Origin of the sequence: Pantoea sp. FN0307 (assembly GCF_050113815.1) — a bacterium.
GTDB classification, from domain to species: Bacteria; Pseudomonadota; Gammaproteobacteria; order Enterobacterales; family Enterobacteriaceae; genus Mixta; species Mixta alhagi.
In genome coordinates this window covers 455,899-571,241 of sequence record NZ_JBNJSO010000001.1, presented here as the reverse complement: position 1 = coordinate 571,241, position 115,343 = coordinate 455,899, and the positions used below count along the sequence as shown (strand labels likewise).

The window sequence follows — 115,343 nt, the reverse complement described above, 5'->3', positions numbered from 1 at the left end:
TTTTACCAGTCGGGTGGCGGTAAGCAGTCAGGATGAGCTGGGGCGACTGGCGCAGGATTTTAACCGTCTTGCCAGCTCTCTGGAAAAAAACGAAAGCATGCGGCGCGCCTTTATGGCAGATATTTCCCACGAGCTGCGTACGCCGCTGGCGATCCTGCGCGGCGAGCTGGAGGCGATGCAGGATGGCGTGCGTAAACTGACGCCTGAAGCGGTCACTTCGCTGCTGATGGAGGTCGCCACGCTCACCAAGCTGGTCGACGATCTCCATCAGCTGTCACTGTCGGATGAAGGCGCCCTTGCCTATCGCAAAAGCTCAACCGACCTGGCGGCGTTGCTGGAGCTGGTCGCCGGTAACTTCTATGCCCGCTACGCCAGTCATGCTTTAAGGCTGCAACTGTCGCTGGTGGAGCAGGCACCCTTTTTTGGCGACCCTGATCGGCTGATCCAGCTGTTTACCAATCTGCTGGAAAACAGCCTGCGTTACACCGATGCGGGAGGAACGGTAAAAATGACGCTGCAAAGCACAACGGATCGCTGGCAGCTGCTGATTGATGATTCCGCGCCGGGCGTTGCTGACGCGCAACGGGAACAAATATTTGAGCGTTTTTACCGCACCGAAGGCTCCCGCAATCGCGCCAGCGGCGGCTCAGGGCTGGGTCTGGCGATCTGCCGCAATATTGTCGAAGCGCATGGCGGTACGATGTCGGCGGATCACTCTGATTTAGGTGGACTGCAAATCAGGGTAGAATTGCCGCACGATAAATCCTGAATAGCCAGCCATGACCGAATTTAACATGCCCCTTATCCTGATTGTGGAAGATGAACCAAAGATCGCTCAGCTGATGATCGACTATCTGCAGGCGGCCAGCTACCGCACCCATCATCTGGCACGTGGCGACGAGGTTCTTGCTTTTGTAAAACAAACGCCGCCGGACCTGATCCTGCTGGATTTGATGCTGCCCGGGCTGGATGGCCTTTCCGTCTGTCGTGAGCTACGCCGCTTTTCCGATCTGCCGGTTGTAATGGTTACCGCAAAAATCGAAGAGATCGATCGCCTGCTGGGGCTGGAGATTGGCGCGGATGATTATATCTGTAAGCCCTTCAGCCCGCGTGAAGTGGTGGCGCGCGTAAAAACGATTCTGCGTCGCTGTCAGCGCAGCCAGGAAGATACCGCACCGCCGTCGCCGCTGCTGGTAAATGAAGCGCGTTTTCAGGCCAGCTGGGCGGGAAAAGCGCTCGATCTGACGCCCGCCGAGTTTCGTCTGCTGAAAACGCTGGCGCAGGAACCGGGTAAAGTCTTTTCGCGCGAGCAGCTGTTAAACCACCTTTATGACGATTATCGCGTGGTCACCGATCGTACCATCGACAGCCATATCAAAAACCTGCGCCGCAAGCTGGAGGCGCTGGACGCCGATCAGCCCTTTATTCGCGCCGTCTACGGCATGGGCTACCGCTGGGAGGCGGATGCGTGTCGCTTGATCTAGCGCAATTTACATCGCTGCTTCAGCCGCTTAGAATTTCTCACCTTTTAACGGGCCATCAATTTTGCTGTGCCCGTCAGCAATATCTGACCTGACATCAGACTGAGAATATTATGTTTAAACCGGAACTCCTTTCTCCGGCCGGTACGCTGAAAAATATGCGTTACGCCTTTGCCTATGGCGCAGACGCCGTGTATGCCGGTCAGCCACGCTACAGCCTGCGGGTGCGCAACAACGAATTTAACCATCAGAATCTGGCGCTGGGTATTCAGGAAGCGCACGCGCTGGGTAAAAAATTTTATGTGGTTGTGAACATCGCCCCGCATAACGCCAAGCTGAAAACCTTTATCCGCGATCTCCAGCCGGTGATTGATATGCAGCCGGACGCGCTGATTATGTCCGATCCCGGCCTGATCATGATGGTGCGCGACGCGTTCCCCGCGATGCCGATCCATCTGTCGGTTCAGGCCAACGCGGTTAACTGGGCGACGGTGAAATTCTGGCAACAGATGGGGCTGTCGCGCGTTATTTTGTCCCGCGAGCTGTCGCTGGAAGAGATTGAAGAGATCCGCCAGCAGGTGCCGGAAATGGAGCTGGAGATCTTTGTGCATGGTGCGCTTTGCATGGCCTATTCCGGGCGCTGCCTGCTTTCTGGTTATATCAACAAGCGCGACCCCAACCAGGGCACCTGCACCAACGCCTGCCGCTGGGAGTACAAGGTTCAGGAAGGCAAAGAGGATGAGATCGGCAATATTGTACATCAGTATGAGCCGATTCCGGTGCAGGATGTCACCCCGACGCTCGGTGCCGGTCAGCCGACCGATAAAGTGTTTATGATTGAAGAGGCGATGCGGCCCGGCGAATATATGACCGCGTTCGAAGATGAGCACGGCACCTATATCATGAATTCCAAAGATCTGCGTGCCGTGGCGCACGTGGAGCGCCTGACGCGGATGGGTGTGCACTCGCTGAAGATCGAAGGACGCACCAAATCATTTTACTACTGCGCCCGTACCGCCCAGGTTTATCGTCGCGCTATCGACGACGCTGCTGCTGGCAAGCCTTTCGATCCCTCGCTGCTCACTACGCTGGAAGGCCTGGCGCATCGCGGTTACACCGAAGGTTTCCTGCGCCGCCATACCCATGACAGCTATCAAAACTACGATTATGGCTATTCGATCTCTGAGCGTCAGCAGTTTGTCGGCGAGTTTACCGGCGAACGACGCGGCGCGCTGGCGCAGGTTGACGTAAAAAATAAGTTCTCCGTGGGCGACAGCCTGGAGCTGATGACCCCCGCCGGTAACCTGCACTTTACGCTGACGGCGCTGGAAAACAGTAAAGGTCAGCCGACCGGGGTTGCGCCCGGCAATGGCCATATGGTCTGGCTGCCGGTACCGGAGGAGGTAGATTTGAACTTTGCTCTGCTGATGCGCAATCTTAACGGCACCACTACGCGTAATCCGCACGCGGAGGCGAACGCCTCCAGCGCAAATTAATGATCCGCCATAACAGTTTTTAGAATTTGATCACATTAGCCGGCGCGGTTTGTCGATAACATCGCGCTTGCTAAAACGAGCAAAAAGAAACGGCAGTCTATACCAGGAACCACCTCATTCGCCCGCCCGGCTCCCCCGCGCGGGTTTTTCTTTGCGTGTTGCTCTTAAAGCCCACCCGTAAGCACAGCGTTTCCCTGCTTCTGTGCTATAAAAACAGTCTGACAAAGATGAGTGAGCGACTCAACGCGTGGAGGATTCAGGCCCCTGCGCAGGTGCGTTGTTTTGATGTCACTCTTACTACAATATTTGCTGCCAAGGGAAATAGCATGGAAAAACAGGCTTTGACACTGGTGATCCTGAATGGAAAAGGGGCGGGAAACGAGGCGCTGCGTACGGCGATCGCTACGCTACGCGCTGAAGGTTATCCCATTGAAGTGCGCGTAACCTGGGAAACAGGCGACAGCGAGCGTTATCTGCAGGAAGCTATTGCCCTGCATGCCACGACCGTGGTGGCGGGCGGCGGCGACGGCACCATTAATGAACTGGCGAACAGCCTGATCAAGATTGCATCCTCTTCCCGGCCGGTTTTAGGGATTTTACCGTTGGGCACCGCCAATGACTTCGCGACCAGCGCCGGTATCCCTGAAGATCCCGAGGCCGCGCTGCGGCTGGCGATTGCGGGAGAAACCGTCAATATCGATCTGGCGCGCGTTAATCAGGATCGCTATTTCATTAACATGGCCACAGGCGGTTTCGGCACGCGTATCACCACCGAAACGCCGGAAAAGCTGAAATCTGCTTTGGGCGGCGTCTCCTATTTTATTCATGGTTTGATGCGCATGGATGCGTTAAAGGCGGACAGCTGCGCCATCAGCGGTCCCGATTTCTCCTGGAATGGCGATGCGCTGGCGATCGGCGTCGGCAATGGACGCCAGGCAGGCGGCGGCCAGCGTCTTTGTCCACGGGCATTTATTAACGATGGCTTACTGGATCTGAGTATCGTCAATTCACAAGAGCTGCTTTCCACGCTGCTGCACTCTTTAACCAGCGATGAACAGAATCCGAATATCATTTCCGCTTCGCTGCCGTGGCTGAACATCTCTTCACCCAACGAGATGACCTTTAACCTCGACGGCGAGCCACTCAGCGGCACTGAGTTTCATATTGAGGTCATCGCCGGAGCGCTGACTTGCCGTTTACCGCCGCAATGTGAACTTATCGCCTGACATGACTTTTCTGCCTGCGGCTAAAATGTTTTAGCTACCAGGCAGTTACCCTCTCTCTTCTCTGCTTCCACTCATACCCGATGCCCTTGTTTCTGACCTGTTAGACGGTGGGTTAAACATATTCTTTACAACACAACCTGACAGCGCGAAACAGTGTGATCGCGATCGAACTCCTGCCCATCTCTACTTGTATGGTAGTACAACAGCGCTTAGATTTCGTTCATCCGAAGTCGCTATCAAGGTCAGAAGAATGAAAATCGTTAACGCTGAAGTCTTTGTTACCTGCCCGGGCAGGAATTTTGTCACGCTGAAAATTACCACCGATCAAGGGATCACCGGCATTGGCGATGCCACGCTCAACGGACGCGAGCTGCCGGTCGCTTCCTATCTGAAAGATCATATCTGTCCGCAGCTGATTGGCCGCGACGCGCATCAAATCGAAGATATCTGGCAGTTCTTTTATAAAGGCGCCTACTGGCGACGCGGCCCGGTCACGATGTCCGCGATTTCCGCCGTTGATATGGCGCTGTGGGATATCAAAGCCAAAGCCGCCAACATGCCGCTCTATCAGCTGCTGGGCGGCGCATCGCGTACCGGCGTTATGGTCTACTGCCACACCACCGGCCACAGTATTGATGAAGTGCTGGATGACTATGCGCGTCATAAAGAGATGGGCTTTAAGGCGATTCGCGTGCAGTGCGGCGTGCCGGGCATGAAAACCACCTATGGCATGGCAAAAGGCAAAGGCATGGCCTATGAACCCGCCACTAAAGGCGACTGGCCGGAAGAGCAGCTCTGGTCGAGCGAAAAGTATCTCGATTTTACGCCAAAACTGTTCGCTGCCGTGCGTGAACGCTTTGGCTTCGATGAGCACCTGCTGCATGACATGCACCATCGCCTGACGCCGATCGAAGCGGCACGCTTTGGCAAGCGCATCGAAGATTACCGACTGTTCTGGATGGAAGATCCTACTCCGGCAGAAAACCAGGAGTGCTTCCGCCTGATCCGCCAGCATACCGTTACGCCAATTGCCGTGGGCGAAGTATTTAACAGCATCTGGGATTGCAAACAGCTGATTGAAGAGCAGCTGATCGACTATATCCGCACCACCATTACCCATGCGGGCGGCATCACCGGCATGCGCCGCATCGCTGATTTTGCCTCGCTGTATCAGGTTCGCACCGGATCGCACGGCCCGTCCGATCTGTCGCCGATCTGCATGGCTGCGGCGCTGCATTTCGATCTCTGGGTACCGAACTTTGGCGTACAGGAATATATGGGTTACTCCGAGCAGATGCTGGAAGTCTTCCCGCACAGCTGGACCTTCGATAACGGCTATATGCATCCGGGCGATAAGCCAGGCCTGGGCATTGAGTTTGATGAAAAGCTGGCAGCGAAATATCCCTATGAGCCCGCCTATTTGCCGGTCGCCCGCCTTGAAGACGGCACCCTGTGGAACTGGTAAGGAAATGATGATGAAAAGCGTGGTTATCCAACAACCCGGCGAACTGCAGCTACAACAGCGCGCATTACCGGAACCAGCCGCAGGCGAAGTACGGGTAAAAGTGCGCTACGCCAGCATTTGCGGTTCAGATGTGCATATCTGGCACGGCCATAACCCTTTTGCGCGCTATCCGCGCGTTATCGGTCATGAATTTTTTGGCATGATCGACGCCGTCGGCGCAGGCGTTGATGCCGCTCGCATCGGCGAACGCGTGGCGGTCGATCCGGTAGTGAGTTGCGGCCACTGCTATCCCTGCTCGGTGGGCCGCCCGAACGTCTGCCGTGAGCTACAGGTGATTGGCGTGCATCGCGACGGCGGCTTTAGCGAATATGCCGTTGCGCCAGCCCGCAATGCTTACCGCGTGCCGGATGCCATTCCCGATAAGCTGGCCAGCCTGATTGAGCCCTTTACCATTGCCGCTAATATCACCGCCTTTTTGCAGCCCACCGCGCAGGACGTTGCGCTGGTCTATGGCGCGGGTCCAATGGGCCTGACGGCGATCCAGGTGTTAAAAGGCGTGTATGGCGTGCGGCAGGTGCTGGTGGTGGATCGTCTGCCGGAGCGGCTGGCGTTAGCGCAACAAAGCGGCGCGGATGTGGTCTTTAATAACAGCGAGGTGCCGCTGGCGGCCCAGCTGGAAGGCGTACAGCCGACGCTGATTATTGACGCCGCCTGCCATCCATCGATTCTGGCGGAAGCGGCGGCGCTGGCCTCACCGGCGGCACGTATCGGCCTGCTTGGTTTCTCTGCCGAACCCTGCACGCTAACGCAGCAAAGCCTGACCAGTAAAGAACTGTCGCTGTTTACCTCGCGCTTAAACAGCCATCGTTTCCCGCAGGTCATTGAATGGATTGAGCGCGGCGCTATCCAGCCAGAGAAGCTGGTCACGCACTATTTCCCGCTTGCCGAGGTTGAGCAAGCCATGACCCTTTTTGAAAAAGATCCGCGTACCTGCTGCAAAGTTATTTTATCTGTTGAATAAGCCAGGGGTTGGGCGACGCTGTCGCCCTCCCGTAAATTATTATAATTATCAAACGATTACGGAGATACCATGTTCAAGAATTTACGTTGGACCATAGTACTTCTGCTGTTTCTGGTCTACATGATCAATTACCTCGATCGCGTAGCGCTTTCCCTCACCGTACCGATGATTGAAAAAGATTTGATGCTGAACGCCGAGCAGTTCGGCATGATTTTCGGCAGCTTCTTTTTCGGTTATGCCCTGTTTAACTTTATTGGCGGCCTCGCCACCGATAAATATGGCCCGACGCTGGTGCTGGGCATCGCTGTTGGCATGTGGTCGCTGTTCTGTGGCCTGACCGCCATTGCGACCGGCTTTTGGTCGATGCTGATCCTGCGCGTGCTGTTCGGTATGGCAGAAGGCCCGATCTGCGCCTCCGCCAACAAGGCAATTAACGGCTGGTTCCCGAAAAAACAGGCGGCCACCGCGATGGGCTTTCTGAGCGCCGGTTCGCCGCTGGGCGGCGCAGTAGCCGGACCGATTATCGGCTATCTGGCGCTGGCGTTCGGCTGGCGACCGGCGTTTATCATTATCTGCTCGATTGGCATCGTCTGGATGGTGGTGTGGTTTTTCATTGCTGCGGATAATCCGGCGCGCAGTAAACGTGTTTCCGCCGAGGAACACGCATTAATCGATAAACTCAAAGAGGCACAGCCGGGTGACGAGCCGGAGCTGGATCAGGCAGCGCACGGACTGGGCTACTATCTGCGTCAGCCGATTATCCTGGTTACCGCCTTCGCCTTCTTTTGCTACAACTACATTTTGTTCTTCTTCCTGAGCTGGTTCCCGGCTTATCTGGTGCAGGCGCACAACCTGGACATCAAATCGATGAGCATGACCACCGTTATCCCCTGGATTGTGGGTTTTGTCGGTCTGGCGCTGGGCGGCTGGATCTCCGATAAGATTTTCAACATCACCGGTCGGCTGCTGCTGTCGCGAAAAATTGTGCTGGTGGTCTCGTTACTCGCCGCTGCCCTTTGTGTGGCGCTGGCCGGTACGGTAGAAGGGGTAACTTCTGCGGTATTGCTGATGTCGGTCTCTATCTTCTTCCTGTATATCACCGGCGCGATCTACTGGGCGATTATTCAGGATGTAGTGCATAAAAGCCGTGTCGGCGGCATTAGCGGCTTTATCCATCTGATTGGCAGCCTGTCCGGGATTATCGGCCCGATCGTTACCGGTTTTATTGTGCAGCATACCGGCAAATTTGACAGCGCCTTTGTGCTGGCGGGCGTGATTGCCGCGTTAGGCGCGATGCTGGTGCTGTTTGTGATCAAAAGCCCGAAAGCCACCAACAAACCTGTTTCTGTATAACCACTTCCGGCGCGCATGGCGCGCCTTTTACGTTAAGTAAGAAGGATTTTCTCATGCTATCCGTTGAGACACTGGCAGACGATGTTTTGGTTCCCGATTACGATCGTTCCCAGCTGCGCGCACGCATTCTGCATATCGGTTTTGGCGCTTTTCATCGCGCCCATCAGGCAGTATGCGCTGACCGGCTGGCGCGGGAGCAGCAGAGCGACTGGGGTTATATCGAGTGCGAGATCAATCTCCACAGCACCGGCACGCTGGTGGAATCGCTGCGTCAGCAGGATCATCTGTACACCGTGACGGAGATGGCGGACAGCGGTAAAACATCACGTGCGGTAGGAGTGATTACCGCTGCCGTAAATGCGCGTACCGATGGAATCGACGCGGTGATTGAGGCGATGTGTCAGCCAGATATCGCTATCGTCTCAATGACCGTGACCGAAAAAGGCTACTGCCACCATCCCGCCACCGGCCAGCTTAACCTTGAGCATCCCGTTATCCAGCACGATATCGCCCACCCTGATGCGCCCCAGTCGCTGCCCGGCGTGATTCTGGCTGCCGTGAAGCGCCGCCGCGAACGCGATCTGCCGCCTTTCAGCGTGATGTCCTGCGATAATATGCCGGAAAACGGTCATGTCACGCGCAATGTGGTGTTACAGCTGGCAGAGAAACAGGATGCCGGACTGGCAGACTATATTCGTCATCATCTGACCTTTCCCTCTACCATGGTGGATCGCATTGTTCCGGCAATGACCCAGGAAGCGCTGGATACGCTGGGCGAAAAGCTGGGCTGCTACGATCCGGTTGCCGTGCAGTGCGAACCCTTTTTCCAGTGGGTGATTGAAGATAATTTCGTTAATGGTCGCCCTGCCTGGGAAAAGGCTGGCGCAGAACTGGTAGAGGATGTGCTGCCGTTCGAGGAGATGAAGCTGCGTATGCTTAACGGCAGCCACTCCTTTCTGGCTTATCTCGGCTACCTGGCAGGCTATCAACACATCAGCGACTGTATGGAAGATGAAAATTTCCTGCGTGCCGCCCGCACGCTGATGCTGGCGGAACAGGCCCCAACCCTGCGTACCCAAAATGTGGACCTGGTCGCCTACGCCGATTCGCTGATTGCGCGCTATCAAAACCGCGCCATCAAGCATCGCACCTGGCAAATCGCCTCTGACGGTACGCAAAAGCTGCCGCAGCGCTGGCTTGACAGCATCCGCTGGCATCTGGCGCATAACAGCCGTTTCGATCTGCTGGCGCTGGGCGTGGCGGGCTGGATCCGCTATGTCGGCGGCGTTGATGAACAGGGCAATGCGATTGAAATTAACGATCCGTTAAAAGAGACGCTGGCACAGCGCGTCAGTGAAAGTGCTGAAGGCGAAGCGCGTATTGCTGCCCTGCTCTCGCTACAGAAAGTATTTGGCGACGACTTGCCGGCTAATGAGCAGTTCACCACGCGGGTGCTGGATTTTTATCAGCAACTACTGAAATCCGGGGCGAAAGAAACGGTTAAGCAGCTTATCGCAAGCTATTAATTGTTCCTTTGACAAAAGGGCTGGCGCGGAGCTAACGGGCTGTTTAGACTGAAGGCTTTCGCGTCCAGCTGTCCAGGAAAGTTGTCGTATGTCAATAGCCTACACCATTACCGCTAACGAGCCGGTTAACCAGCAGATTTATCGCTTTTTGCGTCAGGATATTGTCACCTGCGTCATTCACCCTGGTTCACTGCTGTCAGAAAAAGAGGTCTCTTCACGTTTTAACGTGTCACGTCAGCCGGTGCGGGAAGCCTTTATCAAACTGGCGGAGGCTGGACTGGTACAAATCCTGCCGCAGCGCGGCACCTTTGTCCGTAAAATTTCCGCTCAGCGCGTGGCAGATGGCCGCTTTATTCGCGAAGCGGTAGAGATTGCCGTGGTGCGTCGGGCAGCAATGGAAGCGGCGCCCGCAGCGTTAATGGCATTGGAACATAACCTTCAGCTGCAAAAAATGGCGGCGCAGCGCCATGACGTACAGGCTTTTTTAATGCTGGACGATGAATTTCATCTGCTGATTGCACAAAGTATTCACTGTGAGCTGGCGTGGGAGACGGTAGAAAATATCAAAGCCACCATGGACCGCGTGCGCTTTCTAACGCTCAGCAAAGTTTCGCCGCCGGAGAGTCTGATTGAACAGCATGAGGAGATCCTCAGCACGTTGCGCAATAAAGATGCCGACGGCGCTGAACAGGCGATGCGTCGACATCTGCAGGAGATGATTTTCTCTATTACGCCTATCGCCGAGCAGAACAGCGAATGGTTTGAGCAGGTTTAACGGCTGGCCGGGCGGCTTCAGGCCGCCCGGCCAGCAATCAGGCGACAGTAATGTCGTTAGCTAAATAGACATCCTGCACGGCATTGATTAACGCCACGCCATCCTTCATCGATTTCTTAAACGCCTTGCGGCCCAGAATCAGGCCCATGCCGCCTGCGCGTTTATTGATCACCGCTGTACGAACCGATTCAGCGATATCGGTCTCGCCCGCCGATGCGCCGCCTGAGTTAATCAACCCGGCACGGCCCATATAGCAGTTAGCCAGCTGATAGCGCACCAGATCAATCGGGTTTTCACTGGTGAGTTTGCTGTAAACGCGTTCATCGGTGTGACCAAATTTCACCATATTGTAGCCGCCGTTATTCTCCGCCATTTTCTGTTTTACGATATCTGCACCAATGGTGGCGGCGAGATGGTTGGCCTGACCGGAAAGGTCGGCGCTAACGTGATAATCCACGCCCTCTTTTTTAAAGGCGTTATTGCGCAGATAGGCCCAAAGCACGGTTACCATTCCCAGCTCATGTGCACGCTCAAAGGCGGCGGAAACCTCTTCAATCTGACGGCGAGACTGTTCAGAGCCAAAATAAATAGTGGCGCCCACCGCTACCGCGCCCAGATTAAACGCCTGCTCAACGCTGGCGTAGAGGGTTTGATCATACTGTGCCGGATAGCTCAGGGTTTCGTTATGGTTCAGCTTTACCATAAACGGGATTTTATGCGCATAGCGGCGCGATACCGATGCCAGCACGCCATAGGTTGAGGCCACGCAGTTACAGCCCGCCTCAATAGCCAGCTCAACAATGTTTTTCGGATCGAAATAGCGCGGATTGGCGGCAAAAGAGGCACCGGCGGAGTGCTCCACGCCCTGATCGACCGGCAGAATAGAGAGATAGCCGGTGCCCGCCAATCGCCCGGAATTGTACAACGTCTGCATATTGCGCAGCACCGCAGGAGGACGATTGTTATCAATCATCACCCGATCGATATAATCCGCGCCCGGAAGGTAAAGGCTTTCCGCTGGAATGGTCATGCAGCGATGTTGCAAAAGGCTGTCTGCTTCTTTGCCCAATAACTGTACGATGTCCGTCATGTTTGCTCCTGTAAGGTTGAGGCGAGGCTTGACTGGTCGGGCAGGGTTCCCACCGCCCGACGACCCGGCAAAGACTGACCTCGTTTCCCTCACTAACGCAAACTGCTGACTCCATTTTTCAGAAATATTCGTGGGTAAATTTTACGTTACGCCTACCACCAGCGATAAAAATGGTGCACAGGCCCGATGCCCTTTCCTACCTGTAGCGTATCAGCCTGTTCCAGCGCGCCCTGTAGCCAGCTTTTAGCCGCTGCAATCGTAGTGGCCCAGTCATTATGACGCGGACGTAGGGCAGCCAGCGCCGAAGAGAGCGTACAGCCGGTACCGTGCGTATTACGCGTGGCGATGCGCGGCGCAGTAAAACGTTGCTCGCCTTCACGGGTAAACAGCCAGTCCGGGCTTTCGGCATCGCTGAGGTGCCCGCCCTTGATCAGCACCGCCTCGCAGCCCAGCGCCAGCAGCGCTCTGCCCTGCTGCTTCATTTCCGCCTCATTACGCGCGTGATGCGTTTCCAGCAGCGCCGCCGCCTCTGGCAGGTTAGGCGTAATCAACGACACCTGCGGCAACAACTGCTGGCGCAATGTCTCGACCGCCTGCGGCGACAACAGCGCATCGCCGCTTTTCGCCAGCATCACCGTATCCAGCACTACCCAGGGAATTGCGGCGTGGCGAAGCCTTTCTGCTACCGCTTCGACAATATCACTCTCCGCCAGCATGCCGATTTTGGCGCTATCAATACGCACATCGCTTAATACTGAATCCAGCTGTGCGGCGACAAAGTCAGGTTCGATACGGTAAACCGACTGCACGCCGCAGGTATTTTGCGCTACCAGCGCCGTGATTACGCTGGTGCCATAAGCGCCCAACGCAGAAAAGGTTTTCAGATCGGCCTGGATACCTGCGCCGCCGCTGGGATCGGTACCGGCAATGGTTAATGCGTTGATGCGGATCATGCCAGCGCCTCCTCATTCAGGTTCCAGAGTCCGTCAAGAAAGGCCGGGATAAAACTGCCCGGCCCGCTTGTTGAAGCTGCTGCCTGAGCGCCGACGCAGGAGATAATCCGGCAGGCGCTGGCAACATGCAGCAGCCGATCGCCCGGCAACGCCGCAAAGCCAGCCACCACCGCCGAAAGCGCGCAGCCGGTGCCAACCACGCGCGTCATCAGCGATGAGCCGCCTGGAATGCACAGCGTGCGCTCGCCATCGGTGACGTAATCCACCTCGCCGGTAATGGCAACGATGGTGGCATAGCGCCGGGCCAGCTGCTGGGCAGCAGAAAGCGCTGATTCCGTCGAGTGCTGCGTATCCACGCCGCGTCCGCCGCCCTGCTGTAGCGCCAGCGCGAGAATTTCAGAGGCGTTGCCACGAATCGCTGCGGGCCGCAGCGTCAGCAGTTGCTGGCAGAATTCGCTACGCAAGCGCAGCGCCCCTACTGCTACTGGATCGAGCGTCCAGGGCGTGTCGGCTGCGTTAGCGGCGTTGACTGCTGCCAGCATGGCTGCGGCACGCGACTGGGTCAGCGTCCCGACATTAATCAGCAGCGCATCGGCGATAGCGCTAAACTGCGCGGCTTCTTCGGCATCGATAACCATCGCGGGCGAGGCGTGCAGCGCCAGCAAGACGTTAGCAGTAAAGGATTGCACCACATCGTTAGTCATGCAGTGGATCAGCGGCGCGCGCTGGCGGAACAGGGAGAGTGTGTGCGCAACAAGCGCGTTATCAGGCAGATCAGGCTGTTTCATAATGCTCCTGGCCGACGTTCAGGAAGCAATGCCGACCAGGCATCTGACTTCCCTACGCTGGCATTATCCAGATCAGGTAATACGGGTATTTCTCAGCCTTCACAAAGAAGGGCACCCCGAGTCATTTAAAATCAATAGGTTGTGATTAGCGTCTTGTTCAGACCTGTTAAGGATAATGCCAGTGGGAACAAGGAGAAACAAGTTTTAAAATCAGTACAGGAAGAGGCATAAATGATACTTGCCGCAGTCTGTGAAAAATCACTAACTAATGCGAGAACAACCATGGGCCTGACACTATTTTATTCACCGGGATCTGTAACGAAACCACAAACTGCAACGGGCTATCCGGCTGTGCCAGATAGTGATATCACAGGATGCCAGGCTGCCCTCATGTCATGAATATATTGATCGGATCTGCGCGAGCTGAGCACTTAGCCGCGCTACAAGCTATTGAATTAGCATCGTTTGAAACGTTACGCAACGAAGGTGCCGTTGCCGGATCGCCTGCCGCAGGCAGTATTGAAGAATTCAGCAGGCTATTGCATGAAGGGTTGCTGCTCGCTGCCTTTATTCCGGGAGAAATTCCGGTCGGGTTCGCCGGTGCCTTTATTGTTGATAACTGGCTGCATATCGCCGAAGCTGATGTCCATCCAACCTGGCAGCGTCAGGGGATTGGCCGACAATTAATGAATGCGCTTCTTTCAGAAGGGAAGCGGCATGGCTTAACGGGTGCCTCGCTGACAACCGATCGCTATGCGCCATTTAATGCTCCTTTTTACGCCTCGCTTGGCTTTCAAATCGCCGAAGGTAAGGTCATTCAGCCCCGTCTGAGAGAATTGCTCACAGCGGAAGTCGCATCAGGATTAAACCCGCAACGCCGTGTTGCGATGCAACTCTTCTATTGATGTCGGGTTGGTTTTCAGGGCACTCAACAATAAATGGCGGTCAGCGGCGAAAAGCGCGGGTATGCTGCGCGTTACGCCGCAGCCTCTCCTGCCTATACCTTAAGCAACCGTAAAAGAGCATCCAGTGACGCTACCGGGCCGCTGTGATTCACCGCTGAACGGGTTGTATCCCAGGACTTTGCATCATCCATGCAGTAATCAGCGATGCAGGGAATATTTGCATCCTCATCCAGCAAGCCCACCGGGATCCATACGTAAGGCATTCCCTTTAAGACATTAGGAACCGTTGAGCCACACGCCGAACAAAAATCGGTGCGGTAACCGCCTGGTTTTGTCCAGCTTTTGATCGCGCCCTCACCCTTTATCCAGGCAAAGTTTTCCAGCTTAACCAGCGTGGCCAGATTAAAGCCCACTCCCGTTTGCTTGCGACAGAGTGAACAGTGACAGCGATAAAATGCCTTTGGCGGGACAACTAATCTAAACCCTACGCTGCCACACAGACATGAACCATCCATAAAATCCCTTCCTTAAACGCTATTGTTTTATCACTGTTCCCAGCTCCAGCAGAATGCTCCGCCGCCAGGTCATATAGCCTATAGAATTCCAGCAGGAGCGGAAAAAGAAAACAGACGCGATGTCCCTCGCCTGCCGGGAAATAATTCGTCCGGCAGGCAAGATACTTAAGCTTTCCGCCTTACTGGCGCGCCAGGCCTACCGCTTCACCCAGTTGCCATACCGCCATCGCATAGTGATTACTGTGGTTATAGCGGGTGATCACATAGAAGTTCGGCAGGCCGTACCAGTACTGATAAGATTTCCCCATATCAAAACGCAGCAGGCTCACCTGCGGATTACCGTTAATAGCGGCTTGTGGACGCAGTCCCGCTGCCGCCAGGCTGGACAGGCTGTAGCGGGTCTTAAAGCCATTCTCCAGCCCCGGCGCCTGACCGCTGGCCGGTACCGCAACGGTTTTACCCGGCTGCCAGCCGTGCTGTTTGAAATAGTTTGCTACGCTGCCAATGGCATCAACCGGATCCCAAAGGTTGATATGTCCGTCGCCGTTAAAATCGACCGCATACTGTTTTTCAGAAGAGGGCATAAATTGTCCATAGCCCATCGCACCCGCATAGGAACCACGCAGATCGAGCGGATCCTGCTGTTCTTTACGCGCCATCAGCAAAAAGGTTTCCAGTTCGCTGCTGAAAAACTCCGCCCGACGAGGATAGGCAAATGCAAGCGTAGCCAGCGCATCGATAATGCGCGTTTTACCCATGACGCGGCCCCAGCGTGTTTCCACACCAATAATGCCAACAATGATTTCCGGCGGAACGCCATATTCCCGCTGCGCGCGCTGTAGCGCATCCTGATACTGATTCCAGAAGACCACGCCGTTCTGTACGTTATCTGGCGTAATGAATTTATTGCGGTAACGAATCCATGCGCCGTTCGGCCCGGAAGGCGGCTGATAACCGGGCGTCGGCGCCTGGCGATCCATCAGGCGCAGCACCCAGCCCAGGCGTTTTGTTTGCGCCAGCACATCGTGCAGCTGTTGGCGATTAAAACCATGCTCCCGCACCATTTTATCGATAAAGCGTTCGGTCTCCGGATTACCGGCAAAATCACCGCTTAACGGATGAATTTCGTGTGCGGGCTTAAGTAAAAATCCACCTTCTCCCAGAAAAGGGTTGCCGCTTTGCGGCGGGGTCGGCGTCGGTTTGCTGCTACAGGCAGCCAGGGTCAGAATCAGCGGTAGAAGAAGGCGAGCATGACGCATTACAAATCCATATATTCAGCGATAAAAAAGAATTAATGGTAATCATGGATTGGTAATACGTAAAAGAAAATTCCTAATTTACTGAAAATTTCTGATGGCGTTGAGAAAGTGTAAATAACCGGCGTTGCGGGGTAATATGCAAAGCGTTTTGAACAGCGCGGCAAGGGGGTCAGCACAGACCTCCTTGCCGCTGTTGTTACGGATGGTCGCGCCGAAACAGCGTCCATTCTTCAATGCGCTCGCCGCCCGGTAAACGACAATAGCTCTTCTCGCCTTCTGCGGTTTGCACCCTTTCCAGCGTGCCCCCCTGCTTAATGCAGTAAGCCGAGGCGGGATTTGGCATGCCAATCAGCGGTTGCCCCTTCTGCGGCACTGATTGGTGGCTGCACCCTGTTACCGCCAGTGCAGTCAGCAGCATGATACTTTTTTTCATATTCACCCCATTGTCAGGGCGGCGTGCCGATCGCTCACCGCCAAACCTGATTATTGCGTAACCGCGTCGCTGACGGCGCTATCCGCCTGCCACAGGCGATATTTCACCTGAACGTCGGCTGGCGTATAAACCACAATCGGTAGCTTGCTGTTATAGCGTTGCAGGCTGTGGGCGCCGATATTGGCGGTAACAAATGCCTGATGTTTGCTGCTATTGATACAGGCCATCCGCGTAGAGGCCGGAGGGGTCAGGCTTTTAACCACATAATAATTGTAACCCCAACCGTTCAGCGTCTGCTGCTCTATCTGCGCGCCCATCATATGTTGGTTACAGTCTACTTCCAGCGTTTTACCGATCAGCAGTTCTACTTTATACAACTCTTCGTTTTGCTGCTGCGGCAGCCAGATGACCTGCCGGACCTGGCCTTTTTCCGCAGCCGGATAAGGCGCGACGCTTTCCAACTGAGGATGCCCCTCCGCTTTCTTCGGCTGCTGCGCGCACGCTGATACCGTGATACAGAGCGCACTAAGCAATATTGCTTTCATTTTCATCTTCATTTCTGCCTTTTATTGATGCATTTATCCAGGCTAACACGAAACAGCCGTAGTTAATGCTGAACCTAATCAAAAAAAGGGTAAAAAGCCAGACTGCGTTATTCGTGAGCGATGTGGAAAATTGTTGTGAGCTGATGCAACGAAAAGAAAATATCTGTGACATGGAGCGAGATCTGCATCACAAAACTCCCCCCACCAGCAAGAATATCCATCTCTATGGACCATTTAACATCACGCCCGCCGCAAAGAATTTTGTATGTTGCCCTATGGTGCAGTAAATAAATCTGGAGCGGTAAATGTCTTACGTTAACAGTAATTTAGATATAGATGATATGCACAGACGCAAAGTGCGTCGTATGAATCTGTTTATCTCTGTTTCCGCCGCGCTGGCTGGCCTGCTGTTCGGGCTGGACATCGGCGTGATTGCCGGGGCTTTACCTTTTATTACCGACCATTTTTCCCTGACCAGCCACCAGCAGGAGTGGGTGGTCAGCAGCATGATGCTCGGCGCGGCGCTGGGTGCCATCTGTAACGGTTGGGTCTCTTCACGTCTGGGGCGCAAATATAGCCTGATGGCGGGCGCAGTATTATTTATCCTTGGCTCACTGGGGTCCGCTTTTGCCGATAGCCTTGAAGTGCTGCTGGGGGCGCGCGTGGTGTTGGGCGTAGCGGTAGGCATCGCCTCTTACACCGCCCCGCTCTATCTTTCTGAAATGGCCAGCGAAAATATTCGCGGAAAAATGATCAGCATGTATCAGTTGATGATCACCTTCGGCATTCTGCTGGCGTTTCTTTCCGATACTGCGCTGAGCTACAGCGGCAACTGGCGCGCCATGCTGGGTATTCTGGCGCTCCCGGCGGTGCTGTTATTCGGCCTGGTGATTTTCCTGCCAAACAGCCCGCGCTGGCTGGCGGCGAAAGGCTTACATATCGAGGCGGAAGAAGTGTTGCGTATGCTGCGCGATACCTCCGATAAAGCCCGCGCCGAACTGAATGAGATCCGTCAAAGCCTGCAGATGAAACAGGGCGGCTGGACGCTGTTCAAACGCAACAGCAACGTACGCCGGGCGGTGTTTCTGGGCATGCTGCTGCAGGCGATGCAGCAATTTACCGGCATGAACATCATCATGTATTACGCACCGCAAATTTTCAAAATGGCGGGCTTCAGCAATACGCAACAGCAGATGATGGCGACGGTAGTAGTTGGATTAACCTTTATGCTGGCTACGCTGATTGCAGTGTTTACCGTGGATAAAGCGGGCAGGAAACCGGTGCTGAAGATTGGCTTTTCGGTGATGGCGTTTGCCACGCTGGTGCTGGGCTACTGCCTGATGCAGGCTGGCAAAGGCGATATCACTCCTGGCCTCTCCTGGCTGTCGGTGGGAATGACCATGATGTGCATCGCGGGTTATGCCATGAGCGCCGCACCGGTGGTCTGGATCCTCTGCTCAGAGATTCAGCCGCTGAAATGTCGTGATTTTGGTATCACCTGCTCTACCACCACTAACTGGGTGGCTAACATGATCATTGGCGCAACGTTCCTGACGCTGCTGGATGTGATTGGCGCTGCGGGCACGTTCTGGCTCTATACCGGTTTTAATCTGGTGTTTATCGCGATCACTTTCTGGCTGATTCCTGAAACGAAAAACGTCACGCTGGAACATATCGAGAAGAACCTGATGGCTGGTAAAAAGCTGCGGGATTTAGGGCAGTAACACCTTTGGTATCCTGTGCCAATGCTGTATCAATTACCTTTGTACCGTTTGGGCCTGAACAGCAGGCCCAAACGTTTTTGCATGATGGCATCACCGCTGCCGCCCCTGGCATGTTTATCTCTCTCTTTAATATGTTGTAACTAAAAAAATGCGCAGCGTTGTGCATTCGCCAGCGCCGTCACGCTTTCCACTATTGATTCCGTTGAAACCACCCTTTTTTGATACCGCACAACCTGCAACTACCCATATAGAGGTATACAGGTGTGTTTTTTTAACGGACGCAACGTTCATTAAATAAATAATTATAAACCAGGAGGTTACATGGCGAGGAACAGGCGCTTTTTACGCTTCGCGTGGCTTAAAAGCTGGCGAATTATGGGGCTGTTGCTGCTGGGAGCGATAGTGGGTGTTGCGGTATTAGCCGGCAGCGTCACGATAATGCATAAAACCAGCGACAGCGAGTTTTGCGTTTCATGCCACAGCATGCAACGTCCGCTGGCGGAATATCAGGGCAGCATTCATTTTCAAAACCCGGCGGGCATCCGAGCCGGGTGCGCTGATTGCCATGTTCCGCCCCAGTCGGTGGATTATATGCTGACAAAAATGGGGGCGTTAAAGGATGTAGTCGGCGAAATCAGCGGCAAGATCGATAGTGAGGAGAAATATAACGCCCATAAACTCACGATGGCGGAATCGGTCTGGAAAACCATGAAAGCCAACGACTCAGCAACCTGCCGTAGCTGTCATAGCTTTGATGCGATGGATGTGCTGGCTCAGCGCCCGGAGGCGCGTAAAGCGCATCCCGTCGCCATCCGTGACGGTCAAACCTGTATCGACTGCCATCGCGGCGTCGCCCATATTCTGCCGGACATGCGTGCCAGCAATGCCAGCGGTGCCACGCAGCTGTTGAACGCCGCCGCCCATACCCCGGCTCAGGCGACACGCCTCTATGCCGTCGCCACGCAGCCGTTCCGTCTTGACCCCAAATCTGACCAGACTCACGGCATCCTGTTCCCTTCCAGCGAAATCACCGTGGTAGAGCGCAACGGCGAACAGCTGCAGGCGCGTCTTAACGGCTGGCAGCAGCAGAATGTGCCCGGTGCCATCTATGCCGCGCCGGGAAAACGCATTATGAGCGCGGTGCTGGATGAGCGTGCCGCCGCGCAGGTGGTCGTGCTGCACAGGCAGACCGACAGCGAAACCGGCCAGCAGTGGAATCAGGTTTCGCTTACCTTCTGGCTGCCGCAAAAAGCCCTGATTGATGACCAGCAGAAAATCTGGCAGTACGCCGCCGGACTGATGTCCGCCAACTGTACCGGCTGCCACGGTCTGACCGCGTTGGATCACTACAACGCGAACCAATGGATTGGCGTGATGAAAGGCATGGCACCGCGCACCTCGCTGGATCAGGAGCAGCTGCGCCTGCTGACCCAGTATGCGCAGAAGCACGCCAGCGATATGAACAACAGAGAGGGACGTGAAAAATGAAAAAAAATCTCACCTCCGGCTGGTCACGCCGACGCTTTTTACAGGCGGGCAGCGGCCTGCTGGCCACCAGCGCACTGCATTTCGGTTACAGTAAAACCGCACTGGCTAAAGCGATTGCTCAGGCACTGCCACAGTTTACCGCCCTGCGTCCGGCGCAAAAAGGCATCCTTACCGCCGCGCACTGGGGCGCTTTCGAAGCGATTATCGAAAATGATCGGATGATTGGCGTACAGCCGGTTTCGGACGATCCGGCGCCAAATGAGCTAATAGCGATGGCGCCCTGGCAGGTTTATGCGCCTAACCGCATCAAAACACCCATGGTGCGTAAAAGCTGGCTGGAAAACGGACCTGGCAGCCATCCTGAACGACGCGGGCGCGATAAGTGGGTTGCAGTCAGCTGGGAAAAAGCGATCGCGCTGGTGAGCACGGAAATTAAGCGACTGCAGCAGGATTACGGCCCTTCCGCTATTTACGCTGGCTCTTACGGCTGGAAAAGCACCGGTATGCTGCACAACTGCCGCGCCCTGCTACAGCGTTTAATGAACCTGTGCGGCGGCTTTCTCAGCTACAGCGGCGACTACTCCACCGGCGCAGCCCAGGTAATTATGTCGCACGTGGTCGGCTCTATGGAGGTTTACGAGCAGCAAACCAGCTGGCCCAACGTGCTGGAGCATAGCGAGCTGGTGATTTTGTGGGGCTGTAATCCTCAAACCACGCTGAAAAACAGCTGGAACGTGCCGGATCATATGGGTCTGGAGGGCTTTGCCCAACTGGCGAAAAAAGGCGTCAGGACGATCGCCATCGATCCGATTCGCCAGCCAGGGGCAAAAGCGCTGAATGCTGAGTGGATCGCGCCGCATGCCTATACCGATAGCGCAATGATGCTGGGCATTGCCCATACTTTGCTCAGCGAACAGCTGCATGATGAGGCCTTCCTGAAACGTTACACCGTGGGATTCGATCGCTTCCGCGCCAGTCTGCTGGGTGAAGATGACGGGGTGGTGAAAAATGCGCAATGGGCCAGCACAATCTGCGGCGTTGAAGCGGAAACCATCCGTCAGTTGGCGCGTGATATGGCGCAAAAGCGCACCATGATCATGGCTGGCTGGGGCATTCAGCGTCAGCACCATGGCGAACAGCCGCACTGGCTGCTGGTTACTCTGGCTGCGATGCTGGGTCAGATTGGCCTGCCCGGCGGCGGCTTCGGCTTTAGCTATCACTACTCTTCCGGCGGCAGCCCCACGGCGCGCGGCGGCATTATTTCCGGCATCAGCGCAGGTGAAGCGCCCAAAAACGCCCCCGCAGCGATTCCGGTGGCACGCATCGCCGACTGTCTGGCGAACCCCGGCAAGACAATTGATTTTAACGGCCGTCAGGTGACGTATCCGGATGTAAAAATGGTCTATGTTGCTGGCGGCAATCCTTTTCATCATCACCAGGATACCAATAATCTGCTGCAGGCGTGGCGGCGGCCGGAAACCATTGTGGTGCAGGAGCCTTACTGGACCGCGACCGCCAGGCACGCTGATATTGTGTTGCCCTGCACCACCAGCTATGAACGCAACGATCTCGATATGGGCGGCGACTACTCCCAGCTGTATGTTTTCCCGATGCGCCAGTGCGTTGCGCCACAGCATCAGGCTCGCAATGACTTCGATATATTTCGGGCGATCGCGGCGCGCCTCGGCGTGGAGCAGGCCTTTACCGAAGGCCGGGACGAGATGCTGTGGCTGAAATCGATGTACGATAATATGAAAGGCCAGGCGCGTACCGCTGGCGTGGCGCTGCCGCCTTTTGATATGTTCTGGCAGTCAAACAGCTATATCCGTTTTCCTGTTCCTGAAGCTAACAAACAGTGGGTACGCTTCGCCGATTTTCGCGCCGACCCGCTGCTTAATCCGCTGGGTACGCCTTCCGGCAAGATTGAAATTTTCTCACAGCGCATCGCTGCGATGCAGTACGCGGATTGTCCGGGACTACCGGGCTGGCTACCGCCGCAGGAGTGGCACGGTAGCCCGCTGGCTGAACGCTGGCCGCTGTCGCTTAACACAGCGCATCCGGCCCTGCGGCTCCATTCACAGCTGGATAATACCCCGCTGCGCAAGAAGCACGCGGTTGCCAATCGCGAGGAGATCCTTATCAATCCGCAGGATGCCGCGCGGCGCGGAATTCGCAGCGGCGATCTGGTGCGCGCCTTTAACGCGCGCGGGCAGATTCTGGTCGGCGCACTGGTTACCGAAGATATCCGTCCTGGCGTGGTGCGTATCAGCGAAGGTGCCTGGTACGATCCCGCCGAGCCCGCCCAGCCCGGTACGCTGTGTCGCAACGGCAACGTAAACTGCCTCACCGTTGATATCGGTACCTCTATGCTGGCGCAGGGCAACTGTGGCCATATGGCACTGCTGGAGATTGAAAAGTATCAGGGCGATGCGCCTCCCAACACAGCGCACGCCATGCCGTCCGGCGTGGTCTGATTGGTGTTTGCGCTGCCGCCCCGAAGCCGGGGCGGTTTTACCTGATACAAGCCTTTCTTCCCCCCCGCTCCATCCACCCGCCATTAATCATGCTAATTTTATTAACATCTGTTGATCTCGCACGGTGCATAAGGAGAACGCATGCATATACGACCTTTTACCGAAGCTGACCGCCCTTTTTTGCGCACGCTGTTTCTTGCCTCGCGTAAAGCAAACTGGACATGGCTTGATCCCGAGGGCTGGCAGTTGGAAGATTTTGACCAGGTGGTGTTAGGCGAAAAGGTGCTGGTTGCCGAAGAGGAAGGGCACCGGCTGGGTTTTGCTGCCTGGCTGGAAAATGACAATTTTCTGCATAGCCTGTTTATCGATCCCCAGTATCAGGGACGCGGCGTCGGTAGTGCGCTGCTCCAGGCAATTCAGGCGCGCTTTACCTCTACCGGCGCACTAAAGTGCCTGCTGGAAAATAAATCGGCCCAGCAATTTTATCTGCATCATGGCTGGCAAATCGTTTCTGAGGGGGAAAGCGAACATGGACGCTACCTGCTGATGCACTATCGTAAAGCGACCCGACTGCGCTACGCACAACAGCAGGCATGATTTAACCTATTGATAATATTTGATTATTTTATTTAACCCCCTAAAAGCGTGAACTCTCAGCATCGTTTCTTACTGCCAGTGCCAGATTGCCTGAGCCGGTGACCGTAACGGAAAGGTTTCCCCCGACTTGCTTCGTTAGTTTTATCTCTATCAATCGAAAGACGCATTTTCAGGCTGCCGATTGCGCTGCGGGTTCCGGCGCAGGCAGGTTTCAGATCTTGATGGAGATAAACATGAGTTTTCAACTGGCATTACCGGGCATCAGCCTGCATGGCTATGAAGCCATTGTCGATATGGCGCGCCTGCTGACGCAAAAAAACTGGGGCAAGGCGCTGATTGTGACCGACGCGCAGCTGGCGCAGCTGGGTTTAACCCGCAGCCTGACCCAAAGCCTGGATCAACAGGCGATTCCTTATGCCCTGTTTACCGGCGTCGCGCCCAATCCCACAGAACAACAGGTGCAGGCCGGTATTGCCGCCTTTCGTGAGCAGCAGTGCGATTTTCTGATCGCCTTTGGCGGCGGCAGCCCGATTGATACCGCCAAAGCCATTAAAATTCTCACCGCCAATCCGGGCCGCGCGGTGGATTACGCGGGCGTTGGCAAAGTGCGTCAGCCCGGCGTGCCATTGGTGGCGATTAATACCACCGCCGGTACCGCCGCCGAAGCCACCAGCAATGCGGTGATCACCGACAGCGATCGTCAAATTAAGCAGGTTATTATCGATACTCACCTGATCCCTGATATTGCCGTTGACGATCCGGCGGTGATGCTGGGCATTCCGCCTGATGTCACCGCTGCAACCGGTATGGATGCGCTGACGCATGCGCTGGAAGCCTATGTTTCGCTGGGTGCGCATGTTCTCACCGATCCTTCAGCGCTGGAAGCGATGGCTCTTATCCGCCGCTGGCTGCCGATCGCAGTTGAGGAAGGAGACAATCGCGAGGCGCGCGAAATGATGGCCTGCGCGCAGTATCTGGCAGGCATGGCTTTTAACAGCGCCGGATTGGGTCTGGTGCATGCGCTGGCCCATCAGCCGGGCGCTACTCACAATCTTCCGCATGGCGTCTGCAACGCAATTTTACTGCCGGTAGTGGCGGCCTTTAACCGCTCCGCCAGCGTGGCCCGTTTCGCCCGTATTGCCGTTGCGCTGGGGGTCGATACTTCCGCTATGGACGATGAGGCTGCCAGCCATGCCGCGATTCAGGCGCTGCGCCAGCTGGCAGCACAGGTTGGCATCCCTTCCGGCTTCCGCCAGCTGGGCATTAATGAAAACGATATCGAAGGCTGGCTGGATAAAGCGCTGGCCGATCCCTGCGCGCCCGCGAATCCCCGCCCTGCCACGCGTGAGCAGGTACGGGAACTCTATCTCCAGGCGCTGTAACGGTTACAGGGCGCGGAAAGCGATGTCGCCAGGGATAACCTCTCCCTGCCAGTAAAGCTCAGCTGCCACCGCGCCCGCCAGTTGACGATAGATCTCGGCAAATTCACTCTCCGGTCGGCGGATCACTGTGGGCTGACCGGCATCAAGATCTTCACGCAGCGTAATATGCAGCGGCAGCTGGCCCAGCAGGCGGGTATGATATTTTTCCGCCAGCATCTCTGCTCCGCCGCTGCCAAAAATCGCTTCATGATGGCCGCAGTTGCTGCAAATATGCATGCTCATATTTTCCACCACGCCCAGCACCGGCACGTCAACCTTTTCAAACATCACAATCCCTTTGCGGGCATCGATCAATGCCACATCCTGCGGCGTCGTTACCACTACCGCGCCGGTCACCGGCACGTTTTGCGCCAGCGTCAGTTGAATATCGCCAGTGCCCGGCGGCATATCCAGCACCAGGTAATCCAGATCTGGCCACAGGGTTTCATTAAGCAGCTGCATCAGCGCTTTGCTGGCCATCGGGCCGCGCCATACCATCGCGTTATCTTCGGTAACCAGATAGCCGATTGAGTTGGTGGCCAGGCCATGCACCATAATCGGTGCCATATGCTTGCCGTCCGGTGAAGAGGGACGCTGATCTTCGGTGCCCAGCATGGTCGGCACCGATGGGCCGTAAATATCAGCATCCAGAAGACCGACGCGTGCGCCTTCCGCCGCCAGCGCCAGCGCCATGTTTACTGCGGTACTGGATTTGCCTACGCCGCCTTTACCTGAGCTAACGGCAATAATATTTTTCACACCGTTAACGCCCGGCTGGTTTTTTACCCGCTTCAGAGTGGCGACATCATGGCTTAAACGCCAGTCGATCGCCTGCGCGCCGGTAATACGCAGCAGATCGGCGCTGGTTTGCTCCTGTAACGCTTCAAAACCGCTGCCCCAGGCAAAGGGCATTTTGATTTCAATATGCAGCTTGTTGTCCATCAACGCGACATGGTTCAGCGCTTTCAGCGCGGTGAGGTTATGCTTCAGCGTCGGATGGGTAAAGGTTTTTAATACGCCTGCGGTCATGGCGCGCAGCGTGTCGGGCGCTAAGGCCCTCTGGGAGTGTGAACTCATCCCTTCTCCTTGTGTTCGGGTTGTTTTATGTCCGGGCTGGTCGCCTGTTTCGACAACCAGCCTTTTCCGGGCATAAGTTGATGTTTCTAAGCATACCAGAAGCCCGTACAAATCGTATTTGCCTGACAGCGCGCGAAATCCCTTTGTTTACGTCAGGTCGGGCTTTCGGTTACCATCTAAAGCCCTTTTTAACCAGAAGAAATAAGTCCCGCTATGACTCAAGTCGCGAAAAAAATAATGGTAACGTGCGCTCTGCCGTACGCTAATGGCCCTATCCATCTCGGCCATATGCTGGAGCACATTCAGGCTGATATTTGGGTCCGTTACCAGCGAATGCGCGGCAATCAGGTTTGGTTCATTTGTGCCGACGACGCGCACGGCACCCCGATTATGCTGAAAGCACAGCAGATGGGAATTACGCCTGAGCAGATGATTGCTGAGATGAGTCAGGCGCATCAGAAAGATTTCGCTGGCTTTAACATCAGCTACGACAACTATCACTCCACGCACAGCGATGAGAACCGCGAGCTGTCGGAGCTGATTTATACCCGTCTGAAAGAGAACGGGTTTATTAAAAATCGTACTATTTCGCAGTTATTCGATCCGGAAAAAGGCATGTTTCTGCCGGATCGCTTTGTAAAAGGCACCTGCCCGAAATGTAAATCGGCCGACCAGTATGGTGATAACTGCGAAGTGTGCGGCGCAACCTATAGCCCGACCGAGCTGATCGATCCGAAATCGGTGATTTCCGGCGCGACGCCGGTGATGCGTGATTCTGAGCATTTCTTCTTCGATCTGCCCTCCTTCAGCGAAATGCTGCAGGCCTGGACTCGCTCCGGCGCGTTGCAGGAGCAGGTAGCAAATAAAATGCAGGAGTGGTTTGAATCGGGTCTGCAACAGTGGGATATCTCCCGCGATGCGCCCTATTTCGGCTTTGAGATCCCGGGCGCGCCGGGTAAATATTTTTATGTCTGGCTGGATGCGCCGATCGGCTATATGGGCTCGTTCAGGAACCTGTGCGATAAGCGTGGCGATCTGAACTTTGACGAATACTGGCAGAAAGACTCCACTACCGAGCTGTATCACTTTATCGGTAAGGATATTGTTTACTTCCACAGCCTGTTCTGGCCAGCCATGCTGGAAGGCAGCAATTTCCGTAAGCCGAACAATCTGTTTGTTCATGGCTACGTGACGGTAAACGGCGCCAAGATGTCTAAATCGCGCGGCACCTTTATCAAGGCAAGCACCTGGCTTGAGCATCTGGATGCCGACAGCCTGCGCTATTACTATGCGGCCAAGCTCTCTTCACGCATCGATGATATTGACCTTAACCTGGAGGATTTTGTCCAGCGCGTTAATGCCGATATCGTCAATAAAGTGGTTAACCTGGCTTCACGCAACGCTGGCTTTATCGCCAAACGTTTCGGCGGCAAGCTGGCAGACCATCTGGCAGATCCGGCGCTGTATAAGACCTTTACCGATGCCGCTGACAGCATTGGCGATGCCTGGCTCAGCCGCGAATATGGCCGAGCGATCCGTGAAATCATGGCGCTGGCGGACGTGGCTAACCGCTATGTTGATGAACAGGCACCGTGGGTGGTGGCGAAGCAGGAAGGCCGCGATGCCGATCTGCAGGCGATCTGCACCATGGGCATTAATCTGTTCCGCGTGCTGATGACCTGGCTGAAGCCGGTACTGCCATCGTTAAGTGAGCGCGCGGAAAGCTTCCTGAAAACTGAACTGCAGTGGGATGCGATCGCTACGCCGCTGCTGGATCATGAGGTTGCCACGTTTAAAGCCCTTTACAGCCGTATCGAAATGCCGAAGGTAAACGCGCTGATCGAAGCATCAAAAGAAGATGCCGCTGCCGCCGCAAAACCAGCGGTCTCCGGCCCGCTGGCGGACGATCCCATCGCTGACACCATTACCATCGACGATTTTGCCAAAGTGGATATGCGCGTGGCGTTGATTAAAACCGCCGAGCTGGTTGAAGGTTCCGATAAGCTGCTGCGTCTGGAGCTGGATGTGGGTGGTGAAATGCGCCAGATCTTCTCCGGTATTCGCGCCGCTTACCCGGATCCGTCGGTGCTGGTGGGGCGTCATACCATTATCGTGGCTAACCTGGCCCCGCGTAAAATGCGCTTTGGCGTATCGGAAGGCATGGTGCTGTCGGCAGGCCCGGGTGGTAAAGATCTGTTTATTCTTGGCGCGGACGGCGCTCAGCCGGGCATGCCGGTAAAATAAAACTCCTTGATGGGGAGCGTTAAAACCGGGTCCGGTGCCGGCGGCGGACGTTCCGGCCAATGGTAAAGACGCCCCCTGACAGCCTGGCCTGCGGATGTTATGCCGCAGGCCGCTTTACTCCTTCATCGCTCTTACAGATAAACGTGACCGGTAGCACGAAAAGGGGTTTCAGCGTATGATTATCAGCGCTAACCACAGGAGTCTGCCATGTCAGTTGTGCTGTCTGCCTGCTGGCGCTATCTGCGCGCCTTCATCATTATTTATCTCTGTCTCTATGCCGGTATCGGTATTTCATCCCTGCTGCCTATCGTGATCCCCGGCAGTATCATCGGCATGCTGATCCTCTTTTTGCTGCTGGGATTTCAGATTGTCCCGGTAAAATGGGTGAAGCCTGGCTGTTATCTGATCATCCGTTACATGGCACTGCTGTTTGTACCGATCAGCGTCGGCGTGATGAACTACACCGATATCCTCACCGCTCAGTTCGGCCCGATTATGGTTTCCTGTGTGCTCAGCACCCTGCTGGTATTAATGGTTGTCGGCTACAGCTCGCATCGCCTGCACAGCAAGCCCATCGTGGGGGAAAATAAAAATGAGTGATATGTGGTGGTCGCTGCCGCTGACCCTGGCGGTGTTTTTTTCTGCCCGCTGGCTGGCGGCGCGGGTAAAAATTTCCCTGTTTAATCCGCTGCTGATCTCAATGGCGGTGATCATTCCCCTGCTGTTGCTGATCAATATGCCCTACGCGCGCTACTTCCAGGGCAGCGAGATCCTGAATAGTCTGTTGCAGCCTTCCGTGGTCGCGCTGGCCCTGCCGCTCTATGAGCAAATCCATCAAATTCGCGCCCGCTGGAAATCGATTATCGGCGTCTGTTTTATTGGCAGCATTACCGCCATGGTCTCCGGCACCGCTATCGCCCTGTGGCTTGGCGCAACGCCGGAAATTGCCGCCACCATTATGCCGAAATCGGTCACCACGCCGATTGCGATGGCAGTTTCCGCCTCACTGCATGGCATTCCGGCGATTAGTGCTATCTGTGTACTGATTGCAGGCGTACTGGGCGCGGTATTTGGCCACATGCTGCTTAACCTGATGCGAATTAAAACCAAAGCCTCACGCGGACTGGCGATCGGCAACGCGTCGCATGCGCTTGGCACGGCACGCTGCGCCGAAATGGACTATCAGGAAGGGGCATTCAGTTCGCTGGCGCTGGTAATCTGCGGCATCATTACCTCGTTGCTGGCACCGTTTCTTTTTCCTGTGTTGCTCGTCCTTTTTGGCTAAAAGTTGCGAGAGATCGCGCAAATTGTAATTTCATTTCATACATTGCATTGCCGTAGCGACACAGATCACATATAACCCGTTGTCGGTGCTTTACAATTTTGGGATATCCCTTTTATAAGAGGCATGCAATGCATCCACGTTTTCGTCCGGCCTTTGCCGACTTAGCGGCTGAACTTCAGACCGCCCTTCTTCCCATCCTTGACGCTGAAGATTTTGCCGCCTTTTTAACACCCCATCAGGTCGATTCTTTATGTCAGCAGAGCGGCATGGATTCAGATGCTTTAGCACTGGCGCTGCTGCCGCTGGCTGCTGCCTGCGCCGTTACGCCGCTGTCGCACTTTAACGTCGGCGCCGTTGCGCGCGGCAACAGCGGGCACTGGTATTTTGGTGCCAATATGGAATTTGCCGGTGCCACCATGCAGCAGACGGTGCATGCGGAGCAGAGCGCGGTAACCCACGCCTGGCTACGTGGCGAAAGCGGCCTGCAAACGATCACGGTCAACTACACGCCCTGCGGCCACTGCCGCCAGTTTATGAACGAACTGAACAGCGGCACGGCGCTGCGTATCAGTTTACCTGGCCGCCCGGTGGCGACGCTGGGCGACTATCTGCCGGACTCCTTTGGCCCACGAGATCTGCATATCTCCACCCTGGTGATGGATGAGGTTGATCACGGCTATGCGCCCACAGGAGATGCGCTGGCTCAGGCGGCCATCGCGGCGGCCAACCGCAGCCATGCCCCCTACAGCCAGGCGCATAGCGGCATTGCGCTGGAAAGCGCCAGCGGCGCAATTTATCACGGCGGATATATTGAAAATGCGGCCTTTAACCCCAGCCTGCCTCCGCTACAGGCGGCGCTGATCCTGCTGAATATGCATGGCGAAAGCTGCCAGCAGATCGTCCGCGCCGTACTGGCGGAACTGCCCGATGCGCAATTGCAGCAGCAGCCCGCCACCGCCGCCACCCTTCAGGCGCTGGGCTGCGGTACGCTTCATACCGTTACGCTAAAAAAAGCGTAACGCCTGGCGCAAAGTGTCAGCTTTTGTTATCGAAAGTTAACAAAAGCTGTACTTCTGCGAGAATTTTCTTAGGATCGTGGCACCCCTTATCGTGATAAAAACACGGGCCACTTCCCCAAAGAGAACGTGCCTGTAACCGGAGCAAACACTGCATGGAACTCGATTACGAGAGTAAACGTCCGCTTTATATTCCCTACGCTGGTCCCATTCTGCTGGAATTTCCACTACTCAACAAAGGCAGCGCCTTTACCATTGAAGAGCGCAACGACTTTAACCTTAACGGCCTGCTGCCGGAAACAGTGGAAACCATTGAGGAACAGGCGGAGCGTGCCTGGCGTCAGTTTCAGGATTTTAAAAACAATAACGATAAGCACGTCTACCTGCGCAACATTCAGGACACTAACGAAACGCTGTTCTATCGCCTGCTCGACAATCATCTGGAAGAGATGATGCCGATTATTTATACCCCGACGGTAGGGGCTGCCTGCGAGCATTTCTCCGAGATCTACCGTCGCGCGCGCGGGCTGTTTATCTCCTACCCCAATCGCGCCAGCATTGAAGATATGCTGCAGAACGCCACCAAACAGAATGTGAAGGTGATCGTGGTCACCGACGGCGAACGTATTCTGGGTCTTGGCGATCAGGGTATCGGTGGCATGGGCATTCCGATCGGTAAACTGTCGCTCTATACCGCCTGCGGCGGCATCAGCCCGGCTTACACCCTGCCGGTGGTGCTGGATGTCGGCACCAATAATCAGCAGTTGCTGAACGATCCGCTCTATATGGGCTGGCGTCATCCGCGTATTACCGGCGAAGAGTATGACCGCTTTGTCGATGAATTTATTCAGGCGGTGCGCAGCCGCTGGCCGAACGTGCTGCTGCAGTTTGAAGATTTCGCCCAGAAGAACGCAATGCCGTTGCTGGAGCGCTATCGCGATCAGCTTTGCTGTTTCAACGATGATATTCAGGGCACCGCCGCAGTAACGCTTGGCACACTGATCGCCGCCAGCCGTGCTGCGGGCAATCGCCTGCGCGATCAAAACGTGGTATTCCTCGGCGCGGGTTCCGCAGGTTGCGGCATCGCCGAACAGATTATCGCCCAGATGAAATCGGAAGGTTTGAGCGATGAAGAAGCGCGCGCCAAAGTCTTTATGGTGGACCGCTTTGGCCTGCTGACCGATAAGTTGCCTAACCTGCTCAGCTTCCAGAGCAAGCTGGTACAGAAAAGCGAAAACCTTAGCGACTGGAATCTGCCCAGCGACGCCATCTCGCTGATGGATGTAGTGCGCAATGCCAAACCAGATATTTTGATTGGCGTATCGGGCCAGCCGGGTCTGTTCAGCGAAGAAATTATCCGCGAGATGCATAAACATTGCGCGCGTCCGATCGTGATGCCCCTTTCTAACCCAACCTCCCGGGTAGAAGCCACGCCAGCCGACCTGCTCAGCTGGACCGATGGCGCGGCGCTGGTTGCGACCGGCAGCCCATTTGCGCCGGTAACCTGGCAGGGCAAAACCTATCCTATTGCCCAGTGCAACAACTCCTATATTTTCCCGGGCATAGGTTTGGGCGTGATCGCCTCTGGCGCAACGCGCGTAACCGACAGCATGCTGATGGCGGCCAGCCGCGCGCTGGCAGACTGCTCGCCGCTGGTAAATGAAGGCGAAGGGCCGGTGCTGCCGGAAATCAAAGATATTCAGGGCGTATCCAAAGTGATCGCGATGGCGGTAGGCAAGGCGGCGCAGCTGGCGGGCGTGGCGGTTGTCACCTCGGAAGATGTGCTCTCCCGGGCGATTGCCAATAATTTCTGGATGCCGCAGTATCGTAACTATCGTCGCACCTCGATTTAAGCGACACCCTCTCCACCCGAGCAACGGCGGAGATTGTTTAAAAAAGCCGCGCCCGACCGGCGCGCGCTTGCTTCACGTTAACGCCTCAAGTAGCCTTGAGACATTCTTTCCGCCCCATCCTGAGCAATGCCGAACATGTTGAAACGCATGACATATGGTCTGATTATCATCCTGCTGTTGATGATCCTGACCGCGCTCGGCCTCGATCGCTGGATTGCATGGAAAACGGCCCCGTGGATTTATGAAGATCTGACCTCGTTGCCGCATCGTCAGGTGGGTGTGGTGCTGGGCACCGCCAAATATTATCGTACCGGCGTACAGAACCAGTACTACTACTACCGCATCCGGGGCGCAATCAATGCCTATAACAGCGGCAAGGTTAACTATCTGCTGCTCAGCGGCGATAACGCGCAGCAGAGCTACAACGAGCCGATGACCATGCGTCGCGATCTGATCGCCGCTGGCGTCAATCCTGGCGATATCGTACTGGATTATGCCGGATTTCGTACTCTCGATTCGATTGTGCGCACCCGCAAAGTGTTTGATACCAACGATTTTATTATTATTACCCAACGCTTCCACTGCGAACGTGCGCTGTTTATCGCGCTGCATATGGGCATCCAGGCGCAGTGCTACGCGGTGCCCTCGCCGAAAAATATGTTAACGGTTCGCGCGCGTGAAGTGGCCGCCCGTCTTGGCGCGCTGGCCGATCTCTATATTATGAAGCGTGAGCCGCGTTTTCTTGGCCCGCTGATCCCAATCCCGGCGGTGCATGAAGTGCCGCAGGATGCGCAGAGCTATCCGGCGGTGACGCCGGAACAGCTGCTGGAGCTGGAGCAAAAGCGACAGAAGAAGTAGCGGCTTCTCTGTCGCCTCTTATAACGCCGCCTTGCTATTGAGTAGCGAATGAGACTCAGAGCCAGCGCTGCTGCGGATAAAGCGAGACGCGGATATTGAACAGATGCACCATGGCCGCAAAGGTCGCCGGGCAGGTAAGCGAAAGCGTCTCCAGCTTTTTCAGTAACTGATTCAGTTCATCCAGTAAATCCTGATGCGGCTGGGTCTGTAACGCCTTTATTTTGCGCCGCAGATAGAGGCTCAGCTCGTGAAACATCTGGCTGCTGTCAATCCGATGCTGTTGCAGCTCCGTGTGATAGCGCGCGTAAAAGTCATAGCAGTTAGCGCCAATCCAGGTTTCAGCGATCAGATCGCCTGCCGCACTTAGCTCAGCATCAGGATCGAGCTGTCTGCGCGGCAGAATGATATTGACCCGGTCGAGCATGCGGATAATAAAATGCTGGCGCATCAGCAGAGAAGAAGAGTTCCTTTCCACCGCTTTAATGAACCCCAGCAGATCCCTTATTCCCATGGAAAACGCGCGCCGGGCGATCCAGGAAGGCCGCCTGTTTCTGATAATGGCAGAAAGCGCCACGGCAATGATGATGCCGGCCAGAGTAGAAATACCGGCATTCAGCGTCGCAATCAAATTGGGCACATAGTGATGGCTAAGCCCAATAAAGCCGGGCAGCTGAATGGCCACGCTCAGCCCTATCAAATTGGTGGCAGGCCGGGCCAGTACCAGACCCAGCACGAACAGTCCGGGAAACAGGCAGATGATCAGCGCCTGTAACGTATTGGCCTGCGGTATCAGCACCGCGATATAAAACAGACTGATCAGCAGCGCAATTACCACGCCTTTAATAAACAGCCGCATGGGCGTGACCGGAGAATCGATGCTGGCAAAAAAAGAGCTGGTGATTGCTGCCATCAGCGGCGCATTCGCTCCGTCAGCCCAGCCGCTGCCTATCCAGAACAGCGAGGAAAGAAAGGTCGCCATAAACGCGGTTACGGCCGAAAGCAGCAACAGGCGCTGGTCGGTATGCCGCATATTCGTGCTGCTTTTAGACAAAACGGCATCGCTGCTGCTGTAGAGATCCGCTGCACGGGCGGTCACATTGTGCCAGGCGTCATCAATGCGGACAAAATTCCCCAGCCGCTCCAGTAGCCCGGTAAAGAGTAAAATCTCCTCCGTGCTGATGTTTCCTTCACGCCACGCTTGTTGCAGGGAAGTCTGACATTCCGCAAGCAGGTGCTGTATCACTGCCGTATTGCGGGAAACATCAAAATTAAGCCATAAGAGGAAGTGTTGAAAAACATGCGTCACGCACGGCGGAAACGGGATTTTCAGTTCGGCCAGCAGCGTGAGCCGGGTTTCAATCGCGGTCAGCGTTGGCAACAGCCAGGTTAAATGCTTGTACTGTACGCTGACCAGCCTGATCACGTTGCGCGCGGCCTCGCCATCATAGATACAGTGGGTGAGAAGCGTTTCAACATTCAGTGGATAGTTCGCCATGCCAATCAGGATATCTTCCCGCTCAGGCGAACGGCGTCCTGAGGTATGGGCAATTAAATCATTACAGAGTTTCTGTGCCGTTTTATACCAGTTGTTTACGCTCTGGCTTAGCAGATGATGCATGGGAACAGGCAGTATCAGTCGGTGAATCAGCGAACTACAGACGATACCCAACGTAATCTCTTCAAGGCGTGAAATCACCGTCCCGGTAATGGCATAGGGCGAGCTGACATCAGGAAATCCCATAATAGCCGCGCTGTATCCAGCCAGCATAAAAATATAGCTTTTAGGCGTACGATCTTTCAGCGACAGATAGAGACAAACGGACACCCATAACGAAACGCTAAAGCTGAAAAACAGCGGTGACTGCACCGTTTCGGGATAAATCAATAAAATAAAGAAACCGCCAAGCAGCGTTCCCAACAGGCGAAACACCGATTTTGACAGCGTGGAAGCGGCATATAACTGCGAAGTAACAAAAACCGTTGTTACTGCCCAGGCAGGTTTTTCAAAGTTAAGGAGAAGCGCAATCGATAAAGCCAGAAACGCGGCGAGAGACGTTTTGCATGAAAACAAAACCGCGCTTTTTGTGAACCACTTCATTTAGGGGGAGTACCGTAGCACAAGTATGTGCCGCCTATTCTGGCAAACGGAATAAAAACTTACTCTCACTAAAAATATACAAATTGTTTCCAGCGTGGCTTTAATTATTTAATTAAATTAAAACATCGCCGTTTTAATGTGTTTTATTTAATCACATTAATGCTTATTACTTATCTTTCTCCAGGCAATAGCATGTTCAAAAAAAGCCAGCTGCCTGTATTCCGCTGATTGCTAATAGCTATAAAGATGGTATCAGGTGAATAAAATTAACCTATAACATCACAGGCGGCGGTTTTCACCGCCGCCTTGGTGCTTATTTTTTACGCGAATATTTCAGTGAGTCTAGCGCCACGGCGAAAATGATAATGCCGCCCTTGATAATGTACTGCCAGTAAGGGTTAACGCCGATATAGGTCAGACCGTAGTTGATAACGGTAAAGATCAGTACCCCGGTCACCACGCCCGCTACGGTACCGACGCCGCCGGCAAAGGAGACGCCGCCCACCACGCACGCCGCGATGGCATCCAGTTCGTACATAAAGCCAAGGTTGTTGGTGGCGCTGCCGATACGGCCCGCTTCCAGCAACCCGCCGAAGGCATAGAACACGCCGGACAGCGCATAAATCAGGATCAGGTTAAGAGGAACGTTAACGCCGGAAACTCTTGCCGCTTCCGGGTTGCCGCCAATGGCAAAAATGTTTTTGCCGAAGCGCGTTTTGTTCCACAGGATCCAGACAAACACAATAGCGATAATGGCGTAGAACGTGATGTAAGAGAGTTTAAAATCGCCAAAACGCAGAAAGCCCTGGGTAAAGGTAGAGAAGCTCGCGTCAAATCCGGCAATCGGCGAAGCGCCCACGTAATCGTAATAGAGCGAGTTAATGCCGTAGACGATAATCATGGTGCCCAGCGTGGTGATAAACGGCGTCACTTTCAGATAAGCGATAATGATGCCGTTAACCAGACCAATCAGGCCGCCTACCACACAGACCACCAGAATCACCAGCGGGATCGGTAAGGTAGCCATGTCAGGGAACACTTTATTGGCGTTTTCCATCGACTGCAGCAGCGTTGCCGCTACCACCGCCGCCAGCCCAACCTGTCGTCCGGCGGAAAGGTCAGTGCCCTGGGTAACAATCAATCCAGCCACGCCCAGCGCGATAATAATACGCACCGAAGACTGAGTCAGAATATTACTCAGGTTCATTAAGCTGAGAAAAGTGGGATCCTGGAAGATAATAATTGCCAGCAGCACCAGCAATACCATATAAATGCCGCCCTCTTTTAACCAGGTCAGCGCATTCTTTTTAGTTGTAGCTTTCATGGTAACAGCCCTTACATCATTAAAGGTGTAACGACGCTAAACGTAATATTTCGTTCTGCGTGGTATTTTTGGTTTCGACAATACCGGCAACGAGACCGTTACTCATTACCAGGATCCGGTCAGTAATTCCCAACAGCTCCGGCATTTCAGAAGAGATAATAATGATGCCTTTATCTTTCTTCGCCAGCTCGGAAATAAGCTGATAAATTTCAAACTTTGCGCCAACGTCTATGCCGCGCGTTGGTTCATCCAGCATTAATATTTCCGGCTGGGTAAGCAGCCAGCGGCCAATAATCACTTTCTGCTGGTTACCACCGGAAAGCGAGCCTATTGAGGTATGATGTCCCGGCGTTTTTACCCGCATGGAATCAATCACCCACTGGGTATCGCTTTTCATACGGCTGTTATCCAGCAGGCCGAAGCGGTTTTTATACTGACGAATATTAGAAATTAACGAGTTAAAGCCAATATCCAGGTAGGCGTAAATCCCGGTGGATCGACGCTCTTCGGTAACCAGCGCAAAGCCGTGGTTAATCGCCTCATTGGCGCTGTGATTATTGATCGCCTTGCCGTGCAGCTTAATGGTGCCGCCCGACTTTTCGCGAATACCAAACAGCGTCTCTACGATATCGGTACGCTTGGCGCCCACCAGACCGGCAATGCCAAGGATCTCCCCTTTATGCAGATCGAAGGAAACATCACGGATCGAAGGCTGACGTAGCGAGGTCAGATTGCGCACTTCCAGAATCACTTCGCCCGGCACGTTGGTTTTATCGGGGAAACGCTGATTCAGAGAGCGTCCTACCATCATGGCGATGATCTTATCCATATCCAGCCCTTCCAGCGGCTGGGTATTGATCCACTGGCCGTCGCGCAGAATGGTAATTTCATCGCAAAGCTGAAATATCTCTTCCATCTTATGTGAGATATAAACAATGCCGCAGCCACGATCTTTTAGCTTACGAATAATGGTAAACAGATGATTAACTTCTTTCTCAGTCAGAGAAGAGGTAGGCTCATCCATAATCACGATTTTAGCGTCATAGGAAAATGCTTTGGCAATTTCCACCATCTGCATTTGCGAAACGGAAAGCAGCGCTACTTTGTCGCGCGGATCGATATCAATATCCAGCTCATCAAAAATGGCCTTGGTATCGCGATACATTTTATCGTGATCGACAAATATGCCTTTGCGCGGATAACGCCCCAGCCACATGTTGTCCATTACCGAACGCTGCAGCACCAGGTTTAATTCCTGATGCACCATGGATACGCCATTTTCCAGCGCCTCTTTCGCGCTCTGGAAATTAACCTCTTTACCCTGAAAAACAATGCTGCCGCTGTCCTTACTGTAAATACCAAACAGGCATTTTAATAAGGTCGATTTCCCCGCGCCATTCTCTCCCATCAGTGCGTGAACGGAATGCGGCCGGACTTTTAGATTGACATTATCTAAAGCCTTTACGCCGGGAAATGACTTATTGACATTAGTCATCTCCAGCAAATATTCATGCTGTGCTGTTTTTTCACTGGCCATAATTTACCTGGCTAAATATATCTGCGTCTGGCAAAAAAGGGCACAGCTATCGCTGTGCCCGACTTCGTTTATTTACTGAATTGAGCAAGGTTTTCTTTATCTACCGCAACGTAAGGAATACGTACGATTTTATTTTCCAGCTTAAAGTTGGTGCCTTCAGCAGCCGGTTTGCCAGCCGCCAGATTTTTCGCCAGTTCAAAGGTGGCTTTCGCCTGGTTGGCACCGTCGTTCAGTACCGTACCGGCCATTGCACCCGATTTCACCATTGCCAGCGCTTCCGGCAGCGCATCGACGCCGAATACCGGAATGGAAGATTTATTGTGCGCCTTCAGCGCTTCTACCGCGCCCATCGCCATCGCATCGTTGTTAGCGATTACTACTTCGATTTTGTTGGCGTTAGGGCCAGAGAGCCAGGCGTCAACTTTGTCTTTTGCCTGAGCGGTGTCCCACATCGCGGTATCCATCGCCAGCTGCTGCGTTTTGATACCGTCTTTATTCAGCGTCTCGATCACGTATTTGGTACGTGCTTCCGCATCCGGGTGACCCGGTTCGCCTTTCAGCAGCACGAACTGAATCTGACCATCTTTATTCAGATCCCATGCCGGCGTCGCTTTCCAGTGCTTCTCAATCAGCTGCCCCTGGATCACGCCAGACTCTTTAGAATCGGTACCGACATAATACGCTTTGTCATAGCCAGCCAGCACTTTGGCGCTCGGTTCTTTGTTAAAGAACACCACCGGTACGTCGTTGCTGCGCGCTTTATCAATCACTACGCCTGCCGCTGCCGGGTCAACCAGGTTGATTGCCAGCGCTTTAACCCCTTTTGCCAGCAGCACGTCAATCTGATCATTCTGTTTTGACTGGTCATTCTGCGAGTCATTCATCAGCAGTTGGACGCCACCGGCAGCCTGCGCATCTTTTTCCAGATCCTTACGCACCATCGACATAAAGTTATCGTCATATTTATAGATGGTCACGCCAATACGGGTATCTGCTGCGTGCGCCGTTGCACCAAACATCATGCTGGCAACCAGGGCTGTGAGGGTGAAAACCTTCTTATTCATAATATTAGTATCTCCGGTTTTTACAGGGGTCGTTCTACATCCAAACCCTCCATCCAGCAGATGAAGGTGTGCGGATACTCAGTGAAAAAATCGGCCTGGGCGGGTAGTTAACTAAACGTTACGCAAAGCCGATGGATTGCTGACACAAAACCTGACTTCCTTAATCGGTAACGCTTCCTGGAAAGTAATGCCAAACTGTTGCGCGGCACGCTGTAGAGCAGTTCAGCCTGCAGGCTAAAACCGTTACATAATGTTTCATCGCCGTTAAGTCGCTGCTATCATAGAGAGGCGTATGTTAATTAACTGTGAATTTACTCACAGATTGAAAACGGTTACATGGCGGAATCGTTTGAAAGAGTGACCGGCCCCACATTTTGCCGGGCGGCCACTGAATGACGCCGCACCAGCGTTGGCATAAAAAAGTGTCGGGCGCTGGTATCCAGTTCGCCGACTGCGCCTTTTAATGCCAGCTCCGTAGCCAGTTTTGCCATAGATACAATGGGATAACGGATAGTGGTCAGCTGCGGATCGGTATAGCGCGACACCGGAATATCATCGAAGCCGATAATAGAGATATGCTGCGGCACCAGAATACCGTTATCTTTTAACGCGGTCAGCGCGCCGGTAGCCATGCTGTCGTTATAGGTAAATAGCGCCGTAAGCCGCACATTGCGCCCCAGCAGCTCAACCATGGCCGCCTCCCCGCCCTGCATGTCCGGCTCGCCGCTGCCGATCCAGACGTCCGGCGGCGTAATGCCCTGCTCGTGCAGCGCCTGCAGCCAGCCCGCCCGACGCTGTTCCTCATCCTCAATCGCATGGCTGGAGCCGAGATAGCCAATACGCGTATGGCCCTGTTGCAACAGCATACGCGTCGCCATGAGTGCCCCGCTTACGTTATCCAGCCCGACGCAGCGATATTCATAGCCGGGCACGATACGGTTGACCAGCACCATACCCGGCACCTGATCCATAAAGTTGCCCAGCTCGGCATCGGAAAGAGATTTAGAATGCACTACCAGCGCGTTGCAACGTTGACGGATTAATACTTCAATGGCGTGGCGCTCTTCCTGTTCCTGATGCCAGGAGTTGCTGATGAGCACATGTTTTTGCACCCGCTGCGCCACGCTATCCACTGCTTTTACCAGCGCACCGAAAAAGGGATCGGAAACATCCATCACCACCACGCCGATGGTATCGCTAACCTGCGTGGCCAGCGCCTGCGCATTCGCATTTGGCCGATAGCCCAGGGTATTCACCGCCTGTTGCACAGCGTCACGGGTTTCAGCGGTTACCGCGCTGCTGTTATTCAGCACGCGCGAGACTGTTGCGACGGAGACGCCCGCCAGACGCGCGACATCACGAATAGTTATCATGATGAGTGACCTGAAATAAGGAAGATATGCTGCATGATGTACCTGCCAACTGGGATTGCTGGCGGCTATTCTGGCAGGCAACCGCGACGGGCTACGTGAAACAGGTCACACTCATGAAAACGGTTACATACAATTTTGTAACAATTGTGACAGGCGTCATTGTCCAGGGCGGGCGCTGTTCAGCGGCTTGCCCGCTGCCAACGCGGTAAGCTTACGCCATAACCACTCCAGCGGTCCCTGACGAAACCGGCGCAGCCACAGCGTGGAAAACAGCAGGTTTGCCAGCCAGACCAGCGGCACCAGCATCAACAGCTGCAGGCGGTCAAAGTGCATAAACAGGCCAAGATGGTAGAACAGCGTGGTACAAATCAGGGTTTGCAGTAGATAGTTAGTTAACGCCATCCGGCCTACGCAGCAGATCGGCTGGATAATTTTCAATCTGGCCAGCTGAGGCCAGAAGCCGAAGCAAAGCGCTGCATAGCCAAGGCTAATCAGCGGCGCGGCCAGGTCGCGCGGCGCCTGCAGGTAAAACGCTGACCAGCGAAACGCCCAGTCCAGCTGCCACTGTAACAGCGTCGCCGGCAGTTGAATCAGCCAGCCGAGGCCTAATAAGATCGCTGCCGTGCGGCGATAGTGACGACGACTAAACGCCCCCTGCAACCAGCCATTGCGCATCAGCGCACCGCCGATCATCATCAGTCCCGCCAGCTGCCAGCCATACTGCGCCCCCAGCGCCAACAGCATGGATGAGAGATGAGCGAGCCGGTTTTGCACCGCGTTCCAGCCGCCGTTTAGCTTCCAGAAAGTTTCATACTGTATATCCGCCGCGCCGGGCAGCCAGGAACGCGCCGGTTCCGGCGAGGAAATCAGGCCAAACAGCAGCAGTACGCCAACGCCGACCAGATAAAGCATCACGCCGGTGTTAAACAACGAGCGCGTGGAAGGGACATCGCGGATCATTCGCCAGGCAATCAGGCCGATAATGCCGTAGGCGAGAAGAATATCCCCTTCCCAGAGGAAAAGAGCGTGAATAAACCCGAAGATCACCAGCCAGCTTAAGCGTGCCTGAAGCCAGCGTTTGCCGCGCGGCAACAGCATTTGCAGGCCCGCGCCGAACAGCAGGGCAAACAGCGTAAGGAATTTACTTTGCGCCAGCAGATCGAGCGCCGCCCAGCTAAGCGCATCGCTCAGAGAGGGCTGACCGTGCCAGGCAGGGTTCAGGTAAGCGGCGGAAGGCAGGCCGAAGCCGCTGATATTCAGCAGCAGGATACCGAGAATGGCGAGACCACGAATAAAATCCAGCGTGATATTTCGTTGCATGCCCGTTCCTGCTGCGCTTCCCTCTGCCGTCAGAGGAGATTAGTTATGACGCACCGCACGTAAAAATTCCTGGCGCGTGTTCTGACTGGACTTGAACAGGCCGCCCAGCGATGTTGTGGTGGTAGCGCTGTTGGCATCGCGAATGCCGCGCGCCTTAACGCAGTAGTGCACCGCGTCAATCGATACCGCTACGTTATTGGTGCCGAGCAGCGTCTGCAACGCAATCAGTACCTGCTGCGTCAAACGTTCCTGGACCTGCGGACGCTGGGCAAAGAACTGAACGATGCGGTTGATTTTTGACAGACCAATCACCTTATCTTTGGGAATATAGGCAACGGTCGCCTGACCATCAATAATCACAAAATGATGCTCACAGGTGCTGGTTAGGGTAATGTCCCGCACGGTCACCATCTCATCCACCTTCATTTTATTTTCAATAAGGGTGATTTTGGGAAAGTTCGCGTAATCCAGACCAGAGAAAATTTCATTAACATACATCTTGGCGATGCGGTGTGGGGTTTCCATCAGGCTGTCATCTTCTAAATCAAGATTGAGCAGCTGCATGATTTCAGTCATATGCCCGGCAATCAGCCGCTTACGCGTTTCGTCATCCATTTCACGTACGGGCGCACGTAACGGGGTTTCCAGTCCACGCGCGACCAGCGCGTCGTGAACCAGAGCAGCTTCATGACTTAACGTCGCCATGTAATGTTTCTCCAGCAGGTGTAACAGCCGATAATCGCCAGCGTGGTCGTTATCGGGGTAATAATCTGAGGGCGTATTCTGAAGCACTCCGCCCGGTTTATCCAGTGAATACACGTAATCACCACTGAAATTGCTTCATGCAGCGCGTCGCCACACCAGAGCGCCAGCCACCAGCAGCGCCGCGCCAGCAACATATAACGCGGGGTCGAGGCGATGCAGAAACAGGCTGGAAAGCGAGGAGAGCATCGGCCCGGTCAGTTGGCCAATGGCGTAGCCGGTGGTCAGCAATCCTGCCAGATAGCGCGCATGCTGCGGAGCCAGCTCACGACCATACTGCAGCGTAAGCTGCACCACGCAAAGGAAACCGCCGCCCGTCAGCAGCGCGCCCAGCAGCAAACCGCCGATGCCCGGCATCAGTCCGCCGATAAACACTCCCAGCGCCTGCGCCCATAGCGCTATCGCCAGTCGGGTATGAGAGCCAGCCAATTGTCGGGTCACAATGCCAGGCACAATACCTGCCACTGCCGCCCCGCCAAAAATCGGCCAGACAAACTGGGCGAACAGACTGTGTGGGAAGCGAGTAACTGCCAGCTGGGAGAGAAAGGTGGCAGGCAGGATATAGCCGAAGCCTGCCAGGCTGTAGCTCCAGACCAGCCGCTTAAGGTTGCCGTTCAGTACCAGCGGCGCGGGGGCCGTTTCTGGCTGGTGCAGCTCGCCCCGGCGCGGCAGGTTGATCGCAATCGGCGCAACCAGCAGCAGCGCCAGCGTGCCGTAGGCCAGCCATGCGCCAGCCGCCGAGAGATGGTAGTGATTCAACAGCACTGCCAGCATGCCGCTAAGGAAAATACCGATACCCGGCCCGGCAAAAACCATCGCCAGCAGCGCCGGTCTGCCCTGCTTTTGCAACTGCTCGCCGCACCATGCCGCTACCAGCACCATCGCCCAGCCGCTGGCCCAGCCGATAAGAAAGCGCAGCGCGCCATGTAGCCAGGGATCGTTCAGCCATGCCGAAAGCAGCGTCAGCACCACCGCGCCCCAGACGCCCGCCTGCAGCCGCCACTCCACGCGCTGACGGGCGCGCATCGCATCAAAGGAGCCACAGAGATAGCCCAGATAGTTAAGCGCCGCCACCAGACTGGCGCTGGTTAACGTTAGCTGATGCCCGGCAATCATCAGCGGCACCTGCGGCGTAAAAGCAAAACGCCCGATGCCCATCGCCACCACCAAGGACAGCAGCGCACTGAGCGCAATGCGCCCTGCCCCTGTCTGAGCGCCCCGATTCTGCATAAGCCATATCATCTTTTGTAATCAACGGTTGCGCCCACGATGCGCGATGTTTAAACTCACGAAAAGTGAATATTTATAACCAAGTTGATTACGGTAAGAGAACAGATGGATTTAGTCCAGTTACGTATGTTCTGCCTGGTTGCAGAAACCGGTTCGGTGGCGCGCGCCGCTGAACAGCTGCATCGTGTGCCCTCTAACCTGACCACGCGCCTGCGTCAGCTTGAGCAGGAGATCGGCGTTGACCTGTTTATTCGTGAAAAACAACGCCTGCGTTTGTCGCCGATGGGCCATAATTTCCTGAGCTACGCCCAAAAAATTTTGACGCTGAGCGAAGAGGCGCTGAGCATGGCGCGCAACGGCGAGCCGGGGGGCAATTTCGCCCTTGGTTCAATGGAGAGCACTGCCGCCACGCGCCTGCCGAACCTGCTGGCGGCTTATCATCAGCGTTATCCGGCGGTGGCGCTTTCGCTGATCACCGGCACTTCTGGCGAGATTATCGATCGCGTGCGCGAAGGAACCCTTGCGGCAGCGCTGGTTGACGGGCCGGTGAATTATGAAGAGCTGAACGGCTGCATTGCCTTTCGTGAACAGATGATACTGATTTCCAGCGCTGGCCATGAGCCGATCCGCAGCGCGGTGGACGCCAGCAGCGATACGGTTTTCGCCTTTCGCAGCAGTTGTTCCTATCGCCTGCGGCTGGAAGAGTGGTTTCGCGAAGATGGCGTGCAACCGCATAATGTTATGGAGATCCAGTCCTATCACGCCATGATGGCCTGCGTTGCCAGCGGTGCTGGCGTGGCGCTGATCCCGCAGTCGGTGCTGGCGCAGATGCCTGCCCGCGAGCGGGTTCAGGCGCATGTGCTGCCGCCTAAGTTTTCTGATACCGCCACCTGGCTAATCTGGCGGCGTGATGCGTTTACCCCGAATGTGGAAGCGCTGAAATATCTGATTATTGAACAGTTTGACGACAAACCCGTTAACGATGAACTGATGCATCCTTTGGAGCTGATAAATGGAAATGATTAAAACCCGTGCCGCCGTTGCCTGGGCCGCAGGCGAACCGCTGAAAATTGAAGAAGTGGATTTGATGCCGCCGCAGAAAGGTGAAGTCCTGGTGCGTATTGTCGCCACCGGCGTTTGTCATACCGATGCTTACACACTGTCGGGCAAGGATCCTGAAGGCGTATTCCCGGCAATCCTCGGCCACGAAGGCGGCGGTATTGTGGAAGCGGTAGGCGAAGGCGTCACCAGCGTTGAAGTCGGCGATCATGTGATCCCGCTCTACACGCCGGAATGTGGCAAATGTAAGTTCTGCCTGTCCGGCAAAACTAACCTCTGCCAGGCGATTCGTACCACTCAGGGTAAAGGCCTGATGCCGGACGGCACCACCCGTTTCTTTAAAGACGGCAAGCCGATTTTCCACTACATGGGCACCTCAACCTTCTCTGAATACACCGTCGTGCCGGAAATCTCGCTGGCTAAAATCAGCAAAGAAGCGCCGCTGGAAGAAGTCTGTCTGCTGGGCTGCGGCGTCACTACCGGTATGGGTGCGGTAATGAACACCGCTAAAGTCAAAGAAGGCGACACTGTTGCTATTTTCGGTCTGGGCGGCATTGGCCTGTCGGCGATCATTGGTGCGAAGATGGCGAAAGCGGGCCGTATTATCGGCATCGACATCAATACCAGCAAATTCGATCTGGCACGCAAGCTGGGTGCCACCGATCTGGTTAACCCGAAAGATTACGATAAGCCGATTCAGGAAGTGATCGTTGAGATGACTGACGGCGGCGTAGATTACTCGTTCGAATGTATCGGTAACGTTAACGTAATGCGTTCAGCGCTGGAGTGCTGCCATAAAGGCTGGGGTGAGTCGGTAATTATCGGCGTTGCGGGCGCGGGCGAAGAGATCTCTACCCGTCCTTTCCAGCTGGTGACCGGACGCGTCTGGCGCGGCTCCGCCTTTGGCGGCGTAAAAGGTCGTTCGCAGCTGCCGGGTATCGTGCAGGATTACCTTGACGGTAAATTCCAGCTAAACGATTTTATTACCCACACCATGCCGCTGGAGGAGATCAATGAAGCGTTCGAGCTGATGCATGAAGGCAAATCGATCCGCTCCGTGGTGCATTTCAGTAAATAAACGGGAGCCATCATGCCAACGACGCTGGAATTACTGGAAGAACATCGCCTGTTTGGCGGCTGGCAGCAGCGCTGGCGGCACCACTCGTCGGTGCTGGGCTGCAACATGACCTTCGGCATTTTTTTGCCAGGTCCGCAGGGCGATGCGCCGCCACCGGTGGTCTGGTGCCTGGCGGGCCTGACCTGCACTGATGAAAACTTTTCCGTGAAGTCAGGCGCGCAGCGTGTGGCGGCGGAGCTGGGCCTGGTACTGGTGATGCCCGATACCAGCCCACGTGGTGATGAGGTGCCGAACGATGCAGCTTACGACCTGGGACAGGGCGCGGGTTTCTATCTGAATGCAACGCAGGAACCCTGGCGGCAGAATTTTCATATGTACGATTACGTTAACGAGGAGCTGCCGGCGTTGATTGCCGCAAGCTTTAAGGTAAGCGATCGTCAGGCGGTGATGGGGCATTCGATGGGCGGTCACGGCGCGCTGATGCTGGCGCTACGTAATCCGCAAAAATTTGCCTCAGCTTCTGCGTTCGCCCCGATCGTTAATCCCTGCTCGGTGCCTTGGGGTCAGAAAGCCTTTAACGCCTACTTAGGTGAAGATCGTGAGCAGTGGCGGCAATATGACAGCTGCTGGCTAATGCAGCAGGCGCAGCAGCAGCTGCCGTTGCTGATCGATCAGGGCGACAGCGATCAGTTCCTGGCCGATCAGCTACAGCCAGAGCAGCTGGAGGCGATCGCGCAGCAGAAAGGCTGGCCGCTGACGCTGCGTATTCAGCCGGGTTACGATCACAGCTATTTCTTTATTTCCTCGTTTGTTGAGGATCACCTGCGCTTTCATGCGCAGCATCTGTTGGCATAAAACCAGGGGCGGCGCAGGCCGCCCTTATTCCTGCAGAACCTACAGTACATTGCCAGGCAGTAGCGGCGTCCATCTTGGGTATAACCCTTATCATCGCGGCTGAATCATACCGTGTTCAATAGTCTGTCTCTGAGCACAGAGAAACAGGTGCATTGCATATCGGCCACTCTCAGGCGCGCGGCGCTCCGGCACATATGCCACGCCTAATCTTCCGTGAAGGTCCATAACTCAATCTGCTGCCTTAAATCGTTAATCCACTATACTGACTATTGCAGTTGTAATTTACATACGAGGCTACGCACGGTTAATGGCCTGACACCAACCTTACCCATGACCACCCGGAGAGCAAAATGCTAAAGAGTAAAACCTTGAAAGGGCTGCTGGCCGTATCGGCAGTAGCAGTTATGTTCAGCACGGTCGGCGTGCAAGCTCAGACGCCAACGAGCGCCGTGCAGAATGACGCCGCAGGCCAGACCGGCTCGCGTGCCGGGCTCAGCTCCGGCGACGAAAAAGCGTTGAAGGACATGGCGCAGGCCAATATCAATGAAATCGCCGCCGCCAAGATCGCGCTGAGCAAGGCTCAGGGCAGTGAAGTCAAAGAATTTGCTCAGCAGATGGTCGACGACCACGGCGGTGCCTTGACCAAAGTACAGGCGGTCGCCCAACAAAAGGGCGTGACACTGCCAACTGAGCCGGACGCCAGCCACAAGGCCATAGCCGCCATGCTGGAAAAGCAGAGCGGCGACGCATTTGACAAGATGTATATGGAAAACGCCGGCATCAAAGACCACAAGATGGTGCTGTCGACGCTGCAGAGTGACGCCATGAAGATCAAGGATCCGGATGTGAAGGCCCTGGCCGACGCGCACACGCCGGTTGTCGAGCAGCACCTAAAATCTGCCCAGCAGATCGGTATGCCAGCAGGTAAGTAAACAGGTTGTTCGTGGGCGCATGGTCCTGCGCTCCGGGCGCGACCACAGTCAACAGGACGTTATTAACTGTTCCCTTGCCTATTCGCTGAACCCAGCCCTTATTTATTCGCCGTTGTGTTAGCGCTTTAAATAAGGGCTGGATGGCTTACAGGCCGGGTTCCGCTACCAGTCCGTCAATAAGTACCTGCGGCGAACCCTGTGAGCAGCGCTCAATGCGGCCGCGCACGCCATATACTTTGGCCAGGCTTTCCGCAGTAATGACCGTTTCCGGTTCACCATCAGCAATTAACCTGCCCTGCTGCAGCATCAATACATGCTCTGCATGGCGCAGCGCAATATTAATGTCGTGAACCACAACCAGGGTAACAATATTTCGCAGCCGGGTTTCCCGCCGCACTAAATCCATTACGTGAAACTGATAATTTAAATCGAGCGCGCTTAGCGGTTCGTCCAGCAATAACAGCTGCGGACGTCGAATTAATGATTGCGCTAATCCCACCAGCTGTTTTTGCCCGCCGGAAAGCTGATCAAGATAGCTTAATGCCAGATGCGCAATACCCAACTGTTCCAGCAACGCCATGACTTCCGCTTCGCTGGCTGCGCTGGCGCCGTAACCTCCGGAGGCGCGCTGAGCAACAATAATGGATTCCAGCACATGTAAATGCACGCCCGCCGGCAGCGACTGCGGCAGATAAACCACTTTTTCCGCACGGCGCGCAAACGGCAGCGCCATTAACTCTTCACCGTTAAGCCAGAGTTCGCCCTGGGCCTGATTCAGGCCAGCCAGGGAACGCAGCAACGTTGATTTACCGCAGCCGTTTGGCCCCAGCAGCACGGTGATTTTGCCGCGCGGCAGTCGGGGAACGTTGAGGTTTTCAATGACTTTACGTTTCGGATAGCCAGTGTGAAACGCACGGATTTGTAAGCCTTCCATCAGACATTCCCCCGATGACGCAGAATAATGGTCAGGAAAAACGGCACGCCGACCAGCGACGTAACGATGCCGACCGGAATAATGATGCCCGGGATCAGGTTTTTGGAAGCCACAGAGGCCATCGACAGCACCAGCGCGCCGGTCAGCGCGCTGGCAGGCAGATAGAAGCGGTGATCTTCACCGAATATCAGCCGGGAGATATGCGGCGCAACCAGGCCAATAAAGCCGATCGGTCCGACAAAAGCCACCGCCAGCGCCGAAAGGATACTGATACGCAGCAGCGTGCCGAGACGCAGACGACGCACGTCGATGCCAAAGCTGATAGCGCGATCTTCACCAAGGCGCAGCGCGGTCAGCTTCCATGAACTCATCAGGGAGAACGGCAGCAGCAGCAGCACCGCCGCGCTTAAAATACCCAGCTTTTCCCAGGAGGCGCGCGCCAGGCTGCCCATGGTCCAGAACACCAGCCCCTGCAACGTATCTTCGCTGGCTATAAACTGCAGCATGGAGACCAGAGCATTAAAGGTAAACACCAGCGCAATACCAAACAGCACCACGCCGGAGGTGGCAACCCGCGTCCAGCGCGTGACGCCATCCAGCATCAGCGCAGCAAACAGCGCAAAGACAAAAGCGTTGCCGGAGATAAACCACTGATCGGGAATACCGGGAATGCCGATGCCGAGAATAATGGCCAGCGCGGCACCGAACGCCGCTGCGGATGAAACGCCCAGCGTAAACGGGCTGGCCAGCGGATTATTCAGGATGGTTTGCATTTCCGCACCGGCCAGGCCAAGCGCCAGGCCCACCACCACTGCCATCAGTGCATAGGGCAGACGGATTTCCCACACGATGACTCGTGTTCCGGCATCTACGCTCTCCGGCTGCAGCAAAGTATGCCAGAGTGTCTCCAGCGTCAGGCCGGAAGGGCCAAGGGTAAAATCGACGATTAGCGAGGCCAGAATAGCCAGCAGCAACAGGCCCATCATCATCAGGCGGTGCCGTAACAGCTGGCGGTAGCGTCCCATCACCTGCTCAGGCGGTTTAGCGCTGGCATAGTGGGCGGATTCGGGTGTCACACTCATGTTAAATCCTGTCAATGTCCGTTATTTCCGGCGCGGGCGGGCTGTGTCCCTTGCGTTAGTAGAGCCGCAATAAAGTTTGCGCGCCGCCCTGCTCCGCCGCTGGCCGCAGGCCCAACGGTAAGGGCTGGAACAATAAAACAAACGATAATGGTTATCAATGCAATTTGTGGCATCGTACCAGATAACAAAAAGGCGCAACTTTCGTCGCGCCTTTATTTTATTTGCCCGGCATTAACCGTTATTCACCGAAGCGTGGAAATTCCATATCGCGATAGCGTACGAAACGGCTGCGGCGTACCAGCTTGTAGCCAAACCAGATGATCAGGAACAGCGGAATGCCGATATAGGTAGCAGCCACGCCGTACCAGTCAATGGTGTCCGCCAGGAAAGCCTGATAGTTCTGACCGAGTGTAATAATCAAACAGAGCACAAAGGCGAAAATCGGCCCCAGCGGGAAGAAACCGGACAGGTAAGGCAGGTCTTCCAGCTTATGTCCCTGCGCCACGTAGCCGCGACGGAAGCGATAGTGGCTGATGGCAATGCCCAGCCAGGCGATAAAGCCAGTCATCCCGGAAGTATTCAGCAGCCACAGGTAAACCTGCTGGTTACCAAATTTTGAGGTCAGGAAGCAGAGCGCCGCTACCACGGTGGTGGCATAGAGCGCGTTACGCGGCACGCCGTTTTTCGACAGCTTAGCGAAAATACGCGGCGCTTTGCCTTCGCTGGCAAGGGTAAACAGCATGCGCGTCGAGGCGTACATCCCGGAGTTGCCCGCCGACAGCACCGCCGTCAGGATCACCGCGTTCATAACCGCCGCCGCCGACAGCAGACCGGCATGCTGGAACACCAGCGTAAACGGACTAACGCTGATATCTTTTACATCGTTACGCAGCAGGCTGGGATCGGTGTAAGGAATAATCAGGCTGATAATCAGAATGGCGAAGATATAAAACAGCAGGATACGCCAGAACACCTGACGTACCGCGCGCGGAATATTTTTTGCCGGATCTTCCGACTCGCCCGCCGCGATACCAATCAGTTCAGTCCCCTGGAAAGAGAAGCCGACAATCATCGCCACGCCAATCATTGCCGAAAAACCGCCAGCGAAAGGTGCTTCGCCAATCTGCCAGTTTTGCCAGCCAGCGCTCTCTCCGCCGCGCAGAATACCAATCATCATCAGCACGCCGATAATGATAAAGATAATCACGGTGGTGACTTTGATCAGTGAGAACCAGTATTCCGCCTCGCCAAAGCCTTTTACTGAAATATAGTTCAGCAGGAACATCAGGCCGAGGAACAGTGCGCTCCAGATCCAGCCCGGCGTATCCGGGAACCAGTAACTCATCACCAGCTGTGATGCCACCAGGTCAACGGCGATGGTAACCGCCCAGTTGTACCAGTAGTTCCAGCCAAGCGCGAAGCCAAACCCTTCTTCGACATATTTGGCACCATAGGTGGAGAAAGAGCCGGAAACCGGCATAAACGCCGCCAGTTCGCCGAGACTGGTCATCAAAAAGTAAACCATCAGCCCGATAAGCGCATAGGAGAGCAGCGCACCGCCAGGCCCCGCCTGCGAGATCGTCGCGCCAGAGGCGACAAACAGCCCGGTGCCGATAGATCCGCCGATAGCGATCATTGTCAGATGGCGCGCTTTTAGCGCACGCTGCAACCCAGGTGGTTGTGTTGTTTTTTTATCCTGAACCATATTTAAACGCTGTAAATGGGGTGAAAAGAGGCGCGATTGTAGCAACTCATCGGGTCAAGTATAGTGATAACCCTGCGTTATAAGTTACCTTCATGATCCGCGTTGGATTATTAGCCGTGCCCGTTGCTTACTCCCGGCAATAGCTCAGAAAGCGGCTCAGCGCCTTGGAGATATGCTTCTGCCGATGATGGATACGATAAAGTGTACGCGACAACGTTGGCAACGGCACCTTGATTTCCACCAGCGAGCCCGTTTCCAGCTGTTCGGCAATCACCCGCCGCGATAGGCAGCTAATGCCCATCCCGTGCCGTACCGCATGCTTGATCGCCTCAGAATTGCCCAGCTCCAGCGCCAGCTGAAAATGCGGCAGGTGCGAGAGCAGCAGATAATCCACGATTTCACGCGTGCCCGAGCCGTGCTCACGCAGGATCCAGGGCGCAGCGGCCAGGCTCTCCAGCGTGACCGGCTGCTGGCGCAACGGCGTATCAGGCGCGGCAAACACCACCAGCTCATCCTGCAGCCAGGGTTCGCTGATGATGTCGCTGAGGTGGCAGGGCCCTTCTATCAGCCCAAGATCCACGCGAAAATCGGCCACCGCATTGATCACATCCTGACTGTTGCCCACGCTCAGCTCCAGCGGCAGCTGCGGATAGTCGCGTCGCCAGGCGGCAAGCATTCCCGGCAACAGGTAGTTGCCAATGGTGCTGCTGGCGTACAGCCTAATCGCGCCGTTGTCTTCGCGAAACAGCTGTTCAATATCGGTCGCCTGCTCCAGCAGCCCTACCGCGCGTGGATAGAGCAGACGGCCATGTTCGTTTACCACCAGCCGCTTGCCCACGCGATCGAATAGCTGCACGCCCAGCTGCCCCTCCAGGTCGGCCAGCGCCGCGCTGACCGCCGACTGCGAAAGCGCCAGCTGCTGTGAAGCCTGGGTAGTAGAACCGCTTTTCAGCACCTCGGTAAATACTTCTATTTGACGCAGCGTAATATGCATCGATTGTCCTTTACGTCACAAAATGCCTGACGCCCCACATCAGCAGCGCCAGCCAAAACAGCAGCAAAATAATAAGGCTGCTGCTCATCATTTTTTTACCCTGCCGCTGGCGTAGCTCAGCGTTGGCCTCGCTGCGGGCGCGTACCTGCGTTGGCATCAGGCGCAACAGCAGCATCACACCCGACGGTACGATAACCGCATCATCCAGCCATCCCACAATGGGCATTACATCAGGGATCAGGTCGATGGGGCTAACCGCATAAACCGCCAGCCCCCCGGTAAAAAGCTTTAACCACAGAGGCGCATGAGGGTCGCGACAGGCGAACCATAGCGTAAGCGCATCTTTTTTAATAAGCCGCACCCAGCGACGTAGACGATTAAACAGCACTTTCACCTCCGCCTATATTACTTATTCCGATTGATAATAAATATATAATCAATTTCACTTTTAAGCCAGGCGCGGCGCACACTTGCCTTACAGGAAAAAAGGAATCTGCATATGGCTGAGTTAACCCTGACAAAACCGCACTATCGTCCAGCACGTTTTTTACCTGGGCTGCTGCTGACCGGCCTGATGGCTGCCGCTGCGCTGACGCTGGGCAATCAGCCTTCCTTCGCCGCGCTGGGTCTGAGCGGGCTGACGCTGGCGATCGTTATGGGCATGCTGTTGGGCAATACCCTTTATCCGCATCTTCACGCTGTGTGCGATAGCGGCGTGCTGCTGGCGAAACAGCGTCTGCTACGGCTGGGGATTATCCTGTACGGTTTTCGTCTTACCTTCCAGCAGATTGCAGGCGTGGGCATCAGCGGCATCGTTATTGATGCGCTGACGCTAAGCTCAACCTTTCTGCTGGCCTGCTGGCTTGGCCGTCGCTGGCTGGGGCTGGATCGCGAGAGCTGCTGGCTGATCGGCGCAGGCAGCAGCATCTGCGGTGCCGCCGCCGTGCTGGCAACCGAACCGGTGGTCAAAGCGCAGGCGGCAAAGGTGGCGGTGGCGATCGCTACCGTAGTGCTGTTCGGCACGCTGGCAATTTTTATCTGGCCGCTGCTCTGGCCGCTGGCGCAGCAGCTGTTTCCTGCGCTGACCATGACGCAGTTCGGCATTTATACCGGTTCGACGGTGCATGAGGTGGCGCAGGTGGTTGCGGCGGGCCACGCGATCGGCCCGGAGGCGGAAAACGCAGCGGTCATCGCCAAAATGCTGCGAGTCATGATGCTGGCACCGTTTCTGCTGCTGCTCTCCGCCTGGATCCAGCGCCAGAGCCCGCACTCTTCGACGCAGCGAAGCGCCGTGCCGTTTCCCTGGTTTGCCCTGATGTTTATTGCGGTGACGCTGTTTAACTCCTTCCATCTGCTGCCTGCTGGCTGGATTACGTTTATTAACCAGCTCGATACGCTGCTGCTGGCGATGGCGATGGCTGCCCTGGGGCTGACGACGCGCCTGAGCGCGATTAAACAGGCAGGCATGCGCCCGCTGCTGTTGGGCCTGATGCTGTTTATCTGGCTACTGCTGGGCGGCGGTGCCATTAACCTGCTGGTTCACCATTTCATGCCATAGGCGCATCAGTTATCATGGCCTGCCTGCTCAGGCAGGCCATTAACAGGAGAACAGCATGAAATTTATTGGCGCGCATGTCAGTGCGGCGGGCGGTGTGGAACAGGCGGTGTTACGCGCTCATGAACTGGAGGCAACCGCTTTTGCGCTGTTTACCAAAAACCAGCGGCAGTGGCGGGCAGCGCCGTTATCCACTGCGACCATCGACGCCTTTCGCAGCGCCTGCGAAAAGTACGGCTATAGCAGCGGTCAAATCCTGCCGCATGACAGCTTTTTAATTAATCTCGGTCATCCGCAGGAAGAGCCGCTGGAGAAATCCCGCCACGCCTTTATCGATGAGCTGCAACGTTGCGAACAGCTGGGGCTGTCCCTGCTTAACTTCCATCCCGGCAGCCACCTCAGCCAGATTGACGAAGATGCGTGTCTGCAGCGTATTGCTGAGTCGGTGAATATTGCGCTGGATAAAACCACCGGCGTTACCGCAGTGATTGAAAACACGGCAGGCCAGGGCAGTAATCTGGGCTATCGCTTTGAACATCTGGCGGCGATTATCGATCGGGTAGAAGATAAGTCGCGCGTTGGTGTCTGTATTGATACCTGTCATGCGTTTGCTGGCGGCTACGACCTGCGCACCGAAGCGGACTGCGAGGCGACTTTCGCCGAGTTTGAACGCATTGTGGGCTTTCAGTATCTGCGCGGTATGCATCTGAACGATGCGAAAAGCGCCTATGCCAGCCGCGTCGATCGGCATCACAGCCTGGGTGAAGGCAATATTGGCAAAACCGTGTTTAGCTGGCTGATGAAAGATAGCCGCTTTGACCATATTCCGCTGATCCTGGAAACCATTAATCCCGATATCTGGAAAGATGAGATCGCCTGGCTGAAGTCGCAGCAGCTTGCTTCTGAAGGCACTCCCACACTTTGAATGCAGGCGCTATAAAAAAAGCCAGCCCGAAGGCTGGCTTTTTAACAACGTGAACCGGTTAATCAGGCTTTTACCAGCTCAGCTTCAGGGCGCTTCAGCACCGCATAAGAGACGCCAGCCAGCAACGTACCTACCGCAATCGCCAGCAGATAACCCAGCACCGGGGTGATCGCGCCCGGGATCAACAGCACAAACAGACCGCCGTGCGGCGCCATCAGTTTTGCGCCTACCATCATGGAGATGGCACCCGTCACCGCGCCGCCAATGATACAGCACGGCAGAACGCGCATTGGATCGCGAGCGGCAAACGGAATAGCCCCTTCGGAAATAAAGCACAGCCCCAGCACCAGCGCCGCTTTACCGCCCTCCTGCTGACCCTTGTTGAATTTCCGGCGCGCCAGCAGCGTCGCAACGCCCATCGCCAGCGGCGGCACCATACCGGCAGCCATAATTGCCGCCATCGGCGCATAGGTTTGCGAACTCAGCAATCCCACACCAAAGGCATAGGCGACTTTGTTAATCGGCCCGCCCATATCAGCACACATCATACCGCCAAGGATTGCGCCCAGCAGCACCGCATTCGCTGTGCCCATATTGCCCAGCCAGTGCGTCAGACCTTCCATGATTTTCGCGACCGGCGTACCCACCACGTAAATCATCAGCAGGCCGGTAATCAGGCTTGCTACCAGCGGAATAATCAAAATCGGTTTCAGCGCTTCCATACTCTGCGGCAGCTTTACTTTGCTGCTCAGGAATTTGGCGGCATAACCGGCAATAAAACCGGCAATAATCCCGCCAAGGAAACCGGCGTTAATTGAACTGGCCAGCATCCCGCCAATCAAACCCGGCGTCAGGCCCGGACGGTCAGCGATAGAGAAAGCGATGAAGCCTGCCAGCACCGGTACCATCAGCGCAAAAGCGGTGCCGCCGCCAATCTGCATCAGCGCCGCCGCCAGCGTGCCCTGCTCTTTAAACGCGGTAATACCAAAAGCAAAGGAAAGCGCAATTGACAGACCGCCCGCCACGACCATCGGCAGCATATAGGAAACGCCGGTCAACAGGTGACGATAGGCCCCGGCGCGCTCTTTCTGCTCGCCGTCGCTGGACGCGCCCGACTGATTGCCTTTCGGCTGATAAGGCCGCGCTTCAGCCAGCGCCTTGTCAAACTCCTGCGCGGTTTTCTTCAGCGCCAGGCCGGTAGAGGTGCGGTACATCGGCTTACCGGCAAATTTCGCCAGATCCACTTCGATATCTGCCGCCACGATCACCAGATCGGCATCGGCAATTTCCTGCGGGGTAATTGGGTTACCCGCCCCAACCGAACCGCGTGTTTCCACTTTTACCCACCAGCCGCGTTTTTTCGCTTCGGTTTCAATCGCTTCGGCAGCCATAAAGGTATGGGCTACGCCGGTTGGACAGGCGGTGATCGCCACAATGCGTTTTGCGCCTGTCGCAGCGGCGTCGGCGGTTGCCGCCGGAGCCGCAATCGGTTCCACAGCCGGAGCCTGCCAGGGTTTTGCTTCTGCTTTGGCGCGCGCAAGGAAAGCCTGCGGATCGCGTACCGCCTGCGCCGCCTCGCCCAGCCATACCGCTTTGCCGTTCAGCGCACTGTCAGCAGGCATCTTGCTGCCCAGCGCAATCACCAGTTCAGCATCAGCAGGATTTTCCACCAGCGTCAGGCCAGCATTGCCCGCCGCCGCCGTGATAAGTTGTTTTGCCATATAACCGGAGGCCAGCCCCAGCGAAGGATCTGTAATCAGCAGCGTTTTCATTCTACCTCTCCTGCTGTCAGTTAAAGGGTTTCAGGTCGACGCGCGCCATCATCGCGGCCAACTGAGTACGATCGGTAACGCCCACATTGCTTTGGCTGACCGCCAGCGCGGCAACCGCCGTCGCCAGGCGCAGCGTATGTTCGCTTGATTCGCGCATCAGCAGGCCGTAGATCAGCCCGCCTACCATGGAGTCGCCCGCACCCACGGTGCTGACCACCTCACAGGCCGGTGGTTTGGCGATCCACTCGCCGGAGGCGTTGACCCACAGCGCGCCTTCCGCACCCAGCGAAATCACCACATGAGCAATGCCCTGCTCGCGCAGCGCATGCGCAGCTTCAATAACATCTTCAAGCGTGGGCAGCTTGCGTCCGGCCCAGATCTCCAGCTCGCGGCGGTTTGGTTTCACCAGCCAGGGCGCAGCTTTCAGTCCTGCCACCAGCGCTTCGCGGCTGCTGTCAAAAATAATGCAGGGACACTGGGCACGCAGATCGCTCATCCAGCGGGTAAAGGCTTCCGGCGCAACGCCAGCCGGCAGGCTGCCGCTAACGCAAACCATATCGAACTGTCCAAGCCAGGTCAGGGAATCAGTGGTGAAACGCTCCCAGTCCTGCGCGCTCACGTCAAAACCGGAAAAGTTCAGGTCGGTGACTTCGCCATCTTTCTCGGTAAGCTTAACGTTGATACGCGTGCGGCCCGGCACCACATGGAAACGGTTGGCGATACCCAGTTCGCTAAACAGATGCTGGAAGCCGTCCTGATTCTCTTTACCCAGAAAACCGCCAACGGTGACATCAATGCCCAGATCCTTCAGCACTTTCGCCACGTTAATGCCTTTGCCGGCGGCATGCAGCCCGGTGGTTTTCACCAGGTTAACTTCACCACGCTCAATTTCCGGGCAATATCCCACCAGGTCATAGGCCGGATTTAGCGTGATGGTTGCAACGCGTCTGCTCATGCTGCCCCCTCGCCAAGGCCGCTGTTAATGGCCTCTTCAATCGCATTCAGCGCCTGCTGCGCATCTTCACCGCTGGCGGTAAAGCGCAGGCGATGTCCTTTTTTCACACCCAGCGCCACCACCTTCATCAGGCTGCGACCATTGGCTGGCTTACCGCTGCCGTCAAGGTTGGTGATCGTGACATCACAGTTGAATTGCTTGATCACGCTGACCAGCGCGGTGCCCGGTCGGGCATGCAAACCATGTTCGTTGCGGATAATAAATTCCGCCGTCAGCACTTCCGCCTGTTCATCCACTTCGCTGGTTAACAGCGCCAGCACGCCAGCGGCATCCGCTTTCAGCAGACGCTCCGCTTTATTTTTCAGCAGCAGATCGCTGAGATAGTTAAGCACCTGCAGCGGCTTATCATCAGCCACCGCCACGGTCACCAGCATCGCTGCGGTTTCACCATCAACAACAACAGGCTGCGCGACGCGGCTGACCGCTACGGCGCTGCCCAGATTGCCTTCGGTGCTGTCGTTCAGCCAGATGCCCTGGCCAAGGTTCAGCGGCTTCGCGCCAATAACCTGCGCGACAAAACGTGCATCAACCGCACCCGCCTGCTGCAGTCGGCCCGCATTGAGCGCCTGTAGCGTCATTAAATCGCTGGCGTTGACATCAACGGCAATCAGCGAGGTATCAAATTTGAATTCGCTGCCCTGCTTTTCACCCATCAGCAGGCTGCGCAGTTCTTCGGCAGAGCTGGTGGTTCTTAATTGCGCGGCAACATCATCATCGCTCAGCACATGGGTAAGCTGACGCAGCAGCGCCAGATGCTCGTCGGAACGGGCGGCGATACCGATTACCACATACGCGGTTTGATCGTCGCCCCAGACGATGCCTTGCGGAAACTGAAACACCTGCACGCCGGTCTGCTGAACCAGGTCGCGGGTGTCGGTGGTGCCGTGAGGGATTGCAATGCCGTTGCCCAGATAAGTTGAAGTTTGTTGTTCGCGGGCCAGCATGCCGTTGACATACCCTTCGCCTACATTGCCTGCGGCAGTCAGCGCTGCGGCGACCTGGCGAATGGCCTCTTCTTTATTACTGGCTGTCTGCCCTGGATGGATAGCCTTGATATCGAGCTGGAACATAGTTCTCCTCTCCTGCCGAAATTGAATCGTTTCAGCTGTATTGAGAAAAAAAGCGTTACCCCATGCCAACTTTACTTGCGAGATAACGCTGAAACGTTTCAATCAGTTTGGTACAGAGTAGCGTTGACACGCAAGTTATGTCTGAATCCACGTAGCATATTTTTGAAGCAACGCACATTTCATTTACGTTTTCAGAATAATTCTGCTGCAAAGCTGAAAATAGCGCTGACGGCAAAGGTGCTTTATCGTTCAGCTTCAGCAAGCATCAGCTGATAAGAATAAGAGGCGGTAAAAGACCACAGGAAAGGCGAACAGGCAGGGATATTTTCAGGGGGCGGTGGCTGCTTCCAGTGTTAACAGCCAGGTAAGCGCCTGCTCACGGGAGGGGCCGCACATTTCAGCGGAAGGCTGCAAACCAGCGCAGACTTTAGGGCGCAGCGGCGAGCCGAATATTTTACAGCGCTGTTGGGCATCCAGCTGAATACAGGGCGTATTGGCCGGCTTGCCCTGCGGCATGCCGGGAATGGGTGATGAGATGGACGGCGCTGTACAGCAGGCCCCACAACCGCTACGACATTCCATAACATTCCCCCGCTGAAAACCTCGCGACAATAGCAGCCCGTTTCATGAATTGCTATCTGACTCGTTAAAAATCGCTGCAGGATCTTGCCTGTTCTGCTGGCCGGGAGTACTTTGTCGCGATTCTTAACTATACGATGCAGAGAGAATGTAGATGCCAAAAGCTAACGAAATTAAACGCGGTATGGCCGTGACCTGGAACGGCAAGCTGCTGCTGGTTAAAGACATTGATATTCAAAGCCCCAGCGCACGCGGCGCCTCAACTTTATATAAAATGCGTTTTACCGATATTCGTACCGGTATGAAAGTAGAAGAACGTTTTAAAGGCGACGATATCGTTGACGCTATCTCTCTGGTTCGCCGCTCGGTAACCTTTTCTTATGTCGATGGCGATGAATATGTGTTTATGGATGAAGAGGACTACACCCCTTACATCCTGAAAAAAGAGCAAATCGAAGAAGAGCTGCTGTTCATTCCTGAAGGCGGGATGCCGGGTATGCAAGTGCTGACGATGGATGGTCAGGTGCTGGCGCTTGAGTTGCCGCAGACCGTTGATATGGAAATTGTGGATACTTCGCCAGGCATTAAAGGCGCTTCAGCCAGCGCACGTACCAAACCCGCCGTGATGGCAACCGGATTATCTATTCAGGTGCCGGAATATCTTAGTAACGGCGACAAAATCCGTATTCATATTGCGGAGCGCCGCTATATGGGTCGCGCTGACTAAAATTCCGCTCTGTCTTTCACCAAACCAAATGTTACATTATAACATTTGGTTGTTACTGATAGCTGACGATAATCAGTCCCCGCTGCTGCTGGTTATCCAGCCAGATAAGCTGGGCTTGCACACTTTTCTCCGCCAGATCGCTGCGGGTAAGGTGCGCTAACGGCTGAGACTGACGCAACCATTGACCCTGACGATAACACTCGCTGTTTAATGTGCCCTGCGCTACTGCGATATTGCAGCCTGGCTCCTCCAGGCCGCCATGAAACATAAGGGTTCCGCTGCTGTGAGCAGAAAGGGATAACAGCGTTAATATTAAGGTCAAGCCGATGCGGTATTTCATGATTATCGCGCCCCTGATGGTTTATTGCCGGTTAAATATATCATTAACGGCATTTCGTTAGTTTGCAGCAGCAGCAGAAGGCGAATTAATCAATAAAAGGAGATCTCCATGATCCAGGTCAACCTGATTACCGGGTTTCTTGGCAGCGGCAAAACTACCACGCTGCTGCATCTGCTGGCGCAGAAACCAGAAGGCGAAAACTGGGCCATCCTGGTAAATGAGTTTGGTGAAATCGGTATCGATGGCGCGCTGCTGGCCGAAAGCGGCGCGGTATTAAAAGAGATCCCCGGCGGCTGCATGTGCTGCGTTAATGGTCTGCCCATGCAGGTAGGGCTTAATATGTTGCTACGTCAGCATCAGCTTGATCGCCTGCTGATCGAACCCACCGGTCTGGGTCATCCCAAACAGATCCTGGATATGCTGAGCGCCGAAGTTTACCAGCCCTGGCTGACGCTTCAGGCTTCGCTGGCGCTGCTGGATCCGCGTCAGCTAAGCGATGCGCGCGTATGGACCAATGAAAATTTCCGCGATCAGCTGGCCGCGGCGGATATTATCATCGCCAACAAGCAGGATCGCTGGCAGGAAGAAGATCGACAGGCACTGGCGCAGTGGCAGGCGGAGGCGCTGGCAGGTCGCCTGCTGGTCTCCACCGAGTATGGCCGCATCGATCCGGCGCTGTTGGCGCAACCGCGCCGTAATCTGCGTACGCTGCCGCAGAGCGAGGCGCATCAGCATAGTCACCTTGGTTCAGGGCTCTCAGCGCTACGTCTCGATCGCAATGCGCGCTGGCGTCGCGCCTTTAATCAGGGCCAGGGCTATTACGCCTGCGGCTGGGCTTTTGACAGCGATACGCTGTTCGATACCATCGGCATTCTTGAGTGGGCGCGCCTGGCTCCGGTGACCCGCGTTAAAGGGGTTATGCGCATCGCTGAAGGCGCGGTCAGCATTAATCGTCAGGGTGCCGATTTCCATATCGAGACGCGCCAGGCGCCGCCGCCGGATAGCCGGATCGAAATTATTCACGACAGTGAAGCGGACTGGAATCAGCTACAAAGCGAGTTGTTGAAGCTCCGTTTAAGCGATAATACCTAGGCTATGTCGCTATTTTTGACCTTTGCTGTGAGTTCCCTATGAACGCAAAACGTTTGGCGATTATTCTGCTGCTGAACTTACTTGGGGTGGCGCTGTTTTTATCCTGGTTCGTGCCTGAACATCACGGTGCCTGGTTCAGCATCGACAGCGCGATTTTTCTCTGGTTTAACCAGCATATGGCCACCAGTCATGCGTTTGCCTTATTGCTGGCGATCACTAATTATCGCGGCTTTGATGCGGTATCGCTGCTGGCGATGGGCCTGCTGTACTGGTCGTACTGGCTGCGTGAAACGCCGCAAGAGCGTCGCCGTATGCTGGCGATCGGTATCTGCATGCTGTTGACGGCGGTGGTGCTCAACCAGCTCGGCCATCTGCTGCCGGTAAAACACAGCAGCCCGACGCTGTTTTTTGAGCAGGCTTATCGTGTAAGCGAGCTGACCGGCATTCCTGCCAAGGATGCCTCCAAAGACAGCTTCCCGGGCGATCACGGCATGATGCTGATGATCTTTGCCTGCTTTATGCTGCGCTACTTTGGCAAAAGGGCTTTTGCCATTGCGCTGGTTATTGTGGTGCTGTTTTCGCTGCCGCGCATTATGGCGGGCGCGCACTGGTTTACCGATGTTGCGGTAGGTTCGCTCTCGGTGGTGCTGGTTGGGTTGAGCTGGTGGCTGATAACGCCGGCCAGCGATGCGCTGGTTAACTGGCTCTGGCGCACCCTGCCCGGCAAATATAAACCCGGTTTGCCGCGCTAACCTTTTGCCTGCGCGTGTCGAAACCGTGAAAAGCCCCGTCTGGTTATTGCCGACGGGGCTTTTTTATTTCCTGGTAATGAGTCTGCTAATTAGCGACGTAAAAGAAATAGTGATGACCGCCCGGCCTGAATATTGGCGGGCGGCCCTGCTTGTCCAGCCTGTTTTTTCTGAAAAATGCCGCTATCCGATAAATTGACCGGTTAAAGCCCCTTTAATCCCGCCATTATTTGCACAAAGTTGTCGATAAAGTAGCCAAATGGTTATGTATTGATTTCACATCAAAAAAACCTATAAAAAAGTGCGTAAAACCACTCGCCATGCGGCTTGCAATCGGTTAACCTCAGCCACAGCCAGGCAAAAGTCGTACGTAATGTACGCTTCTGTAAATAAAAAATGTGCGTATTCACACATTTTAAAGATTCAGAAATTGTCTTATGTGCTGGGAGTATTTAATCTCGTGCCGTTTTGCTCATTAATCAGCGACCTCCGGTCGTAAGGACTTCAAGGGATAATAAACACAATGGTCAAATCTCAACCGTTTCTGAGATATATCTTGCGGGTAATCCCTGCTGTCGCGCTGGCGACATTACTCTCAGCATGTAGTGGTCATCACGGACAAAATGCGCAAACTGAGACCCATGCAGTGAATAACCAGAATGGTTTTTTACTTCAAGCGTCTCAGGATGAATTTGAACAAATGGTGCAGAATGTCGATATTAAATCGCGCATTCTGGAACAATATGCCGACTGGAAAGGCGTGCGTTATCGTTTAGGCGGTACCACTAAACGTGGCATTGATTGTTCCGCATTTGTACAACTCACTTTCCGTGAACAATTCGGTCTTGATCTGCCGCGCTCAACTTCAGAGCAAAAAGATACTGGCCGTGAGGTGGCGCGTACCAAGCTGCGTCCTGGCGATCTGGTGCTGTTCCGGGCGGGCTCTACCGGCCGCCACGTAGGGATTTACCTGGGCAACGACAATTTTGTCCATGCTTCGACCAGCAGCGGTGTCATGATCTCCAGTCTCAACGATTCATACTGGAAAAATCGTTATCGCGAAGCACGACGCGTATTGAGCCGAACACAAAGTTAATTCTTCTCCCTGAAGTTTGATATTAATGAGCAATTAAAAACGCTGCCCCGGCAGCGTTTTTTTCGCCCTGAATACACAGCTTTTGGAAAAAATGCCCTGCTAAAAACCTTTACTCCAGAATAGCAAGACATACAGCCTCACTCGTTATATTCTCCGTTTCTTATTACCAGATACTGGCTGTACTAATTCTCACTATAAAAAAGGCTAAAGCGGGAGATTATGCCCAATGCCATTGTCCAAAGTTATAAAGCGCCAAGCGGATCATCCGCGCCGGATAGCCTGGATCAGTACCGTTGCGGGTCTCATTTTCTTTCTTATTTTTAGCACCGCTACTCTGTTTATTATTCAGCACAAGCGGGCGCAGCAACATGATCGGCTGGCCAATGCCAGCAAGGTTTATATGCAGAATTTGTTTAATAATCTGCAGAAAAATCTGCTGCCGCTACTTAAGTATACTAACGATAGCTGTCAGCGCGTCGGTAGCATACTTACCTCGCGCGCAGCCTTTATCAACGATATTCGCACTATCATGCTGGTGCGCGACGGTCAGGCCTGGTGTTCATCGGCTACCGGCGCTTTTCTGCTACCGGTGCGTAATTTTTCCTCCTCGCTGGTGCTGTCGCGTCCATATGATGTTGCGTTGGTCGGCGGCACGCCCATGCTTCCCCATCAGCCTGCGATTTTGCTGTGGCTACAGCATCCCAGTGTTGCCAGTCAAGGCATACTCGCCACGCTGGATGTTAATATGACGCCTTTGCTGTTGCTGGCAGCGAGCCAGGAGAGCCTGGATGGACTGGCAATCGTATCAGGCGATAAGGCGCTGCTCACCTGGAGTAATAAGCTAATTCCGCGCATGGCGCTGCCCGCTACCGCCCTGCGTCAGTTTAGCGTGCCGGGTTACGCGTTGACCTTCTATCTGTACGGTGAAGAACTCTCGGTACGCGATATCGCTTTCGTGTTACTGGCTGGCCTGCTGCTGGCGATGATAGTGGCGTCGGTCAGCTGGCTACTCTTTTCAGTGCGTCTGCGCCCCGGCAAAGAGATTTTGCTGGGCATTAAACGTAATGAGTTTCACGTGGTTTATCAGCCGTTGATCGAAGCGGCATCCGGTCGCGTCTACGGGCTGGAAGCTCTGCTACGCTGGACGCATCCGGTAACCGGTCCTATTCCGCCTGATGCCTTTATCACCTATGCCGAAAGCCAGAACATGATCGTCCCGCTGACGCGCCATCTGTTCAGGCTGGTCGCGCAGGATGCCCGGCTGCTTTGCTGCCATCTCCCACCGGGTGCTACGATGGGGCTGAATATTGCGCCGGGGCATCTCTCTGCCCCAGGCTTTCGCCAGGATGTGAACGAGTGGATTGCCAGCATGCCGCCTGCGCATTTTGATTACGTATTTGAAATAACCGAACGCACCATGGTTGCCGGGCAAAAGGCGGCGGCAGTATTTGACTGGCTGCACGAACAGCAGATCACCATCGCGATTGATGATTTTGGCACCGGTCATAGCGCGCTGATCTATCTGGAGAAATTCAGCTTTGACTATTTGAAAATCGATCGTGGTTTCGTGCAAAGTATCGGCATGGAAACGGTTACTTCACCAGTACTGGATGCGGTATTGACGCTGGCGCGTAAGCTAAACTTGAAAACCGTTGCCGAAGGCGTAGAGACGGAGGAGCAGGCCGCCTGGCTGATTAAGCGCGGCGTGACCCATATGCAGGGTTATCTGTTTAGCCGCCCGTTACCGCCTGAGCAGCTTATCCAATATTTGCAAAAGCAGCAGGCCGATCGAGCCGATGCTTAGCCCGCTGGTTCTTGACGGCGGCCACCGCGCCGCCTGTTTGTTCGGGAGATAACCGATTTAATGTTACTTCGTCTGCTTATACTGGCTCTTGCTATTGGCGCAGCGCCTGCTGCGTGGGCCGAAGTCATTCAGGAAGGCCACGCTTTCGCCGAGCTGGGCGAGCCAAAATATGACGCAAATTTTACCCATTATGATTACGCTAATCCGGCTGCGCCGAAAGGCGGTAAAATTACCCTGGCGGTGATAGGTAATTACGATAACTTCAACCGCTTTGCCTCTCGCGGCTATCCCGGTGAAGGAACCATTACGCTGTACGATCGGCTGTTCGCCACCTCTGACGATGAGCTCGGCAGCTACTATCCACTGATTGCGGAGTATGCACGCTATCCCGCCGATTTTAAGTGGGCGGAGATCACACTCAATCCCCGCGCCCGCTTTCATGACGGTTCGCCGATTACCGCGCAGGATGTCGCCTTTACCTTTGAAAAGTTTATGACCGAAGGCGTAACCTCATTTCGTCTGGTCTATAAAGGCGTTACGGTAAAAGCGATTTCGCGGCTGACGGTGCGCATTGAGCTGCCGAAAGCGGATAAAAGCCTGATGCTGGGGCTGTTTAACCTGCCGGTGCTCTCGGAGAAATTCTGGCAGTCGCGTAAATTCAACGAGCCGCTGGGCTATCCGCCGCTCTCCAGCGGCCCCTACCGTATCAGCGCCTATAAAATTGGCCAGTATATTACCTATTCGCGTGTTAAAGATTACTGGGCCGCCGATCTGCCGGTAAACAAAGGCCGCTTTAATTTCGATACCATCCGCTACGACTATTACCTGGATGACAATGTCGCCTTTGAGGCCTTTAAAGCGGGCGCCTCAGATTTCCGCGCTGAAGGCTCGGCCAAGAACTGGGCGACCCAGTACCGTGGCAGCAGTTTCGAGCAGCAACAGATCGTGAAAGAGGCGCGACCGAATCAGGTCACCACCGACACGGCCTGGCTGGCATTTAATAATGAAAAGCCGCTGTTCAGTGACCGTCGGGTGCGTCAGGCGTTAACGCTGGCCTTTGATTTCGAATGGATGAACAAGGCGCTGTTTTATGGTGCCTATTTACGCAGCAGCAGCTATTTCCAGAATACCGAATATGCCGCACGCGGCTACCCGGATGCTGCGGAACTGGCGATCCTCGCGCCGTATAAAGGCCAAATTCCGGATGAGGTATTCAGCGAGCGTTATCAGCCGCCGCGCAGCGATGGCAGCGGCTACGATCGCGCCAACTTGCTCAAAGCGCTGGCGCTGCTGAAGCAGGCGGGCTGGCAGCTTAAAAATCAGCAGTTGGTTAACAGCGCCGGACAGCCGTTTCGTTTTGAACTGCTGCTGCCGAGCGGTGGTAATATCGCCTGGGTGCTCCCCTTCCAGCACAGTCTTAAGCGTTTAGGCATTACCGTAGATATTCGCCGGGTCGACAGCTCGCAATATTTACGGCGGCTGCGAGGTGGTGATTATGATATGACGCCAGGCCAGTATTACGCCACGCCCTGGCCAAACAGCAGCCTTAGCCAGCTCTGGCAGTCGCCGTTTATCGATTCCAGCTGGAACCGGCCACGGATAAAAAGTCCGGTGCTGGATGCGTTAATCGATCGTATTCTGGCGCATCAGGGCGATAAGGCGGCACTGCTGCCGTTAGGACGCGCGCTGGACCGCATCCTGCTGTGGAACTATTACATGATCCCGATGTGGTATGGTGCCAGTGACCGCTACGCCTGGTGGAATAAATTTTCACATCCCACAATAACGCCTGCCTTTTCCGTCGGGCTGGAGAACTGGTGGTACGATGTGAACAAGGCTGAAAAATTGCCGGCCCAGCGGCGTTAAGGAGTCAATTTGGGCGCTTATTTGATTCGTCGTTTACTGCTGATTATCCCCACGCTTTGGGCGATCATCACGCTGAATTTTTTTATTGTGCAGATTGCGCCCGGCGGCCCGGTAGAACAGGCGCTGGCTAACGCGCAGTTTGGCCAGACCACCGGTCTGCCCGGCAGCAACGGCGCGGAAAGCAGCCGGGCAATACTTAACAGCTCGCCGGGCGATAGCCAGTATCGCGGCTCGCGCGGCCTCGATCCTGAAGTCATCGCCGAGATCACCAAACGTTACGGTTTCGATAAACCGCTACACGAGCGCTATTTCAACCTGTTGTGGGACTATATTCGCTTTGATTTCGGCGACAGTCTTTTCCGCAGCGCCTCGGTGATCCAGATGATTAAAGAGAGCCTGCCGGTGTCGATATCGCTTGGCCTGTGGAGTACTTTGATTATTTATCTGGTGTCGATTCCGCTGGGTATTAAAAAAGCGGTACGCAACGGCAGCGCCTTTGATGTCTGGAGCAGCACCCTGATTATCATTGGTTATGCGATCCCCGCCTTTCTGTTTGGCATCATGCTGATTGTGCTGTTTGCCGGCGGCAGTTATCTGGACTGGTTTCCGCTGCGCGGCCTGACGTCGCCGCAGTTTGCTACGCTGCCCTGGTATGAAAAGATCGCTGACTACTTTTGGCATATTACGCTGCCGGTAGTGGCGACGGTAATCGGCGGCTTCGCCACCTTAACTATGCTGACAAAAAACTCCTTTCTGGATGAGATACGTAAACAGTATGTGGTGACCGCGCGTGCAAAAGGGCTGGATGAAAACAAAATTCTCTACCGGCATGTATTTCGCAACGCCATGCTGTTGGTTATCGCCGGTTTCCCCGCCACATTTATCAGCATGTTTTTCACCGGCTCGCTGCTGATTGAAGTCATGTTTTCACTTAACGGTCTGGGCCTGCTGGGCTATGACGCCACCATCCAGCGCGACTATCCGGTGATGTTTGGTACGCTGTATATTTTTACCCTGATCGGCCTGCTGCTCAATATCTTAAGCGATATTACCTATACGCTGGTCGATCCTCGCATCGACTTTGAGGGACGATAATGAGCCGTTTAAGTCCGGTAAACCAGGCGCGCTGGCAGCGCTTCAGGCAAAATCGTCGCGGCTACTGGTCGCTGTGGCTGTTTGCGCTGATCTTTATACTATGTCTGGGCGCGGAACTGCTGGCTAACGACAAGCCGCTATTGGTGCATTATCAGGATCGCTGGTATGCCCCGCTGCTGTTTAACTATAGCGAAAGCGATTTCGGTGGTCCTTTTGCTACCGCCGCAGATTATCAGGATCCGTGGCTGAAACAGCGTCTGACGCAGGATGGTTGGGCGCTGTGGGCGCCGATCCGCTTTGATGACGACACCATTAATTTTGCCACGAAAGTCCCCTTCCCTTCTCCGCCCTCTACGCAAAACTGGCTGGGTACCGACGCCAACGGCGGCGATGTGCTGGCGCGCATTTTGTACGGCACGCGCATTTCTCTGCTGTTTGGCCTGATGCTGACGCTGATTTCCAGCGTTATCGGCATTACGGTGGGCGCGATGCAGGGCTATTTTGGCGGCAAAGTGGATCTGTTTGGTCAACGTATTATTGAAATCTGGTCCGGTATGCCGACACTGTTTTTGATTATTCTGCTTTCCAGCGTTGTCCAGCCCGGCTTCTGGTGGTTGCTGGCAATTACCGTGGCATTTGGCTGGATGAGCCTGGTCGGCGTGGTGCGCGCCGAGTTCTTGCGCACACGCAACTTTGACTATATTCGGGCGGCAACCGCGCTGGGCGTCAGCGACAGCCGGATTATGCTGCGCCATATTTTACCCAATGCGATGGTCGCGACCCTGACCTGGCTGCCGTTTATTTTGTGTGGTTCAATCACTACCTTAACCTCGCTCGATTTCCTGGGCTTTGGCCTGCCGCTCGGCTCTCCTTCGCTCGGCGAGCTGCTGCTGCAGGGGAAAAACAATCTGCAGGCGCCCTGGCTCGGTCTGGCGGGCTTCTTTACTCTGGCTATTTTACTGTCGCTGCTGATTTTTATCGGCGAAGCGGTACGTGACGCATTCGATCCCGCTAAGGTCTCCTGATATGTCTTTTCCCCTGCTTAGCATCAATCATCTCAGCATCGCTTTTCGCCACGGCGCTACCGAGCAACGCGTGGTGGATGACCTTTCGCTTAGGGTCGAAGCGGGCGAAACGCTGGCGCTGGTCGGCGAATCTGGCTCCGGCAAAAGCGTTACCGCGCTTTCAGTGATGCGTCTGCTGCCGTCACCGCCGGTGGTCTGGCCGCAGGGTGAGATCCTGTTCGAAGGGCAGGATCTGCTGCGCGCCGATGAACGCACGCTACAGCGGCTGCGCGGCAACCGCATGGCCATGATTTTTCAGGAACCGATGGTGTCGCTTAACCCATTGCATACTCTGGAAAAACAGCTGTATGAGGTGCTGTCGCTGCATCGGGGCATGCGACGCGAGGCGGCGCGCGCTGAAATGCTAAGCTGTCTTGATCGGGTTGGCATCCGTAACGCGCGTGCGCGCCTGGCTGACTATCCGCATCAGCTTTCCGGTGGCGAGCGTCAGCGCGTTATGATTGCGATGGCGCTGCTGACCCAGCCAGATTTATTGATCGCCGATGAGCCAACCACCGCGCTGGATGTCACGGTGCAGGCGCAGATCCTCACGCTGCTGAAAGAGCTGAAGCGCGAGCTGAATATGGGCCTGCTGTTTATTACTCATAACCTGAATATTGTTCGCCAACTGGCCGATAGCGTCAGCGTGATGCAAAACGGTAAAGGCGTAGAGCATAATCGCTGCGATCGGCTGTTTGCGACGCCGCAGCATCCCTATACGCGTAAGCTGATCGATGCGGAGCCGACCGGACGTCCCGCACCGGTTGACCAAAGCCAGCCCGCGCTTCTGCAGGTGAATCAGTTGCAGGTGGCTTTTGCAGTAAAACGCGGGCTGCTGCGCCGTACCACGCATCAATATCAGGCATTAAAGAACCTCAGCTTTACCCTGCGGCCCGGGGAAAGCCTGGGGCTGGTGGGCGAATCTGGCTCCGGGAAAAGCACAACCGGTCTGGCGCTGCTGCGGCTCATCGCCTCGCAGGGCGAGATTAACTTTGCAGGTCAGCCGCTACAGCATCTTAGCCGTCGGCAAATGCTGCCCTGGCGGCCCCGGCTACAGGTGGTTTTTCAGGATCCTAACTCTTCGCTGAACCCACGCCTGAACGTGGTGCAGATTATTGAAGAAGGTTTACAGGTACATCGTCCGGCGCTTACGGCGCAGCAGCGTGAAGAGCAGGTAATTCAGGTAATGCAGGAGGTCGGGCTCGATCCCGCTACCCGACATCGTTATCCGGCGGAATTTTCCGGCGGTCAGCGTCAGCGCATTGCTATCGCCCGCGCCTTGATCCTGCAACCTGAACTGGTGATCCTCGATGAGCCAACCTCCTCGCTGGATCGCTCGGTGCAGAAGCAGATCCTGGAGCTGTTAAAAAAGCTGCAGCAAGAGCATCGCCTGGCCTACATTTTTATCAGCCACGATTTGCAGGTGGTGCGTTCGCTGTGCCATCAGGTGGTGGTTTTGCGTCAGGGCGAAGTGGTTGAGCAGGGAGATTGCGCTGCGGTTTTTGCCGCACCGCAGCAGGAATATACGAGGCAATTGTTAACGCTGGCGCAAACGGCGGATTAGCAGAGGCACCGCAGCGCCTTATCAGTATCACTATCCGGCCGATAGCTAGCCAAATGACCGGAGTGACCGAATCAAAGCGACTGAGCGGTAAAGGTTTCGGCAATCGCCACGCCCTGATTTTTCAGGCGTACCGTAGCAGCGCTTTCATCGCTGCGCTGCACAAACAGACAGGGCTCGCCCTGCCACTCGACAATGGCACATTCCACCTGGATTTCCGCCAGCATGGCGCGCATTTTCTGCATCACTTCCCAGGCGGGCGCACCATCATGGCTAAGCAGCCGCAAACCAATCAAATCGTCATCGGCCGCCAGCGTATTCAGTTCTATCGCCCCGCCAGCCATTCCGGCAGCCCAACGGTAGCTTTGTGGTAAGCGATGTACAATCGACAATTGTAAAGTGTTCAAATGCAATCCCCAGGGCACCTGATGCTCGCGGTTCGCTGCCTCCGATCACAGCCTGACCAGATGGCAAAAGCGCGTAGCGAGCATTTTATTGTTACGGCATTTTGAGAGGTAGCTCTCATTTTGCTGCTATATGTACCGCGTTCGGGAAACAGGCACAACCACTTTTGCTTCATCCCTGTAACTTTTACACGCCTATACTTTTACATATAATCAACAAACCGCACTTTTGCCAGGGCGAAGAACGTTAACTTGCCTGCGTGTGCTTATGCGCGCGGCTGGCATAGCTAAACAGCAGCAGCGAACAGGTGGCGCATAAGGCTATTGACCATACCATCGGCCAGGCGGTGGTAAAATTAGCCATAGAGAGCAGTGCGCCTACCAACGCGCCCACACCAAAGCGCAGCGTGCCTGCCAGCGACGATGCGGTGCCGGCAATATGAGGAAACTCATCCAGAATTACCGCCATCGCGTTAGAGGAAACCATCGCCACACAGCCGATAAACAGCGCCACGCCAAACACCAGCGGCAGAAAACCGAGATCGAACGCGCTGACCACCAGCAGCCAGATGCCCATAGCAAACTGGATCAGCAGGCCAAATCGAAACATTGCCAGCGCACCAAAGCGGCGCACCGAGCGGCTGTTAATCAGCGTCATAATAAACAGGAACACTACGTTTAACCCAAAGTAGTAGCCAAAGTTCTGCGGCGAGACATGGTTAACTTCGATATAAACAAACGGCCCGGCGTTAAGAAATGAAAACAGCCCGGCAAACGAGAAGCCGCTGGCCATCATGTAGCTAAAGGCGCGCTTATGGCGAAACAGCGACAGAAAATTGCGTAGCGTGGTGCGTAAATGAAAGCGCTGGCGCTGCTCTTTTGGTAGCGTTTCGCGAATTTGCGTCGCGACCATTACCGTGACCGCCAGCGCCGCCAGCGACAGACTCCAGAAAATCGCATGCCAGCTCCACAGCACCAGCAGCCAGCCGCCGATAATCGGTGCCAGCAGCGGCGCAATGGTGGTTACTAGCATGACAAACGACATCATGCGTGAAAACTCCTCTTTCGAGAAAGCGTCACGCATAAGCGCGTTAATTACCACACTGGCCGCTGCCGCCGAAAGGCCGTGCAGAAACCGCATATTAATCAGCTGCTCAATGCTTTGTGACAGGGCACAGGCGGCCGCAGCCAGCGCAAAAATCAGCGTGCCGATGGTGATCACCGGCTTGCGGCCATAACTGTCCGCCAGCGGGCCATATACCAGCTGTCCCAGCGCAAAGCCCAGGATATAGACGTTAAGCGTCATCTGTACGCTGCCGGCGGACACGCCAAATTCCCTGGCGATCTGCGGCATCGCTGGCAAATACATATCGATCGATAAAGGCATTAACATCGCCAGCAGGCCAAGGATAATCACCAGCCCGATCGAGGAATTTTTTTCCTTACGCAACCTCTGCTCCTTTTGTCAGCTTATGCCACAGATGTCATGGTTAACGCGGCGCGCCGACGCTGGCGACCTCTTCCTCGGTCAGCGGGCGGTATTCGCCCGGCTCCAGATCGTCATCCAGCGTAATCTCGCCGATGCGCTCACGATGCAGCGCCACCACATGGTTGCCTATCGCGGCAAACATACGTTTTACCTGGTGATAGCGCCCTTCGCTGATGGTCAGACGCACCTCTGTTTCGCTAAGCACCTCCAGCGTGGCCGGTTTAGTCAGCGTTTTTTCTCCATGCAGCTGCACGCCCTCAGCAAACAGCTGCGCGGTATCTTCCCGTAGCGGATGCTCCAGCGTGACCCGATACGTTTTTTCACAATGGTGACGCGGCGAGGTAATGCGATGCGACCACTGGCCGTCATCGGTGAGCAGCACCAGCCCGGTGGTGTCAATATCAAGACGCCCTGCCGCATGCAGTTTCCATGCGGTCGGCTCCTCAATAAAATAGAGAATGGTAGGATGATCGGGATCGTCGGTAGAGCAGACATAGCCCTGCGGTTTGTTCAGCATAAAATAGCGCGGCCCGACCTGAAGCTGGAGCAGATTACCTTCATATTCTACCTGGTGTTCCGGCAGCACTTTAAATGCGCCGTCGCGTACAATTTCGCCGTCTACCGTTACGCGTTTGGCCCGCAGTTCCCGTGCGGCGATGGCTCGGCTAACTTCCAGTTGTTGAGAAAGAAATTTATCAAGTCGCATTACTGTTTTGATGCCTGTTGTCTGACCTGGAGAGATACGCCTGCGGCGCATTAAGAGCGCTAAGTATACCTGGAGTTGTCAGCAGCGGACAGAGTGAAATGCCGTTTCACCCGCTTTCATGGCATAATATGGGCCGGTTTCCAAAATCAATTCTGCTCATGTCGTTTACTCTGCGTCCTTATCAACAGGAAGCGGTTGAAGCCACGCTTAACCACTTCCGCCGCTCCCAACAGCCTGCGGTTATCGTGCTGCCCACCGGCGCCGGTAAAAGTCTGGTGATTGCCGAACTGGCGCGGCTGGCGCGCGGACGCGTGCTGGTGCTGGCTCACGTTAAAGAGCTGGTGGCGCAAAACCACAGCAAATATCTGGCGCTGGGGCTGGAAGCGGATATTTTCGCTGCCGGACTGGCGCGCAAAGAGAGTAAAAGCAAAGTGGTATTTGGCAGCGTTCAGTCGGTGGCGCGTAATCTGCCGCTGTTCGACAGCGCCTTTTCGCTGCTGATTGTCGATGAGTGTCATCGCATCGGCGACGATGAAAACAGCCAGTACCAGCAGATCCTTACGCATCTGCGTCAGCATAATCCTCAGTTGCGGCTGCTGGGGCTGACCGCAACGCCCTATCGTCTCGGCAAAGGCTGGATCTATCGGTTTCACTATCATGGCATGGTGCGCGGCGACGAGCGCGCCCTGTTCCATGACTGCATTTATGAACTGCCGCTGCGTTATATGATCAAGCATGGCTTTCTGGTGCCGCCGGAACGCCTGGATATGCCGGTGGTGCAGTACGATTTCAGCCGCCTGAGCGCCCAGGGTAACGGCCTGTTTGCCGAAGCCGATCTTAACCGCGAGCTAAAACAGCAGCAGCGTATTACGCCGCATATTATTAGCCAGATCGTAGAATTTTCCGCCGAGCGTAAAGGCGTAATGATTTTTGCCGCCACCGTTGAACATGCCAAAGAGGTGCTGTCGCTGCTGCCGGAAGGTAAAGCGCTGGTCAGCGCCGACACGCCAGGGCCGGAGCGCGATGCGCTAATCAATGCGTTCAAACAGCAGCAGATCAAATATCTGGTTAATGTCGCGGTGTTAACCACCGGCTTTGACGCGCCGCATGTCGACCTGATCGCGATTTTGCGTCCTACCGAATCGATCAGCCTCTACCAGCAGATTGTGGGGCGTGGACTGCGTCTGTGTGAAGGAAAGAGCGACTGCCTGATTCTGGATTATGCCGGTAACCCGCACGATCTTTTTACGCCGGAAGTGGGCGCGCCGAAAGGTCAGAGCGATAACCAGCCGGTGCAGGTATTTTGCCCGGCCTGCGGCTTCGCCAATACTTTCTGGGGCAAAACCACCGCTGACGGCACCTTGATCGAGCACTTTGGTCGCCGCTGCCAGGGCGTGCTGGAGGATGACGAAGGGAATCGTGAACAGTGCGACTATCGTTTTCGCTTTAAAAGCTGTCCGCACTGCAACGCGGAAAATGATATTGCCGCGCGCCGCTGCCATGAGTGCGATGCGGTGCTGGTCGATCCCGATGATATGCTGAAAGCCGCGCTGAAGCTCAAGGATGCGCTGGTGTTACGCTGCGGCGGCATGACGCTTGAGGCGGGCCGTGACGATAAAGGTGAATGGCTGAAGGCCACCTATTACGATGAGGATGGCACCAGCGTTAGCGAACGCTTCCGCCTACAAACGTCGGCCCAGCGCACTACCTTTGAGCAACTGTTTATGCGGCCGCATCAGCGCGCGCCTGGCGTACCGCTCGGCTGGCAAAGCGCCCGTGACGTGGTCGCGCTGCAGCCGCTGCTGCGTCATCCCGACTTTGTCGTGGCACGCGCACGCGGGCAGTTCTGGCAGGTGCGGGAAAAGGTATTCGATTATCAGGGCCGCTATCGCCGCGCTAATGAGCTGCGCTAATGAGCTGCGCTAATGAGCTGCGCCAGGCGCGCAGGCTTCAGCACTTCCGTTTGCCCCGGCGGCTAAACATCGCTATAATGCCGCGCGCTTTTGTCTGACAAGAGCTGAACAATCCAACCTGCTGCTGGGTCGCCTGTAGCAGGATCATTTATTAAAGAGAGTTACCATGTTAACTATCAAAGCAACTGAACGTAAAGAGCAGGGTAAGGGTGCGAGCCGCCGCCTGCGTGCTGCTAACAAATTCCCGGCTATCATCTATGGTGGCAAGGAAGCAGCAGTTTCTATCGAACTGGATCACGACTCTGTGCTGAACCTGCAGGCTAAGCCTGGCTTCTACACCGACGAACTGGTTCTGGTTGTCGATGGTAAAGAGACCAAAGTTAAAGTGCAGGCTGTACAGCGTCACCCGTTCAAGCCAAAACTGCACCACATGGACTTCGTTCGCGTTTAATCGCGTTTCGGACCCAAAAAAAACGCCGCATCTGCGGCGTTTTTTTATGCCTGCGCGCGGGCAGTAACCCACGCGCTCGCGTTTACTGCCCGCCAGTGCGACGCTGCAGCTGATCGCGCAGATTTGGCGGCGTGCCCTTGATGGTCAGGGTATCGGTCGCCGGATCCCAGAAGATACGCTCGCCCAGCAGCATGGCATCAAAATTGATGGTTAGCCCACCGCCGCTGCCGGCAAATTTGGTCAGCTGACGCAGCGTAGTGCGATCTGCCGGGAAGCTCTCTTCCAGTTCGTATCCCTGCTCCTGAGTAAACTGCTGAAAGTTCTTTTCCCCCAGCGGCGGCAACTCGCGCGCCAGCTCTTCAATGGCAATCTCTTCGCCCGCCTGCAGCTGTTCGTTACAGTAGCTGTAGACCTGCTGGCGATAGTTTTGCCGCTCGGCTTTATCCAGGCTGGATTCGGCACAGTAGTCGTCCACCGCCTGCAGTAATCCCCGGTTCTGCGCTTTGGTATCCAGCCCTACGCTGGCTCCCAGAAAATCCATGAAGAAATCAGCGACCTTACGCCCGACGCGCCCGCGCAGGAAGGTCAAATAACGCGTGGATTCCGGATTCGTTTCCCATTCGGTTAAATCAATGCGCGCAACGATATCGGCGTGGTTAATATCCAGGTAGTGAACGCTGCTGATATCAAGCTGCTCATTAACGCGCATGCTGCTTTGACTGTTCAGTACGGCGATCAATAAATACTCCACCGCCAGATAGCGGTAGTGGCAAAACAGTACAATGCCGCCTTCGGCAAAAGGATATTTTGCCAGTTCATCGCGCAGCCGTCCGGTCGCGGCCCGGCTGAAGGCCAGAAAATCCTGCTGGCCATCGCGGCATTCCCGCAGGGTTTGCGCCAGTTCGCTCTCGGCGTTAAACAGGCCAAACGCTTTGCTTTTCGCGCTGTAGATCCGGTGCAGCTCTTCCACCAGTTCCGACACGGCCTGGGTGGCGGGCAGCAGGCTATCACGCAGCACCAGTTCCAGCGTTTGCTCATCACGTTTGATCAACTGATGCAGGGCAATCTGGTCGATATCCAGACTCATGTTAGACTCTCCTTTAAGCTTCAGGCGCGTATTCAAACACCCCGCGCCCTTGCGATCAACTGGCGACTTCATCATCCGGAAGCGTTGCCGAAGTTTAACGCTACGGACACGATAAAAGTGCAGAAAAAAAGGCGTGCTTACGGTAAGATACCGCCTTTTCAATACGTATTAGTTAAGGTTATGCCACAATCATCCCGTTATAGTGACGAACGCGTGGAGCAGATCCTCGCGCAGCTGGTGCAGGTGCTGGAATCAAACCAGGCACCAACCGATCTTTCCCTGATGGTGCTGGGAAACATGGTCACCAACTTAATCAATACCAGCGTAGCGCCTGCACAGCGTCGTGCGCTGGCCCGTTCCTTCGCTGATGCGCTGCAAGCCTCAGTGCGCGAAGATAAAGCCCATTAATGTGATGATCTGACCGCAAATATGGTTACCAATCGGCAACGCTACCGTGAAAAAGTCTCCCAGATGATTAGCTGGGGGCACTGGTTCGCGTTGTTTAATATCATTTTTGCTACCCTGCTGGGCAGCCGTTATCTGCTGGTTGCTGACTGGCCCGGTTCACTGGCGGGGCGCGTTTACGCGTTTACCAGTTGGATCGGCCACTTCAGCTTCATTGTTTTTGCGGCCTATCTGCTGCTGATCTTTCCCCTCACATTTGTGGTGATGTCGCAGCGTTTGCTGCGCTTTTTATCCGCTATTGTCGCCACCGCCGGGCTTACGCTGCTGCTGGTTGACAGTACCGTGTTTAACCGTTTCCATCTTCACCTGAATCCGGTGGTCTGGGAGCTGGTCGTTAACCCGGATCAAAGCGAAATGGCGCGAGACTGGCAGCTGATGTTTATCAGCGTGCCGGCTATTTTTCTGGTGCAGATGCTGTTCGCCACCTGGAGCTGGCAAAAGCTGCGTAGCCTTAACCGCCGCAGCTTTGGCAAGCCGCTGGCCGCGCTGTTTATTAGCGCCTTTTTTGCCAGCCACCTGCTTTATATCTGGGCAGACGCCAACTTCTATCGCCCGATCACCATGCAGCGCGCTAACTTGCCGCTCTCTTATCCGATGACCGCCCGCCGTTTTCTGGAAAAGCATGGCTTACTGGATGCACAGGAATATCAACGCCGTCTGATGCAGCAGGGCAATCCGGAAGCGGTTTCTGTGGCTTATCCGCTGAGCGATATTCGCTTTAGCGACGGCGGCTCCGGTCAAAATCTGCTGGTGATTACTGTTGACGGTCTTAATCAGGCTTCTCTACCTAAGACGCTGCCTAACCTGACGCGCTTCGGGGAAGAGAACGTACGTTTCAACCAGCATTTTACTGCGGGCAGCTCGCCGGATAGCGGCCTGTTTGGCCTGTTTTACGGCATTTCTCCCAGCTATATGGATGGGGTACTGGCCTCGCGTATCCCTTCTGCCTTTATTAATGCGCTAAGTCAGCAAGGCTATCAGTTTGGCTTGTTTGCCTCTGATGGTTTCAGCTCGCCGCTTTATCGTCAGGCGCTGCTGGCTGATTTTTCTCTGCCGTTGGCAGGCGATCAGCCCAACAGTCAGACTACCGGGCAATGGCAGCGCTGGCTCGGTTCGCTGCCGTCAGGCCGCGCGCCGTGGTTCTCATGGATTTCCTATACCGGGCTGAGCGATCTGCCGGATGGCGCTAAACAGCGCGCGCAGCGCTATAGCCGTAACGCCAAAGAAATTGATAGCGAGATCGGTCAGGTATTAGCCACGCTGCAGCAAAAAGGACTGTTGGATAATACCGTGGTGGTGATCACCGCTCAGCAGGCCGTTACGTTGCATGCTCAGCAGAGTAATGATGCCCGCCCTGCCCTGCAGGTTCCGTTGCTGATCCACTGGCCGAAAACGCCAGCGCAAACCATCAACAAGCTGACCGATCATCAGGATGTTATGACGACATTAATGCAACGCCTGCTGCATGTCAGCACGCCCCCTGCGGAGTATTCGCAGGGAGAGGATCTGTTTGCTGCCAGACGTCGCCATGACTGGGTTACCAGTGCGGATAACGATCGGCTCATTGTCACCACGTCGCAAATTACGCTGGTGCTGGATGCTAACGGCAGCTATCAGGCTTATAACCGCGAAGGTCAGCAATTGAAGGATCATAAGCCGCAGTTGGCACTGCTGCTGCAAGTGCTGACAGACGAGAAACGCTTTATCGCTAACTGATTATTAATAAAGCAGTTAGAAAGCCGGCGTCTTGCATTTAGCGAGATTCCAGGTAGTATAGCGTCCACATATCGGCACGTAGCGCAGCCTGGTAGCGCACTGTCATGGGGTGTCAGGGGTCGGAGGTTCAAATCCTCTCGTGCCGACCAAATTCCCTAAAAAACCAGCCCTAACCGGCTGGTTTTTTTCTTCCTGAAAATACCGGACGGCAGAAGCCCAGCAGCATTCTGATATTGCAGGGTAAATTTCTGCACAGGTAGTTTTCAGGACCCTATACCGCCCTGTTAACTCACACATCCTTTCGTTTATATTTTTCTGGCCTTAAAAATCTGATAAATTCAGTTTGATTTTTATCTACCTGAAAGGAATTAAGGTATGAGCAACTACAGGGAAATAGCGCAGCGTATAGTAAAAATACTCATCTCACCCGATTCAGCTTTCGGCTTCTGGAATGGCGTGCTTTCAGTACCAAAAGATATTGGTTATCTGGCATATGGCTTTATAGATACTGACTCACGGTATATTCGGGAAACCGAACGCATCAGGATAGTGACAGCGATTCGCTATGGCATTTTGAAGAATCATAATTTCATTAAAACCATTGAGATCGTGTTTGAGGCTTTTAATCAATATGTCCCGCAAGAAAAACAGAACAGTATCTACAGTAAAACGCTGTTTTCCATTGCGGGCAGAGCCACGACTAATACGCTGATTTCTGGACGATTAGCACAAGCTATTGCACAAAATTCAGGCTTTTTTGTCGGCATACGTGGTAGTGTCGTTGGTAATGTATTACTGGCCGGAGGAATGGCGGAACGCAGTATTTATACGTCCCTACGGCTTCAAAATTACGCTCCTGAGGTTTATAAAGCTCTACGAGCTCACAATTATGATTTACTTTATTTTTTACTTGAGCCAGCTTTGCAACCCTTTGTAGAAGCGTTACATGTGAAATGGACTAACGGAACGCCAGCCTTTAACCGAATTCTCGATGCGGTAGATAATGAACTCAAACAAAAATGATGCAAAACACGAGACCGCTATTCGCATACTCCTGCATTACGCTGGTTCACTAATCGGTGGATTGCTCGTATTCCTGTGCGCCTACTGGTTTTTCCATTTTGAGACCTGGACAGAACGAGGCATCTATATTGGCCTGACACTACTGGCTGTATACATAATGCTTAAACTGGTGCCCAAAAAGTACCGTTAAATCCGCCCTGGCTGACTCAATACACTGCGAAACACTTGTTTGACAGGTTCGATATCTCTCTATGGTTACGTATTTTCTTTACGCAACGAAATATTTTCCCTGAGCAATCATTCGCTTATTAATTTCTTTAATGAGGGGATCTATAAACTTTTTACCGCAGGCCGATAGTAACAACGTTCATTAATCATCCAGGTAAACCCTCATGAAATTATCGACCCGACTTGCGGCTGGATATGGCCTGCTTATCTTACTGTTAGTTCTTTGCGCTGGCGTAGCGCTGCATGCCCTGACTAATGCTCGGGAAGGCATGGACGATACGGTGAACGTTAAGATGAAAAAATATCAGCTGATCCTTGATATGCGCGGCAGCATTCGGGATATGGCTATTGCCGTCCGCAACCTGGCGCTGCTGAGTGATCCAAAGGCAATGCAGCCGGAGTGGGAGCGTCTGCAGAAGCAAAAGCAGCTTTACATTCATAATCGCGAAGAACTGTCGCAGATAATGAAAATTGATTCGACGTCGGCAGGACGCGATGCCTTCCGCAAGGTGCTGGATAATGAAGAGGCGGCATTTAACGCCTATGAAAAAGCGGGACAGCTCGGCTTGCAAAACCTGCAGCAGGAGACAACCACCTACCTGATGACCGTAACGCGTCCGGCGCAAAATAAGTTGCTCGACGCGCTAAACATCATGACCAATGTGCAAATGCAAAACGCCCGCAATGCGGTTACGGATAGCAGCGACGAAATCACGCGTACCTTTATTTTCCTGAGCGTGCTGGTAGCAGTGTCGATAGCGTTGGCGGCGGCAACAGGTTTTATAACCGTACGGAGCCTGATGCGACAGTTAGGCGGTGAACCGGCGCAGGCGCAGACGCTGGCAGCGGCCATCGCAGACGGCGATCTGACCTCCACCATGTCGTTGCGTTCGGGCGATACCACCAGCCTGCTGGCCTCGCTGTTGCGTATGCAAACGCGCCTGAGCGAGATGGTCACACAGATTAAAGATGCCTCCGCTTCCGTTTCACTCGCCTCGGATGAAATCGCGCGCGGCAATACCGAGCTTTCTGCACGTACCGAGCAGCAGGCTGCCGCTCTGCAGGAAACCGCTGCCAGCATGGAGCAGCTCACAGCAACGGTGAAAAGCAACACGGCAGGTGCCAGCCATACGGCAGGGTCGGCGCGTGATACCGCTACTCTGGCCCGTAACGGGGAAGAGAGCGTGCGCAAGATGAACAAAACCATGGCTGATATCTCTCTCAGCGCGGCGAAGGTAAGGGACATTACCAGCACCATTGAAGGTATTGCGTTCCAGACCAACATTCTGGCGCTGAATGCTGCCGTTGAGGCAGCGCGCGCTGGCGAGCAGGGACGCGGTTTTGCGGTAGTCGCTGGCGAAGTGCGCACCCTGGCGCAGCGCAGCGCCACGGCGGCAAGAGATATCAAAGGGCTTATCGAAGAGGCGGTAACACTGGTGGATCAAGGGGTCACGGTTGCTGACGGCACTGCGGCCAGCATTATGAGCGTGGTCACTATGGTCAGCGAACTGGCCAGTGCGATGGATGAAATCGCGCTCGCTTCAAAAGAACAGATGCAGGGGATCTCCCAGATCAGCGTCGCGGTAGGTCAGATGGATGGTGTCACGCAGAGCAACGCCGCGCTGGTTGAAGAGTCCAGCACCGCGTCGCAGTCGCTGGCGGAGCAGGTTCATGCCTTACGGGGTATGGTGGATACTTTCCGCGTCTGATCGGAACAATATTTGATGCCAGCCGAAGGCCTGAGGCTGGCCTGGTTTTCACCAAACAGCGTGCAAAGCACGCTGTGCCTGATATTTTTACTCTGTGGTTAGCGCTCAGGCGCTAACCACCACCATCTGCCCGCCTATCTCTCCAGCCCTTCCCCTTAATGCAGGACACCCGATGCTGCGACACATATTTGGGTCATTATGATTTACGATTATTTTCTTTATTATGACGAAGATATGCTGCTGGAGTTACGACTCAACGTCCTGGCTCCTCATATTGATAAATTTGTCATTGTTGAATCTACCCACACTTTTACCGGCAAGAAAAAGCGCTGAACTGATGTCAGAAGGGAAGGATATCTGGAAGCGAGAAAGGATATTAAAAGCCGTTCCTCTGTGTAAGGAACAATTCCCCCTTCCGCTGGTAGAAAATCAGGAAAAGTATCGCGATTTTATCCGGTAGCCTTCAGTTAATCAGGGCCGGATAAATGCTGCGCCCTGTCACAAAGCGGTTTAACTTAATAAAACCTTCACATTATTGTCACAAATCTTTCCTAGCCTGTTGCCACCTTAACGAAACGGGAATCAGGCTATGGCGGCTGTTAAAGCAAAAAACATACAGGATACTGAAGCCCTGCTGCATTCAGGCGTTAACAAGGTGGAACTGGACTGGGAAATAGACAGCGATGATTTCTTCCATCTTGCCAGCCACTGGTGCGAGCGTGGAGCAAAAATTACCCGCTCTCAGCATCACTTCGTGCTGTCGGTAAAAGGTTTCGCTATCCCGCCAAATGACTGACAACACTCGGCCGGGGTTGCGTTCGCATACCCCGGCTTACGGTACACGCCTAACGCCCGGTATCGGTGCGCTGAACTGCATCCAGCGTCGCCTTCTCTCTCTCACTACCTGTTAACTCGTACAGCTCCCCTTCGCGCATCTCCAGCAGCCGATCGGCATGGATAAAATAGTGATCGTCGTGGCTGATGGCGAAAACGGTTTTGCCGCTTTGCTGTAGCCAGGGCAAGAGTTCACGATAGAAAACCCGGCGGAAATGGGGATCCTGATCGGCGGCCCACTCATCCAGCAGCAGAATATCACGCTGCTCCGCCGCTGCCAGCAGCAACGCCAGACGCTTGCTCTGCCCTTTCGACAGCTGCAGGTTCACTACCCTGTTTCCATCCAGTTTTAGCTTGTCCTGCATTTTCAGTCGTTCCAGCCACTGTTGCACCAGCACCGGGCTGGCCGGCTGCGCGTCAGGACCGATAAGACGATCAAACAGATGGACGTCGGTGAAAACCGCAGAGAAGAGATGGCGGTAACGCTCAATATCCGTTACCGCTTCACCATCAAGCAGAATGGTGCCGGAAACCGGCTGATAGAGACCGGTCAGCAACATCGCCAGCGTCGATTTTCCGCTGCCATTGCCGCCAATCAAAAATACCAGTTCGCCGCGCTTCAGCGTCAGGTTGATCGGCCCAACGCTGAAACCGTTATCGCCATAATGGAAAACCAGGTCACGCAACTCCAGCGTTTGCCAGTCGGCGACAGCGGAGGTGGTTGAGAAATGCTCGTGCCACTCCGCCAGCTGAAAGCTCCGCAGCTTATTAAAAGCCACCTGGGCGCTTAACAGCGTTGGCAGTGCACCAACCGCCTGCAGCAGCGGCGTGCGTAAAAACAGCAGCATCAGAGAGTAGGTCGCGGCGACGGCGGTATTCGCCCATCCCAGACCGTTGGCCATAAAGAACACCATACCGATCGCACCCAGCATCATAATGTTCGACCAGTTAACCGCGCTGAGATGAAAGGTATCGGCACGCACGATATGGTGCCGGTAAGCGTTGGCATTTTCCTGATAAACGGTGTCATAAATCTGCTGCGCGCGCGTGCGGTTCAGCGCCAACTCTTTGCGGCCATCTATCACTGTCTGGTAATCGGCATAGAGACGATCTTCCGTCTCGCGCAGCTTCGCCATATGGCTGTAAACACGCGAAACCAGCAACCAGCCGCCGATAATGGTCACCGCAACCCAGATTGCCGTTACTGCCAGCATCCCCGGTGACAGCCAGGCAAGATAAGCCGCCGAACCGATGGTCAGAATAATCCCCTGGATCAGCTCCGGCAGACGCACAAAGGCGATGGTGATATTGCGCACATCGCTGGTGAGCCCCGCCAGTAACTGTGCGCTGCCGATCTGTTCAATACGTTGAATATGCGTATCGAGGATACGCTTGATAAACTGACCGCGCAGCTTCCAGACAAAGTGATGTCCCAGCAGCGTCAGCGCCAGCTGTGAGGCCAGCGTGACCGCCATCAGCAGCAGCAACAGGCCAAGAAAAGTTGGCAGAACCGCCATTGAAGCATTGATACTGACAATCAGCTCGCGGTTAATGTAAGCAATAATGCCGATACCCAGCGCCGCACTGAGCAGATTAAGCACAATTATCGCAATAAACGGCCAGCGGTACTGTTTATAAACGACGGAGAGCAACTCCATAACTGCATCCTGATAAAAAACAAAGCAGCCTGCAGTTTAATGAGAAGCTAATCGATAGCAATAATAATTCTCAATCAGAATAATACAGATCTAACCTCAGCGCGCGCAGCGGAAAGTCAGGTTGTAACGGAACGCGCCCGCCAGAGGATGAATGCCCGCTTTTACCGGCAGGATACCGTGAAAACGCAGCCGTGAGGCGCCGCCCCATACCACTACGTCGCCATGTTCCAGCATTACACGCTGAACGGCATCGCCGCGTTCAAAGCCACCAAACTGAAACACCGCCGGCAGACCAAGAGACACCGAGACGATGGGCTGTCGCAGATCCTTTTCATCCTTATCCTGATGAAGCGACAGTTTTGCACCCGGTTCATAGCGGTTAATCAGGCAGGCGTCAGGCTGAAAATGGCTAAAGCCCGCCTCCTGCGCGCACGCCTGTGCCAGCAAACGAAACGTCTGCGGCATCGGCGGCCAGCGGCGTCCGGTTTCATTATCTTCACCGGTATACTGATAGCCGCGCGCATCGCTCGACCAGCCGAGATCGCCACAGTTGGTCATCGCCACCGACATGCGGTGACCGCCCGGCGTAATGCGATGATGGAAAGGGTTACTCTGCGCTACCTCTTCAATCTGCGCCAACAGGCTGGCCGCCTGCTCGCGGGCACGCCGTCGCAGAATAACCGCACCCTCTGCCAGAGGCTCAGCCCAGGGGGCTTCTTCACTAAACAGATCTAACATTGCCGCTCCGCTTTCCGCCGTAAACCTTGTTGCATGCTAACGGGACGCAGAGGCGCCCTGCAACATAAATGCGCGAAACTGTGGCGACATCCAGCTGCTGAAACCCTCTTTATCTTTGGTAATCAGATAGACCGCCAGCTTTTCCCGCAGCGCCAGCGCTTTGGCTTTTTCAGTCCCCAGCACCATCAGGCCGGTATCCCAGCCGTCCGCTTCCAGCGCGGTAGTGGCGATAACGGTCGCAGAGACCAGACGGTGTTCAATGGGCTGACCGCTTTGCGGATCGATGACGTGCGAAATACGTCTGCCGTCCAGCTCGTAATAGTTGCGGTAGCTGCCTGACGTGCTGATGCCGTGCCCCTGTAAATTGACCAGCGCCTGCACAGCGTTCTCACGATCGGTCGGCTTCTGAATCGCCACCCGCCAGGTTTTGCCCGCAGTGTTACGGCCACGCGTCAGTACTGCGCCGCCAACCGAGACCAGATAGTTATGGATGCCCTCCTTTTCCATCAGGCGCGCCAGATGATCGGTAGCAAAGCCCTCTCCCATGGTAGAAAGATCGACATACAACCCCGGTAAATCTTTCTGCAGATAAGCACCGTCGGCGCGTTCAATCACCTGCAAATGTTGCAGGCCGGTCAACGCTTTCGCCGCATTGATCTCCGCCTGCGACGGCGTATGCAATGGCTGTTTATCCGGACCAAAACCCCACAGATTAACCAGCGGCCCCACGGTAATATCCATCGCGCCCTGGGTTAACCTGCCAATACGCAGCGACACTGTGACGATATTGGCCATCTCCTGGCTAATAGGTTGCGGACTGAGGTCATGAGATTGGTTAAAGCGCGACAGTACGGAGTCCTTTTTCCACGTTGACAGCTCGTGGTCATCCTCGTCCAGCTGCTGCTGAATTTTCGCACGCAGCTCCTTTTGTCGGTCTGCTGACACGCCCGCCAGGCTAACGCGCCATTGGGTTCCCATGGTTTTACCTGTCAGCACCAGCCCGTTATCCGTCGGCGTCTGCTGCCGTTCACAGCCCGTCGCCAGCAATCCCAGCAGCATTACCGCTGCCAGCGCTCTTTTTTTCATTGCTTTCATCTTCATCTGTCGTTGTATTGTTCGGCGAGGCGGCACTACGCACGACGCACCGTGGCGGCACATTTTGCCCCATTTCTGCTCAGGCGATGTTGACAAATGTGCCTTAAATCCGGATTAACGGGCAAAACAAAGATGGCACGAGATGTGCTTTATTCAGGCAGGTTAACGCTATTAGGGGAAATGCGTATGCACTATGCAGGCTCGCGCCAACAATGGATATACTGCCTTCTGGCCTGTTGCAGCTTTACGCCTGGCGGCACAGGGTTTGAAGGTATGTGGGGAGATGCGCTGAAAATGGTGCCCGGCGCGCAAAACAGTGAGGGTTCTGCCCCTCTAAAGCGAGGCGTAAAAAAGGCGACGCTGAGCGTCGCCTTGCAGAAAGCGGGAATGATTAGAACTGATAAACCAGGCCCAGCGCCACTACGTCATCGGTGTTGATACCAGCTGCGTCGGTAAACGCGTTGTCATCCAGCAGGTTGATCTGATAATCAACATAGGTAGACATGTTTTTGTTGAAGTAGTAAGTCGCGCCTACGTCGATATACTTTTTCAGGTTCTGCTTGCCGTAACCCTGGATATCTTTACCGCGAGAGGTCACATAAGCCAGGGACGGACGCAGACCGAAGTCGAACTGATACTGCGCAACCAGTTCCCAGTTGTCTGCTTTATCAGCAAAACCGTAGGCTGCCTGATCGTCGTCGCCGAAACGGGTAGCGTTATAAGAACGGGTGTACATCGCCGCCAGGTAGATGTTGTTTGCGTCATATTTCAGGCCGCCGGTATACGCTTCCGCTTTGTCGCCGTTGCCCAGAATCGCACCGCTGTTCTGGTAGTTAGTACGGTCAGACTGGAACATTGCCGCACCCAGCCCCAGGCCGTTGCCCAGGTCGTAAGTGGTGCTCAGGCCCCAGCCATCGCCGTTCTGCGCTACAGCTTTACGGCTGCCAGCTTCTTCCGGGTTGCTGTCATTTTTGCCCTGGTACTGTACGGCAAAGTTCCAGCCGTCAACCAGGCCGAAGAAGTTGTTGTTACGGTAAGTAGCTACGCCGTTAGCGCGCTGGAACATAAAGTTGTCTGCGCCGTAGGTATCGCCGCCGAACTCCGGCAGGACATCGGTCCATGCGCCGATGTCATAAGCCACGCCGTAGTTACGACCGTAGTCGAACGAACCTGCGTCACCAAATTTGATACCGGCAAAGCCAACACGCGTATAAGAATCTTCGGTGCCTTCGTTTTCGGAATGGTTCAGAGCAACCTGATACTCCCACTGACCATAGCCGGTCAGCTGCTCAGAGATTTGGGTTTCGCCTTTAAAACCGAAACGCAAATAAGATTGGTCGCCGTCGCTGCCGTCGTTGTCAGAGAAATAGTGCAGACCGTCCACTTTGCCGAACAGGTCAAGTTTATTGCCGTCTTTATTATAGATCTCTGCTGCGCCTGCGGAGCCTGCTACTAACAGCGCCGGGACCATCAGGGAGAGAATATGACGTTTCATTTTTATTACCCTCTGGTTATGTGCCTTATAATTGCCACTGCTTGTCGAGCGTTTATTTTTCGGTCGACAGCTCATTGTTCAATCGCCAGAAGTAATAATCCATAAAGAAAATGCTACTAATTTTCCAAAACTGTTTCTATATATTTTATTTTTATCGGTAAATGTAAATTACGTGGAACTTTTAAACAGCACATAGCGTTAAAAAATAAAGCACTATTTGATAAGAAATATCTTTATTACAGGTTATCAGAGAGTTAAAAATAACCATGATATCAGCACTGAATGATAAAAAATTTCTTATTGATGGTTATAAAATAGATCCCGCTATCATCATTTTATTTCATTATTACCTTCATTCACCCTGAATGAGCTGTTTTACCCTTATATTCTGCCGGACATTAACTGTCCGGCTTTTTTTATCAATTTTTAACCAGCGCCCTACCGCAAACGCGCCAGCTGATGATTGGCGGTTATCCGCCTCCTGCTCAGTTACAAATATTTTTTAAACCACTCTGTCTGAACGCGAATAACCTGCTGGAAATGTGCGCCGGTATAGATATCGTAATGACGGGCATCGGCCTGCTCATACAGTTTCTTCTCCTGAGCACCAATGGCGGCAAATAAAGCGCGGCCCTGCTCTGGTGGATTAACGGTATCATTTTCGGCAATCACCACCAGCGAAGGGCATGTGACCTGAGCGGCAGAAAGAGCTGGTTTATATTGTAATGTTTCGCGCACCGTCAGGAACGGGATTTTAATATCCATCTTTGGATAAAGCGCCCGATTCTCTTCAAAAAAGGCTTTGGATTCGGCATCGCTTAATACGCGGTTGACGCTCACCATCATCTCTTTACCGCTATTTTTCTGCTTTTCAGCCATTTTATCCAGTGTGGCAATAAAGGCGTTTTTCTCTTGCTCATCCATTTGGCCGCTAACGATCGCTTCACCATCGGCAAAGGCCAACTGGCTGACAATACATTTAATTTCTGACGCTTCCGCCGCCGCGCCAAAGACATGGCATCCGCCAAAAGAGGTTCCCCAGAGACCGATGCGTTGTGCATCAAGCTCTGGCTGCTGCTGAGCCCAGCGCATCACGGAAAGAATGTCGGCAATCTGCATTGCCGGGATCAGGCGGCCCCGCTCACCGTCACTGTCGCCAAATCCACGGTAATCAAAGGTAATAGCCGCGAAACCGGCCCCGACAAAGGCCTCGGCAAACGCTGGCAGCAGAATTTCTCGAATGCCGCAGAACCCATGACATAAAACGATAACCGGTTTTTTACCTTCACCGCCTGGTTTGTGCAGCGTAATAACAATACCGTCATCATTTTTTTGCGTTAAAACATCCATTAACCTGTTTCCTGTATTTATTTAACCTGATACACACGCTTTACTTTTTAACAGCGCGCATATTATAAAACGGGAAAAGAGTAAACTTTGAGAGATTCGTCTGGGTTATTATTTAAACCTGTTATTTTTTGCATTGTTGTCACAAAAAACAAGCTACGGCGCTTAGCGTTCACGCATCGCTTCGTTAATTTTATTTAGCGGTTTAATTAAATAATCCATTACTGATTTTTGACCGGTTTTTATCTCTACATTGGCGACCATGCCTGGCAGAATTGGAAATTTACGGCCAGCGCGGTTAGTCAGCTCCGCTTTTTGCGTGCGCACATAAACGCGATAATAATACTGATCGCGCTTTACCTCATCCTGGAGGGTATCCGGGGAAACCGTTTCCACTTCGCCATCCAGATCGCCATAAATTGAAGAATCGTAGGCGGTAATTTTCACTACGGCAGGCAGGCCAGGCCGAATATAGGCGATATCTCGCGGGTTAATGCGGGTTTCAATCAGTAGCTGATCCTCCAGCGGCACAATCTCCATCAATTTACCGCCCGGCTGCAACACGCCTCCAACCGTGGTCACCTGTATATCTTTTACGATGCCGCGCACCGGCGATAACAGCGTGGCACGCGTCAGCTGATCCTCTTTGCCGGTCAATCCCTGTAGCTGGGCGTCCAGCTCGGCATTATTTTTGACCTGTTCTTCGCGCGCGCGCACCGCATATTCGTTACGCGCTTCGTCGATTTTGCCGCGTAGTTCGCTCACCTGCCGACGCAGACGAATCACTTCCACCTCGCCCGCCGCGCCCTTCGCCACCAGCGGCGCGGTCATGCGTAACTCTTCCTGCACCAGCTTCAGCGACTGTTGCAGGTTGTTGACGGTTTCCAGTAAATTACGGCGTCGTGACTCATAGAGCTGCGTTTCACGCGCTACCAGTTCCGGCTCACGCAGCGTTTGCTCGCTAAACTGCAGCGGCTCGCCGGTGAGCTCGGCGCGTAATCGTTCCGCTGAGGCACGCAGAGTGCGTACTTTCGACTGCGCCTCGCCAAAATTGGACTGAAAGCGGGTTGGATCAAGCCGCGCCAGAACCTGTCCTTTACTGACAATATCCCCTTCATGCACGTTCAGCTGATTAACGATACCGCCGTCAAGGCTCTCAATTACCTGCGCCCGGCTGGAGGGCGTCACTTTGCCGGTGCCCACCGTGACTTCATCGAGAATAGCGAAATGCGCCCAGACCAAAAAGATCACCAGCGCGGCGCTGCATAGCCAGATAATCAGCGAGGTGCGGCGTTCATGGGTTTTTAACTGGCGATCAACCGTAACCTGCGTCATGCGGCATCTCCTTTGGTTGGCTTCGCCGCGCTGGCGCTACGCAAAATATCATCGCGCGGGCCATCTGCGACAATACGACCGTTGTCCATCACCACAATCCTGTCCACCAGCTTTAACAGCGCCGGACGATGGGTTACCAATACCAGCGTGCGCCCGCTTAGCCAGCTTTTCATTTGCCGGATCACATGTTCTTCCAGTTGTTCATCCATCGAGGCGGTGGGTTCATCCAGCAGCACCACCTGCGGCTGACGCAGGATCATACGGCTGATAAGCACCATCTGGCGCTGACCGCCGGAGAGACCGCGGCCACCCTCGTTAATAATACGATCCAGGCTGGCGGCATCCTGCTGCACCAGGCTCAGTGCGCCGCTGACGCGCAGCGCCTGCAGCATCTCCTGTTCGCTGGCATGCGGATTGCCCAGCATCAGGTTTTGCCGCAGGGTGCCAAAAAACAGCCGGGAGTCCTGCGACAGCCAGCCCAGCTGACGCCGCAAATCAACCGGATCGATACCACTGATATCCACGCCATCAACAATCACCTTGCCCTGTGTCGCTTTCGCCTGTCCCGCCAGCAGCTTTAGCAGCGTCGATTTTCCGGCGCCAACTTTGCCCAGCAGCGCGATGCGCTCGCCTGGCTTGATCTGCAGCTGCCCGATGTTCAGCACATTTTTGACATTTTCTTCATCGTAGGTGTACTGCACGTTACGCAGATCGTAATGACCGGCCAGTGTCGGACAGTGCGCCATCTCGCCCTCTTCCGGCTGATCGAGCGGCTTTTTCAGCAGCTCATCCAGCCCTTTCATCGCGCTTTTGGCATGCTGCCAGCGTGAGAAAATCATCGTCAGCTGCATCAGCGGCGCAATGGTGCGTGAGGAGAGCAGGCTGCTGGCGACCAGCGTGCCGGTGGTGATATCGCCCGCCAGCACCAGATAGGTACCGTATACCAGCATGCTCGCGTAGGTCAGCTGCTGTACCGATGAGGCCCAGCCGGTGAGTCTCGCTCCCCACAGTCGCTGTTTCATGCCGATAGCGGCGCTCACTTCATGCGTCTGCTCCCACTGGCGCTGGAAATAGGGTTCCGCCTGTAGCGCTTTGATATCCTCTACGCCCTCAATGGTTTCCACCAGCACCGCATTACGCAGCGCTCCTTCGCGCATCCCTTCCTTCGCCAGTTTTGCCATCGGGATCTGCACCAGCAGGCCCGGGATCACAATCAGCGGGATCGCCAGCAGCGGAATGATCACCAGCGGACCGCCGATAAACCCCATGATAAACAGGAACAGAATAACAAACGGCAGGTCCGCCGCCGCGCCAACGGTGGTGGAGGTCAACAGCTCGCGTACCTGATCGATCTCACGCAGCTGCGAGATAAAAGAACCGGTGGATTTCGGACGCGCTTCGTTACGAATATTCATCGCTCGCGCAAACAGCATGGAAGAGATCTTGAGGTCGATGCGTTTGCCCATCAGATCGGAGACCTGGGTACGCATCAGACGGATCAGGTATTCAATCGCAGCGGCGATCAGCACGCCGGCAAATAGCACCCACAGCGTCGGCTCCGACTGCGCCGGGATCACGCGGTCATAAACCTGCATCGAAAACAGGATGCCCGCCAGCGCCAGCACATTACCCACCACCGAGGCGAGAGAGATTTCAGCGATGCGCCGTCCCATGCCGCGAAAGTTTTTCCAGAACCAGTGCTCCTCATACGGCTGCACAAACTCATCAATGCGCGCATCGCGTGCGCGCGCCGCCACGCCGGGCACCGCCACCTGCTGCTGACTTTGCGCCAGCAGCTCCGTCAGATCGCTTTCACGCACCACATCGCCGCCATCGCTCAGCCAGTAGCGCGCGCGTCCTTCAGCATCGATCGCCTCGACCACTGCCACGCTGCCGTTATCCAGCAGCAGGATCACCGGCGTCACCTCCTGTCGCCAGCGTAACTTTTCACGCGGCGTCATGCTGAGATGCAGGCCCAGCAGCCCTGCCAGACGCTCCAGCTGTTTATCAGACGGCAGATGCTCAAACCAGCGCATCTGCTGACGCAGCGTTTTACCATCGGCGGGCTTGCCGAAGCGGGCGGCAACCCGCAGCATCGCCGCGATCCAGTTATCGGTAGAGGTGGTCATAGTCGCTGCCTTATTCATCTCTGTTACCTGCTTGCTAATTCAGTGAAGGCAGACACTCGCCGCTCTGCTTTTCGCGATCGATGCCCATCATATCCAGCAGATTGTCCACCGCTGCCGCATAGCGCACCGTGGCATTCCAGCCGTCATACAGCGCGGTGATGCGCATGCTGTCAGCCTGAAACACATCCTGCTCGACGCTGAGCAGATCGTTGAGGCTGCGCTTGCTGAGCCGGTACTCGTCCGCATAAACCGAGCGGGTGTGCTCTGCGCTTTCCAGCTGTACTTCTCCCGCCTGCTGACGCTGCTGCGCGCCGATCATGTCGGCGTAGGCGGTGGAGGCGTTCTGGTTAATATCGAGCTTGGCGCGCTGGATTTCCGCCTGCGCCGCCTGACGCGCCGCCTCAGCGGAGCGGGTGCGGGCATCGACCAGCCCCCCCTGATAAAGAGGCGCTTCTACCCGTAGCTGCAGTTCATCATCCCAGTAAGATCGGTTGTCGTTTTCATAGCGGGTACGTCCCGCCTCCACTTTAACCGTGGGCCAGTGATTCGATGCCGCCTGGTTAACCCGCTCGCGGGCCGCCTGCTGCCTGGCCTGCGCGCTGCGCACCGCGGCGCTTTTCTCATAGGCGATACGGTCCAGCGTTACCTGCTGCTGTAACAGCGATTCCGGCAGCTCTGGCAGGTTATCGGAGATGACGCCGGTGAGTACCGTAAGCTGCGCCTGCGCCGAACGCTGCTGAGCACGATACTGCTCCAGCGTGGCGCGCATTCCGGCCAGACGCGTGCCCGCCTGCAGCACGTCAGACTGCGAATTCAGGCCAGCATCGGCACGCAGTCTGGCAATGTCGCGCACATGCTCCAGTGAGGCGATATTTTTTCGTGCAGACACCACCAGCGCCTGATAGCGCTTCACCTCCAGGTAGGTCTGCAGCGTATCGGCGGCAACGGTTGTCATGGTATCGAATAGGGCAAAACGGTAGGCGTCAGAAAGCGCATGCTGCTCATCGATCGCTCCGCCGGTGCGCCCAAAGTCATACAGTAGCTGGCTAAGCATCACGCCACCGGAGGCGGTATTGTTCAGGCTGCCGGAGGAGTTGGTCTGATTCGATCGTCCGCCGGTCGCCTGCAGGGAAATCTGCGGATACCAGGCGCTTTTGGCGGCGTCCAGCTCCGCCTCGCCCACGTTGATCTGTGCAGCGGCCTGGGCAATTTGTGGATTACGGGCGAAAGCGCGCAGAATCGCTTCACGTAGCGTAAGCGTGGCGATGCGCTCCTCGGTAGGTGCGGCACGCCAGTTAAATTCAGCTTTCGGCTCTGAGGCCGCCCAGGCGACATGCCCCACGCAGCCCCACGCGGCGCTCAGGCAAAGAGAAATAAGGAGTTTACGCATGCAGCTCGATCAACCTTTTTATTATTCGTACGCGTGAGGCAGGAGCCGTTCCCTCGTGCGATACTCATATCCGGTAAAATAACATCATGAATCATTACCGAATTCCATTCATTTTATTAATCAGTTGCGTAATTTTGCCGTCAGCTATTTTGCGGTATAAATCACATTCTCACTAACAGGTATAAAGGCGCCTGCTAAAGGACAAAGGCAGCACAAGGCCGCCTAAGTCATTAAAAAACAACTTTGTAACATTGCTTGAATATTAAAATGAACTAAACATTGTTATCAGACTACCGGCTGTAAATGCTGCTGTTGCAGCAGCTCGGCCAGCGCATTTTCCGTCGTCGGCGCATGGTGAGCGGCATCCTCGCTTTGCGTCGCGCTGTAGCCGACAGCGGTCACGCCGTGCCACATATCCGCCGGAGCGGGCGGCAGCGCCGTTTCCTCATTATGGCCTGAGATTTCTGCGCCAGCGGTTGCCTTTGCCACGCCCACGCCCTGTGCGGCGGTTTCGCCGTCAGCGACTGACTGCGCCGTTTGCCCGTCATACGCAGACGCTTCCACATGAGCTGCTGGCTTCGCCGATTCCACGCCGTGCACAGACGTTTCGGCGCCGGTGGTTGCCTGCGTATCTGTTCTGGTCTGGGCGTCAGCATCGGTGGCGGTTAAGCGATCCACCAGCGCGGCAAGCGAGGGCTGGCTGGCGCTGTGCAGACCGAGCGACGCCGTATCCAGCGGCTGGGCGCCATCGTCAACGCCCACGGTTTCCGTGGCGGTCAACGTTGCCGCGTGCATGGCCAGCGCGTCGGAGGCGTCATGACTCTGCGTCGACTGAACATCGCTAAAGGTCACCGCGCCATCGGCATCCACGGTAATAATCTTCGCCTGCACCTGGGTCACATTCGAACCGCTCCAGCTCAGCCAGTCGCTCATCATGGCGACGACGGTATAACTGCCGGGCTTAAGCGCCTCTACGTCGCTAGCGGGCACAGTGACCTGCCAGTGGTTATCGTAGCCCTGCCCATCTTTGCCCGCCTCAACGACAGAGGTGTAGGTTTTGCCGTTCAGCGTAACGTACACCGTTGAGCCAATGCCCAGTCCCTCGCCGGAGGAGCGGGAGGAACTGATAATCAGATCGCTATGCTTTTCCGCGCCGCTGAGATGGTTGTCGCCGCTGATCGGATCAAATTCAAACGTCATGGGATAATGATAGGGATAGCTGCCCGCCGCCGTTTTAATCGCGCGCGTAGCGGCAAACTGATTGCCGTCCTGATCCTGGTAGCTGATGGTAATATGGGTCGTGGTGCCGTTTTTGACGCTAAACAGATCGGGAACATTGACGCTCCAGACGCCCTCGCTGGTAACGGTGCCGAAAAACACCTTGTCCCCGGCGGTCAATTTCACCGTACTGTCCGCCGGAATGCCGGTGGCATGGCCGGTAATATAGAAAGGCGCCGCGATTTCACCGCCATCCACGTTGTTGTCGCCGGAAATCGTATCGATGGTTAACACCGGCGTTTCGTTACCTTCGCCGTTATGGTTCAGCGTCAGGGTTTTCGCCACCTGCGCCACTTCCTTCGCCCCACCGTAGAACACGGTGGCGATCAGCGTAATCTGGCCCTCCGGCAGCGCCTGTACATCTTCCTTCGGCACGGTAATCACCCAGCGGCTGTCGGTGGTGGTTTTGGTGCTGTAGGTGTGGCCGTTCAGCATCACCTGCACCTCATGTCCGCTGTCGATATAGCGGCCCCAGCCGGAAATCAGCAGTTCGCCGCCGCGCTCGACGGCGCTCAGCACGTCATCGCCGGTGACTTTATTCACCGCCAGCGTCGGTACCTTATTGCTGCTGTTGGTCAACGTAAACTGCGTGCTGACGTGATGATCCACGCCCGCGCTGTCGGTATGATCGGCGGTGACCGTCACTTTGCCGCCGGGAATGGCAGCGATATCGCTTTCCGGCACGGTGACGGCCCACATACCGTCGTTACCCAGCGTACCGCTGTAGGTTTTCCCATGCAGAGTGATCAACACGGTGTCGCCTGGCATTCCCTGATACGCGTAGCCGGAAATGACCGTAGCGTTGCCGTGCTCATTATTCGTGATGGCGTTGTTGACTGAGATCGGATTAAACGCCAGATCAGGGTCCAGTACGGTAAAAGTCTTGGTCTGGGTGCTGTTCACGCTTTCGCCCGTGTTCAGCGTAGCGTTAATCGAGGCGATCACCGTATAGCTGCCGGGCGGCAGCGCCTGTACATCCCTGGCGGGCACGGTAATCTGCCAGTGGTTATCATAATTGCCGCCTTCCACCACGCCGGTATAGGTTTTGCCGTTAAGCGTGACGTAAACCGTCTCGCCGAAGCCAAGGTTTTCACCGGAGAATTTCGAGCCGGTGATAATCAGATCGCTGTGCCCTTCCTGCGCATCGACCTTGCCGTCAATGCTGATGGTATCGATCTGAAACGCCATCGGATATTTATAAGGGTAGCTTGAAGGCACCAGATGGATTTCGCGGCTGGCGGCCACCTCATTGCCGACGCTGTCCTGCCAGCTGACGACCGCATGGGTGGAATTGGCGTTTTTGGCGTTATACAGCTGTCCGACTTTGACGCTCCAGACGCCGTCGCTGGTCACTTCGCCATAAAAGACTTTATCCGCAATGGTCAGCTTAATGCGACTGCCTGCCGGTATGTTGCTGGCATGGCCGGTAAGGAAAGTTGTGGCGCCGATTTCATAGAGGCTAATGGTGTCATCTGCGGATACGGTATCAATCTCCAGCGACGGCGACGCCTTGCCCGCGCCCTCGTTATTCAGCGTCAGGGTTTTCGCCACCTCTGCGACGCGCGCCTCATGGCCGAGCGAAGCCAGCAGCGTAATCTTTCCTTCCGGCAGCGCCTGCACATCTTCCTGCGGCACGCTGATGGTCCAGCGGCTGTCTTTGGTGGTGGTGGCTTGATACTGATGGCCGTTCAGCGTTACCGTGACCTCATACCCTTCGCCGATATTGCGGCCCCAACCGGAAATCAGCAGATCGCCGCCGCGTTCGATGGCGCTCAGCACATCGTCGCCGGTCACCTTGTTAAGAAACAGCGTCGGCACTGACGGACTTGCGGTGCCCGCCAGCAGGTTAATCTGGCTGGTGGCCTTGTGCGCCACGCCCGTACTGTCGATATGAGAGGCGTTAACGGTCACTTTGCCGTTGGGGATTTGCGCGATATCGCTTTCCGGCACGGTAACGTACCACATCGCATCATTGCCCAGCGTGCCGCTGTAGCTTTTGCCATGCAGGGTGACGGTAACGGTGTCGCCTGGATTGCCCTGGCGCACATAGCCGGACACCACGGTGGCGTTGCCATGCTCGTAATAGCCGATGGTGTTATCGATGGAGATCGGGTTGATGGTGATAGTCTCGTCCGCCGCCGCCGCGCGCGTCGGGGCGTCAGCCTGTTGATGGCTGGATAAGGATGTCGTCGCCACGCGCGGCGAGGCGGTATCCGTTTCAGCCGCGAGACTGGTCACCAGGGTAGCGTCAGAAAAAGGAAGCGCAGCGGCAAGCCGCTGACGATCGATGGTGTTGGCCATAATAAATCTCCTGTGGCGCCAGATGAAAAATTGCCGTGGACAGACGCACCCCGCGGCCGGGATGAATTGCACAGCTTTATTTATCCTTTCAAAACCTGAAAGGGAGGGTTGGCGCGCACCAGAGCTGAATCAGCCCAATAACCAGGCAATGAAACATTATCTAAAAACGGTTTGTTACCGTCATGTGCGACCAGATATAAAGAAAACAGGTAAGAACAGCATCTTTATCAATTTATCTTATCGATTAATAAAATTAATCGATGGCACCAAAATGGGGCAACGCAATTTTATTTTTGTTACATGCGTGCTGGCTAATCCCTTGATATCACGCTGTCTGCACGCGAAGCGCCGCTGTCCTTGTTAAGCTGAGGTGCCGCTTAACATTGTGCCGCCTTTGACTGTTACGCAGCGGGAATATTTAGGAATTAACCTAGGGGCTAAAATGTAGTTTCTGGCGTAGCCGACTACCTCAATCAGCGCTTCCCGCGCTCTTTAGCTGTAGGTGAAAAATGCGGCGACGCTGAATAAATCGGCAACATCGTGTGAAATAAGCGGGCTTCGTTGGGCGACCGGTAAAAAACGGGGCGCGTCGGCCCCGTTGTTGAGTACAAGCGCAGCCTGAGGAAAGCGATCGTGCCTGTATGCGGCAAATCCTGCGACAGGGGGAACACTGCTACAATCTGCCGTCTGGGGTTCTGCTACCCTCGGCGCAGTTTTCCTTCATCTTTAACAGCTGTTTTCGCAGAAATGCCATTATCCTTAATTTGACTTATGGCAAGGTGACGCGCCTGATTTTGCCACTTTTAGCCAGGAACTTTCCTGAAAAAGCGCTCCGGCGGCGAAAACTGATTAACAACCTCCATTTTATCGTTTAATAACCTTGCTGGCGCAGAATAGCTGTAGCCGCCATCTCCCGATGAAACGCTGCTCTGCCGGTTGATTTTGTGTTAAAAAGGAACCCCTTTGCGCATCATGGATACTGACCAATGACCTCAGCGGATGTTGAACAGACACGGAAAAGCCAGCCTACCGTGCAGCTGGCCACGCGGATCATTTTTCTGATTGCGGGCATCGGCGTTTCAACCTGGGCACCGCTGGTGCCATTTGCCAAATCGCGCCTGGACGTTAGCGATGCGGCACTGGGCGGCCTGCTGCTGTTTCTCGGCCTTGGCTCGTTGATCGCCATGCCGCTGACCGGATCGCTGGTGGGCAAACAGGGCTGCAAGCGCGTGATCGTCTGCTCATCCCTGATTGTGATGCTGATGTTGCCTTTTATGGCGACGCTCTCCTCTCCCGTCACGCTGGCGCTGGCGCTGATGCTGTTCGGTGCCGCAATAGGCACCCTGGACGTAGCGATGAATATTCAGGCTGTAGAAGTTGAGAAAGCAGCTGAGCGCACCATGATGTCCGGTTTTCACGGTTTTTATAGCATCGGCGGGATCGCAGGCGCGGGGCTGGTCAGCGCGCTGCTGTGGCTGGGATTGTCGCCGCTACAGGCGGTGCTGGCGATGCTGCTGTTGCTGCTTCTGCTACTGCTGGCCAGCCAGCGCGGGATGCTGACGGAACGGATGCATCAGCAGGATACCCCCTTGTTTGTGGTGCCGCGCGGCTGGGTGCTGTTCCTCGGTGTGCTCTGTTTTATTCTGTTTCTTACCGAAGGCGCAGTGCTGGACTGGAGCGCCCTGCTGCTGACGCAGGAACGCAAAATGCCCGCCGCACAGGCCGGGCTGGGCTACGCGGTCTTTTCCATCGCCATGAGTATTGGTCGTTTGACCGGCGACCGGATCGTTAACCGCTTCAGTAATCGTCTGGTACTGGCGGGCGGCTGTCTTTGCGCCGCGCTGGGCGTGCTGCTGCTGATTAGCGTTGATAACGTGACAATTGCGCTGCTGTCGTTTTTACTGATTGGCTTTGGCGCGGCTAATACGGTACCGATCCTGTTCAGCGCCGCCGGGCGTCAAACTGTGATGCCGGTAAATATGGCGGTTTCCGCCATGACAACCATCGGTTATGCCGGTATTCTGGCAGGTCCGGCGTTAATCGGTTTTGTGGCTCACGGCTTTGGCCTGGTGACCGCGTTTGCTGCCATCGTGGTTCTTTTGGTGGCAGTTGCTGCCAGCGCACGGCTGGTAACACGTTAAATGGTCAGGTACCCCCTTTCATCATGATGTACAAGTTTCCTTTATCTTCCAGCAACGTTACGCGTTTTTTCGTGATGTTTATTCTGCTGCTGTTGCTGGCGCTGGGCTTTATGGTCCATAACGCGGTTAATACCTGGCTGCTGGAAAAACGCTATGCCATGGCGGATATTACCCGCTCGGTGCAAAAACGCATCGATACCTATCGCTTTGCGACCTGGCAGATTTATGAGAACCTGGCGGCCAGCGCGGCCGGAAGTACTCCCTCTGCCAGCCTGCAGGAAACCCGGCTGCGTCCTGACGTCTACTATCTGGAAAAGATGCGGCGTAAAACCGAGGCGCTGATCTTCGGCTCGCACGACAGCAGCACGCTGGATATGACGCTGCGCATGTCTAATTACCTGGATACCCTTTGGGGTGCGGAAAACAGCACCTGGTCGATGTATTTTCTTAATGGGCAGGATAATAGCCTGATTTTGATCTCTACCCTGCCGCTGAAAGATATGGCGACGCGCTATAAAGAGAGCGCAATCAGCAATATCGTTGATGCGCGGCGTGCAGAGATGCTGCAGCAGGCTAACGCGCTGGATGAGCGCGAAAGCTTCTCGCCGCTGCGCCGTTTCGCCTGGCAAAACGATCACTATTTTACCGTGCGCACTACCTTTAATCAGCCCGGCCATCTGGCTACCGTGGTTGCGTTCGATATGCCGATTAACGATCTTATCCCGCATAATATGCCGCTGGAAAATTTCCAGCTTAAGCAGGATGTCGTTCTGAGCAGCAGCACGGATAACGAAGATGAGTTACAAAATACCCGCATCACGCTCAATAATCCCAACATAGAGATTGCAGCTTCGCTGCCCAGCACGCCGCAGCAGCTGATTTATCGCATCCCGCTGAGTACGCTTGCTTTAGATACGCTGCGCAATTTGATGTGGCCGCTGATGGCCAACCTGCTGTTGCTGTTAATGTCGCTGGCCGGCTTATTTTTGCTACGCCAACAGTCGCTGCGTCCGGGAGAAAATCAGAGCGCCGAGCTGGATGCGCTGCGTATGCTTAACGAGGAGATCGTCAGCAGCCTGCCGGTTGGCCTGCTGGTTTATGACTTCGCCAGCAATCGCACCATTATCAGCAACAAAATCGCCGAACACCTGCTGCCGCATCTAAACCTGCAGAAGATCGTTAATATGTCCGATCAGCATCAGGGCGTGCTGCAGGCGACGGTTAATAACGAAGTGTATGAGATTCGCCATGCCCGCAGCCATCATTCGCCACATACGCAGCTGTTTCTGATGCGCGATCAGGATCGCGAGCTGCTGGTGAATAAAAAATTGCAGAAGGCGCAGCAGGTGCTGGATCGTAATCATCAACTGCGTCAACAGCTGATGCAGAATCTTGGACATGCGCTGCATCGTCCGCTGCAGCAGGTTGTGGCTCAGTTGCAAACGCTCAGCGAAACCAGCGACGATGACCATGCGCACGACGCGCTGGAAAATAGCCAGGCGCTGGCCCGTCTGGTGGATGATATTGTGCTGCTGAACCGACTGGAAACCCATGACTGGGCTCCGGATGCTGCCTCATTTAATCTGCAATCTCTGCTGGATGAACTGACGCTGGAACTGCTGCCGCTGTCACGCCGTAAAGGATTGACGCTGCTGGTACGCAACCACCTTAACAGCGATGAGATGCGCTTTGGCGATAGTCGCGCTATTTATAAGGTGCTGGCCACTCTGCTTCACTATTCGCTTACCACCACCAGCTGGGGCAAGATAACGCTGGAGGTCGAGTCCCCTGCCGATCGTCCCGATCGTTTGAATATTCAGATTGTGGATACCGGCGCGGGTCTGACGCGCGATGAACTGGGCAATAATGATTTCCCGTTCCTTGGTGAAACCACTGAGGATCGTTTTGGGCAGGCTTCCGGCCTCGCCTTTTTCCTGTGCCGTCAGCTGTGCAAACAGATGGGCGGTCATCTGGAGATTCTGGCCCGGCCAGATATCGGCACGCGCTACAGCATTTTGTTGCATGTGCCGCCGGAACATCAACAGCAGCAGGAAGAGAAGCTGCTGGAAGATGTCATTATGCTTATCGACATCGCAGTCGATGACATTCGCAAAATCGTCACCCATCAGTTAGAAAACTGGGGTGCGAAGTGCATTACGCCGGATGAACGTTTTGCCGGCCAAACGCACGATATCCTGATCACTGACGATCCGGCGCGGCTTTCCGGCTGGTCGTTGTTGCTGACGGATAATGAACTGGGCTTTACCGTCCTGAATGAACAGCAGTATCGGGTTAACTTTAACCTGAGTAGCGCGTTGCAGGATGCGCTGTTACAGCTAATTGAGAAACAGCTATCTCAGGATATGTCGCCTGCCGGAGAAGATGAAGAAGAGGAAGCCGTTCCGCTTATCAGCGGGGGGTACTACCAGCTATTTGTCGAGACAGTACCGGAAGATGTACAGAGACTGTATACTGAGGCGTCGAACAGGGATTACGCGACGCTTGCTCAGACAGCGCATCGCCTGAAAGGGGTATTTGCCATGCTTAATCTGGTACCCGGCAAGGAGCTTTGTGAACAGCTGGAACAGCACATTAAAGCGAGTGACGATTTAAACATCAAAAATACCACCAGTGACATTGACGCTTACGTCAATCAACTGCTGCAGCAAGGTAACCAATAAGATGAATAATTTGAACGTAATTATTGCCGATGACCATCCAATTGTTCTGTTTGGCATTCGTAAATCTCTTGAACAGATTGAATGGGTCAACGTAGTTGGTGAGTTTGAAGACTCGACAGCATTGATTAACAGCCTTTCCAAACTGGACGCCAACGTCCTGATCACCGATCTCTCCATGCCTGGCGAAAAATATGGCGACGGCATTACGCTGATCAAATATATCAAACGTCACTATCCGGATCTGTCGATTATTGTTCTGACCATGAACAATAACCCGGCAATTCTCAGCGCCGTGCTGGACCTGGATATCGAAGGCATCGTACTGAAACAGGGTGCGCCGACCGACCTGCCGAAAGCGCTGGCAGCACTGCAGAAAGGGAAGAAATATACCCCGGAAAGCGTGGCCAAGCTGCTGGAGAAAATCAGCGCCGGCGGCTACGGTGACAAACGCCTGTCGCCGAAAGAGAGTGAAGTATTGCGCCTGTTCGCTGAAGGCTTCCTGGTGACCGAGATCGCCAAGAAGCTGAACCGCAGTATCAAAACCATCAGCAGCCAGAAAAAATCAGCAATGATGAAACTGGGCGTTGATAACGATATTGCGCTGCTGAACTATCTCTCTTCGGTCAGCACTACCGCCCCGATGGACAAAGAGTAAGCCGCCATAACGCGTCACGGAAGACGCGTTATGAATGAAGCTCTGCTACCGTCATGGTAAACATCAACAGCGTTTCCTGTTTATTGGCTGCGTTACCAGGGCCAACGATTCGTACATGGCGCAAATCAGCAAGTGAATCCATTCCGTCATTTTTACATTGCGAATGCCTCACGACCTATACGCCGCGCACTTTTCTGACGCGCTCGGCATAAATCGCCAGCGAGGTTTTTAACGTATCGAGCGTAACTGGCTTCGATAAACAGTTATCCATGCCCGCCTCCATACAGCGCTGCTTCTCTTCCGCCAGCGCGTTGGCGGTAACGCCAATAATCGGGAACGTTTGTCCCAGCTGGCGTAAGCGCTGCGTCAGACGATAACCATCCATATTCGGCATATTGACGTCGGTCAGCACAATATCGATTTCGCTGCGGCTAATCACATTAAGCGCATCCACGCCGTCCTGCGCCGTTTTCACCCGATAGCCCAGCGAACTAAGCTGATCGGAAAGCAGCATACGGTTGATAGGATGGTCGTCCACCACCAGAATCAGGATATCGTGATTATCCACGCCTGGCTGCTCCGGCACCGGCAACGATGCCAGACCATCCGGCACTTCAACCAGCACGCTGTAAATTTTGCCCAGCAACGCTGGCAGTTCATGCGGCATCGCGGTGCTGTGGATCCAGCGTCCGGGTTTGACCTCATACGGCACGTCAATGTGCGCGCCGTCAAACAGGATGATCGCGCGCACCGGCTGTTCTGGCTGGAAGTCGTAATCAGTAATAATCACATCATCCGCCCGCCATTGCTGGTCGTTAAGGCGCTTCACCTGAATCCCGTGCGCCTGCAACAGCCGCGTCATAAAGGCAGCCAGGGCATCGTTACGCAGCGCCAGCCAGATCTGCTTATCTTCCAGACCTTCATGCAACACCGGCGCCATCACCTGACTGTTGTAGAGCGGGATACGCACAATAAACTGACTGCCCATGCCCGGTTCAGATTCCACTTCAATGTCGCCATCCATCATATTGATCAGCTTTTCACAGATTGCCAGCCCAAGGCCGGTTCCCTGAAAATTACGCTGCACCCCGGTTCCCACCTGAAAGAACGGATCGAACAGCCGGGTGATCTCTTTGTTGGCGATGCCGACACCGGTATCACGTACGCGCACCGCCAGGTAACCCTCGCGAACATAGGCATGGAGAATAATGCAGCCGGTATGGGTAAATTTAATGGCGTTGTTGAGCAGGTTGGAAATCACCTGCTGCAGGCGCATCGGATCGCCATCCAGCGCAACCGGCACGTCATATTCAATAAAGCAGTAAAGCGTCAGACGCTTTTTCACCACCAACGATAAATAGTTGGCGGTGATATGCGTAATGATCTCACGTGGCGCAAAAGGACGCGGCTCGATTTGCAGCTGTTCCGACTCAATTTTAGAGAAGTCGAGGATGTCGCTAATGATTTTCAGCAGCAGGCTGGAGGAGTTGTTCATCGCTGTCACCAGCGAATCCACCCCTTTCGGCAGCTGTTTGGTTTGCAGCAGATCCAGATTGCCGATAATCCCATACAGCGGCGTACGCAGCTCATGGCTGACGGTTGCCAGGAACATTGATTTAGACTGACTGGCCTGCTCGGCCGCCTGCGCCATCTCCTGCAGCGACTCTTCCATTTTCACGCGCGCGCTAACGTCCACCAGCACGCAAATCGCTACGTTTTCATTACGATAGCGTGAATGCACGAAACTGATCTGCAGATTGGTATTGCTGCCGGTGAGCAGATCGACAAAGTTAACCTGCTGGCCGCTGATGATTTCCGTTAGCTTCTGGCGATCTTCCTGCGTCAGCATGGTGAGATAGTTATGTGCCAGCTCATTACTCAGAATATTGGTGCCATCACGGGTGCGCAGAATACAGATGCCAACCGGCGCAGAAGCCACAATTTTCCGGTTAAACTGCTCATGCTCTTCCAGCCGGTGCGCATTTTCCTCTGCCGGCAGGAACATCCGGCGTTCAAACAGCCAGGCCAGGGTAAAGAGAATAACCGCGCTGATCAAATTCAACAGGATGGCATTAATCATTAACAGCTTAAGCCGATCCACCAGCACATCGGTCGGCACTGAATAGATAATGCTTAAATTAGAAGGATGCAGAGTCTTCTTCAGCACCAGCTGTTTATAGTTATCAACGTAGCCAAACCAGGCTTTCTTATCAGGCACCTCATCAAGCGAGAACGCGACGCGTCCCCGGTTGGAGGAGAGCACCGGCTGATTGGCCTCATTCACCAGCGTGGCGGTGACCGGCAGGCTGCCCGGCGTGACAAAATCATCCAGACGGATATTTTGCTCAATGCCCAGCAGCGCCTCCAGCTTGTTGGCGATATAAATGGGCGTAATCATATAGAAATAGCCGACGCCAGGCTGCCCGTTATTGCTTACCCAATAGAGGCTGCTTTTGCGCTCGTCCGTGCTGCTGTTGCGATAGCGCAAAATGCGCTCGTTCAGGGTTTTTACCGTGCGCTCGCGATCCACCGAACCGTTGCCGATACCAAAATCGGCCATACACAGCCCTTCGCCGCCGATAAAAAACACCCGGTTCAGCTCATAGGCGGAGGCGAAATTAGTTTTCCAGTAGTTCAGAAAATAGCTGAGTGATTCCAGCGAGCTGCGCCAGGTGTTGCTCATGGCGGAACAGTTTGAATTGGCGACCAGCGGAGAAAACTGCGGCAGCGTGACTTTGCCAGGAAAAACGCCGTTCAGCACGTCTGTGCCGTTGGCGCTGTTGTTCAGTCGGTTCTCGGCAATATATTTTAGCTGGCGAGTAATATCAGCGGAGTGACGCACGTACCACTGCGCCTGGTCATAGTTAAGCGTAAACTCCTGACGCACCTGCGCTTCTTGCTCATGCAAAATGCTGATAACGTAGAACGCCGTTAACAGCGCCCCCAGCGACCAGAGCATCAGCGCCAGCGCGCGAAACAGGTAGCGGGAAATCCTTAGCGTTGTGCGAAACGAAACGAGATATTTCAAGGGAAAGCCCCGGCGCAACCGCCGACAATAATTAAAATTTTTTGATCCCGCTACAGTAGCGGCAGATGGCGAAAAAAGCCAGACGTTAGCCGCATTCCGCCTCGCTGTTCAGACTAAATATCCTCTCTCATCGCGTATCGCCATCGCATAACCGGCAATCGCAACCTGATTCACCGATTTACTGGCCGCCTCAGGCTCGCTTACAGGGCGGTGCCGATCTCATAACCAACGGCACTTCTCGCCTCTTCCTCTCATATTTTTACGTGGCGAACGCACCCAGCTCTTGCAGCGTCTCCGCCAATAGTGTGAGTCCGGCTGCCTGACTATTTCAGAAAGATTGCCTGAAAACTTTTACGTCTTTGAGCCGTATCCGGCCAGGATTGAAGGCGAAAAAAACGGGCCAGCAGCTGCCTGGCCCGTTATATGTAGCGCTTGCTGTGATAATTTTTATCGCGTGATGGATTAACCCACTACGACAAAACAGCAAGCGGGCGATTACTCTTCTTCGCCGTCCGGAATATCATCATCATTTTCTACTTCCGGGGCGATATCGTCCTCCCCTTCAGCGACGCTGCCATCGATGGCATCCAGCTCTTCTTCTTCCACTGGCTCAGCAACGCGCTGCAGGCCAACCACGTTTTCATCCGCTGCGGTACGGATCAGGATCACGCCCTGGGTGTTACGACCAACAATGCTGACTTCCGATACGCGGGTGCGCACCAGGGTTCCGGCATCGGTGATCATCATGATCTGATCGCTGTCTTCGACCTGCACCGCGCCGATAACCGGCCCGTTGCGATCGGTGACTTTGATCGAGATAACGCCCTGCGTCGCACGCGATTTGGTCGGGTATTCGCTGTTTGCGGTGCGTTTACCGTAGCCGTTCTGCGTTACCGTCAGAATTGCGCCCTCTTCACGCGGCACAATCAGCGAGACCACGCGATCCCCTTCCGCCAGCTTGATGCCGCGGACGCCGGAAGCGGTACGGCCCATGGCGCGCACGGCCTGCTCGGAGAAGCGCACCACTTTACCGGCGGCAGAGAACAGCATCGCTTCGTTGCTGCCATCGGTCAGCGCCACGCCGATCAGCTCATCATCTTCACGCAGGTTGACGGCGATAATACCGGCGCTGCGCGGACGGCTGAACTCGGTCAGCGAGGTTTTCTTCACGGTGCCGCTGGCGGTCGCCATAAAGATATTGGTGCCTTCGGTGTATTCACGCACCGGCAGAATGGCGGTAATACGCTCGTTGGCTTCCAGCGGCAGCAGGTTGACGATAGGACGTCCACGTGCGCCACGGCTCGCTTCCGGCAGCTGATAGACTTTCATCCAGTAGAGTCGGCCACGGCTGGAGAAGCAGAGAATGGTATCGTGGGTATTCGCCACCAGCAGGCGATCGATAAAGTCCTCTTCCTTGATACGTGCTGCCGATTTACCTTTGCCGCCGCGACGCTGTGCTTCGTAATCGGAAAGCGGCTGATACTTCACGTAGCCCTGATGTGACAGGGTAACCACGACATCTTCCTGATTGATCAGATCTTCGATATTAATATCGGCGCTGTTCGCGGTGATTTCGGTACGACGCTGGTCACCAAACTGATCGCGAATGGCTTCCAGCTCTTCACGGATCACTTCCATCAGGCGATCGGCGCTTTCCAGAATGTGGATCAGCTCGGCAATCTGTTCCAGCAGCTCTTTGTATTCGTCCAGCAGCTTCTCATGTTCCAGACCGGTCAGCTTCTGCAGACGTAAATCCAGAATAGCCTGCGCCTGCTGCTCGGTCAGATAGTAGCGACCATCGCGAATACCAAACTGCTCTTCCAGCCACTCCGGACGTGCAGCATTATCGCCCGCACGCTCCAGCATGGCGGAAACATGACCCAGCTCCCACGCCTGCGCAATCAACCCGGCTTTCGCTTCGGCCGGCGTTGGCGCACGGCGGATAAGCTCAATAATCGGATCGATATTCGCCAGCGCAATCGCCAGACCTTCAAGGATATGCGCGCGGTCGCGAGCCTTACGCAGTTCGAAAATGGTACGGCGCGTGACGACTTCACGGCGATGACGCACGAAAGCCTGAAGAATATCCTTCAGCGCCATAATTTTCGGCTGGCCCTGATGCAGCGCCACCATATTGATGCCAAAAGAGACCTGCAGCTGCGTCAGCGAATAGAGGTTATTCAACACCACTTCCGCTACCGCATCGCGCTTCACCTCAACCACGATACGCATACCGTCTTTGTCAGACTCGTCACGCAGCGCGCTGATGCCTTCGATACGCTTGTCTTTCACCAGTTCAGCGATTTTCTCGATCAGGCGCGCTTTGTTGACCTGATAGGGAATTTCGTGAATCACGATGGTTTCACGTCCGGTTTTGGCATCGGTTTCCACCTCACCACGGGCGCGGATATAGATTTTGCCGCGACCCGTGCGATAGGCTTCTTCGATACCGCGACGACCGTTGATGATGGCGGCAGTAGGGAAATCCGGTCCCGGGATATGCTCCATCAGCCCTTCGACGCTGATATTTTCATCGTCGATGTAGGCCAGACAGCCGTTAATCACTTCGGTAAGGTTGTGCGGCGGAATGTTAGTCGCCATACCAACCGCGATACCGGAAGACCCGTTGACCAGCAGGTTAGGTACTTTGGTGGGCAACACTTCCGGAATCTGTTCAGTGCCGTCGTAGTTCGGCACAAAATCCACGGTCTCTTTATCCAGATCCGCCAACAGTTCGTGGGCGATTTTTGACATGCGCACTTCGGTGTAACGCATCGCTGCGGCGGAGTCGCCGTCAATGGAACCGAAGTTGCCCTGCCCATCCACCAGCATATAACGCAGCGAAAACGGCTGTGCCATACGCACAATGGTGTCATAAACGGCAGAGTCGCCGTGCGGGTGATATTTACCGATGACGTCGCCAACGACACGGGCAGATTTTTTGTAAGGTTTGTTCCAGTCGTTCCCCAGCACGCTCATGGCAAAAAGCACGCGGCGATGGACAGGTTTCAGGCCATCGCGAACATCTGGTAATGCACGGCCAACGATGACCGACATGGCGTAATCGAGGTAAGAGCTCTTCAGTTCTTCTTCGATATTAACCGGTGTGATTTCTCTGGCAAGGTCGCTCATGGAGCCGCTATCCCTCTACATTTATCCCGGATTTAAAGGTGCGAAAGTATATCACATTGCAACCTGTCGGTGAACGGAAAGCAGCGTTTTAAGCGCGCTTTCCCCTTTGGCGTGCCGTGCTGATTGCTGCGAGAAGATGTATACTCCGGGAAACTTTGTCAGGAGTAGAAAAAGATGAATGCGAGAGCGCAGATGAACAATGTGGATCAGGCTGAAATCGCCAAATTTGAAGCGGTGGCATCACGCTGGTGGGATCTGGAGGGTGAATTTAAGCCACTGCACCGCATTAATCCGCTGCGCCTTGGCTATATTGCCCAGCACGCGGGCGGCCTGTTCGGCAAAAAAGTGCTGGATGTGGGCTGCGGCGGCGGTATTCTCGCTGAAAGCATGGCGCGTGAAGGTGCGCAGGTGACCGGCCTGGATATGGGTGCGGAGCCGCTGGAAGTTGCGCGTCTGCATGCGCTGGAGAGCGGCGTAAAGGTCGATTACATACAGCAGACGGTGGAAGATCACGCAGACCAGTATGCTGGCAACTATGATGTGGTTACCTGCATGGAGATGCTGGAGCATGTGCCAGATCCGCGCTCGGTGGTGCTGGCCTGCGCTCAGCTGGTCAAACCGGGCGGCGACGTATTTTTCTCTACCATTAACCGCAATGCAAAATCCTGGCTGATGGCGGTGGTTGGCGCGGAGTATGTGCTGCGCATGGTGCCGCGCGGCACGCATGATGCGAAGAAATTTATTCGCCCGGCGGAGCTGCTGCACTGGGTAGATGAAACCCCACTGCGCGAAAAACACATTATCGGCCTGCACTATAATCCGCTGCGTGACAGCTTCCGTCTTGCCCCTGGCGTTGACGTCAATTACATGCTGCATACGCGCCACGGCGAGAACTGATCGGCCATTTGGCCGGAGACACAGGCCAGCGTAACCGGGCGCTCCCCCGCGCCCGGTTAGCCGCCCGCGCGGCTACAGGTGAAAACCGCTGGCCTGCAGCTCATGCTCCAGCCAGCCCAGAAAACGTTGCATTTTTTCCTTTTTTTCACTGGCGTGCGGGAACACTAAATGATGCGCACTTACCGGCATGGCGAAGCTGTCGTTAAATACCGGTTTCAGCTTCCCCGCCTGAATATATTCCTGCGCCAGCAGATCGCTCTCCAGAATAAACCCCATATTCATGCAGGCCGCTTCAAAACTCATATAGGAGCGGTCGAAGCTAAAGACAAAATTTTTATTTTTATATTCTACGCCATGCCATGAAAACCAGACGTCCCAGCCAATTAAGGTGATTTCCGAATTAATTAACTCGTTAACAACCAGCTGTTCGGGGTGCGTTATCGGATGACGTGCCAGATATTCCGGCGAGGCCAACACCACCATTTTTTCATTTTTAATGGTTTTGACATTAAGCGTTGGCCATTCGGCCAGCCCGTGACGAATATCAATATCCAGGTTATCGCGCGCAAACTGCAGGTTTTCATAGGAACAGGTCAAGTTGAGCTGAATATCAGGATGCGCCTGCCTGAACTTGTCCAGACGCTTCATCAGCCAGAGCAGCCCAAAGCTGGGCGAAGAGTGAACCCGCAGGTGCTCATGATGAATATCATGAATGGCCTTTTCCGTGGCCCGCCCGATAAGGGTCAGCGGCCCGGCAATCTCTTTCAAATAGACCTCTCCCGTGAGCGTCAACACCACGCCTTTGCCGTTGCGGGTAAACAACTTCTTGCCTAAAAAACTTTCCAGCGCGGCGATCTGATGGCTGACAGCAGAGGCGGTAACGTTTAAATTTTCTGCTGCGCTATTCAGGCTCCCGGTATTGGCGACCTCAATAAAAGCCAGGATATTCTTTAATGAAGGTAACGGCAGAATATTCTTTTTGCTGACGGTCACGTTATGCTCCTGAAGATCATCATTTGCGCAATGGGAAATTTTATCGTGCAACGACTCGTTAAACAATAAACAGACCCCATTTTACTCACTGACCCCGTTGTTTTTTCTGGCTGACAAATGTGACAACGTTTGCAATTATCTATTTTTACTGTTGACTTACCTCAGGAATTCTCTGCTAAAAATTCGATGTTCCTTTATGACTTCTCTCACGAATCAAATTTTTCTCATCCACAAATGAAGTTTTTTAACTTCCCATTTAATTTTTAATGCATATAGTCAACCTATCTTATTTAATCGAGCTCTATAAAAAATGCATTTAAAACTATTTCCGACGCCATTTATTTAAGAGGCTACCCTATGTTAAAAACAGACGCTGTGCCGTTGACGCAAAGTCGGCAGACACGTTACCGCTTTATTGTGCTTGCGCTGATATTTATTGTCTATGCCGTTAATTATGCAGACAGAACCAATATTGGCGCAGTGCTGCCTTTTATTATCGAAGAATTCCACATTAATAATTTCGAGGCTGGCGCAATCGCCAGTATGTTTTTCCTGGGTTACGCCATAAGCCAGATTCCCGCCGGTTTCTTTATGGCGAAAAAAGGCATTCGCGGCGTCGTAGCGCTATCAATTTTTGGCTTTTCATTTTTTACCTGGCTGATGGGCACCGCTTCATCGGTATTGGCATTAAAATGGATCCGGCTGGGCCTGGGCCTGAGCGAAGGCCCCTGTCCGGTTGGCCTCGCCTCTACCATTAATAACTGGTTTCCCGCCAAAGAGAAGGCTACGGCTACCGGCGTGTTTATTGCCGCCACGATGTTTGCGCCGATTATTGTGCCGCCACTGGCAGTCTGGATTGCGCTCGATTACGGCTGGCGCTGGGTATTTTTCTCTTTCGCTATTCCTGGTATGTTTGTCGCTGTTGCCTGGTATCTGCTGGTGAAAACCCGACCGGAAGAGAGCCGTTTTGTTTCACAGGGCGAGCTGGATATTATCCATGCGGATAACCAACAAGGTAATCAGGCGCGAACGAACTTAGTTATGCATCCTAAATTCGCCTTACTCGATCGCCTTATTCGGGTAAAAAAACTGGAGCCGATTAGCCGCGCTAAAGATCTGTTCAAATCTAAAAATATCATCGGTGATTTCCTCGCTTATTTTATGATGGTCAGCGTGCTTTATGGGTTACTGACCTGGATACCGCTCTACTTAGTACAGGAAAAAGGCTTTACCTTCCTAAATATGGGTTTTGTCGCCACCATGCCCTGCCTGGGCGGATTAATTGGTGCCATCGGCGGCGGATATATTTCTGACAAACTACTGGGAAAACGCCGTAAACCCACCATGATGTTCACCGCTATTACCACCGTTATTATGATGCTGGTGATGCTGCGTATTTCCGGTGATACCTTCACTATTTGCCTCGGCCTGTTTTTTGTCGGGCTGTGCCTTAATATCGGCTGGCCTGCGTTTACCGCCTACGGCATGGCGGTTGCCGACAGTAAAACTTACCCCATCGCCGCCTCCATTATTAACAGCGGCGGTAATTTAGGCGGTTTTGTTTCTCCTATGGTGGCCGGATTTTTACTGGATAAAACCGGCAGCTTCAATGCGGTATTCACTTATTTCGGTATCTGTGCGGCGATAGGGCTGGTGCTTATTTGCCTGCTGGATGAGCCGGAATAACTCACGCGTTATTACGCTTCTGAATGGAGTTAATTATGTTATTACAAGATAAAGTCGCCGTGATTACCGGCGCGGCCTCGGTACGCGGTCTGGGTTTTGCCACCGCCAAACTTTTTGCCAGCCAGGGCGCAAAAGTGGTGATTATCGATCTCGACGCTGAAGCCAGCGCAACGGCAGCCCGGCAGTTGGGTGCTGGTCATCTTGGCCTTGCCGCCAACGTTGCCTGCGAGCAGCAGGTTAACGCGGCAATTGAGCAGGTGCTGGGCGCTTATGGCCGTATTGACATACTGGTCAATAACGCCGGGATCACGCAGCCGATTAAGTTAATGGATATCAAGCGCGAGAACTACGACGCGGTGCTGGACGTCAGCCTGCGCGGTACGCTGCTGATGTCGCAGGCGGTGATCCCCACTATGCGTAGCCAGCAATCAGGCAGCATTGTGTGTATCTCTTCCGTTTCCGCTCAGCGCGGTGGCGGTATTTTCGGTGGGCCGCACTATAGCGCCGCTAAAGCGGGCGTGCTGGGGCTGATGAAAGCAATGGCGCGCGAACTGGGGCCGGATAATATTCGCGTTAACGCCATCACGCCCGGCCTGATCCAAACCGATATCACCGCTGGTAAACTTTCCGATGAGATGCGCCAGTCAATTCTGGCTGGTATTCCTCTGAACCGCCTTGGCGAAGCGGCAGATATCGCTGGCGCAGCGCTGTTCCTCGCCAGTCCCCTTTCCGCTTACTCCACCGGTATCACGCTCGACGTGAACGGCGGAATGCTGATCCATTAATACACCGCAGGGGAATTCACTATGTCACAAACTGAACTACAAAAAGTTGCTGCGGCGGCGTGGCGTATTCGCCGCTATGCCCTGCGCATGGGTGAAGTACAGGGTCAGGGCTATATTGGCCAGGCGCTGGGCATTGCAGACGTACTGGCAACCGCTTTCTGTCACACCATGAATATTCGACCTCAGGAGCCTGAGTGGGAAGGCCGCGATCGCTTTCTGCTCTCGCACGGACATTACGCCATCGCCTATTACGCCGCGCTGATCGAAGCAGGCATCATCCCTGAAAGCGAGCTGGAAACCTATGGCTCGGACGACAGCCGTCTGCCGATGTCCGGCATGGCGACCTATACGCCCGGCATGGAGATCTCCGGCGGCTCGTTGGGACAGGGATTAAGCATTGCCGTTGGCATGGCGCTGGGCCTGAAACAGAAACAGAATCCTGCTCTGGTCATCAATTCCATGTCCGATGGCGAACTGGATGAAGGTTCGACCTGGGAAGCGGCGATGTCCGCAGCGCATTATCAGCTCTCTAATCTGATTAACGTGATTGATGTCAATCGTCAGCAGGCGGACGGCAACTCACAAAAAATCCTCGGTTTTGAGCCGCTGCAGGATAAATGGGCATCTTTCGGCTGGTATGTACAACGCGTAGATGGCAACGATCTGAAACAGGTCATCACCGCATTTGATAACGCAAAAAATCATTCTGAAGCCGTGCCACGCGTCATTATCTGCGACACCCTGATGGGCAAAGGCGTGCCTTTCCTTGAGGCACGCGACAAAAATCACTTTATCCGCGTTGATGCTGACGAATGGCAAAAAGCGCTGGCCATATTAGATACGCAACCACAAGGAGTCGCATAATGTCGCAAACGTCAACCAAACCCCGTTTGACCACCTCTGCGATGATCGCCTCTATCGCGGATGAAGGCCAGGAAACCCGTTCAGCGCCTTTTGGTCACGCGCTGGTCGAACTGGCGCGCCAGCGTCAGGATATCGTTGGAATGACAGCGGACCTGGCGAAATATACTGATTTGCATATTTTCGCTCAGGCCTTTCCGACACGCTTCTTTCAAATGGGCATGGCCGAGCAGCTATTGATGGGCGCTGCGGGTGGCATGGCGAAAGAGGGCTTTGTGCCGTTCGTTACGACTTATGCGGTCTTTGCGACGCGTCGCGCCTACGATTTTATTCATCAGGTGATTGCCGAAGAGCATCTTAATGTCAAAATCGCCGCTGCCCTGCCTGGCCTGACCACCGGCTACGGCCCCAGCCATCAGGCCACCGAAGATATGGCGATTATGCGCGGCGTGCCCGGCATGACCATCATTGATCCCTGCGATGCGCTGGACATAGAGCAGGCGGTGCCAGCAATGGCTGCGCATAATGGGCCGGTTTATCTGCGGCTGCTGCGCGGTAAGGTGCCGGTAGTGTTGGATAAATATGATTATCAGTTTGAAATAGGCAAAGCCAGGCTGCTGGAAGAGGGTCGCGATGTATTGCTGATCACCTCCGGCATTATGACGATGCGCGCGCTGGCGGTAGCGGAGCAACTGCGCAAAGAGAATATCAGCGTGGCAGTGCTGCATTCGCCGACCATCAAGCCGCTGGATGAAGAAACGATCCTGGCACAGGCGGCTAAACCAGGACGCCTGGTGATGACCGCCGAAAACCACAGCGCCGTCGGCGGGCTCAGCGAAGCGGTCGCCTCATTGCTGCTGCGTAAAGGCGTCTATGCGGACTTCGATACCATCAACCTGCCCGATGCGTTTCTGGATGCCGGTGCCCTGCCAACGCTGCACGATCGCTATGGCATCTCCACGGCGGCGATGATCGCGAAGATCAAAGCTCGACTGGGTTAAGCATACGCCGTCGGGTTGCCCGGCGGCGCTTTCACGGTTTCTCGCTGCATCAGAACTTATATTGCAGACCAATACGCAGTCGCGTCTGGCGTTCATCGGTGGTTTTACGCACGCTGATATCACCGACCTCAATATAAGGCGCCCAGCTTTTATTAAATTTCCATAAT

94 protein-coding genes, 1 tRNA gene, 1 pseudogene and 1 riboswitch (2 of these 97 only partly in view) are annotated in these 115,343 nt (G+C 54.7%); of the genes and pseudogenes, 53 read left to right on the top strand and 43 right to left on the bottom strand.

What is annotated here, in order from left to right:
• The 9 genes from baeS to ACQE3Z_RS02585 all read left to right on the top strand — a co-directional run.
• A protein-coding gene (gene baeS / locus ACQE3Z_RS02625; RefSeq protein WP_426972011.1) for a two-component system sensor histidine kinase BaeS crosses the window boundary here: on the top strand, nt 1–769 show its 3' portion. Its footprint begins 614 nt before the window's first position; only the last 769 of its 1,383 coding nucleotides appear in the window; the start codon falls outside the window, past its left edge; the stop codon is at nt 767–769.
• Between the two features lie 10 nt (nt 770–779).
• Nucleotides 780–1,484, top strand: coding sequence for a two-component system response regulator BaeR (gene baeR / locus ACQE3Z_RS02620; RefSeq protein ID WP_250650335.1), 705 nt, complete (start codon nt 780–782; stop codon nt 1,482–1,484).
• Nucleotides 1,485–1,594: 110 nt separating this feature from the next.
• Complete coding sequence (gene yegQ / locus ACQE3Z_RS02615; RefSeq protein ID WP_426972010.1) at nt 1,595–2,977, top strand: tRNA 5-hydroxyuridine modification protein YegQ; 1,383 nt, start codon at nt 1,595–1,597, stop codon at nt 2,975–2,977.
• A 326-nt stretch (nt 2,978–3,303) separates the two neighbouring features.
• Nucleotides 3,304–4,203 (top strand): lipid kinase YegS, encoded by a 900-nt coding sequence (yegS, locus tag ACQE3Z_RS02610; RefSeq protein ID WP_426972008.1) that lies wholly within the window; start codon nt 3,304–3,306, stop codon nt 4,201–4,203.
• Nucleotides 4,204–4,453: 250 nt separating this feature from the next.
• On the top strand, nt 4,454–5,668 hold the full coding sequence (gene manD / locus ACQE3Z_RS02605) for a D-mannonate dehydratase ManD (RefSeq protein ID WP_426972006.1): 1,215 nt from the start codon (nt 4,454–4,456) through the stop codon (nt 5,666–5,668).
• A gap of 10 nt (nt 5,669–5,678) precedes the next feature.
• Nucleotides 5,679–6,689 carry a Zn-dependent oxidoreductase gene (locus ACQE3Z_RS02600; RefSeq protein ID WP_426973036.1) on the top strand — a complete coding sequence of 337 codons (1,011 nt, stop codon included), beginning with the start codon at nt 5,679–5,681 and terminating at the stop codon, nt 6,687–6,689.
• Between the two features lie 69 nt (nt 6,690–6,758).
• Nucleotides 6,759–8,042, top strand: coding sequence for an MFS transporter (locus tag ACQE3Z_RS02595; protein WP_426972005.1), 1,284 nt, complete (start codon nt 6,759–6,761; stop codon nt 8,040–8,042).
• Between the two features lie 53 nt (nt 8,043–8,095).
• The gene (locus tag ACQE3Z_RS02590; protein ID WP_426972004.1) at nt 8,096–9,568 is read left to right on the top strand and encodes a mannitol dehydrogenase family protein; all 1,473 of its coding nucleotides are present in this window, start codon (nt 8,096–8,098) and stop codon (nt 9,566–9,568) included.
• A gap of 88 nt (nt 9,569–9,656) precedes the next feature.
• On the top strand, nt 9,657–10,343 hold the full coding sequence (locus ACQE3Z_RS02585; protein ID WP_085071150.1) for a GntR family transcriptional regulator: 687 nt from the start codon (nt 9,657–9,659) through the stop codon (nt 10,341–10,343).
• Between the two features lie 37 nt (nt 10,344–10,380).
• Here the strand turns inward: ACQE3Z_RS02585 and fbaB are convergent, their stop codons facing one another.
• The 3 genes from fbaB to thiM all read right to left on the bottom strand — a co-directional run bounded on the left by fbaB (nt 10,381) and on the right by thiM (nt 13,174).
• Nucleotides 10,381–11,433, bottom strand: a complete 1,053-nt coding sequence (gene fbaB / locus ACQE3Z_RS02580) for a class I fructose-bisphosphate aldolase (protein ID WP_250650342.1) — start codon at nt 11,431–11,433, stop codon at nt 10,381–10,383.
• A gap of 152 nt (nt 11,434–11,585) precedes the next feature.
• Nucleotides 11,586–12,386: a bifunctional hydroxymethylpyrimidine kinase/phosphomethylpyrimidine kinase gene (gene thiD / locus ACQE3Z_RS02575; protein WP_426972003.1), complete on the bottom strand. Its 801-nt coding sequence runs from the start codon at nt 12,384–12,386 to the stop codon at nt 11,586–11,588.
• Nucleotides 12,383–13,174, bottom strand: coding sequence for a hydroxyethylthiazole kinase (gene thiM / locus ACQE3Z_RS02570; protein ID WP_426972002.1), 792 nt, complete (start codon nt 13,172–13,174; stop codon nt 12,383–12,385). Before thiM ends, thiD begins: the two co-directional genes overlap by 4 nt.
• Nucleotides 13,175–13,206: 32 nt before the next feature.
• A riboswitch (TPP riboswitch) is annotated at nt 13,207–13,303 on the bottom strand.
• A 266-nt stretch (nt 13,304–13,569) separates the two neighbouring features.
• Between thiM and ACQE3Z_RS02565 the strand changes: the two genes are divergently transcribed.
• Nucleotides 13,570–14,079 carry a GNAT family N-acetyltransferase gene (locus tag ACQE3Z_RS02565; protein ID WP_426972001.1) on the top strand — a complete coding sequence of 170 codons (510 nt, stop codon included), beginning with the start codon at nt 13,570–13,572 and terminating at the stop codon, nt 14,077–14,079.
• Between the two features lie 92 nt (nt 14,080–14,171).
• Here ACQE3Z_RS02565 and ACQE3Z_RS02560 read toward each other — a convergent pair whose 3' ends face one another.
• From ACQE3Z_RS02560 to eco, 4 genes are all read right to left on the bottom strand, one after another.
• Nucleotides 14,172–14,594, bottom strand: a complete 423-nt coding sequence (locus ACQE3Z_RS02560; protein ID WP_426972000.1) for a GFA family protein — start codon at nt 14,592–14,594, stop codon at nt 14,172–14,174.
• Between the two features lie 179 nt (nt 14,595–14,773).
• Entirely contained in the window at nt 14,774–15,853 is a 1,080-nt protein-coding gene (gene mltB / locus ACQE3Z_RS02555; RefSeq protein ID WP_426971998.1) for a lytic murein transglycosylase B, read from the bottom strand.
• Between the two features lie 196 nt (nt 15,854–16,049).
• Entirely contained in the window at nt 16,050–16,286 is a 237-nt protein-coding gene (locus ACQE3Z_RS02550; protein ID WP_426971997.1) for a putative hemolysin, read from the bottom strand.
• Between the two features lie 50 nt (nt 16,287–16,336).
• A complete protein-coding gene (eco, locus tag ACQE3Z_RS02545) occupies nt 16,337–16,837 on the bottom strand; it encodes a serine protease inhibitor ecotin (protein WP_426971996.1) in 501 nt (166 codons plus the stop codon).
• Between the two features lie 299 nt (nt 16,838–17,136).
• Between eco and ACQE3Z_RS02540 the strand changes: the two genes are divergently transcribed.
• From ACQE3Z_RS02540 to fucO, 5 genes are all read left to right on the top strand, one after another.
• On the top strand, nt 17,137–18,555 hold the full coding sequence (locus ACQE3Z_RS02540) for a sugar porter family MFS transporter (RefSeq protein WP_426971995.1): 1,419 nt from the start codon (nt 17,137–17,139) through the stop codon (nt 18,553–18,555).
• A 321-nt stretch (nt 18,556–18,876) separates the two neighbouring features.
• A complete protein-coding gene (locus ACQE3Z_RS02535) occupies nt 18,877–20,043 on the top strand; it encodes a NapC/NirT family cytochrome c (RefSeq protein WP_426971994.1) in 1,167 nt (388 codons plus the stop codon).
• The gene (gene torA / locus ACQE3Z_RS02530; protein WP_426971992.1) at nt 20,040–22,517 is read left to right on the top strand and encodes a trimethylamine-N-oxide reductase TorA; all 2,478 of its coding nucleotides are present in this window, start codon (nt 20,040–20,042) and stop codon (nt 22,515–22,517) included. Before ACQE3Z_RS02535 ends, torA begins: the two co-directional genes overlap by 4 nt.
• Before the next feature lie 141 nt (nt 22,518–22,658).
• Nucleotides 22,659–23,114, top strand: coding sequence for an N-acetyltransferase family protein (locus ACQE3Z_RS02525; RefSeq protein ID WP_426971991.1), 456 nt, complete (start codon nt 22,659–22,661; stop codon nt 23,112–23,114).
• 233 nt (nt 23,115–23,347) lie between these two features.
• Nucleotides 23,348–24,496 (top strand): lactaldehyde reductase, encoded by a 1,149-nt coding sequence (fucO, locus tag ACQE3Z_RS02520; protein ID WP_426971989.1) that lies wholly within the window; start codon nt 23,348–23,350, stop codon nt 24,494–24,496.
• Nucleotides 24,497–24,499: 3 nt separating this feature from the next.
• On the opposite strand, the gene apbC is transcribed toward fucO, so the two are convergent.
• Complete coding sequence (gene apbC, locus ACQE3Z_RS02515) at nt 24,500–25,612, bottom strand: iron-sulfur cluster carrier protein ApbC (RefSeq protein WP_426971987.1); 1,113 nt, start codon at nt 25,610–25,612, stop codon at nt 24,500–24,502.
• Between the two features lie 213 nt (nt 25,613–25,825).
• Here apbC and metG point away from each other — a divergent pair, with 213 nt between their 5' ends.
• From metG to sanA, 6 genes are all read left to right on the top strand, one after another.
• Nucleotides 25,826–27,856, top strand: coding sequence for a methionine--tRNA ligase (gene metG / locus ACQE3Z_RS02510; RefSeq protein WP_426971985.1), 2,031 nt, complete (start codon nt 25,826–25,828; stop codon nt 27,854–27,856).
• 207 nt (nt 27,857–28,063) lie between these two features.
• Entirely contained in the window at nt 28,064–28,456 is a 393-nt protein-coding gene (locus ACQE3Z_RS02505; protein ID WP_085071125.1) for a CidA/LrgA family protein, read from the top strand.
• Nucleotides 28,449–29,141 carry a CidB/LrgB family autolysis modulator gene (locus ACQE3Z_RS02500; RefSeq protein WP_426971983.1) on the top strand — a complete coding sequence of 231 codons (693 nt, stop codon included), beginning with the start codon at nt 28,449–28,451 and terminating at the stop codon, nt 29,139–29,141. The genes ACQE3Z_RS02505 and ACQE3Z_RS02500 overlap by 8 nt, the downstream gene beginning before the upstream one ends.
• A 128-nt stretch (nt 29,142–29,269) precedes the next feature.
• A complete protein-coding gene (cdd, locus tag ACQE3Z_RS02495; protein ID WP_426971981.1) occupies nt 29,270–30,160 on the top strand; it encodes a cytidine deaminase in 891 nt (296 codons plus the stop codon).
• Nucleotides 30,161–30,312: 152 nt separating this feature from the next.
• Entirely contained in the window at nt 30,313–32,010 is a 1,698-nt protein-coding gene (locus tag ACQE3Z_RS02490; protein WP_426971980.1) for an NAD-dependent malic enzyme, read from the top strand.
• 135 nt (nt 32,011–32,145) lie between these two features.
• Nucleotides 32,146–32,868, top strand: coding sequence for an outer membrane permeability protein SanA (sanA, locus tag ACQE3Z_RS02485; protein ID WP_426971979.1), 723 nt, complete (start codon nt 32,146–32,148; stop codon nt 32,866–32,868).
• Between the two features lie 55 nt (nt 32,869–32,923).
• Here sanA and ACQE3Z_RS02480 read toward each other — a convergent pair whose 3' ends face one another.
• The 8 genes from ACQE3Z_RS02480 to ACQE3Z_RS02445 all read right to left on the bottom strand — a co-directional run bounded on the left by ACQE3Z_RS02480 (nt 32,924) and on the right by ACQE3Z_RS02445 (nt 43,576).
• Nucleotides 32,924–34,966: an FUSC family protein gene (locus ACQE3Z_RS02480; RefSeq protein ID WP_426971978.1), complete on the bottom strand. Its 2,043-nt coding sequence runs from the start codon at nt 34,964–34,966 to the stop codon at nt 32,924–32,926.
• 313 nt (nt 34,967–35,279) lie between these two features.
• Entirely contained in the window at nt 35,280–36,290 is a 1,011-nt protein-coding gene (mglC, locus tag ACQE3Z_RS02475; protein WP_426971976.1) for a galactose/methyl galactoside ABC transporter permease MglC, read from the bottom strand.
• A gap of 19 nt (nt 36,291–36,309) precedes the next feature.
• Complete coding sequence (gene mglA / locus ACQE3Z_RS02470; protein ID WP_420851568.1) at nt 36,310–37,827, bottom strand: galactose/methyl galactoside ABC transporter ATP-binding protein MglA; 1,518 nt, start codon at nt 37,825–37,827, stop codon at nt 36,310–36,312.
• Between the two features lie 68 nt (nt 37,828–37,895).
• On the bottom strand, nt 37,896–38,891 hold the full coding sequence (mglB, locus tag ACQE3Z_RS02465; RefSeq protein ID WP_085071117.1) for a galactose/glucose ABC transporter substrate-binding protein MglB: 996 nt from the start codon (nt 38,889–38,891) through the stop codon (nt 37,896–37,898).
• Between the two features lie 332 nt (nt 38,892–39,223).
• Nucleotides 39,224–40,264: an HTH-type transcriptional regulator GalS gene (gene galS / locus ACQE3Z_RS02460; RefSeq protein ID WP_426971975.1), complete on the bottom strand. Its 1,041-nt coding sequence runs from the start codon at nt 40,262–40,264 to the stop codon at nt 39,224–39,226.
• A gap of 156 nt (nt 40,265–40,420) precedes the next feature.
• The gene (yeiB, locus tag ACQE3Z_RS02455) at nt 40,421–41,584 is read right to left on the bottom strand and encodes a DUF418 domain-containing protein YeiB (RefSeq protein WP_426971974.1); all 1,164 of its coding nucleotides are present in this window, start codon (nt 41,582–41,584) and stop codon (nt 40,421–40,423) included.
• A 39-nt stretch (nt 41,585–41,623) separates the two neighbouring features.
• On the bottom strand, nt 41,624–42,289 hold the full coding sequence (gene folE, locus ACQE3Z_RS02450; protein WP_085072325.1) for a GTP cyclohydrolase I FolE: 666 nt from the start codon (nt 42,287–42,289) through the stop codon (nt 41,624–41,626).
• Between the two features lie 135 nt (nt 42,290–42,424).
• Nucleotides 42,425–43,576, bottom strand: coding sequence for a YbfB/YjiJ family MFS transporter (locus ACQE3Z_RS02445; protein WP_426971973.1), 1,152 nt, complete (start codon nt 43,574–43,576; stop codon nt 42,425–42,427).
• 105 nt (nt 43,577–43,681) lie between these two features.
• Between ACQE3Z_RS02445 and ptrR the strand changes: the two genes are divergently transcribed.
• From ptrR to ACQE3Z_RS02425, 4 genes are all read left to right on the top strand, one after another.
• A complete protein-coding gene (gene ptrR, locus ACQE3Z_RS02440) occupies nt 43,682–44,602 on the top strand; it encodes a putrescine utilization regulator PtrR (RefSeq protein ID WP_426971972.1) in 921 nt (306 codons plus the stop codon).
• The gene (locus ACQE3Z_RS02435) at nt 44,589–45,713 is read left to right on the top strand and encodes an S-(hydroxymethyl)glutathione dehydrogenase/class III alcohol dehydrogenase (RefSeq protein WP_250650374.1); all 1,125 of its coding nucleotides are present in this window, start codon (nt 44,589–44,591) and stop codon (nt 45,711–45,713) included. The genes ptrR and ACQE3Z_RS02435 overlap by 14 nt, the downstream gene beginning before the upstream one ends.
• A 12-nt stretch (nt 45,714–45,725) precedes the next feature.
• A complete protein-coding gene (gene fghA, locus ACQE3Z_RS02430) occupies nt 45,726–46,568 on the top strand; it encodes an S-formylglutathione hydrolase (RefSeq protein WP_426971971.1) in 843 nt (280 codons plus the stop codon).
• A gap of 350 nt (nt 46,569–46,918) precedes the next feature.
• Nucleotides 46,919–47,500 (top strand): DUF4142 domain-containing protein, encoded by a 582-nt coding sequence (locus tag ACQE3Z_RS02425; RefSeq protein ID WP_426971970.1) that lies wholly within the window; start codon nt 46,919–46,921, stop codon nt 47,498–47,500.
• A 145-nt stretch (nt 47,501–47,645) separates the two neighbouring features.
• Here the strand turns inward: ACQE3Z_RS02425 and ACQE3Z_RS02420 are convergent, their stop codons facing one another.
• The 5 genes from ACQE3Z_RS02420 to ACQE3Z_RS02400 all read right to left on the bottom strand — a co-directional run bounded on the left by ACQE3Z_RS02420 (nt 47,646) and on the right by ACQE3Z_RS02400 (nt 52,603).
• Nucleotides 47,646–48,437 (bottom strand): ABC transporter ATP-binding protein, encoded by a 792-nt coding sequence (locus tag ACQE3Z_RS02420; RefSeq protein WP_426973035.1) that lies wholly within the window; start codon nt 48,435–48,437, stop codon nt 47,646–47,648.
• Nucleotides 48,434–49,516, bottom strand: coding sequence for a FecCD family ABC transporter permease (locus ACQE3Z_RS02415; protein ID WP_426971969.1), 1,083 nt, complete (start codon nt 49,514–49,516; stop codon nt 48,434–48,436). Before ACQE3Z_RS02415 ends, ACQE3Z_RS02420 begins: the two co-directional genes overlap by 4 nt.
• A 238-nt stretch (nt 49,517–49,754) precedes the next feature.
• Nucleotides 49,755–51,221: an amino acid permease gene (locus tag ACQE3Z_RS02410; protein WP_250650379.1), complete on the bottom strand. Its 1,467-nt coding sequence runs from the start codon at nt 51,219–51,221 to the stop codon at nt 49,755–49,757.
• A 127-nt stretch (nt 51,222–51,348) separates the two neighbouring features.
• Complete coding sequence (gene yieE / locus ACQE3Z_RS02405; protein WP_250650380.1) at nt 51,349–52,215, bottom strand: DNA-binding transcriptional regulator YeiE; 867 nt, start codon at nt 52,213–52,215, stop codon at nt 51,349–51,351.
• A gap of 10 nt (nt 52,216–52,225) precedes the next feature.
• Nucleotides 52,226–52,603, bottom strand: a complete 378-nt coding sequence (locus ACQE3Z_RS02400) for a YkvA family protein (RefSeq protein WP_426971968.1) — start codon at nt 52,601–52,603, stop codon at nt 52,226–52,228.
• Between the two features lie 111 nt (nt 52,604–52,714).
• On the opposite strand from ACQE3Z_RS02400, the gene ACQE3Z_RS02395 reads away from it, so the two are divergent.
• Complete coding sequence (locus ACQE3Z_RS02395) at nt 52,715–53,773, top strand: YeiH family putative sulfate export transporter (RefSeq protein ID WP_426971967.1); 1,059 nt, start codon at nt 52,715–52,717, stop codon at nt 53,771–53,773.
• A gap of 55 nt (nt 53,774–53,828) precedes the next feature.
• Nucleotides 53,829–54,695: a deoxyribonuclease IV gene (gene nfo, locus ACQE3Z_RS02390; protein WP_426971966.1), complete on the top strand. Its 867-nt coding sequence runs from the start codon at nt 53,829–53,831 to the stop codon at nt 54,693–54,695.
• Between the two features lie 62 nt (nt 54,696–54,757).
• Here nfo and fruA read toward each other — a convergent pair whose 3' ends face one another.
• From fruA to ACQE3Z_RS02370, 4 genes are all read right to left on the bottom strand, one after another.
• Nucleotides 54,758–56,467, bottom strand: coding sequence for a PTS fructose transporter subunit IIBC (fruA, locus tag ACQE3Z_RS02385; protein ID WP_426971965.1), 1,710 nt, complete (start codon nt 56,465–56,467; stop codon nt 54,758–54,760).
• Nucleotides 56,468–56,483: 16 nt separating this feature from the next.
• Nucleotides 56,484–57,422 carry a 1-phosphofructokinase gene (fruK, locus tag ACQE3Z_RS02380; RefSeq protein WP_085071091.1) on the bottom strand — a complete coding sequence of 313 codons (939 nt, stop codon included), beginning with the start codon at nt 57,420–57,422 and terminating at the stop codon, nt 56,484–56,486.
• Nucleotides 57,419–58,552, bottom strand: coding sequence for a fused PTS fructose transporter subunit IIA/HPr protein (gene fruB, locus ACQE3Z_RS02375; RefSeq protein WP_426971964.1), 1,134 nt, complete (start codon nt 58,550–58,552; stop codon nt 57,419–57,421). Before fruB ends, fruK begins: the two co-directional genes overlap by 4 nt.
• Nucleotides 58,553–58,879: 327 nt before the next feature.
• Nucleotides 58,880–59,134, bottom strand: a complete 255-nt coding sequence (locus ACQE3Z_RS02370) for a YkgJ family cysteine cluster protein (RefSeq protein WP_426971963.1) — start codon at nt 59,132–59,134, stop codon at nt 58,880–58,882.
• A gap of 151 nt (nt 59,135–59,285) precedes the next feature.
• Between ACQE3Z_RS02370 and yeiP the strand changes: the two genes are divergently transcribed.
• A complete protein-coding gene (gene yeiP, locus ACQE3Z_RS02365; protein ID WP_426971962.1) occupies nt 59,286–59,858 on the top strand; it encodes an elongation factor P-like protein YeiP in 573 nt (190 codons plus the stop codon).
• A gap of 52 nt (nt 59,859–59,910) precedes the next feature.
• Here yeiP and ACQE3Z_RS02360 read toward each other — a convergent pair whose 3' ends face one another.
• A complete protein-coding gene (locus tag ACQE3Z_RS02360) occupies nt 59,911–60,126 on the bottom strand; it encodes a hypothetical protein (protein WP_426971960.1) in 216 nt (71 codons plus the stop codon).
• A gap of 180 nt (nt 60,127–60,306) precedes the next feature.
• On the opposite strand from ACQE3Z_RS02360, the gene ACQE3Z_RS02355 reads away from it, so the two are divergent.
• The 8 genes from ACQE3Z_RS02355 to yejF all read left to right on the top strand — a co-directional run bounded on the left by ACQE3Z_RS02355 (nt 60,307) and on the right by yejF (nt 70,528).
• On the top strand, nt 60,307–61,290 hold the full coding sequence (locus tag ACQE3Z_RS02355) for a CobW family GTP-binding protein (protein ID WP_426971958.1): 984 nt from the start codon (nt 60,307–60,309) through the stop codon (nt 61,288–61,290).
• 38 nt (nt 61,291–61,328) lie between these two features.
• Nucleotides 61,329–62,042 (top strand): phosphatase PAP2 family protein, encoded by a 714-nt coding sequence (locus ACQE3Z_RS02350; RefSeq protein WP_426971957.1) that lies wholly within the window; start codon nt 61,329–61,331, stop codon nt 62,040–62,042.
• Nucleotides 62,043–62,562: 520 nt separating this feature from the next.
• A complete protein-coding gene (mepS, locus tag ACQE3Z_RS02345; protein WP_426971955.1) occupies nt 62,563–63,135 on the top strand; it encodes a bifunctional murein DD-endopeptidase/murein LD-carboxypeptidase in 573 nt (190 codons plus the stop codon).
• Between the two features lie 226 nt (nt 63,136–63,361).
• Nucleotides 63,362–64,939 (top strand): cyclic di-GMP phosphodiesterase, encoded by a 1,578-nt coding sequence (locus tag ACQE3Z_RS02340; RefSeq protein ID WP_426971953.1) that lies wholly within the window; start codon nt 63,362–63,364, stop codon nt 64,937–64,939.
• Nucleotides 64,940–64,999: 60 nt separating this feature from the next.
• Entirely contained in the window at nt 65,000–66,805 is a 1,806-nt protein-coding gene (locus ACQE3Z_RS02335) for an extracellular solute-binding protein (RefSeq protein ID WP_426971952.1), read from the top strand.
• A gap of 9 nt (nt 66,806–66,814) precedes the next feature.
• Nucleotides 66,815–67,900, top strand: coding sequence for a microcin C ABC transporter permease YejB (locus ACQE3Z_RS02330; RefSeq protein ID WP_426971951.1), 1,086 nt, complete (start codon nt 66,815–66,817; stop codon nt 67,898–67,900).
• Nucleotides 67,900–68,925, top strand: coding sequence for an ABC transporter permease (locus tag ACQE3Z_RS02325; protein WP_426971950.1), 1,026 nt, complete (start codon nt 67,900–67,902; stop codon nt 68,923–68,925). Before ACQE3Z_RS02330 ends, ACQE3Z_RS02325 begins: the two co-directional genes overlap by 1 nt.
• 1 nt (nt 68,926) lies before the next feature.
• Nucleotides 68,927–70,528: a microcin C ABC transporter ATP-binding protein YejF gene (gene yejF, locus ACQE3Z_RS02320; protein ID WP_426971949.1), complete on the top strand. Its 1,602-nt coding sequence runs from the start codon at nt 68,927–68,929 to the stop codon at nt 70,526–70,528.
• A 71-nt stretch (nt 70,529–70,599) separates the two neighbouring features.
• Here yejF and ACQE3Z_RS02315 read toward each other — a convergent pair whose 3' ends face one another.
• The 3 genes from ACQE3Z_RS02315 to rsuA form a co-directional block, all read right to left on the bottom strand.
• Nucleotides 70,600–70,932: a YejG family protein gene (locus ACQE3Z_RS02315; RefSeq protein WP_085072322.1), complete on the bottom strand. Its 333-nt coding sequence runs from the start codon at nt 70,930–70,932 to the stop codon at nt 70,600–70,602.
• 244 nt (nt 70,933–71,176) lie between these two features.
• A complete protein-coding gene (locus tag ACQE3Z_RS02310; RefSeq protein ID WP_426971948.1) occupies nt 71,177–72,379 on the bottom strand; it encodes a Bcr/CflA family multidrug efflux MFS transporter in 1,203 nt (400 codons plus the stop codon).
• Nucleotides 72,380–72,419: 40 nt separating this feature from the next.
• A complete protein-coding gene (gene rsuA / locus ACQE3Z_RS02305) occupies nt 72,420–73,124 on the bottom strand; it encodes a 16S rRNA pseudouridine(516) synthase RsuA (protein WP_250650395.1) in 705 nt (234 codons plus the stop codon).
• Nucleotides 73,125–73,282: 158 nt separating this feature from the next.
• Here rsuA and ACQE3Z_RS02300 point away from each other — a divergent pair, with 158 nt between their 5' ends.
• Nucleotides 73,283–75,037 carry a DEAD/DEAH box helicase gene (locus tag ACQE3Z_RS02300; RefSeq protein WP_426971946.1) on the top strand — a complete coding sequence of 585 codons (1,755 nt, stop codon included), beginning with the start codon at nt 73,283–73,285 and terminating at the stop codon, nt 75,035–75,037.
• A gap of 166 nt (nt 75,038–75,203) precedes the next feature.
• Nucleotides 75,204–75,488 carry a 50S ribosomal protein L25 gene (gene rplY, locus ACQE3Z_RS02295; protein WP_250650397.1) on the top strand — a complete coding sequence of 95 codons (285 nt, stop codon included), beginning with the start codon at nt 75,204–75,206 and terminating at the stop codon, nt 75,486–75,488.
• Nucleotides 75,489–75,570: 82 nt separating this feature from the next.
• Here the strand turns inward: rplY and yejK are convergent, their stop codons facing one another.
• Nucleotides 75,571–76,575: a nucleoid-associated protein YejK gene (gene yejK / locus ACQE3Z_RS02290; RefSeq protein ID WP_250650398.1), complete on the bottom strand. Its 1,005-nt coding sequence runs from the start codon at nt 76,573–76,575 to the stop codon at nt 75,571–75,573.
• Nucleotides 76,576–76,755: 180 nt separating this feature from the next.
• On the opposite strand from yejK, the gene ACQE3Z_RS02285 reads away from it, so the two are divergent.
• The 7 genes and pseudogenes from ACQE3Z_RS02285 to ACQE3Z_RS02255 all read left to right on the top strand — a co-directional run bounded on the left by ACQE3Z_RS02285 (nt 76,756) and on the right by ACQE3Z_RS02255 (nt 82,512).
• Nucleotides 76,756–76,983, top strand: a complete 228-nt coding sequence (locus tag ACQE3Z_RS02285; RefSeq protein ID WP_085071075.1) for a YejL family protein — start codon at nt 76,756–76,758, stop codon at nt 76,981–76,983.
• A gap of 21 nt (nt 76,984–77,004) precedes the next feature.
• Entirely contained in the window at nt 77,005–78,756 is a 1,752-nt protein-coding gene (gene yejM, locus ACQE3Z_RS02280; RefSeq protein WP_426971945.1) for an LPS biosynthesis-modulating metalloenzyme YejM, read from the top strand.
• Nucleotides 78,757–78,828: 72 nt separating this feature from the next.
• Nucleotides 78,829–78,905, top strand: a tRNA-Pro gene (locus tag ACQE3Z_RS02275).
• Nucleotides 78,906–79,131: 226 nt separating this feature from the next.
• Entirely contained in the window at nt 79,132–79,779 is a 648-nt protein-coding gene (locus ACQE3Z_RS02270; RefSeq protein ID WP_426971944.1) for a hypothetical protein, read from the top strand.
• Between the two features lie 392 nt (nt 79,780–80,171).
• The gene (locus ACQE3Z_RS02265) at nt 80,172–81,716 is read left to right on the top strand and encodes a methyl-accepting chemotaxis protein (RefSeq protein ID WP_426971943.1); all 1,545 of its coding nucleotides are present in this window, start codon (nt 80,172–80,174) and stop codon (nt 81,714–81,716) included.
• A gap of 198 nt (nt 81,717–81,914) precedes the next feature.
• Nucleotides 81,915–82,043, top strand: a pseudogene (locus ACQE3Z_RS02260) (benzoate transporter); the annotation flags it as partial.
• 262 nt (nt 82,044–82,305) lie between these two features.
• Nucleotides 82,306–82,512 carry a hypothetical protein gene (locus ACQE3Z_RS02255; RefSeq protein ID WP_085071069.1) on the top strand — a complete coding sequence of 69 codons (207 nt, stop codon included), beginning with the start codon at nt 82,306–82,308 and terminating at the stop codon, nt 82,510–82,512.
• Nucleotides 82,513–82,561: 49 nt separating this feature from the next.
• On the opposite strand, the gene ACQE3Z_RS02250 is transcribed toward ACQE3Z_RS02255, so the two are convergent.
• From ACQE3Z_RS02250 to ACQE3Z_RS02210, 9 genes are all read right to left on the bottom strand, one after another.
• Nucleotides 82,562–84,208: a multidrug ABC transporter permease/ATP-binding protein gene (locus ACQE3Z_RS02250; RefSeq protein ID WP_426971942.1), complete on the bottom strand. Its 1,647-nt coding sequence runs from the start codon at nt 84,206–84,208 to the stop codon at nt 82,562–82,564.
• 96 nt (nt 84,209–84,304) lie between these two features.
• The gene (gene alkB / locus ACQE3Z_RS02245) at nt 84,305–84,946 is read right to left on the bottom strand and encodes a DNA oxidative demethylase AlkB (RefSeq protein WP_426971941.1); all 642 of its coding nucleotides are present in this window, start codon (nt 84,944–84,946) and stop codon (nt 84,305–84,307) included.
• Between the two features lie 36 nt (nt 84,947–84,982).
• On the bottom strand, nt 84,983–86,032 hold the full coding sequence (apbE, locus tag ACQE3Z_RS02240) for an FAD:protein FMN transferase ApbE (RefSeq protein WP_426971940.1): 1,050 nt from the start codon (nt 86,030–86,032) through the stop codon (nt 84,983–84,985).
• Nucleotides 86,033–86,432: 400 nt separating this feature from the next.
• On the bottom strand, nt 86,433–87,536 hold the full coding sequence (gene ompC, locus ACQE3Z_RS02235) for a porin OmpC (RefSeq protein ID WP_426971938.1): 1,104 nt from the start codon (nt 87,534–87,536) through the stop codon (nt 86,433–86,435).
• 489 nt (nt 87,537–88,025) lie between these two features.
• Nucleotides 88,026–88,886, bottom strand: a complete 861-nt coding sequence (gene uilS, locus ACQE3Z_RS02230; RefSeq protein WP_426971937.1) for a UilS family quorum-quenching N-acyl-homoserine lactonase — start codon at nt 88,884–88,886, stop codon at nt 88,026–88,028.
• A 162-nt stretch (nt 88,887–89,048) separates the two neighbouring features.
• On the bottom strand, nt 89,049–90,218 hold the full coding sequence (locus tag ACQE3Z_RS02225) for an HlyD family efflux transporter periplasmic adaptor subunit (RefSeq protein ID WP_426971936.1): 1,170 nt from the start codon (nt 90,216–90,218) through the stop codon (nt 89,049–89,051).
• A complete protein-coding gene (locus tag ACQE3Z_RS02220) occupies nt 90,215–92,365 on the bottom strand; it encodes a type I secretion system permease/ATPase (RefSeq protein WP_426971934.1) in 2,151 nt (716 codons plus the stop codon). The genes ACQE3Z_RS02225 and ACQE3Z_RS02220 overlap by 4 nt, the downstream gene beginning before the upstream one ends.
• Nucleotides 92,366–92,381: 16 nt before the next feature.
• On the bottom strand, nt 92,382–93,737 hold the full coding sequence (locus ACQE3Z_RS02215) for a TolC family outer membrane protein (RefSeq protein ID WP_426971932.1): 1,356 nt from the start codon (nt 93,735–93,737) through the stop codon (nt 92,382–92,384).
• Nucleotides 93,738–94,022: 285 nt separating this feature from the next.
• Complete coding sequence (locus ACQE3Z_RS02210; protein ID WP_426971930.1) at nt 94,023–97,316, bottom strand: hypothetical protein; 3,294 nt, start codon at nt 97,314–97,316, stop codon at nt 94,023–94,025.
• 986 nt (nt 97,317–98,302) lie between these two features.
• Between ACQE3Z_RS02210 and ACQE3Z_RS02205 the strand changes: the two genes are divergently transcribed.
• The 3 genes from ACQE3Z_RS02205 to rcsB are packed head-to-tail and all read left to right on the top strand — an operon-like array spanning nt 98,303 to nt 102,793.
• A complete protein-coding gene (locus ACQE3Z_RS02205; protein ID WP_426971928.1) occupies nt 98,303–99,457 on the top strand; it encodes an MFS transporter in 1,155 nt (384 codons plus the stop codon).
• A 23-nt stretch (nt 99,458–99,480) separates the two neighbouring features.
• Nucleotides 99,481–102,138 (top strand): phosphotransferase RcsD, encoded by a 2,658-nt coding sequence (gene rcsD / locus ACQE3Z_RS02200; RefSeq protein ID WP_426971927.1) that lies wholly within the window; start codon nt 99,481–99,483, stop codon nt 102,136–102,138.
• 1 nt (nt 102,139) lies between these two features.
• Nucleotides 102,140–102,793, top strand: coding sequence for a response regulator transcription factor RcsB (gene rcsB / locus ACQE3Z_RS02195; protein WP_085071058.1), 654 nt, complete (start codon nt 102,140–102,142; stop codon nt 102,791–102,793).
• Nucleotides 102,794–102,968: 175 nt separating this feature from the next.
• Here rcsB and rcsC read toward each other — a convergent pair whose 3' ends face one another.
• Both rcsC and gyrA read right to left on the bottom strand, forming a co-directional pair.
• Nucleotides 102,969–105,821, bottom strand: coding sequence for a two-component system sensor histidine kinase RcsC (gene rcsC / locus ACQE3Z_RS02190; RefSeq protein WP_426971926.1), 2,853 nt, complete (start codon nt 105,819–105,821; stop codon nt 102,969–102,971).
• 495 nt (nt 105,822–106,316) lie between these two features.
• A complete protein-coding gene (gene gyrA / locus ACQE3Z_RS02185) occupies nt 106,317–108,953 on the bottom strand; it encodes a DNA topoisomerase (ATP-hydrolyzing) subunit A (RefSeq protein ID WP_426971925.1) in 2,637 nt (878 codons plus the stop codon).
• Nucleotides 108,954–109,127: 174 nt separating this feature from the next.
• Here gyrA and ubiG point away from each other — a divergent pair, with 174 nt between their 5' ends.
• On the top strand, nt 109,128–109,850 hold the full coding sequence (gene ubiG / locus ACQE3Z_RS02180; RefSeq protein WP_426971924.1) for a bifunctional 2-polyprenyl-6-hydroxyphenol methylase/3-demethylubiquinol 3-O-methyltransferase UbiG: 723 nt from the start codon (nt 109,128–109,130) through the stop codon (nt 109,848–109,850).
• 72 nt (nt 109,851–109,922) lie between these two features.
• Here ubiG and ACQE3Z_RS02175 read toward each other — a convergent pair whose 3' ends face one another.
• Nucleotides 109,923–110,843 carry a LysR substrate-binding domain-containing protein gene (locus ACQE3Z_RS02175; protein WP_426971923.1) on the bottom strand — a complete coding sequence of 307 codons (921 nt, stop codon included), beginning with the start codon at nt 110,841–110,843 and terminating at the stop codon, nt 109,923–109,925.
• A gap of 357 nt (nt 110,844–111,200) precedes the next feature.
• Between ACQE3Z_RS02175 and ACQE3Z_RS02170 the strand changes: the two genes are divergently transcribed.
• The 4 genes from ACQE3Z_RS02170 to ACQE3Z_RS02155 are packed head-to-tail and all read left to right on the top strand — an operon-like array spanning nt 111,201 to nt 115,176.
• Nucleotides 111,201–112,529, top strand: coding sequence for an MFS transporter (locus tag ACQE3Z_RS02170; protein ID WP_426971922.1), 1,329 nt, complete (start codon nt 111,201–111,203; stop codon nt 112,527–112,529).
• Between the two features lie 35 nt (nt 112,530–112,564).
• On the top strand, nt 112,565–113,314 hold the full coding sequence (locus ACQE3Z_RS02165) for an SDR family NAD(P)-dependent oxidoreductase (protein WP_426971921.1): 750 nt from the start codon (nt 112,565–112,567) through the stop codon (nt 113,312–113,314).
• 21 nt (nt 113,315–113,335) lie between these two features.
• Nucleotides 113,336–114,178 (top strand): transketolase, encoded by an 843-nt coding sequence (locus ACQE3Z_RS02160; RefSeq protein ID WP_426971919.1) that lies wholly within the window; start codon nt 113,336–113,338, stop codon nt 114,176–114,178.
• Nucleotides 114,178–115,176, top strand: a complete 999-nt coding sequence (locus tag ACQE3Z_RS02155; protein ID WP_426971918.1) for a transketolase family protein — start codon at nt 114,178–114,180, stop codon at nt 115,174–115,176. Before ACQE3Z_RS02160 ends, ACQE3Z_RS02155 begins: the two co-directional genes overlap by 1 nt.
• A gap of 49 nt (nt 115,177–115,225) precedes the next feature.
• Here the strand turns inward: ACQE3Z_RS02155 and ACQE3Z_RS02150 are convergent, their stop codons facing one another.
• Nucleotides 115,226–115,343, bottom strand: the 3' portion of a protein-coding gene (locus ACQE3Z_RS02150; protein ID WP_426971916.1) for an oligogalacturonate-specific porin KdgM family protein. The gene runs 563 nt beyond the window's last position; only the last 118 of its 681 coding nucleotides appear in the window; the start codon falls outside the window, past its right edge — the gene reads right to left on this strand; its stop codon occupies nt 115,226–115,228.

Excerpts from the sequence above, each read along its gene's own strand:
- ACQE3Z_RS02565 (WP_426972001.1), top strand. The coding sequence starts at position 13,570 with ATGAATATATTGATCGGATCTGCGCGAGCTGAGCACTTAGCCGCGCTA.
- mltB (WP_426971998.1), bottom strand. The coding sequence starts at position 15,853 with ATGCGTCATGCTCGCCTTCTTCTACCGCTGATTCTGACCCTGGCTGCC.
- yegQ (WP_426972010.1), top strand. The coding sequence starts at position 1,595 with ATGTTTAAACCGGAACTCCTTTCTCCGGCCGGTACGCTGAAAAATATG.
- mepS (WP_426971955.1), top strand. The coding sequence starts at position 62,563 with ATGGTCAAATCTCAACCGTTTCTGAGATATATCTTGCGGGTAATCCCT.
- mglA (WP_420851568.1), bottom strand. The coding sequence starts at position 37,827 with ATGGCCAGTGAAAAAACAGCACAGCATGAATATTTGCTGGAGATGACT.
- fucO (WP_426971989.1), top strand. The coding sequence starts at position 23,348 with ATGAGTTTTCAACTGGCATTACCGGGCATCAGCCTGCATGGCTATGAA.
- yejM (WP_426971945.1), top strand. The coding sequence starts at position 77,005 with ATGGTTACCAATCGGCAACGCTACCGTGAAAAAGTCTCCCAGATGATT.
- ACQE3Z_RS02500 (WP_426971983.1), top strand. The coding sequence starts at position 28,449 with ATGAGTGATATGTGGTGGTCGCTGCCGCTGACCCTGGCGGTGTTTTTT.
- ACQE3Z_RS02480 (WP_426971978.1), bottom strand. The coding sequence starts at position 34,966 with ATGAAGTGGTTCACAAAAAGCGCGGTTTTGTTTTCATGCAAAACGTCT.
- ACQE3Z_RS02540 (WP_426971995.1), top strand. The coding sequence starts at position 17,137 with ATGTCTTACGTTAACAGTAATTTAGATATAGATGATATGCACAGACGC.
- fbaB (WP_250650342.1), bottom strand. The coding sequence starts at position 11,433 with ATGACGGACATCGTACAGTTATTGGGCAAAGAAGCAGACAGCCTTTTG.
- ACQE3Z_RS02535 (WP_426971994.1), top strand. The coding sequence starts at position 18,877 with ATGGCGAGGAACAGGCGCTTTTTACGCTTCGCGTGGCTTAAAAGCTGG.
- torA (WP_426971992.1), top strand. The coding sequence starts at position 20,040 with ATGAAAAAAAATCTCACCTCCGGCTGGTCACGCCGACGCTTTTTACAG.
- mglB (WP_085071117.1), bottom strand. The coding sequence starts at position 38,891 with ATGAATAAGAAGGTTTTCACCCTCACAGCCCTGGTTGCCAGCATGATG.
- fghA (WP_426971971.1), top strand. The coding sequence starts at position 45,726 with ATGCCAACGACGCTGGAATTACTGGAAGAACATCGCCTGTTTGGCGGC.
- ACQE3Z_RS02395 (WP_426971967.1), top strand. The coding sequence starts at position 52,715 with ATGGCTGAGTTAACCCTGACAAAACCGCACTATCGTCCAGCACGTTTT.
- ACQE3Z_RS02250 (WP_426971942.1), bottom strand. The coding sequence starts at position 84,208 with ATGGAGTTGCTCTCCGTCGTTTATAAACAGTACCGCTGGCCGTTTATT.
- thiM (WP_426972002.1), bottom strand. The coding sequence starts at position 13,174 with ATGAAACAGCCTGATCTGCCTGATAACGCGCTTGTTGCGCACACACTC.
- ACQE3Z_RS02525 (WP_426971991.1), top strand. The coding sequence starts at position 22,659 with ATGCATATACGACCTTTTACCGAAGCTGACCGCCCTTTTTTGCGCACG.
- yegS (WP_426972008.1), top strand. The coding sequence starts at position 3,304 with ATGGAAAAACAGGCTTTGACACTGGTGATCCTGAATGGAAAAGGGGCG.
- ACQE3Z_RS02300 (WP_426971946.1), top strand. The coding sequence starts at position 73,283 with ATGTCGTTTACTCTGCGTCCTTATCAACAGGAAGCGGTTGAAGCCACG.
- ACQE3Z_RS02170 (WP_426971922.1), top strand. The coding sequence starts at position 111,201 with ATGTTAAAAACAGACGCTGTGCCGTTGACGCAAAGTCGGCAGACACGT.
- ACQE3Z_RS02415 (WP_426971969.1), bottom strand. The coding sequence starts at position 49,516 with ATGAGTGTGACACCCGAATCCGCCCACTATGCCAGCGCTAAACCGCCT.
- ACQE3Z_RS02210 (WP_426971930.1), bottom strand. The coding sequence starts at position 97,316 with ATGGCCAACACCATCGATCGTCAGCGGCTTGCCGCTGCGCTTCCTTTT.
- fruB (WP_426971964.1), bottom strand. The coding sequence starts at position 58,552 with ATGTTCCAGCTCGATATCAAGGCTATCCATCCAGGGCAGACAGCCAGT.
- ACQE3Z_RS02325 (WP_426971950.1), top strand. The coding sequence starts at position 67,900 with ATGAGCCGTTTAAGTCCGGTAAACCAGGCGCGCTGGCAGCGCTTCAGG.
- galS (WP_426971975.1), bottom strand. The coding sequence starts at position 40,264 with ATGATAACTATTCGTGATGTCGCGCGTCTGGCGGGCGTCTCCGTCGCA.
- thiD (WP_426972003.1), bottom strand. The coding sequence starts at position 12,386 with ATGATCCGCATCAACGCATTAACCATTGCCGGTACCGATCCCAGCGGC.
- ACQE3Z_RS02270 (WP_426971944.1), top strand. The coding sequence starts at position 79,132 with ATGAGCAACTACAGGGAAATAGCGCAGCGTATAGTAAAAATACTCATC.
- fruK (WP_085071091.1), bottom strand. The coding sequence starts at position 57,422 with ATGAGCAGACGCGTTGCAACCATCACGCTAAATCCGGCCTATGACCTG.
- ubiG (WP_426971924.1), top strand. The coding sequence starts at position 109,128 with ATGAATGCGAGAGCGCAGATGAACAATGTGGATCAGGCTGAAATCGCC.
- ACQE3Z_RS02355 (WP_426971958.1), top strand. The coding sequence starts at position 60,307 with ATGATCCAGGTCAACCTGATTACCGGGTTTCTTGGCAGCGGCAAAACT.
- ACQE3Z_RS02215 (WP_426971932.1), bottom strand. The coding sequence starts at position 93,737 with ATGCGTAAACTCCTTATTTCTCTTTGCCTGAGCGCCGCGTGGGGCTGC.
- baeR (WP_250650335.1), top strand. The coding sequence starts at position 780 with ATGACCGAATTTAACATGCCCCTTATCCTGATTGTGGAAGATGAACCA.
- ACQE3Z_RS02410 (WP_250650379.1), bottom strand. The coding sequence starts at position 51,221 with ATGGTTCAGGATAAAAAAACAACACAACCACCTGGGTTGCAGCGTGCG.
- yieE (WP_250650380.1), bottom strand. The coding sequence starts at position 52,215 with ATGCATATTACGCTGCGTCAAATAGAAGTATTTACCGAGGTGCTGAAA.
- uilS (WP_426971937.1), bottom strand. The coding sequence starts at position 88,886 with ATGGATGTTTTAACGCAAAAAAATGATGACGGTATTGTTATTACGCTG.
- ACQE3Z_RS02585 (WP_085071150.1), top strand. The coding sequence starts at position 9,657 with ATGTCAATAGCCTACACCATTACCGCTAACGAGCCGGTTAACCAGCAG.
- ACQE3Z_RS02590 (WP_426972004.1), top strand. The coding sequence starts at position 8,096 with ATGCTATCCGTTGAGACACTGGCAGACGATGTTTTGGTTCCCGATTAC.
- yeiP (WP_426971962.1), top strand. The coding sequence starts at position 59,286 with ATGCCAAAAGCTAACGAAATTAAACGCGGTATGGCCGTGACCTGGAAC.
- ACQE3Z_RS02370 (WP_426971963.1), bottom strand. The coding sequence starts at position 59,134 with ATGGAATGTCGTAGCGGTTGTGGGGCCTGCTGTACAGCGCCGTCCATC.
- ACQE3Z_RS02360 (WP_426971960.1), bottom strand. The coding sequence starts at position 60,126 with ATGTTTCATGGCGGCCTGGAGGAGCCAGGCTGCAATATCGCAGTAGCG.
- manD (WP_426972006.1), top strand. The coding sequence starts at position 4,454 with ATGAAAATCGTTAACGCTGAAGTCTTTGTTACCTGCCCGGGCAGGAAT.
- ACQE3Z_RS02335 (WP_426971952.1), top strand. The coding sequence starts at position 65,000 with ATGTTACTTCGTCTGCTTATACTGGCTCTTGCTATTGGCGCAGCGCCT.
- ACQE3Z_RS02595 (WP_426972005.1), top strand. The coding sequence starts at position 6,759 with ATGTTCAAGAATTTACGTTGGACCATAGTACTTCTGCTGTTTCTGGTC.
- ACQE3Z_RS02265 (WP_426971943.1), top strand. The coding sequence starts at position 80,172 with ATGAAATTATCGACCCGACTTGCGGCTGGATATGGCCTGCTTATCTTA.
- apbE (WP_426971940.1), bottom strand. The coding sequence starts at position 86,032 with ATGAAAAAAAGAGCGCTGGCAGCGGTAATGCTGCTGGGATTGCTGGCG.
- rcsB (WP_085071058.1), top strand. The coding sequence starts at position 102,140 with ATGAATAATTTGAACGTAATTATTGCCGATGACCATCCAATTGTTCTG.
- ACQE3Z_RS02340 (WP_426971953.1), top strand. The coding sequence starts at position 63,362 with ATGCCATTGTCCAAAGTTATAAAGCGCCAAGCGGATCATCCGCGCCGG.
- alkB (WP_426971941.1), bottom strand. The coding sequence starts at position 84,946 with ATGTTAGATCTGTTTAGTGAAGAAGCCCCCTGGGCTGAGCCTCTGGCA.
- ACQE3Z_RS02600 (WP_426973036.1), top strand. The coding sequence starts at position 5,679 with ATGAAAAGCGTGGTTATCCAACAACCCGGCGAACTGCAGCTACAACAG.
- rcsD (WP_426971927.1), top strand. The coding sequence starts at position 99,481 with ATGATGTACAAGTTTCCTTTATCTTCCAGCAACGTTACGCGTTTTTTC.
- ACQE3Z_RS02220 (WP_426971934.1), bottom strand. The coding sequence starts at position 92,365 with ATGAATAAGGCAGCGACTATGACCACCTCTACCGATAACTGGATCGCG.
- metG (WP_426971985.1), top strand. The coding sequence starts at position 25,826 with ATGACTCAAGTCGCGAAAAAAATAATGGTAACGTGCGCTCTGCCGTAC.
- ACQE3Z_RS02165 (WP_426971921.1), top strand. The coding sequence starts at position 112,565 with ATGTTATTACAAGATAAAGTCGCCGTGATTACCGGCGCGGCCTCGGTA.
- ACQE3Z_RS02490 (WP_426971980.1), top strand. The coding sequence starts at position 30,313 with ATGGAACTCGATTACGAGAGTAAACGTCCGCTTTATATTCCCTACGCT.
- folE (WP_085072325.1), bottom strand. The coding sequence starts at position 42,289 with ATGGCGACGTTAAGTCATGAAGCTGCTCTGGTTCACGACGCGCTGGTC.
- ACQE3Z_RS02425 (WP_426971970.1), top strand. The coding sequence starts at position 46,919 with ATGCTAAAGAGTAAAACCTTGAAAGGGCTGCTGGCCGTATCGGCAGTA.
- ACQE3Z_RS02445 (WP_426971973.1), bottom strand. The coding sequence starts at position 43,576 with ATGCAGAATCGGGGCGCTCAGACAGGGGCAGGGCGCATTGCGCTCAGT.
- ACQE3Z_RS02155 (WP_426971918.1), top strand. The coding sequence starts at position 114,178 with ATGTCGCAAACGTCAACCAAACCCCGTTTGACCACCTCTGCGATGATC.
- ACQE3Z_RS02285 (WP_085071075.1), top strand. The coding sequence starts at position 76,756 with ATGCCACAATCATCCCGTTATAGTGACGAACGCGTGGAGCAGATCCTC.
- ptrR (WP_426971972.1), top strand. The coding sequence starts at position 43,682 with ATGGATTTAGTCCAGTTACGTATGTTCTGCCTGGTTGCAGAAACCGGT.
- rsuA (WP_250650395.1), bottom strand. The coding sequence starts at position 73,124 with ATGCGACTTGATAAATTTCTTTCTCAACAACTGGAAGTTAGCCGAGCC.
- ACQE3Z_RS02225 (WP_426971936.1), bottom strand. The coding sequence starts at position 90,218 with ATGACGCAGGTTACGGTTGATCGCCAGTTAAAAACCCATGAACGCCGC.
- fruA (WP_426971965.1), bottom strand. The coding sequence starts at position 56,467 with ATGAAAACGCTGCTGATTACAGATCCTTCGCTGGGGCTGGCCTCCGGT.
- yejF (WP_426971949.1), top strand. The coding sequence starts at position 68,927 with ATGTCTTTTCCCCTGCTTAGCATCAATCATCTCAGCATCGCTTTTCGC.
- ACQE3Z_RS02560 (WP_426972000.1), bottom strand. The coding sequence starts at position 14,594 with ATGGATGGTTCATGTCTGTGTGGCAGCGTAGGGTTTAGATTAGTTGTC.
- ACQE3Z_RS02160 (WP_426971919.1), top strand. The coding sequence starts at position 113,336 with ATGTCACAAACTGAACTACAAAAAGTTGCTGCGGCGGCGTGGCGTATT.
- eco (WP_426971996.1), bottom strand. The coding sequence starts at position 16,837 with ATGAAAATGAAAGCAATATTGCTTAGTGCGCTCTGTATCACGGTATCA.
- cdd (WP_426971981.1), top strand. The coding sequence starts at position 29,270 with ATGCATCCACGTTTTCGTCCGGCCTTTGCCGACTTAGCGGCTGAACTT.
- gyrA (WP_426971925.1), bottom strand. The coding sequence starts at position 108,953 with ATGAGCGACCTTGCCAGAGAAATCACACCGGTTAATATCGAAGAAGAA.
- apbC (WP_426971987.1), bottom strand. The coding sequence starts at position 25,612 with ATGAGTTCACACTCCCAGAGGGCCTTAGCGCCCGACACGCTGCGCGCC.
- ACQE3Z_RS02255 (WP_085071069.1), top strand. The coding sequence starts at position 82,306 with ATGGCGGCTGTTAAAGCAAAAAACATACAGGATACTGAAGCCCTGCTG.
- ACQE3Z_RS02205 (WP_426971928.1), top strand. The coding sequence starts at position 98,303 with ATGACCTCAGCGGATGTTGAACAGACACGGAAAAGCCAGCCTACCGTG.
- ACQE3Z_RS02550 (WP_426971997.1), bottom strand. The coding sequence starts at position 16,286 with ATGAAAAAAAGTATCATGCTGCTGACTGCACTGGCGGTAACAGGGTGC.
- ACQE3Z_RS02435 (WP_250650374.1), top strand. The coding sequence starts at position 44,589 with ATGGAAATGATTAAAACCCGTGCCGCCGTTGCCTGGGCCGCAGGCGAA.
- ACQE3Z_RS02350 (WP_426971957.1), top strand. The coding sequence starts at position 61,329 with ATGAACGCAAAACGTTTGGCGATTATTCTGCTGCTGAACTTACTTGGG.
- mglC (WP_426971976.1), bottom strand. The coding sequence starts at position 36,290 with ATGAAAGCTACAACTAAAAAGAATGCGCTGACCTGGTTAAAAGAGGGC.
- nfo (WP_426971966.1), top strand. The coding sequence starts at position 53,829 with ATGAAATTTATTGGCGCGCATGTCAGTGCGGCGGGCGGTGTGGAACAG.
- ACQE3Z_RS02505 (WP_085071125.1), top strand. The coding sequence starts at position 28,064 with ATGTCAGTTGTGCTGTCTGCCTGCTGGCGCTATCTGCGCGCCTTCATC.
- yejK (WP_250650398.1), bottom strand. The coding sequence starts at position 76,575 with ATGAGTCTGGATATCGACCAGATTGCCCTGCATCAGTTGATCAAACGT.
- rplY (WP_250650397.1), top strand. The coding sequence starts at position 75,204 with ATGTTAACTATCAAAGCAACTGAACGTAAAGAGCAGGGTAAGGGTGCG.
- yeiB (WP_426971974.1), bottom strand. The coding sequence starts at position 41,584 with ATGCAACGAAATATCACGCTGGATTTTATTCGTGGTCTCGCCATTCTC.
- ompC (WP_426971938.1), bottom strand. The coding sequence starts at position 87,536 with ATGAAACGTCATATTCTCTCCCTGATGGTCCCGGCGCTGTTAGTAGCA.
- sanA (WP_426971979.1), top strand. The coding sequence starts at position 32,146 with ATGTTGAAACGCATGACATATGGTCTGATTATCATCCTGCTGTTGATG.